This window comes from Stenotrophomonas genospecies 3 (genome assembly GCF_054473855.1).
Genome location: NZ_JBTMUR010000001.1, coordinates 128,652 through 241,527, shown reverse-complemented (window position 1 = coordinate 241,527; position 112,876 = coordinate 128,652). Strand labels below are relative to the sequence as shown.

General features: G+C 67.1%; 95 protein-coding genes and 1 pseudogene (1 of these 96 running past the window's edge). 38 read left to right on the top strand and 58 right to left on the bottom strand.

The genetic code is table 11. The features are described 5' to 3' along the window. A protein-coding gene (locus ACX9OT_RS01045; protein WP_049421358.1) for a TonB-dependent receptor crosses the window boundary here: on the top strand, nt 1-438 show its 3' portion. The gene continues 2,424 nt to the left of window position 1, outside the view; the window shows 438 of its 2,862 coding nt (coding positions 2,425-2,862); the start codon falls outside the window, past its left edge; the stop codon is at nt 436-438. A 70-nt stretch (nt 439-508) separates the two neighbouring features. Here ACX9OT_RS01045 and ACX9OT_RS01040 read toward each other — a convergent pair whose 3' ends face one another. The 4 genes from ACX9OT_RS01040 to ACX9OT_RS01025 all read right to left on the bottom strand — a co-directional run bounded on the left by ACX9OT_RS01040 (nt 509) and on the right by ACX9OT_RS01025 (nt 4,542). Next, entirely contained in the window at nt 509-943 is a 435-nt protein-coding gene (locus tag ACX9OT_RS01040; protein WP_032128962.1) for a hypothetical protein, read from the bottom strand. A 173-nt stretch (nt 944-1,116) separates the two neighbouring features. Next, entirely contained in the window at nt 1,117-3,258 is a 2,142-nt protein-coding gene (gene fhuE / locus ACX9OT_RS01035; protein ID WP_049463307.1) for a ferric-rhodotorulic acid/ferric-coprogen receptor FhuE, read from the bottom strand. 172 nt (nt 3,259-3,430) lie between these two features. Beyond that, complete coding sequence (locus ACX9OT_RS01030; RefSeq protein ID WP_049463306.1) at nt 3,431-3,982, bottom strand: M23 family metallopeptidase; 552 nt, start codon at nt 3,980-3,982, stop codon at nt 3,431-3,433. A 77-nt stretch (nt 3,983-4,059) separates the two neighbouring features. Continuing rightward, nucleotides 4,060-4,542 carry an Lrp/AsnC family transcriptional regulator gene (locus tag ACX9OT_RS01025; protein WP_049463305.1) on the bottom strand — a complete coding sequence of 161 codons (483 nt, stop codon included), beginning with the start codon at nt 4,540-4,542 and terminating at the stop codon, nt 4,060-4,062. A 72-nt stretch (nt 4,543-4,614) separates the two neighbouring features. On the opposite strand from ACX9OT_RS01025, the gene ACX9OT_RS01020 reads away from it, so the two are divergent. Then, entirely contained in the window at nt 4,615-5,490 is an 876-nt protein-coding gene (locus ACX9OT_RS01020; protein WP_012512098.1) for an EamA family transporter, read from the top strand. A 58-nt stretch (nt 5,491-5,548) separates the two neighbouring features. On the opposite strand, the gene ACX9OT_RS01015 is transcribed toward ACX9OT_RS01020, so the two are convergent. The 4 genes from ACX9OT_RS01015 to ACX9OT_RS01000 all read right to left on the bottom strand — a co-directional run bounded on the left by ACX9OT_RS01015 (nt 5,549) and on the right by ACX9OT_RS01000 (nt 8,834). After that, on the bottom strand, nt 5,549-6,286 hold the full coding sequence (locus ACX9OT_RS01015) for an endonuclease/exonuclease/phosphatase family protein (RefSeq protein ID WP_005419292.1): 738 nt from the start codon (nt 6,284-6,286) through the stop codon (nt 5,549-5,551). Between the two features lie 53 nt (nt 6,287-6,339). Further along, entirely contained in the window at nt 6,340-7,170 is an 831-nt protein-coding gene (locus ACX9OT_RS01010) for a thiol:disulfide interchange protein DsbA/DsbL (protein ID WP_049461263.1), read from the bottom strand. Between the two features lie 106 nt (nt 7,171-7,276). Beyond that, on the bottom strand, nt 7,277-7,927 hold the full coding sequence (locus tag ACX9OT_RS01005; protein WP_049461261.1) for a thiol:disulfide interchange protein DsbA/DsbL: 651 nt from the start codon (nt 7,925-7,927) through the stop codon (nt 7,277-7,279). Nucleotides 7,928-8,033: 106 nt separating this feature from the next. Beyond that, nucleotides 8,034-8,834: a c-type cytochrome gene (locus ACX9OT_RS01000; protein ID WP_032128969.1), complete on the bottom strand. Its 801-nt coding sequence runs from the start codon at nt 8,832-8,834 to the stop codon at nt 8,034-8,036. 155 nt (nt 8,835-8,989) lie between these two features. Here ACX9OT_RS01000 and yihA point away from each other — a divergent pair, with 155 nt between their 5' ends. Then, on the top strand, nt 8,990-9,592 hold the full coding sequence (gene yihA / locus ACX9OT_RS00995) for a ribosome biogenesis GTP-binding protein YihA/YsxC (protein ID WP_041864681.1): 603 nt from the start codon (nt 8,990-8,992) through the stop codon (nt 9,590-9,592). A gap of 73 nt (nt 9,593-9,665) precedes the next feature. Here yihA and ACX9OT_RS00990 read toward each other — a convergent pair whose 3' ends face one another. The 3 genes from ACX9OT_RS00990 to ACX9OT_RS00980 all read right to left on the bottom strand — a co-directional run bounded on the left by ACX9OT_RS00990 (nt 9,666) and on the right by ACX9OT_RS00980 (nt 12,669). After that, nucleotides 9,666-10,637 carry an MBL fold metallo-hydrolase gene (locus tag ACX9OT_RS00990; protein WP_049461259.1) on the bottom strand — a complete coding sequence of 324 codons (972 nt, stop codon included), beginning with the start codon at nt 10,635-10,637 and terminating at the stop codon, nt 9,666-9,668. Between the two features lie 506 nt (nt 10,638-11,143). Next, on the bottom strand, nt 11,144-11,968 hold the full coding sequence (locus ACX9OT_RS00985; protein ID WP_049461834.1) for a helix-turn-helix transcriptional regulator: 825 nt from the start codon (nt 11,966-11,968) through the stop codon (nt 11,144-11,146). Further along, a complete protein-coding gene (locus tag ACX9OT_RS00980; RefSeq protein ID WP_049421856.1) occupies nt 11,965-12,669 on the bottom strand; it encodes a VIT1/CCC1 transporter family protein in 705 nt (234 codons plus the stop codon). Before ACX9OT_RS00980 ends, ACX9OT_RS00985 begins: the two co-directional genes overlap by 4 nt. Nucleotides 12,670-12,821: 152 nt before the next feature. On the opposite strand from ACX9OT_RS00980, the gene ACX9OT_RS00975 reads away from it, so the two are divergent. Next, nucleotides 12,822-14,186: a glutamate--cysteine ligase gene (locus ACX9OT_RS00975; RefSeq protein ID WP_049461835.1), complete on the top strand. Its 1,365-nt coding sequence runs from the start codon at nt 12,822-12,824 to the stop codon at nt 14,184-14,186. 39 nt (nt 14,187-14,225) lie between these two features. Here ACX9OT_RS00975 and ACX9OT_RS00970 read toward each other — a convergent pair whose 3' ends face one another. Both ACX9OT_RS00970 and ACX9OT_RS00965 read right to left on the bottom strand, forming a co-directional pair. Then, nucleotides 14,226-15,482, bottom strand: a complete 1,257-nt coding sequence (locus ACX9OT_RS00970; RefSeq protein WP_049461836.1) for an NnrS family protein — start codon at nt 15,480-15,482, stop codon at nt 14,226-14,228. Between the two features lie 116 nt (nt 15,483-15,598). Continuing rightward, on the bottom strand, nt 15,599-16,657 hold the full coding sequence (locus tag ACX9OT_RS00965; RefSeq protein WP_005419275.1) for an NAD(P)-dependent alcohol dehydrogenase: 1,059 nt from the start codon (nt 16,655-16,657) through the stop codon (nt 15,599-15,601). A 107-nt stretch (nt 16,658-16,764) separates the two neighbouring features. On the opposite strand from ACX9OT_RS00965, the gene ACX9OT_RS00960 reads away from it, so the two are divergent. After that, on the top strand, nt 16,765-17,649 hold the full coding sequence (locus tag ACX9OT_RS00960; protein ID WP_049461837.1) for a LysR family transcriptional regulator: 885 nt from the start codon (nt 16,765-16,767) through the stop codon (nt 17,647-17,649). Nucleotides 17,650-17,778: 129 nt separating this feature from the next. Next, a complete protein-coding gene (locus ACX9OT_RS00955; RefSeq protein ID WP_238380428.1) occupies nt 17,779-18,441 on the top strand; it encodes an SMI1/KNR4 family protein in 663 nt (220 codons plus the stop codon). A 51-nt stretch (nt 18,442-18,492) separates the two neighbouring features. Here ACX9OT_RS00955 and ACX9OT_RS00950 read toward each other — a convergent pair whose 3' ends face one another. After that, nucleotides 18,493-19,155 carry a TetR/AcrR family transcriptional regulator gene (locus ACX9OT_RS00950; RefSeq protein ID WP_049461839.1) on the bottom strand — a complete coding sequence of 221 codons (663 nt, stop codon included), beginning with the start codon at nt 19,153-19,155 and terminating at the stop codon, nt 18,493-18,495. Between the two features lie 75 nt (nt 19,156-19,230). Here ACX9OT_RS00950 and ACX9OT_RS00945 point away from each other — a divergent pair, with 75 nt between their 5' ends. Next, complete coding sequence (locus ACX9OT_RS00945; RefSeq protein ID WP_100437664.1) at nt 19,231-19,926, top strand: DAPG hydrolase family protein; 696 nt, start codon at nt 19,231-19,233, stop codon at nt 19,924-19,926. Nucleotides 19,927-19,938: 12 nt separating this feature from the next. On the opposite strand, the gene ACX9OT_RS00940 is transcribed toward ACX9OT_RS00945, so the two are convergent. Both ACX9OT_RS00940 and ACX9OT_RS00935 read right to left on the bottom strand, forming a co-directional pair. Continuing rightward, entirely contained in the window at nt 19,939-20,355 is a 417-nt protein-coding gene (locus tag ACX9OT_RS00940; RefSeq protein ID WP_049461841.1) for a VOC family protein, read from the bottom strand. Between the two features lie 59 nt (nt 20,356-20,414). Next, a complete protein-coding gene (locus ACX9OT_RS00935) occupies nt 20,415-21,518 on the bottom strand; it encodes an alkene reductase (protein ID WP_049461847.1) in 1,104 nt (367 codons plus the stop codon). 128 nt (nt 21,519-21,646) lie between these two features. On the opposite strand from ACX9OT_RS00935, the gene ACX9OT_RS00930 reads away from it, so the two are divergent. After that, entirely contained in the window at nt 21,647-22,552 is a 906-nt protein-coding gene (locus ACX9OT_RS00930; protein ID WP_049461842.1) for a LysR family transcriptional regulator, read from the top strand. A gap of 47 nt (nt 22,553-22,599) precedes the next feature. On the opposite strand, the gene ACX9OT_RS00925 is transcribed toward ACX9OT_RS00930, so the two are convergent. Beyond that, nucleotides 22,600-25,689, bottom strand: coding sequence for a TonB-dependent receptor domain-containing protein (locus ACX9OT_RS00925; RefSeq protein WP_049461843.1), 3,090 nt, complete (start codon nt 25,687-25,689; stop codon nt 22,600-22,602). 212 nt (nt 25,690-25,901) lie between these two features. Here ACX9OT_RS00925 and ACX9OT_RS00920 point away from each other — a divergent pair, with 212 nt between their 5' ends. The 5 genes from ACX9OT_RS00920 to ACX9OT_RS00900 all read left to right on the top strand — a co-directional run bounded on the left by ACX9OT_RS00920 (nt 25,902) and on the right by ACX9OT_RS00900 (nt 30,239). Continuing rightward, a complete protein-coding gene (locus ACX9OT_RS00920) occupies nt 25,902-26,177 on the top strand; it encodes a metal/formaldehyde-sensitive transcriptional repressor (protein WP_049461844.1) in 276 nt (91 codons plus the stop codon). Between the two features lie 57 nt (nt 26,178-26,234). Then, nucleotides 26,235-27,344 (top strand): S-(hydroxymethyl)glutathione dehydrogenase/class III alcohol dehydrogenase, encoded by a 1,110-nt coding sequence (locus ACX9OT_RS00915; protein WP_049461845.1) that lies wholly within the window; start codon nt 26,235-26,237, stop codon nt 27,342-27,344. An 8-nt stretch (nt 27,345-27,352) separates the two neighbouring features. Beyond that, nucleotides 27,353-27,712, top strand: coding sequence for a YqcC family protein (locus ACX9OT_RS00910; protein WP_012512081.1), 360 nt, complete (start codon nt 27,353-27,355; stop codon nt 27,710-27,712). A gap of 63 nt (nt 27,713-27,775) precedes the next feature. Next, a complete protein-coding gene (fghA, locus tag ACX9OT_RS00905) occupies nt 27,776-28,606 on the top strand; it encodes an S-formylglutathione hydrolase (protein ID WP_049461846.1) in 831 nt (276 codons plus the stop codon). A 187-nt stretch (nt 28,607-28,793) separates the two neighbouring features. After that, nucleotides 28,794-30,239, top strand: coding sequence for a GGDEF domain-containing protein (locus ACX9OT_RS00900; RefSeq protein ID WP_071229623.1), 1,446 nt, complete (start codon nt 28,794-28,796; stop codon nt 30,237-30,239). Between the two features lie 39 nt (nt 30,240-30,278). Here ACX9OT_RS00900 and ACX9OT_RS00895 read toward each other — a convergent pair whose 3' ends face one another. Further along, nucleotides 30,279-30,749 (bottom strand): hypothetical protein, encoded by a 471-nt coding sequence (locus ACX9OT_RS00895; protein WP_049400257.1) that lies wholly within the window; start codon nt 30,747-30,749, stop codon nt 30,279-30,281. 5 nt (nt 30,750-30,754) lie between these two features. Further along, entirely contained in the window at nt 30,755-31,201 is a 447-nt protein-coding gene (locus ACX9OT_RS00890) for a universal stress protein (protein WP_032129880.1), read from the bottom strand. Between the two features lie 141 nt (nt 31,202-31,342). Here ACX9OT_RS00890 and ACX9OT_RS00885 point away from each other — a divergent pair, with 141 nt between their 5' ends. The 4 genes from ACX9OT_RS00885 (at nt 31,343) to ACX9OT_RS00870 (ending at nt 36,478) form a co-directional block, all read left to right on the top strand. Beyond that, nucleotides 31,343-32,260, top strand: coding sequence for a LysR family transcriptional regulator (locus ACX9OT_RS00885; RefSeq protein WP_032129879.1), 918 nt, complete (start codon nt 31,343-31,345; stop codon nt 32,258-32,260). Nucleotides 32,261-32,435: 175 nt separating this feature from the next. Further along, complete coding sequence (locus ACX9OT_RS00880) at nt 32,436-33,965, top strand: MFS transporter (RefSeq protein WP_049462474.1); 1,530 nt, start codon at nt 32,436-32,438, stop codon at nt 33,963-33,965. A gap of 21 nt (nt 33,966-33,986) precedes the next feature. Next, a complete protein-coding gene (locus ACX9OT_RS00875; RefSeq protein WP_012481236.1) occupies nt 33,987-35,069 on the top strand; it encodes an HlyD family secretion protein in 1,083 nt (360 codons plus the stop codon). After that, entirely contained in the window at nt 35,066-36,478 is a 1,413-nt protein-coding gene (locus tag ACX9OT_RS00870) for an efflux transporter outer membrane subunit (protein ID WP_049462471.1), read from the top strand. Before ACX9OT_RS00875 ends, ACX9OT_RS00870 begins: the two co-directional genes overlap by 4 nt. A 144-nt stretch (nt 36,479-36,622) precedes the next feature. Here ACX9OT_RS00870 and ACX9OT_RS00865 read toward each other — a convergent pair whose 3' ends face one another. From ACX9OT_RS00865 to ACX9OT_RS00840, 6 genes are all read right to left on the bottom strand, one after another. After that, on the bottom strand, nt 36,623-37,186 hold the full coding sequence (locus ACX9OT_RS00865; protein WP_014038449.1) for a DUF3916 domain-containing protein: 564 nt from the start codon (nt 37,184-37,186) through the stop codon (nt 36,623-36,625). A gap of 245 nt (nt 37,187-37,431) precedes the next feature. Next, the gene (locus tag ACX9OT_RS00860; protein WP_032129876.1) at nt 37,432-37,770 is read right to left on the bottom strand and encodes a hypothetical protein; all 339 of its coding nucleotides are present in this window, start codon (nt 37,768-37,770) and stop codon (nt 37,432-37,434) included. A 77-nt stretch (nt 37,771-37,847) separates the two neighbouring features. Further along, nucleotides 37,848-38,789 (bottom strand): DegV family protein, encoded by a 942-nt coding sequence (locus ACX9OT_RS00855; protein WP_049462469.1) that lies wholly within the window; start codon nt 38,787-38,789, stop codon nt 37,848-37,850. A gap of 95 nt (nt 38,790-38,884) precedes the next feature. Further along, entirely contained in the window at nt 38,885-39,517 is a 633-nt protein-coding gene (locus ACX9OT_RS00850; protein ID WP_049462468.1) for a 2-hydroxychromene-2-carboxylate isomerase, read from the bottom strand. A 20-nt stretch (nt 39,518-39,537) separates the two neighbouring features. After that, the gene (locus tag ACX9OT_RS00845; RefSeq protein ID WP_049462466.1) at nt 39,538-40,800 is read right to left on the bottom strand and encodes an amidohydrolase family protein; all 1,263 of its coding nucleotides are present in this window, start codon (nt 40,798-40,800) and stop codon (nt 39,538-39,540) included. Further along, the gene (locus ACX9OT_RS00840) at nt 40,800-42,209 is read right to left on the bottom strand and encodes an amidohydrolase (protein WP_049462465.1); all 1,410 of its coding nucleotides are present in this window, start codon (nt 42,207-42,209) and stop codon (nt 40,800-40,802) included. The genes ACX9OT_RS00845 and ACX9OT_RS00840 overlap by 1 nt, the downstream gene beginning before the upstream one ends. Nucleotides 42,210-42,360: 151 nt before the next feature. Here ACX9OT_RS00840 and ACX9OT_RS00835 point away from each other — a divergent pair, with 151 nt between their 5' ends. After that, nucleotides 42,361-43,137, top strand: coding sequence for an AMP nucleosidase (locus ACX9OT_RS00835; protein WP_005414446.1), 777 nt, complete (start codon nt 42,361-42,363; stop codon nt 43,135-43,137). 43 nt (nt 43,138-43,180) lie between these two features. Continuing rightward, on the top strand, nt 43,181-43,720 hold the full coding sequence (locus tag ACX9OT_RS00830) for a DUF924 family protein (protein WP_006384394.1): 540 nt from the start codon (nt 43,181-43,183) through the stop codon (nt 43,718-43,720). 77 nt (nt 43,721-43,797) lie between these two features. Here ACX9OT_RS00830 and grxD read toward each other — a convergent pair whose 3' ends face one another. Further along, on the bottom strand, nt 43,798-44,724 hold the full coding sequence (gene grxD / locus ACX9OT_RS00825; protein ID WP_049463668.1) for a Grx4 family monothiol glutaredoxin: 927 nt from the start codon (nt 44,722-44,724) through the stop codon (nt 43,798-43,800). 59 nt (nt 44,725-44,783) lie between these two features. Here grxD and ACX9OT_RS00820 point away from each other — a divergent pair, with 59 nt between their 5' ends. After that, nucleotides 44,784-45,563 carry a polysaccharide deacetylase family protein gene (locus ACX9OT_RS00820; RefSeq protein WP_049463666.1) on the top strand — a complete coding sequence of 260 codons (780 nt, stop codon included), beginning with the start codon at nt 44,784-44,786 and terminating at the stop codon, nt 45,561-45,563. Nucleotides 45,564-45,631: 68 nt separating this feature from the next. Here the strand turns inward: ACX9OT_RS00820 and ACX9OT_RS00815 are convergent, their stop codons facing one another. From ACX9OT_RS00815 to ACX9OT_RS00805, 3 genes are read right to left on the bottom strand one after another with little or no spacing between them, the layout of a single operon-like run. Further along, a complete protein-coding gene (locus ACX9OT_RS00815; RefSeq protein WP_049400245.1) occupies nt 45,632-46,348 on the bottom strand; it encodes a class I SAM-dependent methyltransferase in 717 nt (238 codons plus the stop codon). 4 nt (nt 46,349-46,352) lie between these two features. Beyond that, nucleotides 46,353-46,970, bottom strand: coding sequence for an SGNH/GDSL hydrolase family protein (locus tag ACX9OT_RS00810; protein ID WP_049463665.1), 618 nt, complete (start codon nt 46,968-46,970; stop codon nt 46,353-46,355). A 3-nt stretch (nt 46,971-46,973) separates the two neighbouring features. Continuing rightward, on the bottom strand, nt 46,974-48,248 hold the full coding sequence (locus ACX9OT_RS00805) for a pyridoxal phosphate-dependent aminotransferase (protein ID WP_049463664.1): 1,275 nt from the start codon (nt 48,246-48,248) through the stop codon (nt 46,974-46,976). A 114-nt stretch (nt 48,249-48,362) separates the two neighbouring features. On the opposite strand from ACX9OT_RS00805, the gene rsgA reads away from it, so the two are divergent. Both rsgA and ACX9OT_RS00795 read left to right on the top strand, forming a co-directional pair. After that, entirely contained in the window at nt 48,363-49,472 is a 1,110-nt protein-coding gene (gene rsgA, locus ACX9OT_RS00800) for a ribosome small subunit-dependent GTPase A (protein ID WP_032129866.1), read from the top strand. Between the two features lie 228 nt (nt 49,473-49,700). Then, nucleotides 49,701-50,954 carry a flavohemoglobin expression-modulating QEGLA motif protein gene (locus tag ACX9OT_RS00795; RefSeq protein WP_049463662.1) on the top strand — a complete coding sequence of 418 codons (1,254 nt, stop codon included), beginning with the start codon at nt 49,701-49,703 and terminating at the stop codon, nt 50,952-50,954. Between the two features lie 423 nt (nt 50,955-51,377). Here ACX9OT_RS00795 and ACX9OT_RS00790 read toward each other — a convergent pair whose 3' ends face one another. The 5 genes from ACX9OT_RS00790 to ACX9OT_RS00770 all read right to left on the bottom strand — a co-directional run bounded on the left by ACX9OT_RS00790 (nt 51,378) and on the right by ACX9OT_RS00770 (nt 57,877). Beyond that, nucleotides 51,378-53,675: a TonB-dependent receptor gene (locus tag ACX9OT_RS00790; protein ID WP_049463661.1), complete on the bottom strand. Its 2,298-nt coding sequence runs from the start codon at nt 53,673-53,675 to the stop codon at nt 51,378-51,380. Nucleotides 53,676-53,835: 160 nt separating this feature from the next. Then, on the bottom strand, nt 53,836-54,360 hold the full coding sequence (locus ACX9OT_RS00785; protein WP_049400271.1) for a hypothetical protein: 525 nt from the start codon (nt 54,358-54,360) through the stop codon (nt 53,836-53,838). A gap of 207 nt (nt 54,361-54,567) precedes the next feature. Next, entirely contained in the window at nt 54,568-55,308 is a 741-nt protein-coding gene (gene phbB, locus ACX9OT_RS00780; RefSeq protein WP_049463659.1) for an acetoacetyl-CoA reductase, read from the bottom strand. 25 nt (nt 55,309-55,333) lie between these two features. Next, nucleotides 55,334-56,662: a CitMHS family transporter gene (locus ACX9OT_RS00775; protein ID WP_032130486.1), complete on the bottom strand. Its 1,329-nt coding sequence runs from the start codon at nt 56,660-56,662 to the stop codon at nt 55,334-55,336. A gap of 75 nt (nt 56,663-56,737) precedes the next feature. Further along, entirely contained in the window at nt 56,738-57,877 is a 1,140-nt protein-coding gene (locus ACX9OT_RS00770) for an OprO/OprP family phosphate-selective porin (RefSeq protein WP_100437663.1), read from the bottom strand. 242 nt (nt 57,878-58,119) lie between these two features. Here ACX9OT_RS00770 and ACX9OT_RS00765 point away from each other — a divergent pair, with 242 nt between their 5' ends. The 4 genes from ACX9OT_RS00765 to ACX9OT_RS00750 are packed head-to-tail and all read left to right on the top strand — an operon-like array spanning nt 58,120 to nt 61,924. Next, nucleotides 58,120-58,809 (top strand): response regulator transcription factor, encoded by a 690-nt coding sequence (locus ACX9OT_RS00765; RefSeq protein WP_049463657.1) that lies wholly within the window; start codon nt 58,120-58,122, stop codon nt 58,807-58,809. Next, nucleotides 58,802-60,193 (top strand): sensor histidine kinase, encoded by a 1,392-nt coding sequence (locus tag ACX9OT_RS00760; protein WP_049421788.1) that lies wholly within the window; start codon nt 58,802-58,804, stop codon nt 60,191-60,193. Before ACX9OT_RS00765 ends, ACX9OT_RS00760 begins: the two co-directional genes overlap by 8 nt. Beyond that, nucleotides 60,190-61,245: an ABC transporter substrate-binding protein gene (locus ACX9OT_RS00755; RefSeq protein WP_049463656.1), complete on the top strand. Its 1,056-nt coding sequence runs from the start codon at nt 60,190-60,192 to the stop codon at nt 61,243-61,245. Before ACX9OT_RS00760 ends, ACX9OT_RS00755 begins: the two co-directional genes overlap by 4 nt. A 28-nt stretch (nt 61,246-61,273) precedes the next feature. Further along, nucleotides 61,274-61,924: a response regulator gene (locus ACX9OT_RS00750; RefSeq protein WP_049463669.1), complete on the top strand. Its 651-nt coding sequence runs from the start codon at nt 61,274-61,276 to the stop codon at nt 61,922-61,924. Nucleotides 61,925-61,932: 8 nt separating this feature from the next. Here ACX9OT_RS00750 and ACX9OT_RS00745 read toward each other — a convergent pair whose 3' ends face one another. The 7 genes and pseudogenes from ACX9OT_RS00745 to ACX9OT_RS00715 form a co-directional block, all read right to left on the bottom strand. Continuing rightward, on the bottom strand, nt 61,933-63,087 hold the full coding sequence (locus tag ACX9OT_RS00745) for a Wadjet anti-phage system protein JetD domain-containing protein (RefSeq protein WP_065428867.1): 1,155 nt from the start codon (nt 63,085-63,087) through the stop codon (nt 61,933-61,935). Then, on the bottom strand, nt 63,084-65,855 hold the full coding sequence (locus ACX9OT_RS00740) for an ATP-binding protein (protein ID WP_279947653.1): 2,772 nt from the start codon (nt 65,853-65,855) through the stop codon (nt 63,084-63,086). The genes ACX9OT_RS00745 and ACX9OT_RS00740 overlap by 4 nt, the downstream gene beginning before the upstream one ends. 327 nt (nt 65,856-66,182) lie before the next feature. Continuing rightward, nucleotides 66,183-66,377, bottom strand: a pseudogene (locus tag ACX9OT_RS00735) (ATP-binding protein); the annotation flags it as partial. Further along, nucleotides 66,374-67,072 (bottom strand): DUF4194 domain-containing protein, encoded by a 699-nt coding sequence (locus tag ACX9OT_RS00730; protein WP_049463653.1) that lies wholly within the window; start codon nt 67,070-67,072, stop codon nt 66,374-66,376. The gene ACX9OT_RS00730 and the pseudogene ACX9OT_RS00735, both read right to left, overlap by 4 nt. After that, nucleotides 67,069-68,562, bottom strand: coding sequence for a DUF3375 family protein (locus ACX9OT_RS00725; protein WP_049463652.1), 1,494 nt, complete (start codon nt 68,560-68,562; stop codon nt 67,069-67,071). Before ACX9OT_RS00725 ends, ACX9OT_RS00730 begins: the two co-directional genes overlap by 4 nt. Before the next feature lie 129 nt (nt 68,563-68,691). Then, complete coding sequence (locus ACX9OT_RS00720; protein ID WP_049463651.1) at nt 68,692-71,334, bottom strand: hybrid sensor histidine kinase/response regulator; 2,643 nt, start codon at nt 71,332-71,334, stop codon at nt 68,692-68,694. Nucleotides 71,335-71,400: 66 nt separating this feature from the next. Continuing rightward, the gene (locus ACX9OT_RS00715) at nt 71,401-72,570 is read right to left on the bottom strand and encodes an OprO/OprP family phosphate-selective porin (RefSeq protein WP_049463650.1); all 1,170 of its coding nucleotides are present in this window, start codon (nt 72,568-72,570) and stop codon (nt 71,401-71,403) included. 332 nt (nt 72,571-72,902) lie between these two features. On the opposite strand from ACX9OT_RS00715, the gene ACX9OT_RS00710 reads away from it, so the two are divergent. Both ACX9OT_RS00710 and ACX9OT_RS00705 read left to right on the top strand, forming a co-directional pair. Then, the gene (locus ACX9OT_RS00710) at nt 72,903-74,246 is read left to right on the top strand and encodes a dicarboxylate/amino acid:cation symporter (RefSeq protein ID WP_049398388.1); all 1,344 of its coding nucleotides are present in this window, start codon (nt 72,903-72,905) and stop codon (nt 74,244-74,246) included. A 230-nt stretch (nt 74,247-74,476) separates the two neighbouring features. Beyond that, a complete protein-coding gene (locus ACX9OT_RS00705) occupies nt 74,477-76,768 on the top strand; it encodes an NADP-dependent malic enzyme (RefSeq protein ID WP_049463649.1) in 2,292 nt (763 codons plus the stop codon). Between the two features lie 591 nt (nt 76,769-77,359). Here the strand turns inward: ACX9OT_RS00705 and ACX9OT_RS00700 are convergent. Then, a complete protein-coding gene (locus ACX9OT_RS00700; RefSeq protein ID WP_049460793.1) occupies nt 77,360-78,103 on the bottom strand; it encodes a basic secretory protein-like protein in 744 nt (247 codons plus the stop codon). Beyond that, on the bottom strand, nt 78,100-81,444 hold the full coding sequence (locus ACX9OT_RS00695; RefSeq protein ID WP_049460791.1) for a GH92 family glycosyl hydrolase: 3,345 nt from the start codon (nt 81,442-81,444) through the stop codon (nt 78,100-78,102). The genes ACX9OT_RS00700 and ACX9OT_RS00695 overlap by 4 nt, the downstream gene beginning before the upstream one ends. Nucleotides 81,445-81,865: 421 nt before the next feature. Here ACX9OT_RS00695 and ACX9OT_RS00690 point away from each other — a divergent pair, with 421 nt between their 5' ends. From ACX9OT_RS00690 to ACX9OT_RS00675, 4 genes are all read left to right on the top strand, one after another. Next, entirely contained in the window at nt 81,866-82,063 is a 198-nt protein-coding gene (locus ACX9OT_RS00690; protein WP_005410967.1) for a zinc-finger domain-containing protein, read from the top strand. Between the two features lie 15 nt (nt 82,064-82,078). Then, a complete protein-coding gene (locus tag ACX9OT_RS00685; RefSeq protein WP_032129103.1) occupies nt 82,079-83,194 on the top strand; it encodes a glycosyltransferase in 1,116 nt (371 codons plus the stop codon). Beyond that, nucleotides 83,175-84,506 (top strand): O-antigen ligase family protein, encoded by a 1,332-nt coding sequence (locus tag ACX9OT_RS00680; RefSeq protein ID WP_049460789.1) that lies wholly within the window; start codon nt 83,175-83,177, stop codon nt 84,504-84,506. Before ACX9OT_RS00685 ends, ACX9OT_RS00680 begins: the two co-directional genes overlap by 20 nt. A gap of 203 nt (nt 84,507-84,709) precedes the next feature. Then, nucleotides 84,710-85,159, top strand: a complete 450-nt coding sequence (locus ACX9OT_RS00675; protein ID WP_049460787.1) for an REP-associated tyrosine transposase — start codon at nt 84,710-84,712, stop codon at nt 85,157-85,159. Nucleotides 85,160-85,305: 146 nt separating this feature from the next. On the opposite strand, the gene ACX9OT_RS00670 is transcribed toward ACX9OT_RS00675, so the two are convergent. After that, nucleotides 85,306-86,223: an LpxL/LpxP family Kdo(2)-lipid IV(A) lauroyl/palmitoleoyl acyltransferase gene (locus ACX9OT_RS00670; protein WP_049398382.1), complete on the bottom strand. Its 918-nt coding sequence runs from the start codon at nt 86,221-86,223 to the stop codon at nt 85,306-85,308. 60 nt (nt 86,224-86,283) lie between these two features. Here ACX9OT_RS00670 and waaA point away from each other — a divergent pair, with 60 nt between their 5' ends. Together waaA and ACX9OT_RS00660 are read left to right on the top strand one after the other, a co-directional pair. Beyond that, on the top strand, nt 86,284-87,582 hold the full coding sequence (waaA, locus tag ACX9OT_RS00665) for a lipid IV(A) 3-deoxy-D-manno-octulosonic acid transferase (RefSeq protein ID WP_049398381.1): 1,299 nt from the start codon (nt 86,284-86,286) through the stop codon (nt 87,580-87,582). Nucleotides 87,583-87,811: 229 nt separating this feature from the next. After that, nucleotides 87,812-89,029, top strand: coding sequence for an APC family permease (locus ACX9OT_RS00660; protein WP_459000550.1), 1,218 nt, complete (start codon nt 87,812-87,814; stop codon nt 89,027-89,029). Between the two features lie 100 nt (nt 89,030-89,129). Here the strand turns inward: ACX9OT_RS00660 and ACX9OT_RS00655 are convergent, their stop codons facing one another. The 3 genes from ACX9OT_RS00655 to ACX9OT_RS00645 all read right to left on the bottom strand — a co-directional run bounded on the left by ACX9OT_RS00655 (nt 89,130) and on the right by ACX9OT_RS00645 (nt 91,969). Then, nucleotides 89,130-90,488 (bottom strand): TolC family outer membrane protein, encoded by a 1,359-nt coding sequence (locus tag ACX9OT_RS00655; RefSeq protein ID WP_049460783.1) that lies wholly within the window; start codon nt 90,486-90,488, stop codon nt 89,130-89,132. A gap of 16 nt (nt 90,489-90,504) precedes the next feature. Further along, on the bottom strand, nt 90,505-91,152 hold the full coding sequence (locus ACX9OT_RS00650) for a protein-L-isoaspartate O-methyltransferase family protein (protein ID WP_049460781.1): 648 nt from the start codon (nt 91,150-91,152) through the stop codon (nt 90,505-90,507). Between the two features lie 136 nt (nt 91,153-91,288). Beyond that, nucleotides 91,289-91,969 (bottom strand): TetR/AcrR family transcriptional regulator, encoded by a 681-nt coding sequence (locus tag ACX9OT_RS00645; RefSeq protein WP_049398377.1) that lies wholly within the window; start codon nt 91,967-91,969, stop codon nt 91,289-91,291. Between the two features lie 119 nt (nt 91,970-92,088). Here ACX9OT_RS00645 and ACX9OT_RS00640 point away from each other — a divergent pair, with 119 nt between their 5' ends. Further along, a complete protein-coding gene (locus ACX9OT_RS00640) occupies nt 92,089-93,219 on the top strand; it encodes an efflux RND transporter periplasmic adaptor subunit (RefSeq protein WP_032129094.1) in 1,131 nt (376 codons plus the stop codon). A 4-nt stretch (nt 93,220-93,223) separates the two neighbouring features. Next, a complete protein-coding gene (locus ACX9OT_RS00635) occupies nt 93,224-96,385 on the top strand; it encodes an efflux RND transporter permease subunit (protein ID WP_100437662.1) in 3,162 nt (1,053 codons plus the stop codon). A 312-nt stretch (nt 96,386-96,697) separates the two neighbouring features. Here the strand turns inward: ACX9OT_RS00635 and ACX9OT_RS00630 are convergent, their stop codons facing one another. After that, nucleotides 96,698-97,603 carry a LysR family transcriptional regulator gene (locus tag ACX9OT_RS00630; protein ID WP_049462533.1) on the bottom strand — a complete coding sequence of 302 codons (906 nt, stop codon included), beginning with the start codon at nt 97,601-97,603 and terminating at the stop codon, nt 96,698-96,700. 117 nt (nt 97,604-97,720) lie between these two features. On the opposite strand from ACX9OT_RS00630, the gene ACX9OT_RS00625 reads away from it, so the two are divergent. Then, complete coding sequence (locus tag ACX9OT_RS00625; RefSeq protein ID WP_049462531.1) at nt 97,721-98,494, top strand: SDR family oxidoreductase; 774 nt, start codon at nt 97,721-97,723, stop codon at nt 98,492-98,494. Between the two features lie 164 nt (nt 98,495-98,658). Here ACX9OT_RS00625 and leuB read toward each other — a convergent pair whose 3' ends face one another. From leuB to ilvC, 9 genes are all read right to left on the bottom strand, one after another. Then, the gene (gene leuB, locus ACX9OT_RS00620; RefSeq protein WP_049462530.1) at nt 98,659-99,720 is read right to left on the bottom strand and encodes a 3-isopropylmalate dehydrogenase; all 1,062 of its coding nucleotides are present in this window, start codon (nt 99,718-99,720) and stop codon (nt 98,659-98,661) included. Further along, the gene (leuD, locus tag ACX9OT_RS00615) at nt 99,710-100,288 is read right to left on the bottom strand and encodes a 3-isopropylmalate dehydratase small subunit (RefSeq protein WP_006390726.1); all 579 of its coding nucleotides are present in this window, start codon (nt 100,286-100,288) and stop codon (nt 99,710-99,712) included. Before leuD ends, leuB begins: the two co-directional genes overlap by 11 nt. Next, nucleotides 100,288-101,706, bottom strand: a complete 1,419-nt coding sequence (gene leuC, locus ACX9OT_RS00610) for a 3-isopropylmalate dehydratase large subunit (protein ID WP_049462528.1) — start codon at nt 101,704-101,706, stop codon at nt 100,288-100,290. Before leuC ends, leuD begins: the two co-directional genes overlap by 1 nt. Nucleotides 101,707-101,766: 60 nt before the next feature. Continuing rightward, the gene (locus ACX9OT_RS00605) at nt 101,767-102,546 is read right to left on the bottom strand and encodes a class I SAM-dependent methyltransferase (RefSeq protein ID WP_049462526.1); all 780 of its coding nucleotides are present in this window, start codon (nt 102,544-102,546) and stop codon (nt 101,767-101,769) included. Nucleotides 102,547-102,556: 10 nt separating this feature from the next. Further along, nucleotides 102,557-104,143 (bottom strand): 2-isopropylmalate synthase, encoded by a 1,587-nt coding sequence (locus tag ACX9OT_RS00600; RefSeq protein WP_049462523.1) that lies wholly within the window; start codon nt 104,141-104,143, stop codon nt 102,557-102,559. After that, nucleotides 104,140-105,231, bottom strand: a complete 1,092-nt coding sequence (locus ACX9OT_RS00595) for a threonine dehydratase (RefSeq protein WP_049462521.1) — start codon at nt 105,229-105,231, stop codon at nt 104,140-104,142. Before ACX9OT_RS00595 ends, ACX9OT_RS00600 begins: the two co-directional genes overlap by 4 nt. Nucleotides 105,232-105,327: 96 nt before the next feature. After that, nucleotides 105,328-105,579: an ACT domain-containing protein gene (locus tag ACX9OT_RS00590; RefSeq protein ID WP_014038403.1), complete on the bottom strand. Its 252-nt coding sequence runs from the start codon at nt 105,577-105,579 to the stop codon at nt 105,328-105,330. Next, the gene (gene ilvG / locus ACX9OT_RS00585) at nt 105,563-107,299 is read right to left on the bottom strand and encodes an acetolactate synthase 2 catalytic subunit (RefSeq protein ID WP_049462520.1); all 1,737 of its coding nucleotides are present in this window, start codon (nt 107,297-107,299) and stop codon (nt 105,563-105,565) included. Before ilvG ends, ACX9OT_RS00590 begins: the two co-directional genes overlap by 17 nt. A gap of 39 nt (nt 107,300-107,338) precedes the next feature. After that, entirely contained in the window at nt 107,339-108,313 is a 975-nt protein-coding gene (gene ilvC / locus ACX9OT_RS00580; protein ID WP_014038401.1) for a ketol-acid reductoisomerase, read from the bottom strand. A 612-nt stretch (nt 108,314-108,925) separates the two neighbouring features. Here ilvC and ggt point away from each other — a divergent pair. Then, a complete protein-coding gene (ggt, locus tag ACX9OT_RS00575; RefSeq protein WP_223224664.1) occupies nt 108,926-110,719 on the top strand; it encodes a gamma-glutamyltransferase in 1,794 nt (597 codons plus the stop codon). Between the two features lie 558 nt (nt 110,720-111,277). Here ggt and ACX9OT_RS00570 read toward each other — a convergent pair. Next, a complete protein-coding gene (locus ACX9OT_RS00570) occupies nt 111,278-112,867 on the bottom strand; it encodes a BCCT family transporter (protein ID WP_459000540.1) in 1,590 nt (529 codons plus the stop codon). Nucleotides 112,868-112,876 lie beyond the last annotated feature (9 nt).

Here is a 112,876-nt window from a genome sequence, read left to right as displayed (position 1 = left end):
TTCGTCGGCCGCTACGAGGCTACCGGTGCGGCGGGCCAGAAGCAGCCGCAGAAGCCGGGCGTGGAAGTGGCCGACAGCTCGATTCCGGAATGGACCAGCAATGCCAGCATCGGCTGGACGCTGGACCGCTGGAGTGCCAACTGGACCGTTCGGCATATCTCCGAATTGACCGAGAACTGCGGTGACGCCTCTGTATTCCCGGTCTGCAGCAACCAGGCCGCAGGCACCAATACGCTGTCGGCCACCACCTTCCATGACATGCAGGTGGGCTACAAGATCGACTGGATGAAGGGGCTGCAGCTGACCGCTGGCCTGAACAACGTGTTCGACAAGGATCCGCCGATCTGCCTGTCGTGCTCGTTGAACGGTTACGACGCTTCGACCTATGACATCCCGCGTGGCCGCTACTGGTACCTGCGCGCGGACCTGCGTTTCTGATGAAGGGACGGCGCCGGGCTCAGCCCGGCGCCGTTGCAGCGTCGAGCCATGCTCGACTCCATGAAGGTGGTCAATCCGGAATGTCCTGTTCCGGGTCATCCTGTTCAAGGCTGGCACGGCGGAACGCGGTGCGTGCCCATCCCAGCCCGGCCATGATCATCATCGGCCCGACCGCGAAACCAGGCAGTGACGGAATGCGGAACTGCGGCAGGGATTCAACCAGCAGGTTGTACAGGATCCAGGCCACCAGGATCAGGCCGATCCCCGCGCACAACAGTCCGAACAGCACCTGTGGAATGCCCATTGCCAATCCCAGCGCGCGCTCGGAGCGGGTGGGAGTGGGGATGGCGCGCAGTTCACGGCCCAGATCGAACCAGAACAGGATCGCTGCGGGCAGGCCGATCAGCAGAAGCAGGATGAAGTAGCCATTGCCTGTAGCGACCATCAGCGGCAGCGAAGAGAACAGGGCCACGAGCGAGAGACCGAGTTTCGTGCGGGTGCGCATGGCCGGTCGTCCTTGAGGGGGGAGGCGCGGAGGTATCCGTCTGCGCGACGCTACACCTGCAAGGGCAGCGCGGCAACGGGGGCGCTGGGCGCCCCCGTTGTGGTGTCGAGCCGTGCTCGACGACCCCGTGTGATCGAGTCGAGCATGGCTCGACGCTACAGAACCCGGTTGGATCAGAACGACCAGGCGAACGTCAGCGAGCCGTTGCGGCCCTCGCCATAGCCGCCGTAGCCGTAGATCTGCGCGTAGTACTTCTTGTCCAGCAGGTTGTTGAGGTTGGCCTGCACGCTGAACTGCGGCGCGATGCGGTAGCGCACGAAGGCGCCGACCAAGGCGTAGGCATCCTGGTTGAAGCGGCCGTACACCGGGTCGGTGTAGTAGATGCCGTTCTGCCAGTTCACGCCGCCGCCGAAGGTCAGCGCGTCCAGCGACTGCGGGGTGTAGCTGGTGTAGGCCTTGATCGCGGTCTGCGGCAGCTGGGTGTTGATGTCGTTGCCATTGATGTCCTTGGCCACGTAGCGGGAGGCGCCGAAGGTGGCATTCCAGCCCGGTGCCAGTTCACCGTTCAGTTCGAACTCCACGCCGCGGCTGACCGTGCCGCGCGCGGCAACGTAGGCGTACTCGTTGGCCGAACCATCGACGAAGCCACCGGTCTGCTGGGCGACATTGTCCTGCTCGATACGGAACACCGCCAGCGAGGCGTTCAGGCGGTTGTCGAACCATGCGCCCTTGACGCCCACTTCGTAGCTTTTGCCGTCCACCGGATCGAGGTAGCGGCCCTGCTGGTTGCGATAGGTCTGCGGCTGGAAGATCTCGGTGTAGCTGGCGTAGGTCGACCAGGTGTCATTGATGTCGAACACCAGGCCGGCATAGGGCGTGGTCACCTTGTGGCTGAAGCGGCTGATGGTTGCACCTTCGGTGCCGTCAAGGCTCCAGTCGGTGTAGCGCGCGCCGAGGATCAGCTTGAGCGGATCGGCCAACGACAGGCGCGTGGCGGCGTAGGCGGCCTTCTGCTTGATGGTGCCCTGGCTCTGGGTCGGCAGCGTTGCCGCCCAGTTCGGTTCCGGGAAACTCCCGGTCCAGCTGAGGTAGTTGTCCAGCGGCGCCCAGGCCGACTGGAAATCGCCGGTGTTCACGTACTCGCGCTTGTTGTAGCTCAGGCCCGCCATGAACTGGTGCTCGCGGCCAAGCAGCTGGAACGGACCGTCGACGTAACCATCGACGCCGTCCACCTTGCGGTGGGTCTTGTAGTAGCCGGCCATCGGCAGTACGCCGGCTCCGGTGGTCTTGTTGAAGCCGCCGCCGTAGAACGGGTAGAACAGCTTGTCGTCGGCATCGGTCCGGTCATGGGTCGCGCCGATCTTGAACTTCCAGCCGTTGCCGAAGGCGTGCTGCAGGGTGGCGAACGCGCGCTTGCTGGTGGTGTCCCAGAAGGTCCAGTCCGGCGACGGATTGAACGAGGTCGGATAGTTGGTGGGGGTGCCATCGGAGAACCACATGGGGAAGCCGCCCCAGGTTGGTGCGGTGGCCTTCTTGTGCTGGTAGTCGTAGCCCACGCTCAGCTGCGTGTCCGGAGTGAGGTCGGCATCGATGACGGCATAGCCCAGCGTCTTGCGCTGGTTGTAGCGGTCGACCTGCGAATCGGTATCCAGATAGCTGCCGATCACGCGGCCACGGACGGTGCCGCTGGCATTGAGCGCGCTGCCCACGTCGACGGTGGTGCGGGTGCGGCCCCAGCTGCCGACGTTCATCGACACACTGCCGGCCAGTTCGGCGCTGTCGGCGTGCTTGCGGATCAGGTTCACCGATGCGGATGGATTGCCGGCGCCGGTGAGCAGGCCGGTGGCGCCGCGAACCACCTCCACGCGGTCATACAGCGCCAGGTCCAGGCCGGAATCGCCGTAGCTCCAGTTCTGCGCCATCGTGGTCGGGATGCCATCGAACTGGTAGTTGTCGATGTAGAAGCCGCGCGCGTAGAACTCGGTGCGCTCGCTGTCGGACTGGGTGCTGGTCACGCCGGTGGTGTTGGCCAGCACGTCGATGATGTCGTCCAGGTTCTGATCTTCGATGCGCTGGTGGCTGATGATGCTGACCGACTGCGGGATCTCGCGCGGTGCCAGATCGAAGCGGGTACCGGCCGAGGTGCGGCGCACCGAATAGCCTTCGGCACGTTCGCCCTTGACCACCACCTTGTCCAGCGTGGTCGGATCGGCGGCGGTGTCGGCGAAGGCGGCCGGGGCCACGGCGCAGAGAACGGCAAGCACGGCAACGGACAGCCGCTGCGGCTGCAGGGTACGGAAGGCGGGACGGGTCATGGGGGTCCTGGACGAGCACGCGCGTTCGGCCGGCATCCAGGAGGCGAGGCGCTACGGGTAGGGGAAGGGCGGGCAGGCCGTCCTGGCACCACCGGAAACGAAAGAAATGGTAATACGAACTATTCCTATTTACAAATCATGAACGGATCGATCCGCGGGGGCGCAATGGTGGTCAGCGCAGCAGCGGCAACGGGTCGCGGGGGCCGTTCGTGCCGTAGATGCCCCAGTGCAGGTGCGGCGGCGTGCCCTTGGCGTTGCCGCTGTCGCCGACGTGGCCTAGAAGGTCACCGGCCTGGACCACCTGGCCGCGCGCCAGGCCCTCTGCCCAGTCTTCCAGATGCGCGTAGTAGTAGCGCTCGCGCCCGGGCCCGATCACCCAGACCTGGCGACCACCGAGGCCGCGTTCGCTGACATCCGCGATGACGCCGGCAGTGACGCTGCGCACCGGCGTGCCGCGCTGGGCGAAGATATCGATGCCGGCGTGCGAGCGGTCGCGGCCGCGCGGCGCGCCGAAGGTATCGGCGATCTGGCGGGGGCGCACACCCTCCACCGGCACCGGGAGTTCGGTGGCCGGCGGCATCTGCGCGAGTGTCCACAGCATCTTTGGTGCGGCGGCCCAGGGACTGTTCCACAGCGCCATCGCGGCAACGACGGCAATGGCCAGCCACAGACCGCGCAGCAGCCAGCGGCGCAGGCGACCGGCGGGAGAGGGCGGAGTGCTCATGGTCTCCGACTGTAGCGTCGAGCCATGCTCGACGGCTGTTGCTTTGCGGCAAAAGCGCAGTCGAGCATGGCTCGACGCTACAGAACCGGTGCCAGCGGGACCTCGAAACTCCGCTTCAAGGTGCCCAGTGCCACCGAGGTACGGAAGCGCTCGATGTTGTCATCGCCACCGAACAAGCGCTCGGTGATCGCCTCATACTCCTCCATCGACGCCGCCGAAAGCAGCAGCAGGAAATCGCCATCGCCGGTGATCGAGTAGCACTGCTGCACGGCCGGGTCGTCCTGCACGCGACGCTTGAACGGCGCCACGCGTTCGCGCTGCTCGCTGACCACGCGCACCTCGACGATGATGGTCAGCGGCCGCCCGACCTTCGCCGCAGCGACCACGGCCACATTGGCCGCGATCACGCCGCTGTCCTGCAGGCGCTTGATGCGGCGCTGCACGGCCGGGGTGGACAGGTGCACGGCCTCGGCGATTTCGCGCTGCGGCAGGGTGTTGTCCCGCTGCAGCAGGTCGAGGATGGCGCAGTCGAAGCTGTCGAGCACGGGGGCGGTGGCCATGGCGAGCAGAAGTTGCACGAACGGGCCGTCAATTGAGCCAAGTGCTCGGCACCGGCGCAATAGACTTTGCGCATGCAGACTTCACGATTCGCGCCGATGTTGCCGGCGCTGGCGGTGCTCGGCTCGGTCACCTCGCTGGCCATCGGCACCTCCTACGCAAAACACCTGTTCCCGCTGATCGGTGCCCAGGGCACCAGCGCGCTGCGCGTGGGCTTTTCGGCGCTGTTGCTGCTGCTGTTCTGGCGGCCATGGCGCTGGAAGACCAGCCGCGTGGATGCGATCACCATCCTGCGCTACGGGCTCACCCTGGGCCTGATGAACCTGCTGTTCTACATGGCCCTGCGCACGATTCCCTTCGGTATCGCGGTGGCCATCGAGTTCACCGGGCCGCTGACGGTGGCGATGCTGTCATCACGGCGACCGATCGACTTCCTGTGGGTGGGCTGCGCGGCGGTGGGGCTGCTGTTGCTGTTGCCGATCGGTGGCGGCCCGGCGCTGGATCCGGCCGGCGTGCTGTATGCCATGGGTGCGGCGGCGTGCTGGGGCCTGTACATCGTGTTCGGCAAGCGTGCCGGCCATCTGCACGCCGGGCATTCGGTGTCGCTGGGGCTGCTGGCGGCGTCGCTGGTGGTGGTGCCGGTGGGCGTGGTGCATGCCGGCGCCGCACTGCTCGATCCGAAGATCCTGGCGGCGGGCCTGCTGGTAGCGCTGGTCTCCAGCGCGATCCCGATGTCGCTGGAGATGATGGCGCTCAAGCGCCTGCCCAAGGAGACCTTCGGCATCCTGATCAGCATGGAGCCGGCAGTGGCCGCGCTGTGGGCGATGCTGCTGCTGCACGAGCACCTGCATGGATTGCAGTGGCTGGCGATCGGCTGCACGGTGCTGGCCTCGGTGGGCAGCACGATGACCGCGCGGCGGCTGAAGGTGCCGGTGGTGCAGGCGGGGTAGCGCCGGGCCATGCCCGGCGGAGAGCGTGCCAACCAAGGTTGGCACCCACCAGGAGCGGTCAGCGCAGGGCGTCGGCCGGGACGTCGATCTGCATCGCCAGGGCGAGGTGATCGGAGAACGCGGCCGGTACGGCTTCCACGGTGCGGGTCTGCAGGCCGCTGCTGACCAGGATGTGGTCGATGGCGCGATCGGGGCGCCAACTGGGGAAGGTCGGCACGATGCAGCCGGGGGGCTGCAGCCGGGTCTTCTGGTACAGCACCTGCATTTCCGGGCGTTCGGCCAGGCAGTTGAAGTCACCCATCAGCACCGCATTGGGATGGTCGGACAGCAGCTCGGCGATGAAGCCCAGCTGCGACATCCGCGATCCTGCGCCCAGCGACAGATGGGCTACCGCTACCGCCAGGCCATCGGCGCCGTCGCCGAACTTGGCCAGCAGCACGCCGCGCCCGCCGATGCGGCCGGGCAGGGCGTGATCCTGCACTTCCACCGGTTCCAGCTTGCTCAGCAGGCCGTTGGCGCTGGAGGCGACCCCGCCCATGCGCCGGTTCGGCTGGTGGCTCCAGTAGTTGAAGCCGGCACGCTGGGCCAGGTAGTGGGTCTGGTTGGTGAAGCCCGAGCGCAGGCTGCCCGGGTCGGCCTCCTGCAGGCCGACGATGTCATGTTCGCGCGCCAGGGTGGCGATCGCGTCCAGGCTGCTGCGCTTGCGGCCCGCCGGCAGCGCATGTGACCAGCTGCGGGTCACATAGTCGCTGTAGCGGCGGGTACTTGAGCCGGCCTGGATGTTGGCCGTCAGCAAGCGCAGGGTCCGTGTACGGGGGGAATTCACGGCCGGGAAACGCTTCTCTTGGATCAGTGAGCCTGGGCCGCACCGCGTTCGCGGGCGATCAGGTGGTCGGCAATGCGCAGCATGTCCGGGAAGCTCTTGCCCTTCACCAGGTACTTGCCGTTGACGATGATCGACGGGGTGCCGCTGATCTGGCTGCGCTGGGCGAACTGCTTGGCCGAGTTGGTCTTGGCATTCACCGCGAAGCTGCCCATGGTGGCGGCGAACTGCTTGGGATCCACGCCGTAGGCACCGTAGAACTTGGCGATGTCGTCAACCGAATCGGTGCCGCGCTCGCCCTTCAGGGTCTTCTGCGAATGGATGGCAGCGTACAGGGCTTCGTGGGTCTTCTCCTGCACGCCCAGGGTCTGCGCGGCGTAGAAGGCACGGGCGTAGTTGTCCCAGGTACCGCCGAACATGGCCGGCACGTAGACGAAGTTCACGTCGCTCGGCAGGCCGGCCTTCCACGGGCCGACCAGCGGCTGGAACGCGGCGCAGGCCGGGCAGACATAGCCGAAGATCTCGGTCACTTCGATCTTGCCGGCGGCCGGCTGGAACGGCTGGCCGTTCGGGATCACCTGGTAGTCGGCGCCTTCCACCGGGGCCGGGCCGGTCAGTGCGGTGGTGGTCGGGGCCGGTGCAGCGGCCGGGGCGGCTTCAGCCGCGGCCTTCTCGCCTTCGGCAGCGGCCGGGGCGGCGCCTTCGCTGCCAGCGGCCGGAGCGGCCGGTTCGGTGGTCGCCGGAGCGGCGGTCGGCTCAGCCGGGGCTGCGGTGGTGTTGGTGCTGCCGTCGTCGGCCTTGCAGGCCGCCAGGATCGGCAGCAGCGCTGCGAGGGCGAGGGCGTAACGGATCTTCATGGAAACGTCTCCAGCATCTGGAAAGGTGGGGCCGGCGTCATGCGCCGGCCAGGGGGAAATGATGACACGCGGCGGCGACAGCGCCGTGTCGGTGGTGGGTGTTGGTTCAGCGGCCGCGGGCGACGCGGGCCTGGGCGATCAGCGCCGAGGCGATGCGCAGCTGGTCGTCGAAGCTGTCGCCACGGACCAGGTACTGGCCGTTGATGATCAGCGCCGGGGTCCCGGGGATCTTGGTGCGCTGGGCGAACGCGCGGGCGGCATCGACCTTCTTCTGTACGGCATCGCCGCGCAGGGCCTGCAGGTAACGGTCCGGGGTCACGCCGTAGGCCTTGTAGAAGGTGGCGAGCTCATCGGCCGAGACGTTCTGCATCGGCAGCGAGCCGTCCTGGTGCAGGGCCTTGAACACGGCGGCATGGCTGCGCTTGGCCACGCCGACTTCGTCGGCGGCGTAGTAGGCCAGTGCCCAGGCATCCCAGGCGCCGCCGAAGGCTGCCGGAACCGGAGTGAAGCGCACATCGGCCGGCAGCTTGGCTGCCCAGGCTTCCAGCTGCGGTTCGAAACGGGCGCAGTGCGGGCAGGTGTAGCCGAAGACCTCGACCACCTCGATCTTGCCGGCCAGCGGCTGGAACGGGCCCGGCTGGGCGATGCGCTCGTAGTCCTTGCCTTCGACCAGCGGGGCATTGGCGGGGGTGGCGGCGCAGGCTACCAGCGGCAGCAGCACCAGCAAAGACAACAGCAGGCGGGAAATCAACCTCATCGACACGCATCTCCGTTGAAAAAAGCAACGCCGGCGCGGTCGCCGGCGTGAAGGAAACATACCGCAGCCGCGGGCCGGCGTGGCGACCCGGGCCGACCAGTGGTGGTCAGGGGGCGGCAGCCGGTTGTGCCGGCGCGGTGGCAACGGCCACGTCGTCGGCCTTGTTGTGCAGGCCCTGCAGGTAGCTCGACAGCGCCTGCACCTCCTGCTCGCTCAGCTTCTGCGCAACCGCAGCCATGATCTGGAAGTGCGCCTTGTCGGTCTCGTTGGTCTGGCCGGCCTGGTATTCCTGCAGGCGGCGCGCGACATAGCTGGCATGCTGGCCACCGATGTGGGGATAGGCCGGCCCCGGATTACCGGCGCCACTGGGGCCGTGGCAGGCCATGCAGGCCGGCAGGCCACGCTTGGCATCGCCGCCACGGTACAGCTGCTGGCCGATCTCGTAGAACTTCATGCCCTTGTAGGGGCCGTCGGTGACCGCCGTGTCATCGGCGATGCCGGCAGTGGCCTTCTGCGTGGCGAAGAACGCGCCGATGTCGCGCATGTCCTGCGGGGTGAGGTTCTGCACGAATGGCACCATCGCCACCGCCGCGCCGGAGCTGCGCTGCCCGTTGGCGATCAGGGCCATCTGCTGGGCGACGTAGCGTTCGCTCTGGCCGGCGATGGACGGGTACATCTCCACCGTGGAATTGCCGTCGGCGCCATGGCAGGCCGCGCAGGCCGATGCCTTGGTCTGGCCGGCCTTGGCATCGCCCCAGTGGGTCTTGCTGAAATCGACCTCCAGCGAGGCGGTGTTGATCGGCCCGTTGTCGGGCAGCGGGGTCAACGTGGTCTGCGCAAAGGCAGCGGCGGCAACGACTACGGCAGTGGCAAGGGCGGATACGGCAAGAACGCGAGCGTGGCGCATGCTAAAGCTCCGTATGGACCGGGCCGGGCGGCAGCCACGGCATCGCCCGGATTATCAACGCCGTTTCCGCGCACGGTCAACGCAGCAGTGCAGCATTTTCCCGGCAGAGGGCCCTGGGCCGGGCGCGCGGTGCCGCAACATGCGATCCTATGCACATGTCATTGCTCATCGAACGCGCTCAATACCACCTCTCTGCCCACAACATGGGGCAGCTGCCGCCCGATGAGGGGGCCGAAGTGGCCTTCGCGGGCCGCTCCAACGCCGGCAAGTCCAGTGCTCTCAACGCATTGACCCGGCAGAACAGCCTGGCCCGTGTCTCCAAGACCCCCGGCCGCACCCAGCAGCTGGTGTTCTTCCAGGTGACCCCGGAAGCCCATCTGGTCGATCTGCCCGGTTACGGCTACGCCAAGGTGCCGCTGGACCTGCAGGCGCACTGGCAGGCCTTCATCGACCGCTACTTCCGCACCCGCAATGCGCTGAGGGGCCTGGTGGTGGTGATGGATATCCGCCACCCGCTGAAGGACTACGACCGGCAGATGCTGGCCTATGCCGTGCAGCGTGGCCTGCCGGCGCATGCGTTGCTGACCAAGGCCGACAAGCTGAGCCGCAGCCAGCAGATGCAGACCCTGCAGAAGGTGCGCAAGGAACTGCACTCCTCCTTCGGTGATACGGTCAGCGTGCAGGTGTTCTCTGGCGCGGCCCGCACCGGTGTGGACGAAGCCCGCGGCATCATCGGTGGTTGGTTGGGGCTGGAATAAGGCATTTCCGGTCGCCCGGCTGGCAGCCGGGCGCTACCGGATCGGGTGGGTGCCGACCTTGGTCGGCACACCCTCACAACGGCGAATACTCCGCCGGCACCCACGCATAGGCCTTGCCCTCGCCACGCACATGGCCCAGACCGGGGAACGGCAGGTGCGCACCGGCCACCCACCAACCGTTGGCGGTGGCCTGCTGCAGCAGGCCGCGACGGCTGGCGATGGCCGCCTTGCGGTCCGAATCGGCCTCGAAGGCCGCCTCCGGGTGCGCGAACTGCACTGCGTGGAAGTGCAGCACATCACCCCACACCAGTAGCGACTGGCCCTGGCTGTCGAACCGGTAGGAGACATGGCCGGGCGTATGGCCATGGGTGTCCATCGCCACCGCGCCACCGGGCAGGGCATCGCCGGGACTGAAGGTGCGCAGGTGGCCGCTGGCCTGATAGGGCGCTACCGCGTTGCGCGCCAGCGGGAAGGCAAAGCGCACGCCCTTCGGCGCGGTGGCCTCGCTGGCCGGGTTGAGCCAGTAGTCGGCATCGGCCTTGGACAGCCACACCGTGGCATTCGGGTAGGCCGGCTTGCCCTGCGCGTCGAGCACGCCGCACAGATGGTCCGGATGGGCGTGGGTCAGCAGCACCTCATCCACCTCGGCCGGGTCCACGCCGGAGGCGCGCAGGTTGCCCAGCACCTGGCCCAGGCCGGGGCCGAAGCACTGCGCGGTACCGGTATCGACCAGGGTCAGGTGGTTGCCCTGGCGCACCAGGAAAGCGTTGATCGCGGTCTGCAGGCCCTTCTTGTCTTCGGGCACGTAACGGCCTTCCAGCAGGCGGCTGACCAGCGTCGGCGGCACGTCCACGACTTCCTGCCGGCCCAGCGCGACCACGCCATCGAACAGGGCGGTGACCTGCAGCGCACCGACGCGCTGGTGGTAGACGCCTGGGACCTGCTGGGTGGGGGCAGGCGACGTGGTTTCGGCCAGCGCCGCCAGTGGCAGGGATGACAGGGCCAACAGCAGGGCGCGGTGCAGCGGCAGGGGACGCAGGGTCATGGTGGTTCTCGGTGGACGACGGGCGGTTCCGTTGCCGTATAGCGTGCCGTGGTCGACGTGTGTGCGGCGCTCAAACCACTACGCGGAATGCTCAGGGAAGGGGTGTTGTCTGCAGGGCTGCGCCCTGCACCCGCAGAGGCAACAGCAACGGCTGAAGCAACAGCAACGGCTGAAGCAACAGCAACGGCTGAAGCAACAGCAACAGCCGAGGCAACAGCAACAGCGGGCTATCCGTGGGATGGCGGGGTGGGTCCGGTTGCGGGGGCCGCTGCAAGTACGTCCATGTAAGCTCGGTCGCCGCATCCATGCGGCTCACGCCCCCGCAACCGGACCCACCCCGCCTTCGACAGTTTTCTGCGATCTGTCGGAACGGCAAACTGCTCTGGTGGGTGTCGACCTTGGTCGACACAGTAGATCCACGCCATCCCTCGGATAGCCGCTGTTGCTGTTGCTTCGGACGTTGCTGTTGCCTCTGCGGGTGCAGGGCGCAGCCCTGCCGAACCCCCTCAAATGTCTGTGGGAGCCAGTCCGTACTGCTCGGCGAAGCGCTTGCTGAAACTCGCCGCAGACCGGTAGCCCGCGCGTGCTGCGACGGTCTTCAATGGCAGGTCCGTGGTGTAGAGCAGCTGCATGCCATGCGCCAGCCGGGCCTCGGTGAGCAGCTGGCGCAGGCTGGTGTCCTCGGCGGCGAGACGACGACGCAGGGTCGCACCGCTCAGCGCGAACTGTTCTTCCACATCACGCGATTGCCAGTCGCGTGCCGGTTCGGCGGCGATGCGGTCGCGGATCTGTTCGCCCAGGCTCGGCGCCTGCGGCAGCAGCAGGTTGCCGTGGCCCTGTCGGCACAGGGTCAGCACCAGCGAGGCCAGCGCCAATCGTGCCTCGCTGTAGCGGCCGTCCTGCAGCGATTGCCGCCACTGGCGCAGCACTGTGCCATGGTCGATCAACGGCAGACGTGCCATCGCCTGGCCCGGCGCGGGAAGGTCCTCGCTCCACAGCGTGCGTGCGGCCGCCAGCACTTCGGCACACAGCGGCACGATGGCACTGAGGTAGCGGCCGGTCCCCGGGTCGGGCGTGTTGACCACATCGATCCGGCAGCGCTGGGTCAGCAGCAGGATGTCGCCGGGGATGAATTCCAGCGACTGGTGCGCGGTGCGCACCTGCTTGCGGCCCTCCAGCAGGATCGCGAACTGCGGTTGCGGAATCTCCACCGAGCTGGCGCCATGCTCGCGACGGGCGGTGATGCAGGCATAGCCTTCGGCGCGCTCACAGCCCGCCAGACTGGCCATCTCGGCCAGCAGTGCGGTGGCCGGGGGCAGCATGGCGGTCATGTCACGTGTGCGCCGAGCAGGCGACCGACGCCGGCGGCCGCGGCCATCGCCAACGCGCCCCAGAACATCACCCGGATCGCGCCGCGTACCGGCGGTGCGCCGCCGGCCTGGGCCGCCATCGCGCCGGTCAGGCACAGGCCGAGCAGGGTGCTGGCGGTGGTCATCATCGCGACCTTGTCGACCGGCGCGAGCAGCGCGGTCAGCACCGGCAGTGCCGCACCACAGGTGAAGGCGCCGGCCGAGGCCAGCGCTGCCTGCAGCGGGCGCGCGCGCAGGGTATCGGTGATGCCCAGTTCGTCGCGGGCGTGGGCGCCCAGTGCGTCGTGGGCGGTGAGCTGCTCGGCCACCTGCCGCGCCAGCGCCGGCTCCAGGCCGCGGTGGCGGTAGATCGCGGTCAGCTCTTCCAGCTCGCTGTGCGGATCTTCGTGCAGTTCGCGCTTTTCCATCGCCAGGTCGGCATCTTCGGTGTCGGCCTGGGTCTGCACGGAGACATACTCTCCAGCGGCCATCGACATCGCGCCGGCCACGGTGCCAGCCACGCCGGTGGCCAGAATGGTCGCCGCGGAGGCGCCGCTGGCGGCCACGCCGACCACCAGGCCGGCCACCGAGACGATGCCATCGTTGGCCCCCAGCACGGCGGCACGCAGCCAGCCGACGCGCTCGGAGCGGTGCAGTTCGGGGTGTCGTGAATGGCGGCTCATGGCCCCGAGTGTACGAGGGTCAAGAGGGCGTCGGTAGGATGCTGAAAACCGTCTCCGTCGCATGACGCAACGGGTCGCCACGCTATAGTGCGCCCTTGCGATGGAAGGCCCCGGGCCCCACATCCCCCGCCACTGTCCAGCGAGCCTTCCCCTTGTCGAGCCCCAGCCACGTCGCCGATACACCCATTACCGACCGCTCGCAGCTGGTGGAGGTGATCGCCTCCGGCGAGAAACCCCGCGCGCAGTGGCGCATCGGCACCGAGCACGAGAAGTTCGGGTTCCGCCTGGATGACCTGCGCCCGCCGACCTTCGAGGGCGAGCGCGGCATTGAGGCACTGCTCAACGGCCTGGTCCGCTTCGGCTGGGAGCCGGTGCAGGAGAACGGCAACACCATCGCCCTGCTGCGCGATGGCGCCTCGGTCACGCTGGAACCTGCCGGTCAGTTGGAACTGTCCGGCGCGGCGCTGGAGACCATCCACCAGACCTGCGTGGAGACCGGCACCCACCTCAACGAGGTGGCACAGGTGGCCGGTGAGCTGCAGCTGGGCTTCCTCGGCATGGGCTTCCAGCCGAAGTGGAAGCGCGATGAGATGCCGTGGATGCCGAAGGGCCGCTACAAGATCATGCGCGCGTACATGCCCAAGGTCGGCTCGCTGGGCCTGGACATGATGACCCGCACCTGCACGGTGCAGGTGAATCTGGACTACGCCACCGAAGCGGACATGGTGAAGAAGTTCCGCGTGTCGCTGGCGCTGCAGCCGATCGCCACCGCGCTGTTCGCCGATTCGCCGTTCACCGAAGGCAAGCCCAACGGCTATCTGAGCTACCGCTCGCACATCTGGACCGACACCGACGCCGACCGCACCGGCATGCTCGACTTCGTGTTCGAGGATGGCTTCGGTTACGAGCGCTATGTCGACTACCTGCTCGACGTGCCGATGTACTTCTCCTACCGCGATGGCATCTACCACGACGCCAGCGGGCAGAGCTTCCGCGATTTCATGCAGGCCAGACTGCCGGTGCTGCCGGGCGCGCTGCCGACGCTGCGCGACTGGTCGGACCACATGACCACCGCGTTCCCGGAAGTGCGCCTGAAGAAGTATCTGGAAATGCGCGGTGCCGACGGTGGCCCGTGGAGCCGCCTGTGTGCGCTGCCGGCATTCTGGGTGGGCCTGTTGTACGACGACACCGCACTGGATGCGGCCTGGGACCTGGTACGTGATTTCACCCTGGCCGAGCGCCATGCACTGCGCGACGGCGTGCCGAAGCATGCGATGAACCTGCCGTTCCGCACTGGCAGCGTGCGCGACCTGGCCCGTGAAGCGGTGAAGATTTCCGTCGAAGGCCTCAAGCGCCGCGCGGCGCGCAATGCCGACGGCCAGGACGAGAGCAAGTTCCTGGACGTGCTGCAGGAGATCGTCGAGTCCGGCCTGACCCCGGCCGAACGCAAGCTGGCGCTGTTCCATGGCCGCTGGCACGGCGACGTTGATCCGGTGTTCCGCGAATTCGCGTATTGATTCGATTGCGGTAGCGCCGGGCCATGCCCGGCGTCGATGTCAGCCCGGCTTGCCGTCGCGACGTGGGCTCAGGTAGATCCAGCCCAGACGCGCCACCCATGGTGCAAGCGCCAGCAACCAGCCGATGGCTGCGGCGAAATGCCACGCATAGGCGTCGGGCATCAGTTCGGCAGCGATGCGCATGATCGCCACCGCCTGCAGCGCGACGAACGCAAACCAGGCCACTGCCGGCATCACCAGCGGTCGGCCGGAATGGCCCTGGGTGACCCGGGTCACCATCGCCACCAGCAGGCTGCCGAACAGGCCCACGGCGAGGGCATGCAGCGGCGCGCGGCCGAGCAGTTGCGGATGGCCCAGCATCTGGCCGATGTCCTGCAGCAGATACAACGCGAAGCTGATCGGCAGCCACGCCAGTGCCAGGAACAGGGCCGCGAGCAGGCCTGGCATCGGCCCGCGTGGCCACCAGTGCCATAGCGCCTGCAGCGACAACATCAGCAGCGGCGCATCGGCCAGCCACAGCAGGTGGTCGACCTGCAACGCGCTCAACAGCAGGCGCAGCATCAGCAGCGCCCACATCGCAGCCAACCAGCGCAGCGGGCGCCACGCCACATAGCCATCCACCACGTTGTTGGCGAAGAACGGGATCATCCGGTGCGCGACGGTGAGGTAGACCGGCAGCAGCAGGCCGAAGGTGCCGAGTGCCACCGTGACCGGCATCAGCGTGGCGTGGCCGCGCCCTACCGCCATGAACAGCAGCAGCCCCAGCCAGCCCAGCAGCAGTGCGGCATAGCAGGCGCGCGCATGCCAGTTGCGGTTGGGACCGGCGGCCTTGAGCACGCGTCCCAGCACGATCAGTCCGGCGCTCCAGCCGGCCAGTGCCAGCAGCAGGCCGGGCCACAGCCCGGGTATCCACCCGCAGGCGGCGGCAATCAGCAACGCCTGCCCACCAAACAGGCCGATGCCGACCGGCGCATAACGGCTGCGTGGCAGCTCCGGCTGTGCCATCCAGCGCGGGAACACGGTGAGCAGGAAGCCGAAGATGAAACTGGGCAGTACCAGGTACTGCATCAGCAGGGCGTGCAGCCATGCCGCAGGTAGGGGCGGCGGTTGTGGTGCCCACAGCCCGCGCAGCGCGCCCAGCCACAACGCCCACCACAGCATCGCCAGCAGCAGGTTGCTGGCGCCGATGAAGAACAGCAGCCGGTGCGGCGCGCGCATCAGCATCGCAGGGGAGGGCAGGCGGGCCATGCAGCGAGTCTGCGCCCGGCTGGTGGCCGGGTCCTTGATCTTCGTCATGCCCAAGGAGGGAGGCAACCGCTTCGCTCGCCGGGCATGGCCCGGCGGACGGGCCGTGCAACGCAAACAAGAAACCCCGGCAGTGCCGGGGTTCTTCGTTCACAGTCGCCGATCGATCAGGCGGCGTTCTTCATCGTCGCCATGTCGATCACGAAGCGGTAGCGCACATCGTTCTTCGCCATGCGCTCCCAGGCTTCGTTGACGTTCTTGATGTCGATCATCTCGACATCGCTGACGATGCCGTGCTCGGCGCAGAAATCCATCATTTCCTGGGTTTCGGCCATGCCGCCGATCGCCGAGCCGGTCAGGTGCTTGCGGCCGAAGATCACGCTGCCGCCGGTCAGCGGCGGATCCAGTTCGGTCAGCACGCCGACCAGGCACATGGTGGCCTCGCGCTTGAGCAGGCCCATGTACGGGTTGGTGTCATGGCCAACCGGAATGGTGTTGAGCAGGAAGTCGAAGCTGCCGGCGTGCGCCTTCATCTGCGCGGCATCGCGCGAGACCAGCACTTCATCGGCGCCCAGGCGCTTGGCATCGGCACCCTTTTCCGGCGTGGTGGTGATCATCACCACGTGCGCGCCGAGGGCCTTGGCGAACTTCACGCCCATGTGGCCGAGGCCACCGAGGCCGATCACGCCGACCTTCTGGCCCGGGCCGACCTTCCAGTGGCGCAGCGGCGACCAGGTGGTGATGCCGGCACACAGCAGCGGCGCGGCTGCCTTGAGGTCGAGGGTGTCGGACACCTTCACCACGAAGCGCTGCTCGACCACCACGTGGTCGGAATAGCCGCCATACGTCGGCGCGCCGCTTTCGCGCTCACGGCCGTTGTAGGTCCAGGTCGCGCCTTCGGCGCAGTACTGCTCCAGGTCGTGCTCGCAGGCATCGCAGTGGCGGCACGAGTCGACCATGCAGCCCACGCCGGCGTGGTCGCCGACCTTGAAGCGGGTGACGTTGCTGCCGACCTCGGTGACGCGGCCGATGATCTCGTGGCCCGGCACCATCGGGTAGATCGAGCCACCCCAGTCGTCGCGGGCCTGGTGCAGGTCGGAATGGCAGATGCCGCTGTAGAGGATCTCGATGCGCACATCGTCCGGGCCGACCGCGCGGCGTTCGAATTCGTAGGGGATCAGCGGGTCGGTATGTGAATGGGCGGCGTAACCACGGGCGAGGGACATGGGGAATCCTTGGCAGGGTTTGTCGAAAGGCGCTTTACAATACGCCCCGTACCCAGCGGCAAAAAGCCCGGATATCGGCATGATTCATCAAGTGAAACTGCACAATCGTGGCCACTGACAACCTCTCCCACCTGGCCGCGTTCGCTGCGGTCGCCCGCCATCGCAGCTTCCGCCGTGCCGGTGCGGAGCTGGCGCTGTCGACCTCGGCGGTGAGCTATGCGATCCGCGCGCTGGAAGAACGGTTGGGGGTGGGCCTGTTCCATCGCACCACCCGCAGCGTGGCCCTGACCGAAGCCGGGCAGCGCCTGCTGGAGCGCCTGCAGCCGGCCTTGGGGCAGGTGCACGATGCGTTGGAGGAGATGAACCAGTTCCGTGCTGTCCCGGCTGGCCTGCTGCGCATCAACGCCACCCGTGCTGCGGTGGCGACACAGCTGGGACCACGGCTGGCGCGCTTCCTGCACGCCCATCCCGACGTGCGGGTGGAGCTGACCGAGAACGACGGCCTGGTCGACATCGTCGCCGAGGGCTATGACGCCGGCGTGCGCCTGCACGAGTTCGTGCCCGAGGACATGGTGGCGGTGCCGATGGGGCCACCACTGCGCGGTCTGATTGTCGGCTCGCCGGACTACCTGCGGCGGCATCCGGCGCCACAGCATCCGCGCGACCTGGCCGCGCACGAATGCATCCGCTTCCGCTTCGCCAGCGGGCACCTGTACAAGTGGCAGTTCGAGCGCGGTGGGCAGGCGCTGGAGATCGACGTGCCCGGACGGCTGACGCTGGGCGAGCAGGGCACCGTGGTCGGCGCGGTACTCGATGGCATCGGCCTGGCCTACGTGCTGGAAGACACCGCGCGGCCCTACATCGAATCGGGGCAAATGGTGGCGGTGCTGGAAGACTGGAGCGAGCCGTTCGCCGGCTTCGCGCTGTACTACCCGAAGCAGCGGCAGATGCCCGGTGCGCTGCGTGCGTTCGTGGATACGCTGCGCGAGTGAATCGCGGTGGATGGCGCAGCGCCGTCCAATGACCGGCTCCAACGAGAGCTTTCCGGGTAGATCCACGCCATGCGTGGATGGCGTTCACCCGCTAGAGTGAGTCTTCTCAACAAAAGGACGTCATTGAGCATGCTCGCCGATCTCGAACAGGCTTCCGGCCAGACCTTCCCGCCGTTGTTCCGCCAGCTGGTGGAAGACAACCGTTTCAGCTGGGGCGAGCAGGGCCCGAACTGGTACCGCTCGGTGTTCCCGCAGGTGCAGCCGCAGCCGCCGGTACTGCTGTATGCCAACGACTATGAACCGATCGAGCCGAGCGAACTGCGCGCAGCGTGGGAAGATCTGACTGCCGAAGATCATTACAACCCGCTGCGCGATGATCTGAAACTGCTGCCGTTCGCGCGCACCGGCGCGGGTGATCACTACTGTTTCTGGACCAATGCACCGGGTTCCAGCGAGTCGCCGGTGCTGCTGGTCTGGCATGACGATGATCGCGCCGATCTGCTGGCCGCGAACTTCCAGGACTTCCTGTTCCGCAAGATGGCCGAAGCGGTGGTGGAGCTGGAGGAAGAGGATTCGCTGCTTTCGGAGGGCGATATCGGAACCAATCTGCAGGCTTGGCTCGGTACCCATCGTGGCTGGCTGCGAGGGGACCAGGTAGCGGCGCTGCAGGCGTTGTATGCACGCGTGGAGGACATCACTGCGGGTGAGATCAGTGACGAGGACGTGCAGCCGCTGCTGCAGCTGATCGCGTTCGATGGTATCGACAGCGAAATGCCCTACGTGCAGGCGTGACCTGATCCGAAGCGCTGCCTGTAGAACCTCGCCATGCGTGGATGCGGCCGGCTACGGCACCTGCAGTACGGGTGCCAACAATTCCAGGCACTCACGCAGATGCACCTCTACCGGCGCATCCTCGGCCACCACACCGATCACGCGTTCGCGCAGCGGCTCGGCCACGGCCATCGCCAGGATCAGCCGCGCCATGCACGCGGCATCTCCCTCGCGCAGCAGCCCGCGCTGCTGCTGACGCGCCAGCCAGTCGGCCAGCAGCGCACGGCCGCGTTCGATGCCATTGTCCAGATAGGCCTGCAGCAGCGCGTCCTTGCCAGGAAAGTCGGTGGCCAGCAGCCGGAACACCTGCACTGCCTGCGCCGACAGTGCCTGCGCGCACACCGCGTGCAGGATGGCCTGCAGCAACGGCATCACCTCGTCGGCGTCGTGCGCATCGCGCTGCAACTGCGGCGCGAAGCCGTCGGTCCACTCGCGCACGGCCAACCCGACCAGTTCTTCGCGGTTGCTGGCGTGGCGGTACACGGTCTTCTTCGCTACCCCGGCGTGCGCCGCCACCGCTTCGATGGTGGTGGCCTCGTAACCCTGTGCCAGCAGCAGCTCCAGCGTGGCCTGCAGCACGGCGTGGCGGACTTCGGCTTCCGGCCGCGCAGGGCGGCCGCGGCGGCGGATTGGTGAGGGTGGCTCGGGCAGGGTGGTGCTGTTCATTGCGCCCATCTTACCGCATTCGGATAATTGAGAAACGAAGATCGTTTCCGTATTGTCAGATCTTCCGACACGCAGGAGACCCCGATGGATACCGCTGTGAACGCACGCGCCTGGCTGGACCACCACGATCTGCTGGACCCGGCGCCGATGCACCTGGAGACCGGCATCCAGCGCCGCGAAGACGGCACCCTGCTGGTGGCGGTGCGCACCGATCTGCACGGCTGCAAGGGCCGCATGCTGGACTGGTGGTTCACCTTCTTCGAGACCACCCAGCACATCCGCTGGTGGCATCCGGTCGATCATGTCGAGCATCGCGGCTGGGACGCGGCCTGGCAGCGCGGGCGCAGCTACCACGGCGCCAGCATCCATGCGGTGGAATCGCTGGCCGACATTCCGCCGGTGGCGGCGCGCCTGAAGTTCCATGACCCGCGCACGTTGCTGGTGCCCGAGCGCCTGCAGGCGGCACAGGATGCAGGCGATGTATCGGCGGTGATCGCCGCGCGCATCGGCTTCGGCGACCACGTCCGCCTGGATGCAAACGGTGATCCCTGCGACGGGCAGATGCTGCACGTGGCGCGCGATACGCCGTTTGGCTGTGTGCTGCGCAGCCGCTTCGTGCTCGGCCTGGACAGCACCGATCCGCACCGCGATGCCGGCGATGCGGTCGGCCTGGGCCTGCTCAAGCACTGCTACACGGAGTTCAGTTTCCTCTCGCGCCTGCTGCCGTCGCTGTACTACGGCGAGCGCGCCAACGGCGAAGCGGTGCCGTTGCCGTGGTGAGCGGTGCAGCGGTCATTCGACCAGTGCGTCGTAGCCTTCGCCACTGAACTGGATCAGGCAGAAGCCGTGGCCGAACGGATCGGCCAGCACGGCGATGCGTCCCCAGCGGCGCTCGCGCACGGATTGCTCGAGCGTCGCTCCGGCTGCGACTGCACGTACCAGCGCGGCTTCGATGTCATCCACCACCCAATCCAGGTGCAGCGGCGTCCAATGGCGCTCGTAGTCGCGCACGTCGCCGTCTTCGGTGGCGGCGCTGCCGGCGTCGTTGTGCAGCAGGTAGAGCGGTGTTGGCCCACCGAGCAGCTCCACGGCGCCCGGGCCTAGACGGCGCCCGATGCGCAGGCCGAAGGCTCGGATGTAGAAGTCCTCGGCAGCGGCAAGACCGGGGACATCGAGGTTGACGATGAACGATGCGGTGGGCGTATCCATGGGCAGATCCGGTGGATGCGGGTGGGCAGTGTACGCCCGCGTCCACGCATCGCGTGGCTCTACTGCGCGCGCGGGTAGTCGAGGTAGCCTGCCTCGCCGCCACCGTAATAGGTATTGCGGTCGGGCGTGGCCAGCGCGACGTTGTGCTGCAGGCGTTCGACCAGATCCGGGTTGGCGATGAACGGCTGGCCGAATGCGGCCAGGTCGATGGTGCCGGCCTCGACCAGCTGCAGGGCGCGTTCGCGGGTCATGCCACCGGCCAGGATCAACGTGCCACCGTAGACCTGCTTGAACTGCTGCAGGAACGCCTCGCCCAGCACCGACTGCCCCGCCTGCAGGTTGTCGTTGAGATGCACATAGGCCAGCCCGCGCTTGCCCAGTTCCTCGGCCAGGTACAGATAGGTGGCTTCGTTGTCGGGGTAGAACGGCATGTCGAAGGTGAGGTTGTTCGGTGCCAGGCGTACGCCGATGCGGTGCGCGCCGATGCGCTGGGCCATCGCACCCACCGTCTCCAGGATCAATCGCGCGCGGTTCGGCAATGAGCCGCCGTAGCGGTCCTCGCGTTCGTTGATGAGCGGGTTGAGGAACTGCTCGAACAGGTAGCCGTTGGCGGCATGCAGTTCGATGCCGTCGAAGCCGGCGGCAATGGCGTTGTCCGCCCCGCGTACGAAGTCGTCGATGATGCCGGGGATCTCTTCGGTGGCCAGCGCACGCGCCGGGGTGGGATCGGCATGGCCGCGGCTGCCGTCGTCCAGATAGACGAACGAGGTGTTCTTCGGTGCGCTGGCCACCGGGCGGGTACCGGCGCTGACCGGTTGTCCGCCCTCAGGCTGCAGCGAGGCATGCGACATGCGGCCGACGTGCCAGAGCTGGGCGAAGATCGTGCCCTGCGCGGCATGCACCGCCTCGGTGACGAGCTTCCACCCGGCCACCTGCTCGGCCGACCAGATACCCGGCACGTCGATGTAGCCCTGGCCCTGCGGCGAGACCGGCGTGCCTTCGCTGATGATCAGGCCGGCGCTGGCACGCTGCCGGTAGTACTGCGCGGTGAGCTCATTGGCGACCGAGCCGGGGTTGCGGGCACGGGTCATCGGGGCCATCGCGATGCGGTTGCGCAGGGCGATGCCTGTCAGGTCGAACGGACGGAACAGGGCGGCGGTCATGTTGGTCATCTCGGTGCGGGGAAGAGCGCCAGCGGCGCGATGCACACAGGATGGAGTTGACATGCGGGCACATAAAGCGCTTCGATCTCCCTTGATGGGGACTATTTGTCCCCAATGGGGTGCGAACGATGCTGCCGCTGGAATCCTTGAATGGCCTGGTGACGTTCGTCACGACCGCACGCTCGGGCAGCTTCACCGAGGCGGCAGACGCGCTGGGCATCTCGCGCTCGGCGGTGGGCAAGGCCATCGCCCGTCTGGAAGCGCGGCTGGGGGTGCGCCTGTTCCATCGCACTACGCGGCGCATCGCACTGACCACTGATGGCGAGGCGTACTACGCCTCCTGTGCGGCGGCGCTGGAAGAAATCTCCGCGGCCGAGGCCTGTCTGGGTTCGGCGGGCCTGCCCAGCGGGCGGCTGCGCATCGACATGCCGTCCTCGTTCGGGCGGCTGGTGGTGCTGCCGGTGCTGCTGCGGTTGTGCCGGCAGTATCCGGACCTGCAGTTGACGATGACCTTCACCGATCACTTCGTCGATCCGGTCGAAGAGGGCATCGACCTGCTGATCCGTTTCGGTGGGCTGCACCAGGCCGAGCACCTGGTCGCGCGCCGGTTGGGGCGCCAGCGCCTGGTCACCTGCGCATCGCCGGCGTACCTGCAGGCGCATGGCGTGCCGCGCACGGTGCAGGAACTGGCGCAGCACCGCAGCATCGTCGGCTTCCGCCACGGGCAACCGATCTGGTGGCGGATCGGCAGCGAGGAGGACGAGGGAACGTTCATTCCCAGTGCGCCCTATCAACTCAATGATGGCGACGCGGTGATCGAAGCGGCCATCGCCGGCCTCGGCATCTGCCAGATGCCCATTTCACTGGTGCGCCGCCATCTCGATTCCGGCGTGCTGCAATCGGTGCTGGACGAACACATGCAGCGGCACATCGACATCCATGCGCTGTGGCCACCGACGCGCCACCTGCGGCCGAAGGTGCGCTACGTGGTGGATGAGCTGACCCGGTTGGCGGAACAAGGTCTGTTTGATTGAGCGGGGCCCGTACACCGGGCCCCGCCTGTGGAAACGCTGCGCCAGGCCTACTTGAAGTTGTAGCGCAGGCTGGCCATGTAGCGACGGCCCAGTGCATCCAGTACATACGGGAACGGCCCGATGTCATCGCCCACGTTGATCACCGACAACGTCACGCGCGCGGCGTCGGTGATGCGGTAGGTGACGTTGGCGTCCCAGGTGGTCCAGCTGTCGCGGTAGAAGTACTGACGGCTTTCCGGGGTATCGGTCATCGTGTACTGGGCGCGGCTGGTGTAGTTGGAGGCCACGCCGTAGTTCCAGTTGCCGATGCGATGCTGGGCCGTCCAACGGAACTGGCGCTTGGGCTCGTTGAAGCTGCCCGCCTGTTCGACGAACGGCACGTCCCGGTTCGCGGCCTGGCCACGGTTCTTCGGCATGTAGCCGTAGAAGTCCAGGTCCAGTACGCCGAAGCGCGACAGGTCCCAACGGTAGCCGACTTCGGCGGTCCAGCCACGGAACATCAGCATCGGGCCGTTGCCATACTCGGTCTTGATGCTGGTAGCCACGCCGGTGTTCGGATCACGCGTCACCAGGCTGCAGAAACGGTTGGCGTTGGGCACGTTGGCGGCGTTGAAGTCGGCAGTGTCGAAGCAACCGGTGATGATGTCGTTGGCGCTCAGCGACGTGATCACGTTGTTGATCTTGATGTCATACCAGTCGGCGGCGACGCGCAGGCCCGGGATCCATTCCGGCGCGAACACGATGCCGGCCGTCCACGACTTCGCCGTTTCGTTCTGCAGGCGGGTGCTGCCGTTGGTCGAACCCAGCGTATTGGTCGGCTGCTGGCGGAAGGTGTTCGGATCGGCACCCGGGTAGGCGGCGAAGAACGCCTCGCAGTTGCGGCGACGCACCGCCGGATTTGAGCCGCCGCTGATGTTGTCCAGCGAGCACACTTCCGGGATGTTGTAGTAGGCCGGCTGCTGGGTGGTGTAGAGCTCGGCGATGGAGGGCGCGCGCAGTGACTGGGTCTTGTTGCCGCGCAGCTGCAGGCCGGCGATCGGTTCGTATTGGATGCCGTAGGTGAACGCATTGAACGCGCCGGCGACGGAGTTGTCGACGCGGCGGAACTTGGCGGTCAGGTCCAGGCGATGCAGGCCCGGAATATCCCAGTCGGGATTGAACAGCGGTGCCAGCACTTCGGCGAACACTTCATTGGTGTGGTACTTGCCTTCCGCCGCCTGGGTCGGCACTGAGCGGCCCTGGCCCAGGCGCTGGTACTCGCTGGGGGTGAAGGAGCCTTCTTCGCGGCGGTGTTCGAAGCCGGCCGCCGCGGACAGCTCGCCGCCGGGAAGATCGAACAGGCCGCCGGATACCGACGCATTGATGACGGTCTGGCGGGTCTGCGCCTTGGCCACGGTCCGGGTGGAGACATAGTCCAGGGCTTCGCGCGACGCCTGGTTCTCGCCGAACAGATTCAGCGGGCGGCAGTTCGCATCGGCCGTGGTGCCCGGGCGGGTGGCATCACAGATGATGCGCCCGCTGGCGTCGGTGGTGACGTTGATCGCATTGATGAAGTTCTGCTGGATCAGGCCGGTGCCGAGGTAGTCGAAGTCACCGCGGCCGTGGGTGACGCTGGCTTCCCAGTTGAAGCTGCGTTTTCCGACCTCGAAGAAGCCGTTCAGGCCGAGCACCGCACGGGTCAGGCGGGTTTCGGTGCTGGCGTTGTTCATCGACAGGTCGCGCGAAGATCGCGACAGGCGGAACGAGGTGATGCCGTTGTCGGCGAGGATCTTGCGGGTTTCCGCACTGAGGAACGGATTGCTGGCGCTGAAGGTCAGTGCACCGCTGGCGGTACCGCCGCCGTCCAGGCGCGCATTGCCGAAGGACACCGCGTTGTAGACGTTCTGGTCGAGGGTTTCGCGGGCGGTCGCTTCGTATCGCGAAAGTTCGAAGAAGCCACGCACGTTGTCGGTGAAGTCGAAGCTGCCGGTGGAGAATACCGAGCGTCGTTCGAGGTCGGCGATCAGCGGCACCGTCTCGAACAGGTTCAGGCCGTCACCGCCGGAGGCGTTGCCGCCCGCGTAGCTGGTGCCGGGATTGAACTCGACCAGCTTGCCCTCGTTGTTGAACTGCCACAGTTTGTCTTTGTTCGGGCCGAAGCCAAGGATGTCGCCCAGGCCGTTGCGCGTGTAGCTGCCGGTCGCCGGCATCACCAGGCCACCGAAGGTCATGCTGGCAATGCGCCGGTTGCGGATCCAGACCTGGTCGGGGATACCATCGCGGGGCCCGGTGTTGAACGGAATGCTGCCGTCGATGCGGCCATCATTGGTTGGCCGGCGCAGGGGCTGGGCAGCGGCATTGGCCGCCGTGGGATTGGCCTGCAGGCTGTAGCCCTGGCGGTAGAAATCGCGTTGCAGCGCGTTCACCCCATCGGCATTGTCCAGTTCCGCCGCCACCACGATGTGGCCACGCTCATCAGCGAAGTCGGTACCGAAGATGGCCGACCAGGAGTAGCGCTCGTTGTCGTTCTTGCTGGTCCTGCCGTAGCCCAGTTCGACTTCGGCACCCTCGAACCGGTCGCGCAGGATGATGTTGTTGACGCCGGAGATCGCATCCGAGCCATAGGTGGGGGCACCGCCAACGCTCAGGCTTTCAATGCGTTGCACCATGACGCTGGGAATGGCGTTCATGTCGACCTGGATGCCCGAGCCGCCGCCGGCTCCGAAGATGGTGGGCGGTGTAGAGGTGACGAAGCGGCGTCCATTGACCAGGGTCAGCAGGCGATTGCTGCCCAGCCCGAACTTGCTGGCGAAGTTGACGCCTGCACCGAAGCCGGCCTGGTCGCCGCGCGAACTGACGCCGGCACTGACCCCGGGAATCCGGGTCAGGGCATCGATGAGGTTGGTGTCGCCATAGTTCTCGATCGATTCACGGCTGACCACCGCGGCGGGCTCGAGCGTGTCGAAACCGGCGCGATAGATGCGCGAGCCGGTGACGGTCATCCGGTCCAGCTGCACGGGGGTCTTGCTGCTGGCGGGCTCGGCCTTCTGTTCCTGCGTGGCGGCCTGCTGCGCCATGGCCGGTGCGGCGGCCACCAGCACCAATGCCGAACCCAGCGCGACAGACAAGCGACTGCGGGCGAACAACGGTCGGTACATGATTTCTCCCTGGTCACGCCAATGTGACTCGGGGGTAAACGCGGGCGGAAGGCAGGCACCCTACGTCATGAAAAAGTAACAAATGAATTTATTTATTGTTCATTCATATTCTGGGCTGGTCTGTCCCTGGAGCCTGCCTCGGCAGCACCAGATGGCTTCATTCGCCCCTGTGTGTATACTATCCCCCAGTATAGTTCCGAGGTGGCCCCGCCATGCCGCACTCCCTCGAAGAGAAGAAGAAGGTCCTGGCCCGCGTGCGCCGTATCCGCGGCCAGTGCGATGCGCTGGACCGCGCGCTGGAAGCCGGTGCCGACTGCGGGCCGGTGCTGCAGCAGATCGCCGCCATCCGTGGCGCGGTCAATGGCCTGATGTCCGAGGTGATGGAGGCCCATTTGCGCGAGGAGTTCGGCCAGCCTGCGGCCTCCGATGAACAGCGCGCCGAACGCGTGCGCGACATGAGCGCATTGATCCGCTCGTACCTGAAGTAAGCGATGGCGCATCACCGCGCCATGCATCCCGTTTTCCCTATGTCTGGAGAGTCCACCATGAAGTCCCGTGCCGCCGTCGCCTTTGGTCCCGGCCAGCCGCTGCAGATCGTCGAGATCGACGTCGCCCCGCCGAAGAAGGGCGAGGTGCTGGTCAAGATCACCCACACCGGTGTCTGCCATACCGATGCCTTCACCCTGTCCGGCGATGATCCGGAAGGCCTGTTCCCGGTGGTGCTGGGCCATGAAGGCGCCGGCATCGTGGTGGAGGTCGGTGAGGGCGTGACCAGCGTCAAGCCCGGCGACCACGTGATTCCGCTGTACACCGCCGAGTGTGGCGAGTGCCTGTTCTGCAAGAGCGGCAAGACCAACCTGTGCGTGTCGGTGCGTGCCACCCAGGGCAAGGGCGTGATGCCCGACGGCACCAGCCGCTTCAGCTACAACGGCGAGCCGCTGTACCACTACATGGGTTGCTCGACCTTCAGCGAGTACACCGTGGTGGCCGAAGTCTCGCTGGCGAAGATCAATCCGGACGCGAACCCGGAGCACGTCTGCCTGCTCGGTTGTGGCGTCACCACCGGCATCGGCGCGGTGCACAACACCGCCAAGGTGCAGGAAGGCGACAGCGTGGCGGTGTTCGGCCTGGGTGGCATCGGCCTGGCGGTGATCCAGGGTGCGCGCCAGGCCAAGGCCGGCCGCATCATCGCGGTGGACACCAACCCGTCCAAGTTCGAACTGGCGCGCGAATTCGGCGCCACCGACTGCATCAACCCGAGGGACTACGACAAGCCGATCCAGCAGGTCATCGTCGAGATGACCACCTGGGGCGTGGACCACAGCTTCGAGTGCATCGGCAACGTCAACGTGATGCGCGCGGCGCTGGAATGCGCGCACCGTGGCTGGGGCCAGAGCGTGGTGATCGGCGTGGCCGGTTCGGGCCAGGAGATCTCCACCCGTCCGTTCCAGCTGGTGACCGGGCGCAAGTGGATGGGCACTGCCTTCGGCGGCGTGAAGGGCCGCAGCCAGTTGCCGGGCATGGTGGAGGACGCGATGAAGGGCGATATCGAACTGGCACCGTTCGTCACCCACACCATGGACCTGGACAAGATCAACGAAGCCTTCGACCTGATGCACGAAGGCAAGTCGATCCGGTCGGTGGTTCACTACTGAGCCGCGTCATGGGCTGGCTGGATGCCCTGCGCCGGCCGCGTGCGGAAGACCCGCGCGCGGCCCTGGTGGTTCCGATCGAGCAGGCGTTGCGTGCGCTGGGCTGGGTAGTGGGGGAGGTGGGGCCGCCGCGTGCGGTGACCTCGGCCTTCGGCAGCGACGATGGCATGCCGTTCGAGCAGTGGCTTGCACAGGTATTCCTGCCGCGCCTTCATGAGGCGCGCGCGGCCGGTCAGTGGCCGCCGCGCAGCGATGTGGCCGTGGCGGCCTGGCGCAATCTTGATGGCCAGCCTGGCGTCGAATCGTTGCTGCGCCTGCTGGCGCAGCTGGATGAACGGATCAACAAAGGCATCCACGCCGCGCGTGGATAAGCCGACCAAGGTCGGCATCTACCAGAAGCACGCGTGCGCTGACGCGCCGCGCAGGAGAGCACCATGGAACGTATTGAACACCGCGCCTGTTTCGGCGGCTGGCAGGACGTCTACCGGCATCATTCCACCACGCTGGGCTGCGACATGCAGTTCGCCGTGTACCTGCCGCCGCAGGCGGAAACGCAGAAACTGCCGGTGCTGTACTGGCTGAGCGGGCTGACCTGCACCGAGCAGAACGTCATCACCAAGGCGGGCGCGCAGCGCTACGCGGCCGAGCATGGCGTGATCATCGTCGCGCCCGATACCAGCCCACGCGGCGATGACGTGGCCGATGCCGAGGGCTATGACCTGGGCAAGGGGGCGGGGTTCTACCTCAATGCCACCCGTGCACCGTGGGCGAAGCACTACCGGATGCACGACTACGTGGCGCAGGAACTGCCGGCACTGATCGAGGCGAATTTCCCGGTCACCGATGCGCGCGGCATCAGCGGCCACTCGATGGGCGGTCACGGTGCGCTGGTGATCGCGCTGCGCAACCCGGGGCGCTACCGCAGCGTGTCGGCGTTCTCGCCGATCGTTGCGCCCAGCCACTCGCCGTGGGGGCAGAAGGCCTTCCACGCCTACCTGGGCGACAACCCGGCGGACTGGGCGCAGTGGGATGCCAGCGAACTGGTCGCGGTGGCCACTGAGCGCCTGCCGTTGCTGGTCGACCAGGGCGAGGCGGACGAATTCCTGCAGACCCAGCTGCAACCGCAGCGCCTGCAGCAGGCCTGTGATGCCGCCGGCCATCCGCTGACCCTGCGCCTGCAGCCGGGCTACGACCACAGCTACTACTTCATCGCCAGTTTCATCGGCGAGCACATCGCCCACCACGCCCGCGCCCTGCGCGGCTGACGGCTTTCCGGTAGTGCCGGCCGCTGGCCTGCAACCTGCAGCCCTGTGATTCCCCGGGATTGCCGGCCAGCGGCCGGCACTCCCATGGGGGGGGCACGCGACGTGTCGTATTGCCGTATTGGATCACGTGGCCGTGGCGCGGGCGGGGCTATCGTGCGTCCATACGGCCTTGCGGATCGGGGGATGCATGCCGGTAGTGCTGGCGCTGCTGTATGTGCTGTGCCACGGCCTGGTCGTGGCCCTGTGGCCTGGCCCCGCCGGGGTCGGCTCCTTCGTTTTCCTGACCGGCGCCCCGTTGCTGGCGGCGGCCGCCTGCCTGTGGCGGGCCCGCCGCGACCGCGCGGCACTGGGGTGGCGCGCCACGGCATTGGCACTGCTGCTGTGGGCCGGCGGCATGGCGTTCAACATGATCGACGCCTTGGGCGCCGGGCGTGCTGATTTCACCCCGCGCGCAAGCCTGTTCCTTTACGTGCTGTATGGCGTGCCCCTGGTGTTCATCCTGGCGCGGGCACGCCGCGAGCGTCTGAGCATCAGCCTGATCGACGCGGCGATGGCGGCGCTGCTGGGTGTGCTGTTCTTCGTGCACACCGCATCGTTCGCCGCCCGTGTCGACATCGACGCCCATGCGATGTCCAACATGCAGCGCATGTTCGACATCCAGAACCTGTGTATCGCCGCGTTCGCCGTGGTGCGATGGCTGGCCGGCGACGTGCCCGAACGGCGCAGGTTCTTCCGCGCACTGGCGCTGTACGCACTGGCCTATCTGCTGGTGGCCTACTACATCAACCACTACACCTCCGATGATGCATTCGGTGCGTTCAACGATCTGCTGATCGACGTACCTTTTCTGCTGATCGCCTGCCTGGCGCTGGACACGAGGCCGGACACAGGCACCACGGCACACCCGCGGCTGGCGAGGACGGTGCAGGCCGCCGGTCCGATCATCCTGCCATTGCTGCTGCTGGTGGTCGGCACGCTGGTGGTCGATCATGCGCGGCCGTTGGCCGTTGCCGGCTTCGTCGTAGCCACCCTTGGCTTCGGCCTGCGCAGCGTCCTGCTGCAGACCGATCTTCTGGAACGCCAGGCAGCACTGGATCAACTGGCGCGGCAGGATGGCCTGACCGGCGTGGCCAACCGCCGCGAGTTCGACGCACGGCTGACGTCCGAGTGGAATCGCGCACGGCGCAGCGGCACCGAGCTGGGCCTGCTGCTGGTGGATATCGACCACTTCAAGGCCTTCAACGACCAGCACGGCCATCCGGCCGGTGATCGTTGCCTGCAGGCGGTGGCCGGGGTGCTGAAGGCCATAGCCGGTCGCGGTGGTGACAGCGTTGCGCGTTATGGCGGTGAAGAGTTCGCCGTCATCGTGCCCGGAAGCCCGTTGTCGGGCGTGCTGGCGCTGGCCGAGCGGCTGCGCGAAGCGGTCGAAGCGCTGCCATTGCCGGAAGGCCCGGTCAGCATCAGCGTCGGCGTGGGTTACCTGCATCCGCCGGCTCTGGCCAGTGCCGATCAGTTGCTGGCAGACGCCGATGCCGGCCTGTATGCCGCCAAGCGGGCTGGCCGCAACCAGGTGATCCTGCATGCGCACGTGCTGGATGACGAGGGCAGCACGCACGGAACGATGGACTGCTGAGCAGCTCTCTGCATGCGATCACACGGGGGGCGCGACGGCTTATCGCTGCCGCAACCAGCCGGTCGGATCGAGCAGCCTCAGCCCGACCGGTGACAACGAGCGCTGGCGCAACGGCAGGTTTGCCGCCTGCACGGCCATCGCACAGCGCGCCAGCTGCTGGCGCAACGGTGCCAGCGTGTCATCTTCGCGCGGGCGTGCATGCCGCCACTGGGCGATGCGCAGCAGGCAGACCAGCAGGTCCAGTTCGCTGGCCGCGATGAACGGTGAGCCAGCGGGCAGCAGGTCGATCGGGGCGGTGGGCGTGGCCAGCAGCGGCAGCAGGCCGACGAACGCGTCGCAGCCTTCGGGATCAATACCGAGGCTGCTCAGCTGGGCGAGTCCATCGGCCTGTTGATCAGGATCGTGCAGCTGGCGTATCGCCGCCAGCAGTGCCTGTTCGCCGCGGCCGAACTGGCGGCCGAAGGCGCGGTAGTTGACGCGGGTGGGAAACAACGGGGAACGGGAGGCCATGGTTGCTAGGGTTGTGGGTCGCGGGTTTCCACCAGCACGGGACAGGGCGCGTGGTCGATGGTCCATTGCCCGATCGAGGGTTCGAACAGGCGTTCCAGGCGGGACAGGTGGCGGTGGCCGATGACGATCAGGTCGCACTTCAGGCGCCGGGCCTGCTCGCTGATCACTTCGCCCGGGTCACCCGAGGGAATCTGCGCGATGGCGTCGACGCCGCGCTCGCGCAGCTCGGCCAGGGCTTCGGCCAGCACCGCTTCGGCCCGCGAGCGCTGGCGGGCGGCTTCCGGGTACTCGATGCGGTCGGCTTCGCTGGCATCGGCCGCCAGCGCGAATTCGGGGTCGAGCACGCACAGCAGGTGCAGGCGGCTGTGGGGGCCGGCGATGGCTGCGGCCAGGTCCAGCACGCGTGCGTGCTGGGGGCCACCGTCCAGGGCGACCAGCAGGGTATTGAACATGGATGTCTCCTTGGCAGGCCGGGGATGGTCGCCGATGTCACTGCGCGCACCCATGCCGTGCGCGGCAGTCAATGAATGCGTAAAACGCAATCGACTGTGGTTACAAGTGTCGTAGAGTCATCTGATTTACTGGAGACTGTCATGCCCCTGCCGGACCTGAACCTGTTGCTGGCACTGGACGTGCTGATTGACGAATGCAGCGTGGCCGCCGCCGCGCGGCGGATGAACCTGAGCGCGCCGGCGATGAGCCGTACCCTGGGCCGGATCCGCACCGCGCTGGGCGACCCGGTGCTGGTGCGTGCCGGCCGCGGTCTGGCCCCCACGCCCCGCGCGCTGCAGCTGCGTGAGCAGGTCCGCGATGTGATCGAGCAGGCCCACCGTGTGTTCAACGCCGGTCGCGAGATCGACCTGCGCACCCTGGAGCGCACCTTCAATGTCCGCGCCAATGATGTCTTCATCGGTGGATTCGGCGGACGCCTGCGTGAACTGTTCCGCCAGCAGGCGCCGCGCGCGGTGCTGCGCTTCGTGCCCGAGGGCGATACCGACGACGACGCGATGGCGCAGGGCCGGATCGACCTGTACATCAGCACCGCCGGCAAGCATGCACCCGATACCAAGGTGCAGAACCTGTTCAGTACCTCGTTCATGGGCGCCGCGCGCGAAGATCATCCGTTGTTCGATGAGGAGATCAGCGCCGAGCGTTTTGCTGCCTGCGACCACATCGCGGTGTCGCGGCGGGGGCTGCCGCGTGGCCCGATCGATGACGACCTGGCCACGCTGGGCCTGCAGCGGCGGGTGGCGCTGATCAGCCCGACCTTCCACGGCGCGATCTTCGCTGCCGCCGAGTCGGACCTGATCCTGCCGCAGATGCCGAGCGTGATGCTGGAGCGGATCGTCAGCATGCGCCTGCCGCTGCGCCTGTTCCCGCTGCCGATCCCGGTGCGCACCGCCGCCATCGTCCAGGCCTGGCACCCGCGGCTGGACAACGATGCTGCGCACCAGTGGCTGCGGCGCTCGATCAAGACCATGTGCGAAAGCGCAGGGGAGGCTCCGCGCTAGCGCAGGGGAGGCTCCGCGCTGACACTTTCATGCGTGCGCGTGACGCACGCCTGGGATGCGGGTTGCGCCATTTTTCGCAGGGTACCAGCTCCCTAGACTGCGCTCCCCGGAGTTTCACTGAGCGCATTCCAATGACCCCCAACATGCCGTGCACTGCACGGATCGGTGCCCGGCGATGAGTACGCCGGCCGCCGCTGTCCTGGCCGCTGCTGCGCCCCGTCCTGCCGCCGCCCCCGGGCTCGACCGCCGCGTTCTGGTCGGCCTGTGTGGCGTGCTGCTGGCGGTGCTGGTGTCGGGCTTCAACGAGAACATCACCAAGGTCGCCCTGGCCGACATCCGTGGTGCGATGGGTTTCAGCGTCGATGACGGCAGCTGGATCGTCGCCCTCTACAGCGCGATGTCGGTCAGCGCGATGGCCTTCGCCCCGTGGTGTGCCGCCACCTTCTCGCTGCGCCGCTTCGCGCTGGCGATGATCGGTGGCTTCATGGTGCTGGGCGTGCTCTGCCCGCTTGCGCCGAACCTGCAGGTGTTCCTGCTGCTGCGCGCGCTGCAGGGGCTGTGTGGTGGTGCGCTGCCGCCGCTGCTGATGAGCGTGGCACTGCGCTTCCTGCCGCCCGGCATCAAGCTGTATGGCCTGGCGGGCTACGCGTTGACCGCTACCTTCGGCCCGAGCATGGGCACGCCGCTGGCCGCGTTCTGGGTCGAGCAGGTGGGCTGGCACTGGGCGTTCTGGCAGATCGTGCCGTACTGCCTGGCTGCCATGGCGATGGTCAGCTGGGGCCTGCCGCAGGACCCGCTGCGGCTGGAGCGTTTTGCCCAGTTCGATGGCGTGGGCCTGGCGCTGGGCCTGCCGGCGCTGGTGCTGCTGGTGCTGGGCCTGGTGCAGGGCCCGCGCCTGAACTGGTTCGACTCGCCGATGATCACCCTGATGATCGGTGGCGGCGCCGGCCTGATGGTGCTGTTCATGATCAATGAATGGTTCCACCCGCTGCCGTTCTTCAAGCTGCAGCTGCTGGCCAACCGCAACCTCAGCTACTCGCTGGTGACGCTGGGCGGCGTGCTGTTCGTGCTGCTGGCGGTGATCTCGATTCCCTCCGGATTCCTGGCCAGCGTGCAGGGCTACCGGCCATTGCAGACCGCACCGATGCTGCTGTGGGTGGCGCTGCCACAGGTGATCGCACTGCCGTTGGTGGCGGCGTTGTTGAACATCCGCGCAGTGGATTGCCGCTGGGTGCAGGCCACCGGCCTGGCGATGCTGGCGCTGGCCTGCTGGCTGGGCTCGCACTTGGATGTGGCCTGGATCCGCGACAACTTCCTGTGGGTACAGCTGCTGCAGGTATTCGCCCAGCCGATGGCGGTGTTGCCGCTGCTGATGCTGGCCACTGGCGGGCTGGCACCGCAGGACGGTCCGTTCGCTTCGGCGTGGTTCAACACGGTCAAGGGCTTTGCTGCCGTGCTCGCCAGCGGCGTGCTGGATGCCGTCGCCCAGGGCCGCCGTCATTTCCATTCCACCGTGCTGGTCGACCGCCTTGGCGAGCAGCCGTGGCTGGCCGAGGGCCCGCAGCTGGGCGCGCGCCTGCATGCACAGGTGCAGGCGCTGACCTCGGCCGACCTGTACTGGGTGGTCGCGCTGGTGGCGCTGGCCTTCATTCCCCTCATTGCCTGGATGCCCACCCGCATCCATCCGCCACGTGCCGTGGCCTGAACCTTTCGCAGGAACCCCCTCATGACGATCAATCGAACCACCCTCAACACCGGCCTGGGCCTGGGCGTGCTGGCCCTGGCCGTCGGCGCGTGGCTGCTGCTGCGCGATGGCGGCCACCAGACCACCAACAATGCGTACGTGGTGGCCGACTACACCCTGGTAGCGCCGAAGATTCCCGGCTTCGTCAGTGCTGTGGAAGTCGAGGACAACCAGTCGGTGAAGGCCGGTGATGTGCTGGCCCGCATCGACGACCGCGACTACCAGGTCGCCCTGCAGGCGGCCCGTGCCGACCTCGCCAATGCCCGTGCACAGCTGGCCAATGCGCAGGCCGCACTGGCCCAGCAGGACTCGTTGATCGCGCAGGCCAGGGCCAGTGTCGATGTCAGCCGTTCCGAGCTGACCCTGGCCAGTGCCGACCAGCAGCGTTACCGCGAACTGGCCCGTGACGGCGCCGGTACCGTGCAGAACGCGCAGCAGGCGCAGTCGAAGCAGGCCGTGGCCAGTGCGCATCTGCAGCAGGGCCAGGCCGCGCTGTCGACCGCACGCCAGCGCACCGACATCCTCAGCGCGGGCGTGCAGGCTGCACAGGCGGCGGTGCAGCGTGCGGAAGCGGCGCAGGCGCGCGCCGAACTGGATCTGTCGCACACCGTGCTGCGCGCACCGATCGATGGCATGGTCGGTCGCCGCGCGGTGCGCGTGGGTGCCTACCTGACGCCGGGTACGCCGGTGGCCGCGGTGGTGCCGCTGAAGCGCGCCTTCGTGGTCGCCAACTTCCAGGAAACGCAGATGACCCGCATGCAGGCCGGCCAGCAGGTCGAACTGAAGGTGGACGTATTCCCGGGCAAGCCGCTGCGCGGGCACATCGACAGCATTGCACCAGCCACCGGCGTCACCTTTGCTGCAGTCGCACCAGAGAACGCCACCGGCAACTTCACCAAGGTGGTGCAGCGCATTCCGGTGAAGATCGTGCTGGAGCCGGGCCAGCCGCTGCTGGACCAGCTGCGTGCCGGCATGTCGGTGGAAGCCAGCGTTGACCTGGGCAGCCGCGCGCGCGCGCAGAGCGTGCAGCACAGTCCGGGCCACAAGAGCGGGGAGGGCGCATGAGCGCAGTCACCGTGTTCCGCACCTTCGTTGCGGCCAGCCTGTGCACGGCCTTGGCTGCCTGCACGATGGGGCCGGACTTCGTACGCCCGCAGGCGGAACTGCCCAGCCACTGGCAGGGTGAGGCCGTCGCCGGCAACGCCATCGACCAGGACGCGGCCTGGTGGGCCGGTTTCGACGATCCGCTGCTGGGGCAGCTGGCCAACCAGGTGCTGGCGGCCAACCTGGACCTGCAGCTGGCGGCCAACCGCGTGCAGCAGAGCCGTGCTGCACGCGGCATCACCGCCGCCGATCGCCTGCCCAGCGTCAGCGCGAGCGCCAGTGGCGTGCGTGCACGCAACAGCGAGGTGGGCCTGAATGATCCGTCCGGCAACGGCGGCCGTGATGACTACGGGCTGTTCCAGGCCGGCATCGGGTTGAGCTGGGAGCTGGACCTGTGGGGGCGTGTGCGCCGCCAGGTGGAAGCGGCCGACGCACGCGTGCAGATGGCCGAGGAGGATGCACATGCGGTGCGCATCGCGCTGCTGGCGGAAACCGCGCGTGATTACCTGCAGCTGCGTGCGACGCGGCAGCTGCTGGCGATCACCGAGGACAACCTCAGCATCGCCCACGACATGAAGCGCCTGACCGAGGCACGCCAGCAGCAGGGCGTGGCCAGCACGCTGCAGGTGTCCAGCGCGTCCGCGCAGGTGGCATCGCTGCAGGCCCGCATCGCGCCGCTGCGGCATCGTGAATCGCAGCTGCGCAATGCGCTGGCGTTCCTGCTGGCGCAGCCGCCGCAGGCGCTGGACGCGCAGCTGCAGGATGCACGCCGTGACTGGCCGGCGTTGCCGGCCGTAGCGGTGGGGTTGCCCAGCGAACTGGCCGAGCGTCGCCCGGACATCCGTCGTGCCGAAGCGGCACTGCATGCGGCAACGGCCGGCATCGGCGTGGCCAAGGCCAGTTTCCTGCCGCGCATCACCTTGAATGGCGACGCTGGGTTCCAGGCCAAGCAGCTGGATGATCTGGATGGCTGGAACGCGCACCGCTTCAGCATCGGGCCGTCCATCAGCGTACCGATCTTCCAGGGCGGGCGGCTGAAGGCCAACCTCGCGCTGAGCAGGCTGCAGCAGCAACAGTCGGCGCTGCAGTTCCGCCGTACCGTGCTGCAGGCATGGCACGAAGTGGATGACGCCATGGATGGCTACAGTGCCGAGCAGCAGCGCACGGTGCAGCTGCACGTGGCAGTGGATGAGAGCGAGACGGCACTGGGGGCGGCGCGCCGGCAGTACCAGGCCGGCGTGGTCGACATGCTGGACGTGCTGACCACCCAGCGCATCGCACTGGACAACCAGGCCGCGCTGGCCAACAGCCAGGCCACCGCCGCGATCGCGCGTGTAGAGCTGTACCGCGCGCTGGGCGGAGGCTGGTAGCGATAGGGAAACGCCGGGCCATGCCCGGCGGTTCGTCGGTAGTTGCCAACCTTGGTTGGCAGTTTTTTTGGAGCGCCAACCAAGGGTGGCGTCTACCAGAGCCCGTCGTGCGCCGGGCCACGTGCTGTGGACCCGGTGGACGCATCAACGCCGGTCCGCTACCTCGCCGTAAAACCAGTATTCCTGTTCCAGACCGTCATCGTGGTCGGTGGGAGGAATGCTGACCTGCACACCTCGCTCCTCAACGCCTTGGGGTAGGACGAGCTGCCATTCGGCGGAAAGACTGCGCGAGGTGATGGCGGTGACCTGGCCATCCGCTGTCGAGGCGACGTGGCCCTGGAAGTACGCTTCGTCCAGGTAAAGGCAAATCTCGCTGGAGAACATCCCTGGCTGGGCGATGCAGCAGGTTACCCGCACAGTAGCTTGTGAAGCGGGCCGCGACTGGATCAGATTTGCGCAGGCGCTGATGAGCGATTGGGCGCAGGCACGCTGGATTCTCAGGGTGGTGGCCGGGCCTTCGATCAGACCGGCTCGGGTCGGAACCTTGTAGTTCCAGTAGCGAGCTTGACTGCCCAACTCCTCTGGCGAGGGAAACGCACCACTGAAGCAGTCAGCCCAATGCTGCAGGTCGCGTAGTCGGCGTGGGGCATCGCGCAGCTTCTTCTCGCCGCGCGTACCCGGCCGGGTGATGGCATCTCTGTTTCTCATTCCCACAGTGTGCCAGCCACATGCGCGGCGGGTTGGAAAGCGCCAACCGAGGTTGGCATCTACCGGAGCAGCCCTCGGAAGCGCCGGGCCATGTCCGGCGGCGCGTCAGTAGTGGCCAACCTTGGTTGGCAGCCGTTTGTGCAAGCGCCAACCAAGGTTGGCGTCTACCAGAGCATGGTCATCGGCACCGGGTCGATCACGACACGGGCACGGTAGCGCCGGGCCATGCCCGGCGGGCGGGTGCCTCAACGCACGTCGCGCAGTTCCCAATGGTGGCCTGCCAGCAGGCGCAGGCGCTGCTTGAACACGTCACTGTCGATGCGGGTGGTGGCCACCAGGTTGATGCGCAGGTCCTTCTGCTCGCCGGTCACGGTGGCATCCGGATCGGTCACGCCCCACTGCGGTTCCACCGCGTCCGGGTCAGGCTGCTTGGCCTTCCAGCGCTCGAACAGGCTGCCATTGCGCAGCGCATCCTGCAGCTCTTCGGCGAAACCGGCGGCGCCCTGCGAATGGAAGGACAGGTCAGGGTCATTGCCGCGTGCCTTGGACGGGTCGGGCAGGCTGATGTGGTACTGCGCAGGCATGGAGTTCTCCTTGAAGTGCGGGAAGACTGGCATAACCGCGGTGGAATCGATGTGCAGATCCGCGCCGCGTCGGGGCCTCACTCGAACCGATGCGGCCCATCGGCGAAGCCCACGGTGACCGCGCCCTTGCCGACGTTGACCATGCCGGTCAGGCTCATCACCGATTCGTACACGGTCACGCCATGGCTGGCGCAGACCTCTTTCAGCTGTGCATAGCCGGGCAAGGTGCGCAGCTCTTCCAGCTCACCGCCGTAGCTGACGCACACCGTCGGTGTCATCAGCCCGGCGCGTACGCGCTGGCCAACTACCGCGAACAACTTCTGCACGGCGTTGTCGAAGCCCTTGATCTTGGCCACCGGTCCGGTCTCGCCGCGGTAACCGTGCAGCACCGGCTTGATGTCCAGCGCACTGCCCAGTGCGGCGCTGAGCAGGCCGACACTGCGGTCGCCCTTGTGCCGCGCACGCGCGCGCATGTAGTACAGGTCACGGGTGACCATGTAGCCGTGCACGTTGCTGGCCAGCTCCTCCAGCCGCTCGCGGATCTGCTGCACGCTGGCGTTGCTGTCGCGTAGGCGCACCGCTTCCACTGCGGTCACCGCCTGCGCGGCGAACAGGTTCTGGGTGTCGAGCACGCGCAGCGCGAACGGCGAGTTGTAACCCGCCGCCTGCCGCACCGGCTTGTAGTCGTTGAGGATGGCGAAGCTGGCCTGCAGCGCGTTGTCATGGATCGGGCTGCGGGTCTTGGTGATGGTCATGCAGAACACGTGGTCGTAATCGATCACCAGCTGCTGCAGGAACAGGTCGCGGATCTGGTTGACGCTGAAGGGGATGGTTTCCGCTTCAGCACCGTGTTCGGCCACGTGCGCGTGCAGGAAGCTCAGCGTGGCCTGTTCATCGCGATGATCGGCCAGCACCGCTTCGCCGATGCGTACGGTGATCGGCAGCAGCACGATGTTGTGGGTGGCGATGAAGTCCGGCGGCAGGTCGCAGGCCGAGTCGACGACGATTCCGATGCGCATCCGCGGCTCCCCCTCCAGGGCGGTTGTAGGTTCGGAAACGTGAAATCTATCTCAAATCCCAGCCAGGCGCGCGAGGGAAACGCGCCACGCCCTGTTCAGCGACTGCGCTGCACCACCACCGGCAGGGTGGCCAGGCGCAGCCATTCGGGCTGCCGCAGCAGGCCCGGATCGGCCAGCACCGCCGCCATCAGCGGGTGCGCGTCGTTGCCCCAGAACAGCTCCTCATCGATAGCCAGGGTCGGCACACCGAACACCCCGGCGCCAATTGCGGCCTCGGTGTTACGGCGCAGCTGCTCCTTCACCGCCGGGTCGGCGATGGCGCTGGCGACATCGTCAATACCCAGCTGTGCGGCCGGTTCGCGCAGGGCGTCAGGGCTGTCGGCCGCGTTGCCGTCGCGCCAGATCCAGTCGAACAGGACGTCCACCGCCTGCACGCTGGCACCGGCGGCCAGGCACAGGCGCAGGGCGGGCAGCGGGTTGAACGGATGGCCGGGCGGGAATCGCAGCGGTGTGCCCTCGGCCTGCGCGGTCCACAACAGCTGGCGGTAGATGAAGCGGCGCTTGGCCGGAATCTCGGCCGGCCCGAGGTTGCCCAGGTGATGCAGCACCGCACCGAAGGCGATCGGCACGGTCTGGATCTGCGCGAACTGCGGCAGCTGCTTCAGCTTCTGCCAGTGCAGGTAGGAGTAGGGCGAGATGAGGTCGAAGTACCAGCGCAGTGTCGCCATCGGTGTGTCCTCGTGTGCGGTCAGGGCTGCGCGTTGCGCTGCAGGTAGCGGTCACGCAGTTCGGTCTGGCGCGAGCGCATCGGCATCGCACGGCCGCCCAGCCAGACCTGCTCGGCATAGTGCGCCACGTCCAGCGGATCGCCCTCCCACAGCACCAGGTCGGCGCGCTTGCCGGGATCGATGCTGCCGATCTGGTCGGCCACCCCGAACGCCTGTGCAGGCACCCGGGTCAGGCCGGCCAGGCCATCGGCCCACGGCAGGCCGTTGGCCACCGCGTTGCCGGCCAGCTGGCGCATCTTGCGCGCGTTGTGGGTGGCGTCGCCGCGCTGCACGAAGGAAACCGCCACGCCGGCACGCTGCAGGCGCGCGGCGTTTTCCAGGGTGGCGCCGATCTGGTCGAAGCTGGCCGGCAGGTTGGCCAGCACGTCAACGAACACCGGCACCTGTGCGGCGGCCAGCTCCGGCGCGACCTGCCAGGCTTCGCTGGCACCGGCGATGGCGATCTTCACCTTTTCGCGGGTGGCCCAGCGCAGCAGCTGGCGGATATCGGAGGCGCGATCCACCTCCACCACGATGCGGCCCTGGCCGGCCAGGTAGCGACTGAGTGTGCGGCGTCCGGCTGGCGTCAGCAGCGCGTGCGGCGAGTCCGCAGCCACCTGTCCGCGTGCTTCGTCGATCATCTGCTGCAACAGCATCCATTGCGCGGCGCGCGAATGCCCGGTCAGTTCGGAGGCGGCCGCGCCGATGCGCAGGAACAGGGCACGCGGGCCGATAGGATCGGTGCTGCCATCGAGCCGCATCACGCCGCCCTGGCCGGCCACGAAACCACCGCCGGTGGCAGCGCCCAGCGCGGTGAAGCCGATGCCTTCCAGGCGCGTGACCGGAATCAGCACTGAGGCCGGGTTGTAGGCGAGGGTGACGTCGAATTCCGGCCGCAGTGGCTGCTCACCGAGCTTCAGCGAACTGTCCACCGTGCTCGATTCACCGGAAACTTCTTCGATGCCAGTCTCGGTGATGCCACCGAACAGTGCCGGTGTCAGGGGACGGCCATTGGCCTCGACCACGCTGGCGCCGGCCGGCGCCGACAGGCCGTTGCCCACCGCGCGGATGATGCCGCCCTGCACCAGCACATCGGCGTTCTGCAGGCTGCCACGTGCGCTGGCGGTGTGCACCGTTGCGTTGCGCACCAGCAGGTCCTGCGCCGATGCCGTGGTTGCCAGCAACAGCAACGCCACCACGGTAGCGCCGGGCCATGCCCGGCGACGCTTGTTCAACACGCCCATCAGCGCACCTCCTGGCCAAGCTGGAAATCGGAACGCGGCGTCGCTGCCGGTGCACTGCGGTCGTACAACCTGCGGCCATCAATGAAGACCTGCTCGGCCAGCGCGTACGAGCTGAAGGGATTGCCGTTCCAGACCACCACATCGGCCATCTTGCCGGCCTCCAGGGTGCCGGTCTGGCCTTCAATGCCCAGCGCCTTGGCGGCGTTGGCGGTCATCCAGGTGATGGCGTGTTCGGGTGTGATCTCCGGCATGCGCGCGCGGCGCGCGGACGCCATCACCTTGGCCGCTTCCTGGTTCAGGCGCTGGATGCCTTCGGGTGAGTCGGAGTGGACGATGGCGCAGCTGTTCTTCGGCCGGTCGACCAGCGCGATGTTCTCCGGGATACCGTCGAAGGCTTCCATCTTGAAGCCCCACCAGTCGGCCCACAGCGCACCGCAGACGCCGTCGGCGGCCAGCCGGTCGGCCAGCTTGTAGGCCTCCACGCCGTGGTGGAAGGCGGCTACCTTGAAGCCGAATTCCTTGGCCAGATCGAGCATGGTGGCCATCTCGTCGGCGCGGTAGCAGTGGATGTGCACGCGGATGTCGCCTTCGATCGCACCGGCCAGCGTGTCCAGCTTGAGATCGCGCTTGCCGCCGGCATCACCGGCGCTGTCGCCCTTGTCGCTGCCGAACCAACCCTTGCGCTTGGCCGGCTTCGGCTTGTTCTTGGCGATGTAGTCGGCGGCATCGATGAAGGCGGCGCGGTAGCCGGCCACGTTGCCCATGCGCGTGGCTGGGGTCACGCCCTTGCCTTCGCCATAGACCCGCTTGGGGTTCTCGCCGCAGGCCATTTTCAGGCCCCAGGGTGCACCGGGGAACTTCATCGCCTGGTAGGTCACCGCGGGTACGTTCTTGAGGGTCACGCCGCGGCCACCCACCAGATTGGCCGAGCCCGGCAGCACCTGCATGCTGGTCACGCCGCCGGCCAGCGCGGTGGCGAAGCCCGGGTCCTGCGGCCACACCGAGTGTTCGGCCCAGACGTTGGCGGTGACCGGCGCGGTCATCTCGTTGCCGTCGCTGTGCGCGCCGACGCCGGGGCTGGGGTACACGCCCAGGTGCGAGTGGACGTCGATCAGGCCGGGGGTGACCCACTTGCCCTGCGCATCGATGCGGGTGACACCGGCATCGGCCTGCAGCTGGCGGCCGACGGCGACGATGCGGCCCTCGCGCAGCAGCACGTCGGCATTGTCCAGGCGCTGGCCGGTGCCGGTCAGCACGGTGGCGTTCTGGATCAGCACCGGCGCATCGGGATGCGCCTGGTAGGTGCTGGGGTAGGGATCGGCGACGAAGCGCGAGGCGCCCACCGCCGGAGCCGTGCTCAATGAAAGCAGTGCCAGGGCTACCCCGGCGCGCAACAACGTCGATGCCATGCAGTTCCCCTTGCAGCTGGTCCAACCGTCGACGCTAGCCCGGAGGCGGCGGGCTTGCCAAGTGACCTTCTTCACAGGCCTGTCGACGGTGGCTCGACGGCACCGGCCGGGTGGCTGAAAATACCCGGTCTCCCGCCGTACCGGACTGCCCATGAAGAGCAAGCAGGAAATCGTCGACAACTGGCTGCCGCGCTATACCGGCGTACCGCTGGACCAGTTCGGCCAGCACATTCTGCTGACCAACTTCGGCGGCTACCTGCATACGTTCTCCGAGCTGACCGGCGCGCCGGTCATCGGCCTGGACCGGCCGATGGCCAGTGCCACCATCGATGGCATCACCATGATCAACTTCGGCATGGGCAGTCCCAATGCCGCGATCATCATGGACCTGCTGTCGGCGGTGATGCCCAAGGCGGTGCTGTTCCTGGGCAAGTGCGGTGGTCTCAAGCGCAAGAACCAGCTGGGCGACCTGGTGCTGCCGATCGCGGCGATCCGCGGCGAGGGTACCTCGGGCGACTACCTGCCGCCGGAAGTACCGGCGCTGCCGGCCTTCGCGCTGCAGCGTGCGGTTTCAACCATGATCCGCGACCTCGGCCACGATTACTGGACCGGCACCGTCTACACCACCAACCGCCGGGTCTGGGAGCACGACGAGGCCTTCAAGGAGCGGCTGCGGGCAATGCGCTGCATGGCCATCGACATGGAAACGGCCACGGTGTTCGCCGCCGGCTTCGCCAACCACATCCCCAGCGGCGCGCTGCTGCTGGTTTCGGACCAGCCGATGATCCCGGACGGGGTCAAGACCGAGGCCTCCGATGCCAAGGTCAGCTCCCAGTTCGTGGAAAACCATATCCAGATCGGCATCGAGGCGCTTAAGCTTATCCGGCGCAACGGCAAGTCGGTCCGCCACCTGCGCTTCGACGAATGATGATGAAGGCCGGGCGCGGGGCGTCCGGGCCTGGGAGTAGGTAATGGACGTTGCCGCGCAAGTGGTGGAATTCTGGAAGGAGGCGGGCCCTGCGAAGTGGTTCGCCCGCGACGACGCGTTCGACGCGCAGTTCCGCCAGTTGTTTCTGGATGAGCATTTCGCCGCCGCTTCGCGCGGGCGCGAGCATTGGCTGGGCAGTGCCGAAGGGGCGCTGGCCCTGATGCTGCTGCTGGACCAGTTCCCGCGCAACTGCTTCCGGGGCACTGCCCATTCCTACGCCACCGATGGCCTGGCCCGGCATTACGCCATGCGTGCCATCGAGGAGGGCCTGGACCTGCAGCTGGTGCCGAAGCTGCGCGCCTTCATCTACCTGCCGTTCGAGCACTCCGAGGATCCGCTGGACCAGGACCGCTCGGTGGCGATGTTCGACGTGCTGGGTGACAAGGAATACCTGCAGTACGCCGAACTGCACCGCGACATCATCCGCCGTTTCGGGCGCTTCCCGCATCGCAACGCCGTGCTGGGCCGCATCCCCACGCCGGAAGAACTGGATTACCTGGCCGAAGGCGGGTTCGCCGGCTAAGAAAAAGGGGACGGAGGGGATTAAGTCGTTTGAGGCACAAACGACTTAATCCCCTCCGTCCCCTTTTTCAGTGCCGATCAGTACTTCGGCACGCCGTTGTCGACGTCTTCCGACCAGGCGTTGATGCCGCCGGTGACGTTGAACACCTTGGTGAAGCCCAGGGCGCGGAACTGCTCGGCGGCCTGCGCGCTGCGGCCACCGTGGTGGCACATGAAGGCCAGCGCGGTGTCCTTGGGCAGGGCTTCCAGCGCGGCGCGGCCGTTGCCGTCGAAGCTCTTGAACGGTACGCCGACGGCTGCGATGGCGCGCTCGTCGGCCGGGCGCACGTCCACCAGGGTGATGTTGCCGGCACGCACCAGGTCGTCGGCATCACGCACGCTGATTTCCTGCACCGGCTTGGGCGCATTCGGGTTGTCGATGGCCAGGCCCTTGCCGCGGATGTCGTCCACCCAGTCGATGGTGATGCCGTTGGCGCGACGGGCGCTGGCCAGGTCGAACTGCACGCGCAGGCCGTTGGACTCGGCGGCAATCGCGCCTTCGTCGTGCGGGGCCAGCTGGAAGTTCGGCTGGAAGCCGGCGTCGATGCTCAGCTGCAGGGCGGCACCCGGGGCGTCGGCCAGCGCGCCCTTGAGCATTTCCACGGCAGCCGGGGTGACGTTGATGCTCGGCGGGGTACGGTCCGGCGCGGCCAGGCCCAGCACGCTGCTCAACTCGCCGCTGGCGGCCATCTGCAACACGATGTCGCTGCCGCCGACCAGTTCGCCGTCGATGTACAGCTGCGGGATGGTCGGCCAGTCGCCGTAGGCCTTGATGCCTTCACGGATTTCCTGGTCGGCCAGCACGTTGACGTGGGCGAACTCGACGCCGAGGTCCTGCAGGGCGCCCACGGCCTTGGCCGAGAAACCACACTGCGGCATCGACGGCTGGCCCTTCATGAACAGCACGACGCGGTTGGCGTTGAGGATGGATTCGATGCGCGAACGCAGGGCGGGATCGAGGGACATGGACGTCGGGTTTCCGGGAATTCGAATCATCAATTCTACCCCTCATGGCATCATGGGGGATGAGCAACGCAGGAACATTGCATCGCATCCCGACCCGGCCCTGGCGCTGGCTGCCCCGGCTGGTGGCGTCGCAGTTGGTCGTGATCCTGGTATGGGTACTGGCAGGCTGGAAATGGGGCCTGCCGCTGATGGTGGCCAGCCACGCGCTGTTCATGGTGCCGATATTCCTGCCCAACAGCCGCTTCTATGCGCCGGTGCTGAGCCGACTGCCGGAGGCCGGCAACACGGTATGGCTGACCATCGATGACGGCCCCGGTCCGGAAACCCGTGCCGTGCTCGACCTGCTGGACCGCCACCAGGCACGCGCCACCTTCTTCCTGGTGGGCGAACGTGCGCTGGCGCAGCCGGAACTGGTGCAGGAGATCCTGCGCCGTGGCCATGACCTGGGCAATCACAGCCACAGCCATCCGCAGGCGCGCTTCTGGCGGCTGGGCCCGGCGGCGATGCGCGCCGAGATCGAGGGCTGCCAGCATGCCCTGCAGGCGGTAAGCGGCCAGCCGGTGCGCTGGTACCGCTCGGTGGTGGGCATGACCAATCCGTTCGTGGCGCCGGTGCTGCAGCGGTTGGGGCTGGTCCGGGTAGGCTGGAGCGCGCGCGGCTACGACGGCGTCGGCTGCACGCCGGACGGCGTGCTGGCACGGCTGCTGCCAGACCTGTGCCCGGGCGCGATCGTGCTGCTGCACGAAGGTGCCGCCCATGGGCACAACCTGGTGATCATCGAGCGCGTGCTGCAGGCGCTGGACGAGCGTGGGCTGAAGGCGCAGCTGCCGGCCGGATAACCGGTAGCGCCGGGCCACGCCCGGCGAGCGCAGCGGCATGGATGGAATCCGCCGGGCATGGCCCGGCGCTACCGGATGCGGTGCGCCACCAGCAGCCAGCTGTTGAACGGGGTACGCCCGTGCAGCGGCCGGGGCGACGTCACCTGCAATCCGGCCTCGATCAATGTCGCCTGCAGCACCTGCGGATCGGGATAGTGGCGCGGTCGTGTGCCCATCCAGCCGATCAGCCAGGCCAGCCGGTCGGCCACCCGTGTGGTGCGGTCGCGGCCATCGCCGGTGGCCAGCGGTGTACGCAGCAACAGGCAGCCGCCGTGGGCCACCTGTGCGCTGGCCGCGCGCAGCAGGGCCTGCTGTGGGCCCGCGTCCAGATACTGAAGCACGTCCAGCAGCAGGACGTGCCCGGCCTGCGCCGGCAGCGGCGCCTGCACATCCACGCAGTCGAAGCGCACGTCCTGCAGGTCGGCGGCAGCACGTTGCGCGCGGGTGATCTTGCCGGCATCCACGTCCACGCCCAGGTAATGCTGGGTACCGCCGCGCTGGCGCAGCACATGGGCGAACAGGCCCAGCCCGCAGCCCAGGTCCAGCACCGGCTGCCCATCGTCAGGCAGATGCTGCAGCACGCCGTCGTACAGCGGATCGCTGCCGAGCTTGCCGCGGGTGTAGTAGTAGTCGCGGCGGCTGCCCCAGGCCTGCGCTGGCCGGAATGCTTCTGCGATCAAGCGGGCCTGCGGGGCGGTCAGGGGCGTGCAGGGCAGGGGCGGGCCGTTCCGTGGCGTGCCGTCCATCGTCTCAGTCCGTGCCGCCAAGCAGATGCGCGGCCACCGGCAGAGCGCGCGCGCTCCACAGCGCATACATCCGCGCTGAAGGATGCAGGCCGTCCTCGGCAATCATCGTCGGGTCTTCGCCCTGCGCGCGGCTGATATCGGTGATGTCGACGAAGGCCACGCCCTGCTGGGTGCTGATCACCTCGGCAGCCGCATTGAATTCGTCGGTCTCGATCTCGATCGTGGCCAGGTCGCGGCCACTGCCGGCGCCGAACGGGGTCGCACCCCAATCGGGGAAGGACAGCACCAGCACGCGGCCGGCATCACCGCCAGCGAAACCGATGGCCCGCTGCAGCAGCGCCTGGAACTGGCTGCGGTATTCGTCCAGCGGACGCCCACGGTACTGGTTGTTGACGCCGATCAGCAGGCTGACGAAATCGAACGGCCCCTGCGGCGCGGCCGCATCGATGCCTGCATCAAGTTCGTCGGTGGTCCAGCCGGTGGTCGCAATGGTCTGCGGATCGGACAGCTCAATGCCCTGCGCACGCAGCGCGGTGGCCAGCTGGTGCGGCCAGCGGCCTTCGACTGCAACCGCTTCACCGATGGTGTACGAATCGCCCAGCGCCAGGTAGGACAGGGTCACAGGTCAGGCCACCGAACGGCGCGGCTTCAGCGGCACGACCTTGGTCGCGTCCTCGGCACGGCGGGCCAGGGCACGGTCAATGCGCGCGAATACATCGCGCATCACCGAGGCTTCCGGCATCAGGGTCACGCGGAAATGGTGGCGGTAGGGCACGTTGAAGCTCGAGCCCGGCACCACCAGCACGCCCTCGTTGTTCATCAGGTCCAGCGCGAAGTTGTGGTCGTCGAAGCCCTTCGCCGCAGCGCCGACCACGGCCGGGAACGCGTACAGCGCACCGGCCGGCGCGACCAGCGACAGGTGTTCGCTGGCTTCGCAGGCTTCGATCACCGCACGGCGGGTTTCGTACAGGCGGCCGCCCGGCGTGCACAGCTCGGAAATGGTGTCCGGGCCGTTCACCGCGGCCTCGATGGCGTACTGGCCCGGCACGTTGGCGCACAGGCGCAGCGCACCGAGCAGGTCCAGCGCCGCGCGGAAGTCACCCAGGCGGGCATCGTCGCCGCTGAGGTGGGCCCAGCCCACGCGCCAGCCGCAGGCGCGGTGCACCTTGCTCAGGCCGCTGAAGGTCAGGCACGGATGATCACCGGCCAGCGGCGCGACCGGCTGGAACAGCGCGTCGTCGTACAGGATCTGGTCGTAGATCTCATCAACCAGCAACAGCAGGTTGTGGCGGCGCGCGATCTCCACCACGCGCTCCAGCAGTTCGCGTGGGTAGCTGGCGCCGCTGGGGTTGTTCGGGTTGATCAGCACGATGGCGCGGGTGCGCGAGGAAACCAGCGTCTCGATCTCGCTCGGGTCCGGCTGGAAGCCGTTCTCCGGTGCGCAGCGGTAGTACACCGGGCGGCCATCGTTGAGGATGGTCGAGGCCGACCACAGCGGGTAGTCGGGCGAGGGCACCAGCACTTCGTCGCCGGGATTGAGCAGCGCACGCAGCGACAGGTCGATCAGTTCGCTGACGCCATTGCCGAGGAAGACGCGGTCCGGGTGCGCATCGGGCGCGCCACGGCGGGCGTAGTAGCTGGCGATGGCTTCACGCGCGACCGGCAGGCCCTGCTGGTGCGTGTAGGGGTCGGTGCGGCCCATGTCGTCGGCGATCGCACGCTGAAGGTGCTCCGGCGCGCGGAAACCGAAGGCGCCGGGATTGCCGATGTTGAGCTTGATCAGCTTGCGGCCCTGCGCCTCCAGCTCCCGGGCTCGCCGCGCCAGTTCTCCGCGGATTTCGTAGCGCACTTCGGAAAGGCGCTCGCGGATGGCCAGGGGCTTGGGCGAGTTGGTGGACATGGGAGCTGGGCCGTCAAAAGGCATGGGGCTTCCATCCTACCGGAATTGCTGCAATGCATGGCAAGGGCTCCGGGCCCGTCATTGCTGGGCTGGCAGGGCGCCGGCACAGGTAGAATGGCGGCGATGACCCAGACCCCCGATTTCATCGCCCTGCAGACCATTGGCTGGCCCTGGCCGGGCCCGGCGCAGCAGGCCGACTGGCAGGCCGCGATGGCCGCACATCCGCAGGCCCGCCCGGCACGGGTGATCGAACAGCACCGCACCCACTACGTGGTGGCCGATGGCCCGGATGCGTCGATCAAGGCCGAGTCGCTGCCGGAATGGCAGCGCCCGCGCTTCCCCAGCCATGAACGGCCAGCGGTGGGTGACTGGGTGCTGCTCGATGGCATCCGCATCGTCGCCCTGCTGCCGCGGCGTACCGCGATCAAGCGCGGTGCGGCCGGCGAGCATTACCACCAGCAGGTGATCGCCGCCAACATCGATACGGTGTTCATCGTCTGTGGCCTGGATGCCGACTTCAATCCGCGCCGCATCGAACGCTACCTGCTGCTGGTCGGTGGTGGCGGTGCAGAACCGGTGGTGGTGCTGACCAAGGCCGACCAGACCGAGTACAGCGAGGATGCGCTGGCGGTGCTGGAAGAGCTGGAGATGCAGGGCATCGCGCTGCATGCGATCAACGGCCTGGATGCCGACAGCGTGGCGGTGCTGCAGCCGTGGCTGGGCCCGGGCCGCACGGTGGTGCTGGTCGGTTCCTCCGGTGCCGGCAAGTCCACGCTGACCAACACCCTGCTGGGCGAGCAGCGGATGAAGACCAACGCGGTGCGCGCCAACGATTCGCGCGGACGCCACACCACCACGCACCGCGCGCTGATGCCGCTGCCGACCGGCGCCTGCCTGATCGACACCCCGGGCATGCGCGAGCTGAAGCCGACCGGCGAAGAGACCCTGTCCGAGGGGGGGTTCGCGGACATCGAAGCGCTGGCCGCACAGTGCCGTTTCAACGACTGCAAGCACCAGCAGGAACCGGGCTGTGCCGTGCGTGCAGCGATCGAGGCCGGCGAGATCGAAGAGAGCCGGCTGCTGAACTACTTCAAGCTGAAGGAAGAAGTGGCCGCCGCTGCCGCCAAGCTGGCGGTGCGCCAGGCCGAGACCGCGCAGGAACGCGGTGGCAAGAAGGGCAAGGGCCAGCAGTTCCGCCCGGCAGGCAAGCCGCGCAGGCGTTGATCGGTATCGCGGGGGCGGATCCCATTGCACCGCAATGGGCTCTGACCCCAGCAATGAAACCCGCCTCTGCCTGCTTCGGGTGGATGCCAACTGCCCGCTCCTGGTAGGTGCCAACCTTGGTTGGCACGGAAGTATCCGAAGTCCGCCTTCGGCGGATGCCAACCAAGGTTGGCAGCTACCCGATCCATTGCACCTACCAACGTGCGGGCAGGGCGCTATAGTCCGCGCATGGAACCGACTGCGACGCTGGACCGTGACGTGGCCCACCATGCAGCGCTCGATGCGCGCCTGGTCGAGGCCGTGGGAGGCATCCGCCTGCTGGGCCTGACCAGCTGGCCAGCCACGGTGCAGGCACCGTTCCTGGACAGCGTGGCGCGTGGCCAGCCGGTACTGCCGAAGGTGGATTACCCGAAGCTGGACTTCAGCGAAGAACGCCGCGCGCTGGCCGCGATCGCCGCCGACTGTGACGACAGCCATCCGCTGGGCCACTACGTGCGGCAGTCGGCACAGAGCTGGGACCTGGCCGCACAGCTGCTGGAAGGGCTGGGCACCGCTGCAGTCGATACCTGTTCGGTGCAGCTGTTCGGCGCCCCCGAGCAGCCGCTGCCGGGCAATGGCCCGAGTACGCGTGAGGCTGCACGCCACTTCATCCAGATCGCCGCCGAACTGGACCACGAACTGCTGGCGCCGGAAGAACAGGTGCCGGTCTCGGCCATCGCGCTGCAACTGCAACTGCAGAACGATCTGGACGCGTTCTTCGAATCGCGCATCATCCAGGTACAGCTCGATCCGGAGCTGGTGTCCAAGGCCGCCGCCGGCCCGACCCGCATCCGCCTGCGCACTAGTGCGCGCTTCAGTGCCTACGACCGCGCGCAGCTGTTCCACCATGAAGCGCTGGTGCATTCGCTGACCGCCCTGAACGGCCGCGAGCAGCCGGTGCTGCCGAGCCTGGCACTGTCCTCGCCGCGGGTGACGGCAACCCAGGAAGGGCTGGCCACCTTTGCCGAGCAGATCACCGGCAGCATCGACATCGAGCGCCTCAAGCGCATCAGCCTGCGTACCGAAGCGATTGCGATGGCCCGCGAAGGTGCTGATTTCATCGAAGTGTTCCGCTATTTCTGCGATGCCGGGCAGAACGCGGAGGAGAGCTTCGCCTCGGCACAGCGCGTGTTCCGCGGCGTGCCCCCGAGTGGCGGCCTGGCCTTCACCAAGGACACGGTGTACCTGCGCGGCCTGGTGTCGGTGCACACGTTCTTCCGCCACATGCTGGCCGAGGACCGCCTGCAGGTCTGCCGCTGGTTGTTCGCGGGCAAGATGAGCCTGACCGATGCGATCGCGTTCGCGCCGTTGTTCGACGCGGGGGTGCTGAAGCCGCCGCGCTGGCTGCCGCATTGGGTGAGCCGGGCGAATGGCCTGGCCGGGATGCTGGCGTTCTCGCTGTTCGCCAACCGGATACGGATGGACCAGCTGGCGCCGGAATGAAATGCGTTGGCGGACCCGCCAGCGCCTGCCTGCTATCGGTGGGGAGGAGGCGGGGCACCCCGGCCAGGACACGCAAAAGCCCCTCCATGGTGCTCGATGGCGCCATCCATGGCGCCAACGGTCCTGACCAGGGTGCCCCGCCTCCTCCAGACAGTTTTCTGCGGGCGCGGTAGCAGGTCCACCAGAGGGATTGCGCTTGAAAAGCAAAGAGCCGGGCAATGCCCGGCTCTTTGCTTTTGCTTTTCATTGCCTCCGCGCCGGCGCAGGAAATTGTCGAGCGCGGTGGGACGGGCCGAGGCAGGACCGTGAGGCGCATGGATGCGCCGACCGAGCCTGCAGGGACGTACTTGCGGCGTGTCCTGCCTCGGCCCGTCCCACCTCGCCCCGCTGCGGTACTGATGCGCCGCAGCGCCCGCTTCTGACTTAGAACTCCGCCGCCACCGTCATGAACAACTGCCGCGGTGCGCTTGCATGGATCGCATAGCGCTTGCCCTCCGGATCGGTCGGTGCGAACGAACTCAGCTGGCCGGCATAGCGCTTGTTGGTCAGGTTGGTCGCATTCAACGACACCCGCACGTTGCGCAGGCCCAGGCCGGGGCCGAAGTCGTAGCCCGCACCGGCGTCGAAGGTAGTCACGCCCGGCACCGACTGGTCGTTGGTGTAGGTGTAGTAGCGCTTGCCGGTGTACTTGGCACGCAGGCTGGCGAAGAAGCCATCGCGGTTCCAGCTGATTTCACTGGAGGCCATGCGCTGCGGCGTATCCACGGTGATCTTGCCGGCCACCGGCACCACCGCGCCGCCGGACAGGTAGTCGTCCTCGTAGGTGGTCTTGTTCCAGGACAGCGCGTTGTACCACTGCAGGCCGTCGATCGGCTTGAGGATGAAGGTCAGTTCCGCACCGTAGCTCTTCACCGAACCGACGTTGATGAAGCGCGTCACGCACTCCGGACGCGTGCCGACTTCGATGCTCGAGCACGGGTTCAGCGACAGCAGGCGGTTGTCGAACTTCACGTTGTAGCCCGCGATCGACGCCTGGTACTTCTCGCCGAAGGTACGGAAGCCGGCTTCCAGGCTCTTGGACTTCTCCGGCTCCAGCCCAGCACTGGCCGCGAACGATTCCGGCGACACCTGCAGCGGGCCGCCGCTGCCACCGCCGACGAAGGCGGCGATGTTCTCGGCGTAGGAGGCGAACAGCTCGTTGTTGGCGTTGAGCTTGAAGCCCAGGCCCAGCTGCGGCAGCACCGATTCCTTGGCGGTCAGCGTGCCCGAGGCGATGCTGGTTTCCACGCCGGGGTTGGCGGTGGCGCGCATGCGGGTGTTCGGGCTCTTGATGCCCACGTCCACGGTCAGGCGCTGGTCCAGGAAGCGCATGCGGTCCTGCACGTAGAACTGGCGCGTGCGGATGTCGAAGTCCTGGTTGAACAGCAGGCGGTCCGGGTTCTTCAGGTACAGGTCGTCCAGGAACGGGCCGCTGATGTAGTAGAAGTTGCGCGAAACGTTATGGTCGTTCTGCTCGTACCACAGGCCGGCTTCCAGTTCGTGGATGCCCACCGTCCACGACAGCGCGGCGGTCAGGCCATCGCGGTTGATCGTGTAGTTGGTGCTGCGGATCGAAATCGGCAGCATCTTGTCGGTGCCGGGGTAGGACGGCTGGCCCGGTGCCCACCAGTGGCCCTGGCCACGGTTGTCGTGGTGATAGGCCAGCAGCTTCAGGCGACCCTGCTCACCCAGGCGAAGGTCAGCATCGACCGAATAGAGGTTGTCGTCACGCAGTGCACGGCTCTGGTAGTACGCATCGTCGATGCTGGTGACGCCACCGCTGAACCTGCACTTGCTGCGGTCCAGCGTGCCCGGCGCGCAGTACGCAGCAGCCACGGCTCGATCCCAGTCCGGTGCGTAGATGTTCCAGTCATAGCCCAGGCCGCGGGCCAGCATGTCCTTGGACAGGTAGGCGTAGTTGGCCTGGCTGGCGCGCGAGGTGGCCACGAACGCACCGAAACGATGGTCGCCCACGTTCCACACCGCCTTGGCGTTGAACTGGCGAGTGGTCTGGTTCTGGTACGGCGCAGCCCACATGTCCTGGTCCTGGTGCACGCCGGACACGTAGGCCGAGAAGCCGTTGATGTCGCCGGTATCCACGCGCAGGTAGCCACGGCGCTGGCTGTTGTCGCCAACGGTGACGCTGGCGCGACCGCCGAATTCGGTGGACGGGTCCATCGAGAAGTACTGGATGGTGCCGCCCAGGTTGCTGGTCGAGGCCACGCCCAGCGAACCGATGCCCTGCGACAGCTCGGCACCGGCCAGGTTCTCGGCGATGATCGCGCGGGCGATGCTCAGGCCGTTGTAGTTGCCGTAGCTGTTGTCGCCCAGCGGGATGCCGTCCAGCGTGTAGCCCAGGCGGCTCTTGTCGAAGCCACGCAGGCTGATGGTCTGCGATTCCTCGTTGGCACCGAAGGCGTCGTTGGACTGCACCGACACGCCCGGCAGGCGATCGAGGATCTTCTGGCCGCTGGTGCCCGGCGGCAGCACCTGCTTGTCGACGGTGGTGATGCGCTGCACCTGGCGGGTCTCGCCCTGGCCGATCACGGAGACGGTATCCAGCGTCTGCGCGCTCAGCGCGGCATCGGTGCTGGCGCCGGCATCGGCGGCGGTGGCGGCATGGGCGCTGGCGGCGGCGGAGAGCGCGATCGCCACGGCGATCGTCAGGTGTCGGGTCTGCATGGTGGTCCGTTGCATTGGGGGTGGTCACCGGCACGCGTGCGCGGTGCATGGCCACTATGCGAACGGAACATGAAACCTTCTTTACGGAAAACCAACGAACGGTGCAGGACAGTGGTGTGCGTCCTGCAACCTGTTCGTCATGGTGGTATGCCGGAGAGAATCAGAAGCGCTCACCGGGCCAGCTGAATTTGAGCTGGTCCATGCAGTCACGATCATGTTCGGAGAATGAGAACCCGATCTGGATGCCGTTCAGTACCGTGCCGAACACCGTCGACTCGTCCAGACTATGCCCTGACGGGACGGAAAGGACGTTGAAGTCGGGGTAGCGACGACCCATCTGCTTTCGCGAGATGCAGGCGCCGCCCAGCGACAGCGTAATGCCTTTGATGATTCGCCCCGACGCGTCGGTGTGGATCTGGCCAGAAGGCCCCTTGATCCTTCCGGCGACCACGAATGGCGCCAGATCGATGGTGGCGCTGTCGCCCCGGCCCCTTCCTGCTTCCGAACGCGAGCCGGCCGGAGCCAGTGGTGACAGCTGCGCGACAAGGTCAGAGCGTGCCAGTTGGAAGGACCAGCGCTCCACGAGCCGCCAGGTTGCGTCCGCCTCTTCTGCAGTGGCAGCGGGTGGGGTTGCCGCCAGTGGCGTGGTGGCGACCGCAAGAAGCGCAATCAGTATTGCACGCATGCCAACCTCCTTGATCCGCGATGTCAGCCGTTCGTCCATTGGGCGCGGCAAGCGCTGGCAGGTATAGCACCGGTTCTGCCGATGCATCGGGAAGTGCATCTCAGAAATGCAGAAACAAAAAGGGGCCGGATCCCCCTCGCAAGCGAAGGTTCACCGGCCCCGCGCACTCCGTGGGGGAGGCGGTCCACGCGCTGCGTGGAGACGGGCTCAACCCATGTACAGGCCACCGTTGACCGGATAGTCGGCGCCGGTCACGTACGAGGCTTCATCCGAGGCCAGCCATGAGCACAGGCCGGCCACTTCTTCCGGACGGCCCAGGCGTCGCACCGGCACCGAGGCGGCCAGCCGGTCCAGCACGTCCGGCGGGAAGCTGCTGATCGCCTGGCTGGCGATGTAGCCCGGCGACAGCGTGTTGACGGTGACCCCGCGTGAGGCCACTTCGGCGGCCAGCGCACGGCTGAAACCATGCATCGCGGCCTTGGCGGTGGCGTAGTTCACCTGGCCGATCTGGCCCTTGTGGGCGCTGACCGAACCAATGTTGATGATGCGGCCCCAGCCACGCGTGGCCATGCCATCGACCACCTGCTTGGTGAGGTTGAACAGCGCATTGAGGTTGGAGGCAATCACCGCGTTCCAGTCCTCCACCGTCATCTGCCGGAACAGCAGGTCGCGGCTGCCACCGGAGTTGTTGACCAGCACGTCCACTTCACCGACTTCGGCGCGGACCTTGGCGAACGCCGCGCTGGTCGAGGCCCAGTCGGTCGCGTTGCCTTCGGAGGCGATGAAGTCGAAGCCCTGTTCGCGCTGCTCGCGCAGCCAGTTGGCCTTGCGCGGTGAGTTCGGCGCGCAACCGGCAACCACGGTGTGGCCGCTGCGGGCCAGGCTCTGGCAGATGGCAGTACCGACACTGCCCATGCCGCTGGTGACGTAAGCGATTCGAAGCGTCATTGCAGAAGGCTCCTTTGGTAAGGGATCAGGCCGCGAGCGGGTACAGGCCGAACAGCAGGCTGCCGACCATCAGCAGCATCGAGATGGCGATGGCCCACTTCAGGGTGAACTTCTGGTGGTCGGCGAACTCGACCTTGGCCAGGCCCACCAGCAGGTAGGTGGACGGCACCAGCGGGCTGAGCAGGTGCACCGGCTGGCCGGCCAGCGAGGCGCGCGCCATCTCCACCGGGGTGATGCCGTAGTTGCCGGCGGCCTCGGACAGGATCGGCAGCACGCCGAAGTAGAACGCGTCGTTGGACATGAAGAAGGTGAACGGCATCGACGCTACTGCGGTGATCACCGCCAGGTACGGGCCCCACGATTCCGGGATCACCGCCAGGAAGCTGTGCGACATCGCTTCGACCATGCCGGTGTTGTTGAGGATGCCGGTGAAGATGCCTGCGGCGAAGATCAGCGACACCACCGACAGCACGTTGCCGGCGTGGTTGACTACGCGGCGGCGCTGTTCGGCCAGGTTCGGGTAGTTGATCACCAGGGCGATGGCGAAGCCGACCATGAACAGCACCGGCATCGGCAGCACGCCGATGATCAGCGCCGTCATCAGCGCCACGGTCAGGGCCAGGTTGACCCACAGCAGCTTCGGACGCTTGATGTCCTCGGCGTCTTCCACGGTCGGCAGCGGGTTGCTGTCGTCGGACACGCTGTTGTCCATCCAGCTGCCACCCTTGGGCAGGGTCACCACGCCGAGGCGACGGCGTTCCTTCAGGCCCAGGTACCAGGCCAGCAGCAGCACGCCGGCACAGGCGATCACCATCGACGGGATCAGCGGCACGAACACATCGGCGGGGTCCACGTGCAGCGCGGTGGCCGCGCGGGCGGTCGGGCCGCCCCACGGGGTCAGGTTCATCACGCCGCCGGCGAGGATGGTCACGCAGGTCATGTTCAGTGCGTTCATGCCCAGCCGCTGGTACAGCGGCAGCATCGCCGAGACGGTGATCATGTAGGTGGTCGAGCCATCACCGTCCAGCGAGATCAGCATCGCCAGCACCGCGGTGCCGAGCACGATCTTCATCGGATCGCCCTTCACGAAGCGCAGGATCACCCGCACCAGCGGATCGAACAGGCCGGCGTCGATCATCACCCCGAAGTAGAGGATGGCGAACATCAGCATCACGCCGGTCGGCGCGATCTTCTTGATGCCCTCCAGCATCATCTCGTCGATGTTGGCGCCGAAGCCGCCGATCAGCGCGAACAGGATGGGGATGGTGATCAGGGCGACGAGCGGCGACAGGCGTTTGCTCATGATCAAGTACATGAACGTAATGACCATGCCAAAGCCGAGGATGCTCAGCATCATCTGCGGACTCCTTGCGAAAACAGGACGTGGGGGAGTGGAAGGGGCCCGGGCGGAATACCCGGAATGTCGGGCTTAGAAGTCGTACTGCAGGCGCCCGGTGACCGCGCGCGTGCGGTCCACCGTGACCCCGGCCAGGCGGTCGCGGTTGCGGCTTTCGATCACGTTGAGCATGAAGCGCAGGTTGTCGCGCAGGTACCAGTTGCCACCCAGCGTCCACGCTTCGGTGCTGCCGCGGCGCAGGTCGGCTGCACCGTCGAGGTGCTGTGCGCCCCACATCTGGTCGTAGCGCAGTGCCACTTCGAAGGCACCGGCCTTGTGGCGGATGTCCTTCACCCGCGCGAAGCGGCCGGTTTTGCGGTCGTAGGCGCGGCTTTCGCCGGTGACGAACCAGCTGAGCATGCCGTAGGCGGCCATCACGTCACCGCGCTGCGCGCCGTCATCGAAGGTGGCACCACTGAACTCGCCCTGCCACGACAGCGGGCCGCGCACCTGCGCGTATTCCAGCGACCACTTGTTGACGTCGGTATCGCGGCCAGCGGAGAAGTCGACCAGGGTCAGGCGGCTCTCGTCGGACAGGTGGCCGGCCGGGCGCGGGCGGATGCGCAGGCCAGGCACGCCATTGGCGCCGGGGTTGTCGTAGGCCTCACGGGCCAGCGACAGGCCCAGGTGCAGCACGTCGCCATCGCTGGGCGAGGGCGCCCAGGTGACGCGGCCACCGGCGGCGCGGCCCTTCACCTGCCAGGCGTCGATGCTTTCCAGGCTGTAGATGCTGGCCGCCCAGGTGAAGTCACCTGGACTGGCCTGCCACGATGCACCCAGGCGGTACAGCGGCGCCAGCGTGGTGCCGGCGTTGCCGCGCTCCAGGAAGCTGCCGTAGTTGGAGCTGGTGCGGTCATCCAGCGAGAAGTACTGCTTGAACTGGCCCACGGTGAGCTTGCCGGCCTTGCCGAAGCTGCGTGCCAGGTACACGTCCTTGGCCTCGACGCGGTCGCCGGAGAAATCGGCTTCCAGCTTGTAGTCGACCACGAAGAACTTGCCGGACACATCGACCCAGGCACGGCGGATCTCGGTGTCATCCTTGTTCGGCGTACCGCGGTTGTCGTTGTCGAAGGTGGCGAAGTCCAGGTGCAGGCGGCCTCCGAGCGAAGCCGTGACCGGACGATCGTCTTCGGCGGCAAAGGCCGGCGCCGACAGGGCAGCCAGCGCCATCATGGCGGCAGGGCGCCGCCAGGCAAACGTGAATTCCACAAACCCTCCCAGGTGCGCGCCAGGCGCGCGGCAATCGTGGGCACCGGACGGTGCGCGGCCGCAGTCTGGGTTGCCGTAGCTGTCATCGTCCTGTCAACGGATTGTGCGGTGCAGCGTAAAACCGGCCACTGCGCTCACTGGGCCACGCCCGGCAAGCGCGGCGGCGGCATGCGGTAGCATTCGTTTCCCCTCCCACCCCCGTGCCCATGCGCCTGCTGCTGGTCGAAGACAACCCGGATCTGGCCGATGCGATCATCCGCCGCATGCGCCGCAGTGGGCACGCCGTGGACTGGCAGGCCGATGGCCTGGCGGCCGCCAGCGTGCTGCGCTACCAGAGCTTCGACCTGGTGGTTCTGGATATCGGCCTGCCCAAGCTCGATGGCCTGCGCGTGCTGGCCGGCATGCGCGAGCGCGGCGACAGCACACCGGTGCTGATGCTGACCGCGCGCGACGGCATCGAAGACCGTGTGCAGGCGCTGGACGTCGGCGCCGACGATTACCTGGGCAAGCCGTTCGATTTCCGCGAGTTCGAAGCGCGCTGCCGCGTGCTGCTGCGACGCGCGCGCGGCCAGGCCAGCGAAGTGGTGCAGATCGGTGGCTTCCAGTTCGACAATGCCGCGCACCGGGTCAGCCTCGACGGCGAACCGATCGAACTGCCGAACCGCGAGTACCGGCTGCTGGAGATCCTGGTCGGCCGCCTCGGCCAGGTGGTCGGCAAGGATGAGATAGGCAATGGCCTGTTCGGCTTCGACGATGAAGCCGGCCCGAATGCCATCGAGCTGTATGTGGGGCGCCTGAGAAAGAAGCTGGCAGGTGCACCGCTGCGCATCACCACGGTGCGCGGCGTTGGCTACCTGCTGGAAGCCAGTGATGACAGCGCCGACGCCGATGGCTGACGCGCGGACCGCGAACGCCGCACCGGGCTCGCTGCGGCGCACGCTGCTGCTCTACCTCGGCGCGTTGCTGGCGGTGTTCGCGGTGGCTCTGCTGTTTGCCGCGCGCGGCTATGGCCAGCGCGCCGCCAACCGTTCCTACGATCACCTGTTGGTGTCCTCGGCGTTGTCCATTGCCGATTCGGTGGCCCTGGTCGATGGCCAATGGCAGGTCGATCTGCCCTATGCGGCGCTGGACCTGCTGGCGATGGCCCCGGAAGACCGCGTGTTCTATCGGGTCGCCGACAGCCGTGGCAACCTGATCACCGGCTATGGCGACCTGCCGGCGCCGCCGCGCCGGCCCGGCACGCAACCGCAGCTGTTTGATGCGGCGTACAGTGGCGAGACCGTGCGCTTCGTGGTGGTCGGCCGCAGTTTCGCCGCCGCCTCGGCGCAGGGCGAAGTACAGGTGCAGGTCGGCCAGACCCGGCGTGCGCGTGAAGCGGTCGCGCAGGACATGGTCAACCGCGCACTGCTGGCGATCGGTGTGCTGTCCGGCCTGCTGCTGGCGCTGGTGGCCTTTGGCGTGCATCGCGCATTCCGGCCATTGGTGCGGGTGGAACGCGAGCTGTCACGCCGCGAGCCCTCTGACCTGAAGCCGCTGGATGCCCGTGTACCGCGCGAGATGGACCAGATGGTGGCGGCGTTGAACCGCTTCATGGAACGCCTGTCCAGCAGCAACGAGACCTTGCGTGCGTTCATGGCCGAGGCCGCGCACCAGATGCGCACGCCGTTGGCGGCATTGCGTGCGCAGGCACAGCTGGCGCTGGATGACGACGATCCCGAAGACATGCGGCGCAGCCTGCAGGCGATCGAGCGCAACGCCACCCACATGAGCCGGTTGTTGAATCAGTTGCTCAGCGATGCCAGCGTGATCCATCGTTCGCATCTGCAGCGCTTTGCTGCAGTGGATCTGGCCGAGACCGTGCACCAGGCCCTGCATGAAGCGCTGCCGCAGGCCGGCCCGGCGCCGCGCGTGCAGCTGGCGATGACCGCCGAGCCGGTACAGGTGCATGGCGATGCGCTGCTGCTGCGCGAGGCGATCAAGAACCTGGTCGACAATGCACTCAAGTACGGCGGCGACGGTCCGTTGCAGATCGCATTGACCGTGGAAGGCGGGCAGGCCGTGCTGACCATCGCCGACCACGGTGCCGGCATTGCCGCCGCTGATGCCGAACGCGTGTTCGAGCGCTTCGCCCGTGGCGAGGGCGCGCCGTCCGGCGGCGCCGGGCTGGGCCTGGCCATCGTCAAGCGCGTGGTCGACAGCCATGGCGGCCGCATCGATCTCAGCAACCGTCCGCAGGGTGGTTTGATCGCTACCATCCGCCTGCCCCGGAGCAGTTCATGATCCGCCTGTTCGCCACCGCCGTTGCCCTGCTGTTGGCCCTGCCGGTGCTGGCCGCGCCCGGCGATGTGCGCCGTTTTCCCGCACAGGCAAAGACCACGGCGCAGCTGCGCATCCACGGCACCACCGACATCGAAGTGTTCGCGGTGGTCATCGCCGACTACCAGCGGCTGCACCCGGGCACCGAAGTGGTGTACGAGGACATCATCACCCAGGACCTGTACGCGCGGTACCTGCACGACCGCGGCGGACCGGCATCGCCGGACCTGCTGATCTCCAGTGGCATGGACCTGCAGACCAAGCTGGTCAACGATGGTCATGCACTGCCGCACCGCTCCGCTCAGACCGCCGCGCTGCCGGCCTGGGCGCAGTGGCGCAACGAGGCATTCGGCATCAGCTACGAGCCGGTGGTGATGGTCTACAACACCCGTGCACTGCCGTCGGCGAAGGTGCCGCACACGCGCCGGCAACTGCTGGACCGGTTGCGCGCCGAAGGCGCACCGCTGCGCGGCAGGGTCGGCACCTATGACATCGAACGCAGCAGCGTCGGCTACCTGCTGTCAACGCAGGATGCGCAGCGTGGCAGCATCGCCGGTGCGCTGCTGGGCGCGCTGGGCGACAACGACGTGGTGCGCGAGGAGCGCACCGGCGTGCTGCTGGACAAGGTGGCCAGCGGACAGCTGTCGCTGGTCTACAACGTGCTCGGCTCTTACGCGCAGGCGCGCATCGACGCGGGTGCTCCGCTGGCGATTGTGGAGCCTGAGGACTACACGCTGGTGGTACTGCGTACCGCGGTGATTCCACGCACCGGCCCACACCCGGAAGAAGCCCGGCGCTTCCTCGACTACCTGTTGTCGCCGCGTGGCCAGCAGGTGCTGTCACGCGAGGCACGGCTGATGCCGATCGTCACCGGCAGCGCACGTGGCGACGATGCGCCCGGCCGCAGCCGCCGCCCGATCCAGCTGGGCCCGGGCCTGCTGGTGTACCTGGATGCACTCAAGCGCCGCCAGTTCCTCGATGCCTGGCGCAGCAGCGTGGAGCCGGCAGGGCGCTGAGGCGACGGCCTGCCCGTACAATGGCGGCATGAGCGAATACACCATCCTGATCGCCGATGACCACCCGCTGCTGCGTTCGGCGGTGGTGCAGTCATTGCGGCAGAGCCTGCCGCTGGCGCAGGTGCGCGAGGTCGCCAGCGCCGAGGCATTGGCCGAAGCCCTCGACGCGCACCCGGACGTGGACCTGGTGCTGCTCGACCTGACCATGCCCGGCGCGCACGGCTTTTCCGCGCTGCTGCACGTGCGCGGCTCGCATCCGGACATCCCGGTGGTGATCCTCTCGTCCAACGACCACCCCCGTGTGATTCGCCGCGCCCAGCAGTTCGGTGCCGCCGGTTTCATCCCGAAGTCGGCCCCGGCCGAGACCATTGGCGAGGCGGTGCAGGCGGTCCTTGATGGCGGCTTGTGGTTCCCGGCGATGGCCGCCGAACGCTCCGAGGCCGACGCCCTGCTGGCCAGCCGCCTGGCGCAGCTGACCCCGCAGCAGTTCCGCGTGCTGCTGTGCCTGGCCGATGGCCTGCTCAACAAGCAGATCGCCTATACGCTGGGGCTGGCGGAGAACACGGTGAAGGTGCATGTCACCGCGATCCTGAAGAAGCTCGAATGCCATAGCCGCACGCAGGCGGCGGTGCTGGTGAAGGCGCTGGAGCCCGAGGGCGACGCCGGCGGGAGGCTGTAACACACCGATCACTGCGCCCCGTGCGTCGCTCCCCAGGCCTGCAATGCCAACAGCACAGCCTCGCGGGGCAGAAGCTCTTGTTCGATCCGCCCCTTCGGTTGCATGAGTAGATGGCGATGGAACGCCTGCTCGTCTTGGTCCAGTCCCAAGGGTGGGGTGGAATCGGTGGGAACCGGCTCCTTCACTGCCAGTGCTGCGCAGTAGCGATCGAACATGGGGCGGTCCATCAGTACGCGCTGCAGTTCCGGCAGGTGCAGGCGCGCGCGGCCCAGCATCAGCAGGCCCCAGCTGTCCATGTCTCCCCAATAGCACACTGCGCGGCCACGCAGCCAGGGAGCCTGTAGCCACCCCAGATCCAGGCCTGAACCGAGCACAGCCACGGTATCGGTCAGTGCCGGCAGCAAGTGAACGCAGTGCTCGTTTTCGACCAGCAGCAGCCGTGTGCCGGGCAGCGGCGCGTGCATCAGCTCACTGGCTCGCACCCGGATCTGGTCGAAGGGCAGCAGCCCCGCTGTCAGCGGCACCACCCGCAGCCAGTGTTCGCCGCAGTCCTGGCCACCGAGGAAGGCAGCCAGGCCCTGCGCACTGGCCTGGTTGTCGAAGCGCTGGTCGAGCAGGGCAGTGACCAGGCCCTGGTGGCGTTCGAGGAACTTCGTGTCCATGCCGCCGAGGGCCAGCGACCGTAGTGGCTGCCCTTGGGCGATACCCGGGGTTAGCAGTGCCGCCACCGCGCACGCGCGAACTACGTCTTCGTCGCTGCGTTCGCGCCATAGGGCGCGGCGGCGCGCCAGCAGCCCGCGCATATCCTGGGGAGCATGCTGCTGCAGGAACTGCAACCGCTGCGCTTGGAGCTGGACGTCGGCGCCGGCCGCCGCCGCCCATTCCTGCAGGCTGGCGAACTCCCACGCGACCGGCAGCTCGATGGCAGATGCGACGCTGCGGTAGCGGCGTGGCTGCCAGCGTACGTGGCCTACAGCAACGCTACGCCAGTGCTGGAGATGCGCACGCACGACGGAGGTGTCCCGTTCCAGCTGCAGTGGCGTGGGTTGCGGGATCTCTACGATCCGTGGCCACGCGGCGGCATCAAGTGTCAGGTCCACGCGGGCCTGCGCTTTTTCCCACTGGCGCGCCAGCAAGAGGCTAATCTGTTCAGGCGTTTTCATCTGCGGAGGGACTCTGCGGCCCGCCGTACCTGGGCGTGATCCTCCAGCGCCTGCCAACTCAGCGATGTCAGGGTCGATTGGCGGCCCCGCCGGTGGACCACGATGGCCGAACGCGTATGGTTGCGCAGCAGGCGAAGTTCCTTGTTCGGGGTAACGAACAACGGGTGCAGGCCGAATTCGTGAAGTGCCCGCACAATGCGGCCGGCCACCGCGTGCGAGCTCTTGGAGAACGCTTCGTCCAGCACCACGGTGGCGAACAGAGGGCGTTCATTGCCCAATGGGCACAGTGCGTAGCTCAGCGATGCCGTCAGTACGTAACTGGCGATGATCTCTTTCTCACCACCGCTGCCTCCTTGGGAACTGGTCCGCTTTTCAATGATGCGTCCGCTGCCGCGCTCGCAGACCAGCACTGCGAAACGCAGGCGGTAGCGCGGGTCGAGCAGAGCCAGCGCGCCCTGGGTCTTGCGCCGTTCGGCGGCGTCGCGCAGCAGCGCGACGACCTGCGCCAACGCTTCATAGTGGGCTTCGCCTTCGTCGTCCTTCAACTGTGCCGCTCGCAGGTACTGCCGTGCCTTCTGCAATGTGCGTAATGACTCGTGCTCCACGCGCTGGGGCTCAAGTTGCAGATAGCGGTCCTGCTGGAAGTCGACCCGGCACAGCGTGGTATTGAGCGCGTGGATGCGCTCTTCGATCTGTGCAACTTCGATGTCCACTTGGCTGAGGAGTTGAGTGACGCCCTGGTCGGAGGACTGGTTCAGGTAGTCCAGGAAGCGGCTCAGCCGCTCGGGCAGGGCTTCTTCCACCAAGGTGGTCAATCGGGCGCGATAGGCCGGAACATCCTCCACGCTGATCCCGGCCTCGCTCAGCGCACCGGTATCTTGCGCCTTGGCGGCGGCCAGCTCGCGCAGGAGCGCCTGGGTCAGGGTGTTCAGGCGTGTCGAACTGCGTTTGACCTCATCGGCCATACGCTGGCTGGCGACACGCTCCTGGGCATCCAACGCGTGTGGATCGGCAGCCAGGGGAGCGGTGAAGTAAGCAGCTGCACGTTGCCGTTGCTGACTGTCCAGTGGCGCCTGGATACTGGTGCGAGCTGCGTCCATCTGCTGCGCAGCTGCGGCGATGTCCTTCTCGAACTGCGCGGATGAGGCGGTCAAGGCCGCGCGTTCATCCAGCTTCATCCGCGTATGCGCCTGGGCTGCTTCCAGGGCCAGGCGCGCGTGTTCAATCTTGGAGCTGGGGGACGTCAGCTCTTGCAGCTGGGAAATCAGGTGCTGCAGTTCCTGTTCAATCCGGCCATGATCGAAGTCCTCCAGACGCATCGCTTGCAACTGGGTGATCAGCTGCAGGCCACGCTCGGTGGTCTCGGCACACTGGACCGCGTCGTGCTTTATAGTGTCTGCCCTGGCAGTGTCCTCGGCATTTTCGCGCACTGATCGCTCCAGCTGCTGCACCCGGTCACGGTTATCGAAACCGGTCATCCAGTCGCGGTCCAGTGGCTTCTGGTCCTGTTTTTCGAATCGTCCGCCACTTCCGGAGAGACCGCCCTGCACGGTCATCGCATGTGCTGTGCGGTGTAGCGCCTGTGTGTCGGCTACGCAATGGCGATCCTTTCCTGAGACCAAGGCCTTCACGGCGTCGCGGTGCGGGCCGGGGGCGTACTCCAGCATGCGCGCGAACCCGTCAGCGAAGAACGAGGGTGCCCGTGCGGATGGTTGCGCATCTAGCAGGCGCACATGTAGCTTGTTGTCCCGGCTGTTGATCCAGGCCAAGGCCTGCGCGAATCGTGCCGCGGGCACGATCAGGCGCAGGCGGTCGCTGCCCAAGGCACGCTCGATCGCGCCGCGCCATTGCGCATGCTCAGGTAGGACCTGCACCTGTTCGGCTAGAAAGGGAAGGTCGTTCTCGTCCAGTTGCAGATGATTGGCCATCTCGAGGCGAAACATCTGCTGGGCTACCGGGACATTGGACGTGGTATGGCGGCGTGCCTGCGCCAGTTCGGCGGCCAGCCTCTGCCGGTCGTTGTCCAGCGCCTGCCAGCGTGCGCCGGCCTCCCAAGCGGCACTGCGCTGTTGCTGGGATGCCTGTGTCTGGACGTCGCGCAGTTCGGCCAGCGCTCGTTGGTTGTCATGCCATGTCGCATCATCCGTAGGGACCGGGAGATCCAGTCCGGCGGCGATCTGACGGTAGTGTGCGGCCCGCTCGCGCTTCTGGTCCAACAGCACCTGCTGTGCGTCGATGCGTTGCCGGAGCACTTCCAGTTGGGCGCCGCCACTGCCAATGTAGATGGCCTGCAGCTGGGTTTCCCGCTCGCGCGCCTGCGCGATGTCCTGCTCGGCCTGCTGTTGCTGCCGTTGCACCTCCGTGCGCTGCTGCTGCAGCTCTGTCAACCATGCTGACCACAGGTCGTGCCTACGCTCCGCATACCAAACCGGCAGCAGCGACTGCAGTTCCTGGGCCGCTTGGTTCTCGGCCTGCACCGCCTGGTAGTCCTTCCAGGTGCGCTCCACCGGCAGCAGCGCGTCGCGCTGCCGGCGCGCGGTTTCCAGTTCGGCGCGGATGCCAACCAGCACCGTGAACTCGTCCGCCACCGCGCGCGCGCCTTCGAAGCCGGAACGGTCATCCAACACCAGTTCGCGGAACACCTCGTCGATGCTGTTGAGCTGCTTGAGTCCGGCGGCACGGTTGAGCAGCGAAAAGGCGTTCTCACCCACCTCGAAATGGCTGCGCAGCCGGGACAGGAACGTCTGCTTTGTTTCATAGACCTTCACGCCTGGGACCTGGCGTTCCAGTTCCTTCAGGCCTCGTGCGCTGCCATCGCGATGTGCTTCCAGCCAGGCGTCCAGTCCGGGTTCGTCGGAGAGGCAGAACAGCCAGCGCCTTTTCAGGTCGGCCAGCGCAGAACTGGTGCCATCGAACCAGAACACGGCGCCGACGCGGACGGTGGACGCACCGTCGCTGAATCGCGCAGCGATCGCGCTGACCACGGCGCCCGGGCGACCGATGTGGGCGGTATCGCTGCTGTCGTTGCCGGCACCAGACACACCCCGTACATAGGACACCAGATCGCGGTCACTCTCGTGTCCGCCAGTGGAGGCAAGGTTATATCGGGGCGCGGCCACCAGCAGCGTCATCAGCGCGTCGATCAGGGTGGTCTTGCCACTGCCCGTCGGGCCTATGATGGCGGTGCCGGCCAGGTCCATGCATGCGCTGTGGCGCCCTTCGAATGGCCCCCAGTTGTACAGGTCCAGATCGGTCAGGACGCTGCTGGGCAGCAGGGATGAGTCGCTCATGCCTCCTCCCGCGCATTGTTGTCAGCGGATTCACCCGCGCGATCGGCAGCGTCGCTCATGGCCTGCAGCAGGGCCTGCAGGTTTTCCGGGTTGGCAAGGTGGACAATGATCGGACGGATGGTGACGCGTTCCTGCTCGTCGATGTCCGATACCAATCCATGGCCTTTGAGTTGTTCCAGTAGTGCCAACAGCCGCTTGCGCTCCTGCTGGTCGCTGCCGAGGAAACCCAGGTAGGCCTGCAGATGCGGCAGCAGGTCATCGATATCCAGCTGTGGGGGGAGGGCGCCGACGCCCGACTCAATTTCGTGGGCAATGAACTGCTGGCGCAGGATCGCCACCAGCAGCGACTGTTCCAGGGTTAGACGCTGCTTGCGTACCAGCGGGTGTGACCACTCATCCAAGTCATCGCCGCCATCGGCCACGACCAGATAGGCCAGTCCACGGATGTCATCGATGCGGACGTCGAGGTCGAGGTTGGCCAGCACCGCACGGATGGTATCCGCCTGGCTCAGCACAATCTGGTACAGATTGGGCTTTGCACCGTCCACAAGGCCGTGGCGGAGCAGTTCAAGCAGAGCTTGCCGCACCAGCGTGTCCAAGGGGAGTGTGGTCGACGGCGCTGGGGTCGGATCGGGAACGGAGGGCATCAGAGCCTCGCTATCGGAAAACGGGAATGAGCTGGATGCTTGAGTCATGGTTCCCACGCGAAGTCGTTCAAGGCATCCGGATCCAGCCGGACGTGCGGCACTGTGAAGCGCAGCGTGCCACCATCGCGGGCCAGCACATTCAGCTGCTCGGTGTCGCCAGTGAAGTCACTGGCGGCTTCGCGTGCCATGCCGATCCATACCGCCAGGCTCTCCAGATCATGCGTGGGCGGTAGTGCCGCAGCCAGTTCGACAAGCGACACCGGTGTGCCGGCCTCGCGAACCCAGTCGAGTGTGTCGTGCACCAGTGCTTCCCGATCGAGGCCATCAAGCGCGTCCCAGAAGTCCGGTTCTACCTCGGTGATGTCGGCGGCGCGGCGCTCCAGCGCCAGCTCGCGGCGCGTTTCTGTATCCAGGTCCTTGCAGCGCAGGCGCTCGACTAAGGGCAGACCACCGCAGGAGAAGGCGATTGGAGGCAACGGCGAGTGAGCGCGTCGTTCGGACTGGCGCGACCAATCGACATGCTGCGCCGCTTGGAACACGTCATTCAGCAACTGGCCCACGCGGTTGTGTTCGGCGGCCACGCCGGTGCGCAGGAACCCACGAACATCGCGCTCGCTGCGCGAGCGAGTGCGGATCACGACGGCTGATTCCTTCACCAGGCGCAACACCAGTAGTCGCAGTTCGGTTTCCTGTGGTGGATTCAGGGCATTGCGCGCGCCCTCGTGCTCCAGGATCCTGCGCAGGCGCCGCTGCATGGCATGCAATTCGACGTCATCGCGCAGTTGCAGGTGGAAGGTCTGGAATACCCGTCCTTCTGGAGTCTGGAGGAGTTCGTCATGGCCATCCAGGAAGGTCTGCAGGATCGCGCCGCGATGATTGCCTTCGGCGACGATGTCGTGACGCAGACGCTGATCGGCCTCGCGCCAGGAGTCTTCCACGCGCCGGAAGTCTGCGCGCAGGCCGACGGCGAGGGTGTACAGTTCACGGATCGCCTCGCTGGCTTCCTGTGCGCTGGCCACTTCGACATGCCCGGCCTCGGCGCGTGTCAGTTCATCCTGCAGTGTTTTGATCTGCTGACGCAATTGTATCGCGCGGGCTTCCGGGTCGCTATTCAATCGCGCATCCAGATGCTCGATCTCGCGCTGCACTACCGCCAAGCGCGAGGCCGTGGAGGTCATGATCCGTCCTTCCAATGAACCGATGAAGCGAAGCGCGCTTTCCAGTGCATCGGTGGCGTGCAGCCGACTCTCGCGTTCAATCACCAGCGAGCGCCGAATCCAGTCGCGTAGTTCACGCCGTGCGACTGCTGCGGGATCCCCTTGGATGTCCAGTTCGCTGTTGCCGGCGTGGGCGCTGAACAGGTCGGCCAGGGCCGTCTGCGCGTCCTCGACCGGAACGCCGTCCGAACTGCCCTCGAACAGCGTCTGCAGGCAGCTGAGCATCAGTGGTGCCCGGCGTGCAGCGACGATCTGCCACGCTGGATGCCGAGAACGTGCCAGCAGATAGCGTTCAAGACGTTCGCGAGGGCCGTTGATCATGGTGCATCAAGCAGGTGGAATGCCTTGCTACAGTGCCACGCCTTGCCGCGAGGGGCCAGCATGTGGCCTCAAGCGCATCCGGTAAGCGGATCCCCATCGTGTGTGCCGCCATTCCAAAGGTGACAACTGTCACCCGCGATACCGCACCAGCAACTGACTCATCAGCGCCCGCAGCGCCGGCGGTTTCACCGGCTTGGCAATCATTCCCCAGCCACGCTCGGCGGCCATCTCACGCAATCCCGCATCGCGCTCGGCGGTGACCAGCACCACTGGTGGCCGGGCCCGCCACAGCTCTGCCAATGTCTCGTACAGCACCGGCCCGTGGTGATCGCCCATGCGCACGTCCAGCAGCACCAGCTCTGGCACGGTTGCCGTCGTGGCCAACTGCAGTGCGGCCTGCGGGCCATCGGCCAGCAGCACCTCGCAGCCCCAGCGCTCCAGCAGCGCGCGGCTGGCCGCGCACACGTGCGGATCGTCATCGATCACCCACACCCGGCGCCCTCGCAGCGGGTTGTCCGCCGCCGGTTCCTGCGCCAGCACCGGGGCGGGCGCGGTGGCGGGAATCGCGCCCGCGTCGCCGAACGGCACGCCCACGGCGAACACGCTGCCCTGGCCCAGCTGCGAGCGCAGCCGGATCGGATGTCCGAGCAGGCGGCCGATGCGGTCGACGATGGCCAGGCCAAGGCCCGCACCGCGCTGCTGGCCGTCGTGCAGGCGGCGGAATTCCTCGAAGATCTCGCCCTGCAGCGCATCGGGAATGCCGGGGCCCTGGTCGTGCACTTCGATCCACAGCAGGCCTTCGCGGCGACGGCAGCCCAGAAGCACGCGACCGCGCTCGCTGTAGCGCAGCGCGTTGGACAGGAAATTCTGCAGGATGCGGCGCAGCAGCGCTTCATCGCTGACCACCACCGCATCGGTATCGACCCAGTCCACCACCAGGCCACGTGACTGCGCGGCGATGCCGAATTCGCGCGCCAGTGTCTGCAGCAGCGGCCCGAGCCGGAACGCCTGCACACGGGTCGGCAGGCTGCCCGATTCCAGCCGCGCGATATCCAGCAGACTGTTGAGGATCGCATCCTGCGCGGCCAATGCAGCGTCGATGTGATCGCTGGTCTGCTGCTGCGCCGGGTCGCTCAGCTTGCCGCGCAGCACCGAGACGAACATGCGCGCTGCGTTGAGCGGTTGCAGCAAGTCGTGCACGGCCGAGGCGACGAAGCGGGTCTTGTAGCGGTTGGCCTGTTCGGCCTCGCGGCGTGCTTCGTCCAGGTCGTGGGTACGTTCGGCGATGCGGTGTTCCAGTGCATCGGCCAGCGAGCGCAGTTCGCGTGCAGCATTCTTGTAGCTGGTGATGTCGGCGTAGCTGGTGACGAAACCGCCGTCGGGCAGCGGGTTGCCGCGTATCTCCAGCACCGTACCGTCGTCCTTCTCACTTTCGCGCATGTGCGGACGGCCGCTGCGCAGGTGGTTGAGGCGACGCTCGATGGCCTCGTCGACCGGGCCGGGACCGAGCAGGCCACGGCGTGCGTTGAAGCGGAACAGTTCCTCGATGGGCCGCCCCACGCGCACCAGGTCCAGCGGGAAACGGAACAGTTCCAGGTAGCGCGAATTCCATGCGACCAGACGCAGGTCCCGGTCGATCACCACCACGCCCTGCGGCAGGTGTTCAAGGCTGCGGCTTAGGCCGCTGTCGGCATCGGTGGCGGCCTGCAGCAGGCCATCCTGTGCGGTGCGCAGTTCCTGTGCATGCTGCTTGAGCAGGGTTTCCAGCTCGCGGCGGCTGCGCAGGCGATGCTTGGCCAGGCGCCGGCGCTGCTGCACGAACAGCACCAGGAAGCCCAGCGCCAGCCACGCAGCACCTCCGGTAAGCGCGGCCGCACGGCCGGCGGCGGTGGCGGCACTGGCGTCGTGCAGCAGGTGCAGGTTCCAGTCTTCGGCCGGCAGCGCAAGGCTCTGCCACAGCATCGGCTGCGGCAATGCCGGATCCAGCAGGCGCACCATGCGGCCGCCATCGGCCAGTACATCCTCGGTACGTGCGCGCAGTGGCTGCAGGGTGCGATCGGCGTACTGGCGGGCGTCCAGCATCTCGCGGCGCTCATCGGCGCCCAGTGGGCGCAGCAGGCGGTAGCGCCAGCTGTCACGGTTGGCCAGGAACACCACGTCGTGGTCGTCGCTGGCCAGCACCACGTCAGGGCTGCTCAGCCACTCCTGCTCCAGTGCCGACAGCTCGACCTTGATCACCACCACGCCGAGCCGCTTGCCGTCTTCCTCGATGGCCTGCGACAGGTAGTAGCCGGGCACGCCGGTGGTCATGCCGATGCCGTAGAAGCGGCCGCGGCCCTGGGCCAGCGCCTGGCGGTAATAGGGACGATAGCTGTAGTTCTCACCGACGTTGGTGGTCGGCTGGTCCCAGTTGCTCGCCGCCACCGCCACGCCATCGTGGCCGACCAGGGTCAGGGTCGAGGCACGGGTGACTTCATTGGCGCGTTGCAGCTTGAGGTTCAGCCGCTGCCGTTCGGTGGGCGAGGGCGGTACGCGCAGCGCGTGCAGCAGATCCGGATCCAGTGCCAGTACCTGCGGCAAGGTGCCGAAGCGGTCGATGCGCTGCTGCAGGCCCTGGCCATACAACTGCAGCTGGCGTTGTACCTGGCTGCTTTCCTCGCCGAGGGCGCGCCGCCAGGCGTAGTGGCCGGCGGCGACCGCACACAGCACGGTGCCGCCGACCATCACCGCGATGGTCAGCAACAGCATCCGGTGGCGGCTGAGCCAGTACATGGCGGCAGTCTACGCAGGGCCGGCGGGCGTGGCGTACACGCCCGCCGGGATCTGACGTGGAAGGGGTCAGAAGTGCATCTGCGCGCGCAGTTCGAAGATCTCCGGCGTGCTGTGCACGCCGCGACGGCTGGCGTCGACCTTGACGTAGTTGGCCTGGAACTTGAAGTGGCTGGTCAGGTACCAGTTCGCACCCAGAGTGAGGTCGTGCTGGCGGCCGCCGAGGATGCTGCCATCGTCGAGGTCCATGCGGCTGTAACGGGCCACCAGTTCCACCGCGCCGTAGTCGTGCGCCGGCTTGATGTTGGCCACCGCACCGGCGTTGTACGGGCGCGATTCGCCGGTCAGCACCCAGCTCGCCATCGCGTACTGGCCGCTGCCGGTGTAGTCGGGCTTGCCGTCATTGCGGGTGACCGTGGCGCGCAGGGCTTCGGCCTGCAGCGAGAACGGGCCGCGGATCCAGATGCCTTCCAGGCCGGTGCGGCGGATCTGGTCGGCGGTGACCAGCGCGCCGGAATCGACATAGCGGATGTCGGTCAGGCCGGCTTCCGGACGTGCGCGCAGGCGCGCGCTGGCCTCGTGGTGCACGTCGCGGCCATCGCTGTAACCGCGCGGATTTTCCTGCGAGTAGGCCAGGCCCAGGTGGATCACGTCACCCGGCGCCTTCACCGGGGTCCACACCGCACGCACGGCCTGGGTGGTGCCCGGGTTGTCACCCTGCAGGTCCTTGCCGCCATAGGCGCCGGCCTGCAGCAGGTACTGCGGGCGCTCAAGCACCCATTCCACACCCGTGCGGCGGCCAGCGTAGAAGGCCTGCACCGGCAGTGCGGTTTCCAGGAAGCTGCCGGCGCGCGAGGACGTGTTCGCGTCCAGGCCGACCGGGGTCTTCATGTAGCCGAAGCGGAAGCGGCCGATGTCGCGGCCGAAGAAGGCCTTGCTTTCGAAGCGCACGAACACGTCCAGCCAGGTATCGGACTGGAAGTCGTAATAGACCATCGCGTCGTAGACGCCCTTCTTCTTCAGCGTCGCTCCGAACTCCTTGCGGCGCACGGCGTCGTCGTCCTCAAGGCCACTGCCCGAGGAGAAATCGTTGTAGTCGTAGGCGATGTTGGCGGTAGCGGCCAGCTCGGTGCCGTCGCCGAAGGCGTACTTGGTCGGCCAGTTGTCGAAATCGGCAGCCGAAGCGAAGGCGGGAAGCGCGGCCAGCGACAGGGCCAGCAAGGTGGGAATCGGGCGCATGTTGGGTGCGGCTCTCTCAGATTGCGTGTGGACAGGACAACAACGGCCGCAAGGGCCGGAACTTTCGCAATGACGCGCCCGGCCGTTCAGCTCGGGCCACCGGCCTCCCCGTGATCGGGCGGTGCGGCGCCAGTGTAGGCACCGCGGCCACCTGAACCGGGGGGCTAGTACCAATAGGTTATCTGCGCCAGCGTGCCCGGCGCGTACAAAGGCGTCCATTGGTCGCACCCCCTGCGCGTGCTGCACAGGGCCTGCGGTCAGTTTCCACGGTAACGGTTCCCGTGCAGTCCCGGGGCCGTACGTGCCTGAAAACGCCCCTTCCGGAGTCCGCCATGCACATCCCGACCGCAGCACCGGTGCCTGCAAAGCCGTTGCCGATCTATCGCCAGCTGTACTTCCAGGTGATCGTGGCGATCGTCCTGGGCGCCATCCTCGGCCACTACGAACCGTTGATCGGCGAGAAGATGAAGCCGCTCGGCGATGCCTTCATCAACCTGGTGAAGATGATCATCGCACCGGTGATCTTCCTGACCATCGTCACCGGCATCGCCGGCATGACCCACCTGCGCACGGTGGGCCGCGTATTCGCCAAGGCGATGGCGTACTTCCTGTTCTTCTCCACGCTGGCGCTGATCGTCGGCATGATCGTGGCGCACGTGGTGCAGCCCGGCGCCGGCATGAACATCAACCCGGCCGAGCTGGACCAGACCGCGGTGCACAGCTACGTCGAGAAGTCGCATGACCTGACCCTGGTCGGCTTCCTGATGGACATCATCCCGAAGACGCTGCTCAGCGCGTTCGTCGATGGCAACATCCTGCAGGTGCTGTTCGTGGCCGTGCTGTTCGGCATCGCGCTGGCATCGGTGGGCGAGAAGGGCAAGCCGATCGTGAACTTCCTGGAGGCGCTGGTCGCCCCGGTGTTCAAGCTGGTCCACATCCTGATGAAGGCCGCGCCGATCGGTGCCTTCGGCGCAATCGCCTTCACCATCGGCAAGTACGGCGTTGGCTCGCTGATCAACCTGGCCTGGCTGGTGGGTTCGTTCTACCTCACCGCCTTCCTGTTCGTGGCGGTCATCCTGGGCCTGGTCTGCCGCCTGTGCGGCTTCTCGGTGTTCAAGCTGGCGCGCTACCTGAAGGCCGAACTGCTGCTGGTGCTGGGCACCTCCTCGTCGGAGTCGGCGCTGCCGTCGCTGATGGAGAAGATGGAACGCGCCGGCTGCAGCAAGTCGGTGGTGGGCCTGGTGGTCCCGACCGGCTACTCGTTCAACCTGGACGGCACCAACATCTACATGACCCTGGCGGCGCTGTTCATCGCCCAGGCCACCAACACCGAACTGACCCTGGGCCATCAGATTGCCCTGCTGCTGGTCGCCATGCTCAGCTCCAAGGGCGCGGCCGGCGTCACCGGCGCCGGCTTCATCACCCTGGCCGCCACCTTGGCCGTGGTGCCGGAGGTGCCGGTGGCCGGCATGGCGCTGATCCTGGGCGTGGACCGCTTCATGAGCGAATGCCGCTCGCTGACCAACTTCATCGGCAATGCCGTGGCCACGGTGGTGGTCTCGCGCTGGGAGGGGGCGCTGGACCGCAACCGCCTGAAGCTGGCGCTGGACGGCCGCGAAAGCGAACTGCCGCCGCTGATCGATGCCGTGCCCGAGGCGCTGCCGGCCAGGGGCTGATCCAAGTGTGTGGTACCGCGGGGCCGATCACGACAGTGGTACGGCCCCGCGGCGTTTCAAGGCGTCCCATGGCTGTCATGGGACGCACCGAAGCAGGTGTCGCGGTACCGTCGCATACGGCACGGAATTGTGCGGTCGCAGCATGCCTGCGACAGGATAGCGACAGGTCCAGACGCTCCAACGGGGGTATCATCCCCTGTCCCTTCTGCCCATTCATGTAACCCACATCGATGTCCAACGAAGATTTCAAACAGGCCGCCCTCGATTACCACCGGATGTCCCCGCCGGGAAAGATCAAGGTTTCCGCTACCAAGCCCATGCTGACCCAGCGCGACCTGTCGCTGGCGTATTCGCCGGGCGTGGCGTACGCCTGTGAAGCGATCAAGGCCGACCCGCAGCAGGCCAGCGAGCTGACCGCCCGCGGCAACCTGGTGGCGGTGATCTCCAACGGCACCGCGGTGCTGGGCCTGGGCAACATCGGCGCGCTGGCCGGCAAGCCGGTGATGGAAGGCAAGGGTGTGCTGTTCCAGAAGTTCGCCGGCATCGATGTGTTCGACATCGAAGTGGATGAAACCGACCCGGACAAGCTGGTCGACATCATCGCCTCGCTGGAGCCGACCTTCGGCGGCATCAACCTGGAAGACATCAAGGCGCCGGAATGCTTCGTGGTCGAGCGCAAGCTGCGCGAGCGCATGAAGATCCCGGTGTTCCATGACGACCAGCACGGCACGGCGATCATCGTCGGCGCAGCGGTGCTCAACGCCATGGCGATCACCGGCAAGAAGATCGAGGAAGTGAAGCTGGCGACCACGGGCATGGGCGCGGCCGGCATTTCCTGCGTGAACATGCTGGTGCAGCTGGGCCTGAAGCCGGAGAACATCCTGGCCTTCGACCGCGAGGGCGTGATCCACACCGGTCGTACCGACCTGGACCCGGAAAAGCAGCGCTATGCGCGCGACACCGACAAGCGCACCCTGGCCGAGATCGTCGACGGCGCGGACATCTTCCTGGGCCTGTCGGCGCCGGGCATCCTGACTGCCGACATGGTCAAGACCATGGCGCCGGATCCGGTGATCTTCGCGCTGGCCAACCCGACTCCGGAAATCATGCCGGAACTGGCGCGCGCCGCCCGTCCGGATGCGATCATCGGCACCGGCCGTTCGGACTACCCGAACCAGGTCAACAACGTGCTGTGCTTCCCGTACCTGTTCCGTGGTGCGCTGGACGTGGGCGCGACCGCGATCAACGAGGAAATGAAGATCGCCTGCGTGCGCGCCATTGCGGCGCTGGCGCGTCGTGCGGCCACCGACATGGGCTCGGCCTACGGTGGCGAGACGCCGAGCTTCGGCCGTGAATACCTGATCCCGCGCCCGTTCGACCGCCGCCTGCTGGTGGAGCTGTCGGCCGCCGTGGCCCAGGCCGCGATGGACTCGGGCGTGGCCTCGCGCCCGATCGACGACATGGGCGCTTACCGCGACAAGCTGGCCCAGTTCGTCTACCGCACCAGCCTGATGATGAAGCCGGTCTACGACCGCGCGCGCAGCGACAAGCAGCGCGTTGTGTATGCCGAGGGCGAAGAGGAAGTGGTGCTGCAGGCGGTGCAGAACGTGGTCGATGACGGCCTGGCGCACCCGATCCTGATCGGTCGCCCGGAAGTGATCGAGTCGCGCATCGAGCGCCTCGGCCTGCGCCTGAGGATCGGCGAGAACGTTGAAGTCACCAACATCAACGACGACCCGCGCTTCAACGAGTACTGGCAGTACTACCACGGCCTGACCGGCCGTCGTGGCGTGACCGTGGCCGCGGCGAAGAACCTGATGCGTTCGCGCCCGACCCTGATCGCTGCAGTGATGGTGGCCCGTGGCGAAGCCGATGCGATGCTGACCGGCATCGTCGGCCGCTTCCACAAGAAGCTGGGTTACGTGCGCAGCGTGCTGCCGCTGGAGCCGAAGGTCACCTCGACCTCGGCGATGACCGGCGTGATCAACCAGCAGGGCGTGTTCTTCTTCGTCGATACCCACGTGCAGGAAGACCCGACCGCCGAGCAGCTGTGCGAAGCGACCCTGCAGGCGGCCTACCGCATGAAGCTGTTCGGCATCGAGCCGAAGGTGGCGCTGCTGTCGCACTCCAACTTCGGCAGCCACGATTCGAAGGACGCGCTGAAGATGCGCCAGGTACGCGAGCTGCTGCTCAAGCGCAACCCGCGTCTGAACGTGGACGGCGAGATGCAGGGCGACACCGCGTGGGACGAAGCGCTGCGCCAGAAGCTGCTGCCGGGCTCGACCCTGCAGGGTCGAGCCAACCTGTTCGTGCTGCCGAACCTGGAAGCGGCCAACATCGCCTACAACCTGGTGCGTGTGTTCACCGACGGCGTGGCGATCGGCCCGATCCTGATGGGCGTGAACAAGCCGGTGCATATCCTGACCACCAGCGCGACCTCGCGCAGGATCCTGAACATGACCGCCATTGCGGCGGTGGATGCGCAGATCCGCAAGCAGCTGGAAGCGGAAAAGAAGGCGTAAGCCTTCTTTCCAGCGTCAGCTGCAGAAGCGCGCCCCCCGGGGCGCGTTTCTGTTTCCGCAAAGCGGAAACGGGTAGTGCCGGCCGCTGGCCGGCAACCCCCAATGATGTTCAGGCGCACAACGGCAGCCGGCCAGCGGCCGGCTCTACCTCCGGGCTGTGCCGCACGCGCTACGCAACCCGGTCATTTCGCAATCGCCGCGGTCGCTGCGCGTTTCTGTTTCCGCAAAGCGGAAACGGGTAGTGCCGGCCGCTGGCCGGCAACCCCGATGATGTCCAGGCGCACGACGGCAGCCGGCCAGCGGCCGGCTCTACCTCCGGGCTGTGCCACACGCGCTACGCAACCCGGTCATTTCCCTGCAACGCCATTGCGGCCCAATACGCCCACGCGGCCCGGCCGTGGGAAGGGACCGGACCGGCCTTCCCACCCTGGGCCCGACCACCTCCCCATCGGCGAAAGTGTCATGCGCAATCGAGTGACCCGGCGGTATTTCCAGCAGCTGTTCGCGCTCTACGCAGGTTTCGTGCAGTCGCGCTGAGGCAGCAATGCGGTAGCGCCGGGCAATGCCCGGCGAACGTGCGGTGCGTGGGTGTCAGTGCCGCTTGCCGCGCCGTGCCGGCGCCGGCGGTGGTGCGTCCGAACGCGGCTTGGCGTACTGCGCCCACAGCGCCGGCAGTGCCTTGCCGGTATGCTTCTGCCACAGCGCCGGTGCATAGCGGCCGTCGCGCAGGGCCTTGTCCAGTGCCAGCACCAGGCCGGGATGTTCCGCCTCCGCCCACTTCAGGAACGCACCGGTCACCCGGTAGCCGCTGTCCACGTTCTGCCCCTTCTCGACCTTGCCGGGCAGTGCCCAACCGGCCGCGGCATTGTCCATGCCGTAGCGGTCGCGCGCGTAGTCGGCGATGCCTTCCACCAGCCAGCCCGGTACCCGTGCATCGCCATAGCCGGGATACCCCTGCACGATGTGCATCGCCTCATGGGTGACCAGGTCGATGTCGTTCGGATGCTGCTCCAGCCAACCCGGATTGATGGTGATCGTCGCTGCCTGGTCCTTGTCGCCGACGAAGGCGATGCCGGTGTAGGCCGGATCGATCACGATACGCACCATTGACGGCGCAGCGGGATGGAAGTCCGCACGTTCGCGCAGGTACGCGAAGAAGAACGTATCGATCACCCGCTTGCGCTGCGGTGCGGCCAGGGCGCCACGGGCGTCCTGGTAGTTCAGCGTCACGCCGTCGCGGGTCAGCTGCGTATCGAACGCCTGGGTCTGGCCGAAGCTTGAGAAGGACAGGGCAACAAGGGCCAGAGGCAGTAGACGGAAGCGCATGCAGCTCATTGTACGGTGCCGGCCGCCAGCAGTTCGATCTCCGCCAGCGGCAGCCGTGCCGGTGCCGCCAGGCGCAGGCGGTACTCGCCGTAACGACCAGGTTTGGCGATGCGGAACGGACGGGTCTGGCGGGCGGATTCGAAGTCTTCGCCGCTGCGCTGGTCGAGCACGGCCCAGCTGCCGCCGCCGTTGCGCGCCTCCAGCGTCCATTCACCGCCCTGGATGCGGCCGTCACCGCTGGTCAGCGTGTACATCGTCGGGGTGCCCTCGGCCAGGCCGGTCAGCGCGATGGTTGCACCGGCGCCCAGACCCACTGTGGTGCCGGCATCGTCATCGACCAGCGCGGGCAGGGTACGGCCATCGGCCAGCGTCGCCTTCGCGCCGCTGCCGAGCAGGTCGTGCAGCAGCTGCGGGTGCTGGCCGCGCGCGGTCAACGAGCGCGGCACATCGTCCACGCCGCTGCCCCAGCGCGAGGGGCGGGGTCCCATCACGAAGTCGAGGGTCGCGCCCTTGGCGATCAGGTCGTGCGGCACCCAGGTCTTCGTCCACGGCGTACCGTTGATCTTCAGCGACTGCACGTAGACGTTCTCACGCGAGTTGTTGGCCGCGTTCACGGTCAGCACCGCGCCACCCTGCAGCTCCACCCGTGCATGCTCGAATGCCGGCGAGCCGATCACGTACTCCGGGGCGCCCATGCGCAGCGGGTACAGGCCCAGCGAGGCCAGTACGTACCATGCCGAGGTCTCGCCATTGTCCTCGTCGCCCGGGTAGCCCTGGCCGATCTCGCTGCCGACGTACAACCGCGACAGGATCTCGCGCACGTGCTGCTGGGTCTTCCACGGCTGCCCGGCGTACAGGTACATCCACGGGATGTGGTGCGCCGGCTGGTTGCTGTGCGCATACATGCCCATGCGCACGTCGCGCGCTTCGGTCATCTCGTGGATGGTGCCGCCGTACGAGCCGGCCAGTGCCGGGTCCGCGGTTTCAGGTGTGGCGAAGAAGGTATCCAGCTTCGCCGCCAGCTTTTCGCGGCCGCCATACAACGCGGCCAGGCCTTCGCCATCGTGGGCGGCGGTGAAGGCGAAGGTCCAGCCATTGGATTCGGTGTAGTCGTGGCCCCACACGCGCGGATCGTAGGCCTTTGCGTCCACGCGCCAGCGACCATCGGCCTTGCGGCCCTGGAAGAAGCCTGCCGCCGGATCGAACATCGTCGCGTAACTGGCGGCGCGATGGCGGAAGTAGTCGGCCTCGGTGCTGTAGCGCTCGCGTGCGGCGGGCGCGGTCGCGCGCTTGGCCAGGGCATCGGCCATGTTGGCGATGCCAAAGTCATTGAGTGCGCCTTCCATCGTCCACGACATGCCTTCGTGCACGTCGGCGCTGGCATAGCCGCGGAAGGTCGAACGGTTCATGCCCTTGCGGCCGACATGGCGGTCCGGCGGCACCACGGTCGCGTTCTTCAGCGCGGCGGCATAGGCCTCGGCCGGATCGAAACCGCCGACGCCCTTCAGCCATGCATCGGCGAAGGCCACATCGGAGCTGGTGCCGACCATCAGATCAGCGTAGCCCGGCGATGACCAGCGTGCGATCCAGCCGCCGGCGCGGTACTGCTCGATGAAGCCCTGCACCAGCTGCCCGGCATCGTCGGGCGTGAACAGCGCATAGGCCGGCCAGGTGGTGCGGAAGGTGTCCCAGAAGCCGTTGTTGACGAATACCTTGCCGTCGCGCACGGCGGCATAGCTGCGGGTCGCGCTGCCCTCGGTGTTGTCATCGCTGGCGCTGGCCTGGTTGGCGTAGCGCCACTCCGGTGCGGCGGCGCTGCCCACGTTCTCATGGCCGGAATTGGGGTACAGGAACAGCCGGTACAGGCTGGAGTACAGCGTGGTCTTCTGGTCGTCGCTGGCATCGCCGATGTCGAAACGGGCCAGGCGCGCATCCCATGCATCCTGCGCACGGCCGGCCACGCTCTCCAGCGTATCGGTGGCGGCGATTTCCAGCGCCAGGTTGTGTCGTGCCTGCTCCACCGAGATCAGCGAAGTGGCGATGCGCATGGTCACCCGCCGGTCGCTGCCGGCATCGAACTTGATGTAGCCGGTCGGGCGGCCGGTGTCGAGGCGCCCACTGCTGCGCCACGGCTTGTCGAAGCGGGCCACCACGTACATGCGGCTGGCGCCGTTGGACAGGCCGCTGCGCGTGTCGGTGTAGCTGGACAGCGTCTGCGTGGCGGCGTCCAGAGTCAGGCCGCCACGTGCATCGACGTTGTCGAACAGCAGGTTGGCGTCGCCGTCCTCCGGGAAGTCAAAGCGGAACAGCGCGGCATGGTCGGTCGGCGCGATCGAAGCCGCGACGCCGTTGTCGAAGCGCACGTCGTAGCGGTAAGGGCGGGCGCTTTCATGGCTGCGGTCGAACGACAGGGCACGCTTGCGGCGGTCAGCCTCCGGCACGCCACGACTGGCCGATGGCATCACCTGGAAGGTCTGGCGGTCGCCCATCCACGGGCTGGGTTGGTGGCTCAGCGCAAGCGCCTGCAGCTGCGGACGGTTCTGCGCGTCGTTCTGCTCGTTCCAGCGGTACAGCCAGTTCAGCGCACCGGCATCGGTGACCGGGGTCCAGAAGTTGAACCCGTGCGGCACCGCCGTGGCCGGGAAATTGTTGCCACGCGAGAAGGTGCCGTTGGCCTGGGTGCCGCGGGTGGTCAGCACCCAGTCGGAGACGCGCGCTGGCTGCTGCCGTGGCACGGTGGCCAGGCGCACGTCATCAATCCAGCCGGAGACCGGTGCGCCGTCGGCACTGGCCACCTCCAGTTCGATCGCCACCACGCGGCGGCCCTTCAGCGCGGGCACATCGCCCAGCCGCACCGCCTTGCGCGCCCATTGCTGCGGGTACAGCGTCTTCGAGTCGCCCTGCGCGCGGGCGCCGAGGGCCACCCCATGCTGGTCACGCGCAGCGCCGGCCGAAACCCGACTGCCATCGTCCAGCAGCAGGTCCAGAGACACATAGGTCGAAGCCACGGTGTCCTTGCCGACGATCTCCGGCAGCACCAACCACGACAGGGTGGTATCCGCCTCGATGGTCACGTCCGCCTTGAACAGTTCGCGCCGCGCGCTGCCGCCTTCGCTGCTGTAGCGCAGTGCATGCAGGCCGCTGTAGCCCGCATTGCGCTTGGCGGCGTAAGGCGCAGCAGGGCCGTTGCCGATCGTGACCTGCAGTGCGCCTGCGGCCGGTGCCGGCGCCGGCTGGCCCGGTTCGAACGAGGTCTGCAGTCCCTGTGCCAGCACCGGCATCGCGGTAGTCGCACAGGCCAGGGCCAGGGCGAGCGGAAGCAGGGCGCGGCGTGGATCGGACAGGGTCATGCAAGGGTCTCCCGGAAGGGCAGGCGGCGGGCAGAACCCGCATCGGCGGACACCACGGACAGCATCGCTCCGCCCGCCGGGATGGCAGTGGAAGAAGCGATACCGGTCCGGTGGGGGCGGGCCATGCGATCGGGTCGGATTGGAGTGGGCCGGTTTACGACCTGGCCCGATCCTGCAACAGCCGTGGCAACCTGACAAGTGCCATTTAGTTCGATCCAAATGCGGGAAATATTGTTGTCGGCGGATTTTCGGCGTGAACCTGCAGGATCGATCGGGAATTTCCACCGGCACCCCGTCCCGAGGTGGCATGCAGGGCCGCAGGGAATCGGCCCGGTACGCGCAAAGACCCGTTGCGGCGCAATGTCGGGGCGGCCCAGATGCTAGAATCACAGGCCTCGCAACCCGTTCATCGACATCCGCCATGAGCCATACCGCCACCGCGCCCGCCAACGCCGAGAAGCGCTACACCGTGCACCGCAGCGATCTGCCGCTGAGCTGCCCGACCCCGGAAATGGCGCTGTGGAACTCGCATCCGCGCGTGTACCTGCCGATCGAAGACGAGCCCAACGGCGAAGCGCAGTGCCCGTACTGCGGTTCCGTGTTCGTGCTGGCCGACTAAGCGGCCGCCCCTTCGATGCGCCGATTGACCGTGGTGCAGTTGCTGCCGGCGCTGCACTCCGGCGGTGTCGAGCGCTCGACCCTGGAAATTGCTGCGGCCCTGGTCGCTGCCGGCCATCGTGCGCTGGTGGTCTCCGCCGGTGGCCGCCTGGTGCAGCCGCTGCTCGATAGCGGTGCCGAGCACCTCACCCTTGATATCGGCCGCAAATCGCTGCTGACCCTGCGCCACCTGCCGACCCTGCGCCGCCTGTTCGCTGAAGTTGGCGCCGACATCGTGCATGCCCGTTCGCGGCTGCCGGCCTGGCTGGGCCTGTACGCGATCCGCGCGATGCCTGCCGCACAGCGCCCGCATTGGGTGACCACCGTGCACGGGTTGAACTCGCCCAGCCGCTACAGCGCGGTGATGACCAGCGGTGAACGCGTGATCTGCGTGTCCAATACCGTGCGCGACTATGTGCAGCGGCACTACCCCACGGTTCCCGAAGCGAGGCTGCAGGTGATTCCGCGCGGCGTCGATGTCGCACAGTTTCCCCGCGTGGCCCGCGCCGACCGTCGGCCACGACTGGCGCTGGCAGCCGATTACCCGTGGCTGGCGCAGGTTGAGGGCCCGCTGCTGCTGCTGCCGGGGCGGGGCACCCGGCTGAAGGGGCATGCTCATGCGCTGCAGTTGCTGGCGGATGTGCGCGCGGCCGGTGTGCCGGCACAGCTGTGGATGCTGGGCACCGATGAACCCGGCCGTGAAGCCTACGTGGCCGACCTGCGCCGGCAGGCGGCTGCTTTGGGCGTGACCGACGCCGTGCAGATCAGCACGCCGACCGCGCGCATCGCCCAGGCCTATGCGGCCAGCGATCTGGTCCTGCAGCTGTCGGACAAGCCCGAAGCGTTCGGCCGCACCGTGGTAGAAGCGTTGTCGGTCGGTCGCCCGGTACTGGGCTGGGACCATGGCGGCGTCGGCGAACTGCTGCAGCAGCTGCAGCCGGCCGGCGCCGTGCCGCTGGGCGATGCACGGGCGCTGGGTGAACGTGCGCTGGCCCTGCTGGCGCAGCCGCCGTCCTTGCCGACCCGCATCCCGTTTACCCTGCAGGCCATGCAGCGCGACACCCTCCGCCTCTATGCCGACCTCGCCGGCTGACCCCGCAACCCTCGTGCGCGAGGACCGCGCCGGGCGCTGGGCGCCCTGGTGGGTGCTGGCGTACGTGGCGCTGTGGCCGTTGCCGGGCATCGCCGAAACCGTGCTGGGTCTTGGCGCGCTGTATGCCGCGGTGCGCATGATCATGCGCCGCCTGCAGCGCCGCCCGCACCTGCTGACACCCGCCGCGTGGGCGCTGACCTCGATCCTGTTCCTCGGTTACTGGCTGCCGCAGGCGTTCTCCGCCTTCGATGCGATCGATCCGGCGGCGTCGTGGACCAAGGCGGCCGCCGGCCTGCGCTATCTGCCCTTCATGTGGCTGGTGGCGATCGCCGTGGCCACGCCGGAACGCCGGCGGCTGACCTTCGGTGGCCTCGCATTGATTACCGCTGCGTGGACGCTGGATGCACTGGTGCAGGCGGTCGTGGGTACCAGTCCGTGGTTCTGGTCACTTGAGCAACTGAAGTTTGCAGTAAGCGGTCACGCGTTGTGCCCGGCCAGCGAGGCAGCATGGGTCGATCGCCTCAGTGGCGCGCTGGGGCCGTGCAACCTGAAGTTCGGCCAGGTGCTGGCCAGCCTTTCACCGTTCCTGTTGCTGCCGCTGGCGCGCCGCTTCGGCAATCCAGGGTGGGTCCTGGCTGCGGCGGCGCTGGGCTGCGTGCTGCTGCTGGCCGGCTCGCGCGCGTCGTGGATCACCTTCGCGCTGGTGCTGGCCTACAGCGGCGTGCGCCAGTTCGGCTGGAAGCGGTTGGTGCTGCTGGGGCTGGTCGCTGTGCTCGGAGCGGGTGTGCTGACCGCCAGCGTGCCGCAGCTGCGTGAGCGCTTCGCACGTACGGCGATGGCCTGGGAGGGGAGCGAACGCGGTGTCGACGAGGCGTTGTCGGGGCGCGCGCGGATCTGGGACGCCGCGGCCTGCATGATTGAAGAGCACCCGATCAACGGGGTCGGCGCGCGCGGTTTCCGCGATGCCTATCCGGCCTGCGTGTCTGGCGACGAACCGGCGGTGTGGGGCGATGCCCCGGCGTTGCATGCCCATCAGATCGTGCTGGAAATCCTTGCCGAAACCGGCGTGCTGGGCCTGCTGTTGTGGCTGGCCGCCGTCGCCCAGGCGTGGCGCGCCTGGCGTTTCGCACCGCCCGCGGCCCGTGACCGCGCGCGCCCTGCGATGCTGGCGCTGGCGGTCACCGTGTTCCCGCTTAACACGCACCTGGCGTTCTATTCCGCGTTCTGGGGTGGCCTGACCGTGCTGTTGGCCGCGTTGTTCGCCGGCAGCCTGTTGGCCCGCGAAACGGATGACACGCCGACGGTGGTGTGATCGCCCATCCACGCATGGCGTGGCTCTACTCCACGTACCGAACAAACGTCCCCATGGTGGATCCACGCCATGGCGTGCATGGGGCGGTCACCGAACGAACGTCGCCGTAGTAGATCCACGCCATGCGTGGATGGGGCTTTACCGACGCAAACACGCGCCAACCTCCACTAGCCGTGCCTCCGTGTGTATCGCACGCTGAGGCCATGGCCAGCCCAAGACTCCGCTACGGTCGTTACTCCTGCACCGGTAACGTCTATTCATTGACTACGGTAACCCTCGATCGTGAACCCTTCTTTGCCGATGCTTCCAACGTAGCGATTCTGGTTGAGGCACTGCGCTTCGTAGAGCGCAAGGGGGTGAGCCACAGCTTCACCTGGGTGGTGATGCCCGACCATCTGCACTGGTTGATGGAATTGCGCGGGGGAACCCTGGCCGAGTGCATGGCCCTGCTCAAATCACGCAGCAGCCGGCTGCTGAATCGGCGATTGGAGCGGCGAGGGTCGCTGTGGCAGCACGGTTACCACGATCACGCCGTACGCAGCGATGAATCCCTTCACGAAAAGGCGATGTACATCCTGGCCAATCCGGTCCGTGCGGGCTTGGCGTGCGTGGTGGGGGAGTACCCGTACGCCTGGTGCCGCTGGCCGTTGTGAATCCCGGCACGGAATCGAAGAGCATCCACGCATGGCGTGGATCTACTTCAGAATGCCCCACGTCATTGAATCCACGCCATACGCGGATGAAGCCGCACAAGGCAGTAGATCCACGCCATGCGTGGATGAAGCCATCCCTCCCACCGCTACTTGTAGAAATCGCTCCGGCCGCCGGGCTGGCGCTTGAACCGCCGATGGATCCACAGGTACTGGTCCGGGGCTTCGCGCACCATTTCTTCGATGGCCTGGTTGACCCGCGTGGTATCGGCTTCCACATCCTCGCTGGGGAAATTCTCCAGCGGTGCGCCGATCTTCAGGAAGTACTTCCCGCCCTCGCGGCGGTGGAAGTACGGAATCACCGCGCAGCCGGTCATCCGCGCCAGCTGGTGGGTGGCGGTAATGGTGGATGCGGTATGGCCGAAGAACGGCACGAACACGGTGTCCTTGCCACGCATGTCCTGATCCGGCGCATACCAGAGGAAGCCGCCCTTCTTCAGGTGGCGCACGGTCGCGCGGATGTCCTCGTTGGCGAACATCGCCTTGGCATAACGCAGGCGGCCAAACTTCACCGCCCATTCGTACACCGGGTTCTTGTGCTTGCGGTACATGCCAGACAGGTCAACGTAGTCGCACAGCAGGCGGCCGCACATCTCCAGGGTCATGAAGTGGCCGGAGACCAGCAGCACGCCGCGGCCTTCGGCCTGCATCTGCCGCAGATGCTCGAGGCCTTCGATCTTCACCTGCGGGCGGATGCGGTCGATGCTGCCCCACCAGGCGCGGATGCACTCGAGCACGCCCACGCCCAGCGCGTCGAAGCTGTCGCGCACCAGGCGCTGGCGCCAGGCTTCGTCCTTCTCCGGGAAGCACAGCTGCAGGTTGACCTCGGCGGCGCGACGGCGGCTGCCGAGCAGGCGCCAGCTGATCCAGCCGACGCCCCGGCCGAGCGCACGCTGCAGCATCCACGGCAGGCGGGCGATGGCGAAGGCGCCGAGCATGGCGGCGAACATCGGCCAGTTGCGGGGATCGCGCAGCGACGGGCGGACGGCGGTGGTGGCATCGGACATGGCGCCATTCTACCAACCCGGCTGCGTGTCTTTCCCGGGGGGCTCCCGTATCCTTGCCGCATGCGTAAAGACCCTGTCGAATGGATCCTGCGCGGCCTGTACTCGGCCGTGCTCTACATCCTGCTGCCGATCACCGTGTACCACCTGGTCTGGCGCGGTTTCCGGGTCCGTGAATACTTCCGGCGCTGGGACGAGCGTTATGCCTCGTATCCGCAGCCGACCGGCCAGCCGCGGGTCTGGCTGCACGCGGTCTCGGTGGGCGAGGTCAATGCCGCCGCGCCGCTGGTGAATGCCCTGCGCCAGCAGCGTCCGGACATCCGCTGGGTCATCACCACCATCACCCCGACCGGCTCGGAGCGCGTGCGCGCGCTGTGGGGAGACGCGCTGGATCACGTCTATCTGCCGTACGACGTACCGGGCAGTGTCAACCGCTTCCTCGGCCATTTCCAGCCCAGCCTGGCACTGATCCTGGAAACCGAGCTGTGGCCGAACATGCTGTTCGGCTGCCGCGACCGTCGCATCCCGGTCTACATCCTCAACGCCCGCCTGTCCGCGCGTTCGCTGCGCGGTTACCGGGTGCTGGCGGCGCTGATCCGCCGTGCGCTGCGCACGGTCACCTGCGTGGCCGCGCAGTCGCAGGACGACGCCGAGCGCTTCGTGCAGCTGGGTGCTGCGCGTGAACAGGTGCAGGCGCTGGGCAACCTCAAGTTCGATATCGCCACGCCGGATGTGCAGGGCTTCGTCGAGCAGTTCCACGCCTGCGTGCCCGCCGGGCGCCCGGTGTGGATCGCGGCCAGTACCCACGATGGTGAGGAGCAGGCGGTGATCGACCTGCATCGGCGCCTGCGCCAGCAGCACCCCGACCTGTTGTTGCTGTGGGCGCCGCGGCACCCCGAGCGCTTCCCGAAGGTGGAGGCGCTGGCGCGCGAGCAGGGCTGGAACGTGACGACCCGTCGCGCGAAGCAATGGCCGGAGGCCGGCACGGATGTATTCGTCATCGACACCCTGGGCGAGCTGATGCCGTTCTATGCCTGCGCGCAGGTCGCCTTCGTCGGCGGCAGCCTGCAGCCGATCGGTGGCCACAATCTGCTGGAACCGGCGGCGATGGGCACTGCCGCTGTGACCGGTCCGCACCTGCACAACTTCGCCGAGATCTCACGGCGCATGCGTGAGGCCGGTGCCTTGCTGATCGGCGAGGACGTGCAGGCGGTAGGTGACCTGCTGCAGCACCTGCTGGGCGACGCAGCGGCGCGCGAGGACATGGCCCGTGCTGGATGCACGCTGGTCAGCAATGGCCGCGGTGCCCTGCAGCGCACGTTGGCGCTGGTCGCGCCACATCTGCCGCCGCCGCGCAGCTGAGCCGGGCAGCAACACCGCCAGGGCGGACACTACGTGGACCGACTGACGTGATCGACTGCATCAATTCTGCTTAGCAACCGGATTCCTGTCGCAGCAGGACCGGATGCGTGGCTGCGAACGTGTTTGTGGTCACATCGCGATGCGCACGGTACGGATTCTGATACCGCCCTTTGGCGCAGGCTGCCAGCCTGCTGTCGACCGCGCATGGGCGGAATCAAGAGGGCTTGCGATGGACAGCGACAACCGCCGTGGCCGGCACGCGCTGCTGGGAATGGATCACTTCGCGTTGGTGGCGTTGACCCTGGTGCTGGGGGGCAGCGTGATCGCCCTGGTCGGCCAGTACACCGCCGCCCAGGCCGGCCCGGCCATCGTACTGAGTCTGCTGCTGGCCGCACTGGGCACAGCGCCGATGCTGTATTGCCTGCACGAGCTGAACCAGCAGCAGCCGGAAGCCGATGGCCTGTACGGCCCGCTGCGGGCCGCCTGGGGCACGGCAGTCGCGCGCCTGCTGGGTGCTGTGCTGCTGCTGGAGCTGGTGGTGACCAGCGCCGGCGTGGCGCAGTCCATGGCGGGCCACGCGCGTGCGGTGTTTGCCAGTCGCGGTATTGAAACCGGCAGCGCATTGCCGGATCCGGTGATGGCCGTCACCAGCCTGCTGGTGCTGGGTGCGTTCGTGTTGCTGCCTCCGCGTCGCATCGCGCTGATGGTCTGCGTGCTGTTGACGGCGAAGATCGGTGTAGGGCTGTTGCTGCTGGCGCTGGCGGTCCGCCACGTGCACTACGCGAACTGGATCCCGTGGCTGCCGGACGCCACCGCGCCCTATCGGTTTGGACCCGTCGGGGTGCTGGCGGCAAGCGTGCCCTTGCTGGCGGTGTTTGCCAGTGTGGGTCTGGCATTGGGGTTTCCTGGGCGTGGCCCGCAGGTGCGTGCGCGGTCACCAGGGCTGCTGGCGGCCGCGCTGCTGCTGGCAATGCTGCTGCTGATCGTGCTGGCGGCGTTGCAGGCCGGCCTGGTCGAGTTCCCGGCATTGGCCAGTACGCGGCCGTTGTCGGTGGCATTGCAGGGCCATCCGCAGTTGCAGTGGCTGCTGCCGTTGCTGCCGCTGGCGGGCATGGCCGGGTTGGCAGCACTGTTGCTGGTGCTGTTGTCGTTGGCCACACATCTGGCAGCGCAGCTCTGGCCTGTGGCCGCGGATGAAGCGCCCGGGTTCCGGACGCGGCTGATACCAGTCACCGTGGTGCTGGCGGCGCTGCTGGCGTTGGGAACACCCGTCGATGCATTGCCGGTGCTGCCGGGCCCGGCCACCCTGCTGGTGATGGCGGCTTTGTGCCTGGCAGCACTGCGTGTGCGCGCGCCTATGCCGGGGGCTGCGATGGTGCTTGCGCCCCTGGCCGCGGCGCTGTGCGTGCTGGCCGCAGTGGAGCGGGCAGGCGCGTGGCCGGGCTGACGGCCGGCGGATCTGCGCCATGCCTGGGTGGGGCCGTACGCGCTGCCCACAAAAAAGCCACCCTCGCGGGTGGCTTCTTCGTTGCCGGCAGGGCGACGACTCAGTGCGTGGTCGTCGACGGGTTGCCCGCGTCCTGGGTCAGCAGGCGGTTCACGTCCTGCAGCTCGGCCACGTCCAGCGCACCCAGCGACTGGCTCAGCAGCAAGCGGTTCTGCAGGAAGGTGTAGCGGGCCTGTGCATAATCCAGCTGCGCCGAGAACAGGATGCGCTGGTTCTGGATCACGTCCAGCACGGTACGGGTACCGACTTCCAGGCCGACCTGCGACGCGTCGTACGCGCTCTGCGCCGAGACCACCGCCAGGCGGCGGGCTTCCACTTCGCTGATGCCCTGTACCAGGGTCTGGTAGGCATTGCGGGTGTTGCGGTCCAGGGCACGCTTCTGCTGCTCGTAGCCATCCTGGGCGATGTCACGCTGGGCCAGTGCCTGGCGGACGCCGGACTGGGTGGCGCCACCGGCGAAGATCGGCACGCTCAGGGTCAGCCCGATGCTGTTGGTGCGTGCATCCGGCGACAACGAGCCGGCACCGGTGCTGTCACCCCAGGTTGCGCTCTTGCCCCAGCTTCCGCCCAGCGACAGGGTCGGGTAATGGCCGCCACGAGCGGCCTGCACGCCAGCCTCGGCGGCGCTGACCTTCAGTTCCTGGGCCTTCAGCGCCGGATTCTGGTTGGTGGCCTGGTGCACCAGCTCATCGATGTTGCCACGGTTGGCCGGCACTTCCGGGCGGAAGTCCGCCGGCAGGCCGCGCAGGTTGACCACCGGCTGGCCGGTCAGTTCGGTCAGGGCCTGGTAGTTATCGGCCAGGGTGTTCTGCGCAACGATGGTGTTGGCACGCGCCTGGTCGTACTGGGCGCGTGCTTCGTGCACGTCGGTGATCGGCGCCAGGCCCACTTCCAGGCGCTTGTCGGCGAAGTCGAACTGCTTCTTCGCGGCCGCTTCATTGGTCTGTGCGGCGTTCAGCGATTCGATCGCCACCAGCACGTTGAAGTAGGCCGCCGAGGTGCGCACGATCAGGCTGTCGTTGGCCGAATCGAGGGTGAAGTCCGCCGCCTTGCTCAGCTCGCGCTGCGAACGCAGGTTGTTGATCTGGGTCCAGTTGAACAGCGTCTGGCTCCCTTCGATCGTGTAGTTGCGGCGCTTGCTGGTCACGGTGCCGGAGTTGGCGTCATGGTCCGCCTCGCTGCGCGAGCGGTTCAGCGTGGCCTGGCCGTTGATCTGCGGCAGCAGGGCAGCGCGGGCCTGCACGGCGCCTTCCTTGTCGTACAGCCGGGTGGATTCGGCGGCGGACAGCTGCGGATCGCCATTGCGCGCCATTTCGTAGACCTGCAGCAGGTCGGCGGCATGGGCGGACAACGGCAGCAGGGCAGTGGCCAGCGCAACAGCGAGGGATCGGCGGATCATTGCGGCTTCCTTGGACTCAGAGGTGGAACTGGGGGGCCGGGGCGGCACCACGCAGGTAATCGATATCGGTCTCGAACAGGGACTCGGTGCTGCCGTCGGCCGTGACCAGCAGGGCCTCCATCGCCGGCGAACGGCCATGGATCACGAACAGGCGACCACCCGGACGCAGCCACGAGGCGAACTGTGACGGCACCACGTCGACCGCACCAGTGACACAGATCACGTCAAAGCGGCGTTCGGTCTGCCAGGACAGGGCGTCGGCCACTTCCACGCGGACGTTGGTGCCCAGGCCGGAAGCGTCCAGGCGGGCACGCGCGGCGGCGGCCAGTTCCGGGTCGATCTCCAGGCTCAGCACGTCGCGCGCCAGCGCGCCGATGCAGGCTGCCAGGAAGCCGCTGCCGGTGCCGATTTCCAGCACTTCGTCACCCGGCTGCAGATCCAGTGCCTGCAGGGTACGGCCCTCGATGACCGGCTTCATCATCTTCTGGCCATGGCCGATCGGGAGTTCAACATCGGCATAGGCCAGTGCCCGGTGTGCATCGGCGACAAAGGCCTCGCGCGGCAGGCGGGCCAGGACGTCGAGCACCTTGATGTCCAGCACGTCCCAGGGACGGATCTGCTGTTCCACCATCAGTTCGCGGGCGTGGGCGTAATCAATCGTCATGAGGTTCAAATCCAGCGCAGTGGGCCGGCCATTTTACCGGTGCCGGAGGCCGGCGGCGCGCCCAGAGCATCAGCTGCCGGGTGGCCGGGGTCGCAGTGCCGGAAGTCATCGCGACCTCCGGTTCGTTCAGTTTTGGTTATCCGGCCGTCCCGGCCCCTCGCGGCGCATAGGCGCGCAGGAAGAAGTCGATGCTGGCGGTCACATGGGCAAGAGGGTCGCACTCCACCGGTGACAGTGGCATGCCGCACATCATATGCATGTGCACTTCGCCCTTGACCAGGGTCAGGAACTGCTGGCCAGCCAGGTAATAGTCGGGGATGTCCAGTTCGCCGCGTTCGCCGCGCGCGCGCAGGAAATCGGCCAGGGCCTCGCAGGTACGTTCCGGGCCGGCCTGCCAGAACAGCTCGCGCAGGCGTTCGTCGGTCTCCGGCGCCATCATCATGCGCTGGATCGAGATCGCTGCGTCGGAGGTGATCAGCTCGAAGAAGGCCAGGCCGATGCCGATCAGCTGGTCGCGCAGGGGGCCGTCCGCGTCGGCCACGAACAGCGCGTCAGGCAGCATTTCAATGCATTTTGACTGCACGGCCTCGGAGAACAGGGTTTCCTTGTCGCCGAAGTGGCTGTACACAGTCAGCTTCGAGACGCCGGCCTGAGCGGCGATGGTGTCCATGCTCACGCCGGTATAGCCCTGTTCGATGAACAGTGCCTTGGCTGCTTCAAGGATCGCCGCGCGCTTGCCGAGGTCCTTGGGACGCCCGGGTCCGGCGGCCTTGGCAGCGGGCTTGGCCGACGGCTTGCGGGAAGTGGGAGAACTCATCGCGACAATACTAGACCAAGCGGTTCGATATTTATACTATACCGGCCGGTTTATTAAATTGGGCCGGCAGTCGCGGCTCCCCCCTTAGTTGCAACCCTGCGTTTTCAGGACGTTGACCGATGAAGATCGTGCGCTGGATGGGCGGTATGGTGTGGGTGGCTGCGCTGGCAGCCTGTTCGGGACAGGAACAGGCGCCACAGGCGGCCGTACCGGTGCTGGTGGTTCACCCCGGCGAACAGGCCGGGCAGGCCCCGGCGGCGTTCCCGGGCACGGTGCGTGCCCGGCAGGAAAGCCCGCTGTCGTTCCGCGTCGGTGGCAACCTGGTCAAGCGCCATGTCGATGCCGGGCAGCGGGTCAAGAAGGGCGATGTGCTGGCCGAGCTGGACGTGGCCGACTTCGCGCTGCAGGCCCGCGCCTCGCAGGCGCAGCTGGCTGCGGCCGAAGCCGATCTGGTACGTGCCCGCGATGACCTCAAGCGCTACCAGGTGCTGGCCGACCAGCAACTGGTCAGCCGCTCGCAGCTGGACCAGCAGTCCGCCGCCTTCAAGGCCGCGCAGGGCCAGGCCAACGCCGCCCGCGCCAACCTCGATGTGCTGCGCAACCAGGCCGATTACGCCCAGCTGCGCGCACCGGCCGACGGCGTGATCGCCAGCCGCGAGGCCGAGGCCGGGCAGGTGGTGTCGGCCGGCCAGACCATCTTCAACCTGGCCGCCGATGGCGGGCGCGAAGTGCTGATCGACCTGCCCGAGGCCACCATCCGCGACTATGCGGTGGGCCAGCCGGTCGAGGTGGAGCTGTGGAACCGTCCTGGCCAGCGCCTGCCGGGCACGATCCGCGAGATCGCCGCCGCCGCCGATCCGCAGGCACGTACCTACGCGACCCGGGTCAGCCTGGCCGCCGATGCGCTGGCCGATGTCGAACTGGGCCAGAGCGCACGCGTCTACAGCAGCGCCGGCCGCCACGGCACCCTGCAGCTGCCGCTGGGCGCGCTGCAGCGCGGTGCCAACGGTACCGCCAGCGTGTGGCTGGTCGACCCGGCCAACAGCACGCTGAAGGCTGCAGCGGTCACCACCGGTGCGTTTGGCAGTGAGACCGTGCCGGTGCTGTCCGGCGTGAGCGCAGGTGACTGGGTGGTTGCTGCTGGTGGCCATCTGCTGCGTGCCGGTCAGCCGGTGATCGCCGTGGACCGGCAGAACCGTCCGGTGCTGAAGCCGGCCGCGCCGGCCGCAGCCGCCAAGGCCAAGGAGTAAGCCGGTGCGCCGCTTCAATCTCTCCGAGTGGGCGCTGGCCAACCGACCCCTGGTGCTGTTCGCGATGCTGGCGTTCGCGCTGATCGGCGCGTGGTCGTACAAGCATCTGGGCCAGTCCGAGGATCCGCCGTTCACCTTCAAGGCGATGGTGGTGCGCACGCTGTGGCCGGGCGCTACCGCCGAACAGGTCTCGCGGCAGGTGACCGAGCCGCTCGAGAAGGCGCTGATGAATACCGGCGAGTACGAGTTCATCCGCTCGTATTCTCGGCCGGGCGAGTCGCAGATCATCTTCATGGCGCGCGACAGCCTGCGGTCCAAGCAGATCCCCGACCTCTGGTACCAGGTGCGCAAGCGTGTGGGGGACATCCGCCCGACACTGCCGCGTGAAATCGTCGGTCCGTTCTTCAATGATGAGTTCGGTGATACCTACGGCAACATCTATGCGTTGACCGGCAAGGGCTTCGACTACGCGGTGATGCGTGATTACGCCGACCGTATCCAGCTGGAGCTGCAGCGCGTGCCCGACGTCGGCAAGATCGACCTGGTCGGCCTGCAGGACGAGAAGGTGTGGATCGAGCTGTCCAACACCCGCCTGGCCACGCTGGGTGTGTCGATGCAGCAGGTGCAGCAGGCACTGGCCGACCAGAACGCGGTCACCGGCACCAGCTTCTTCGAGACCGCCACCGACCGCGTGCAGCTGCGCGTGACCGGCCAGTTCAACGACATCGACGCCATCCGCCAGTTCCCGATCCGCGCTGGCGACCGCACCGTGCACCTGGGCGACATCGCCGAGGTCAAGCGCGGCTTCGCCGACCCGGCGTCGCCGAAGATGCGCTTCATGGGCGAGGAGGCGATCGGCCTGGCCGTGGCAATGAAGGACGGCGGTGACATTCTCAAGCTTGGCGCCAACCTTGATGCCGAGTTCGAACGCCTGCAGAAGACCCTGCCGGCCGGCATGCAGCTGCGCAAGGTGTCCGACCAGCCGCAATCGGTGGAGGAGTCGGTCGGCGAGTTCGTGCAGGTGCTGACCGAAGCGGTGGTGATCGTGCTGCTGGTCAGCTTCTTCTCGCTGGGCCTGCGCACCGGCCTGGTGGTGGGCGTGACCATTCCGCTGGTGCTGGCGATGACCTTCTTCGTCATGCACTACTTCGACATCGGCCTGCACAAGATCTCGCTGGGCGCGCTGGTGCTGGCGCTGGGCCTGCTGGTGGACGATGCGATCATCGCGGTGGAGATGATGGCCACCAAGATGGAGCAGGGCTACGACCGCCTGCGTGCGGCCAGTTTCGCCTGGGAGTCGACCGCGTTCCCGATGCTGACCGGTACGCTGATCACGGCGGCCGGCTTCCTGCCGATCGCCACGGCGGCATCGAGCACGGGTGAGTACACCCGCTCGCTGTTCCAGGTGGTGACTATCGCACTGGTGGTGTCGTGGATTGCCGCGGTGCTGTTCATCCCGTACCTGGGCGACAAGATGCTGCCGGACCTGTTCAATCCGCAGCCGCCGAAGCCGGGCAGCCTGTCCGCGCGCTGGCTGGCCAAGCGCCAGCAGTGGGCCGACCGCTATCCGGCGCTGGCCAACCTGATCGCGCCGCCGCAGCACGGGCACGACCATGATCCGTACCAGCGCCCGTTCTATCGCAGCTTCCGTCGCTTCCTCGATGGCTGCCTGCGCCACCGCTGGTGGGTGATCGCCGCGACCATCGCCCTGTTCGTGTTCTCGCTGATGATGTTCCGCTTCGTGCCGCAGCAGTTCTTCCCGGATTCGACCCGGCCGGAACTGATGGTGGACATCGAGCTGGCCGAGGGTGCGTCGTTGCGCTCGACCCAGGCCCAGGCCGAGAAGCTGGAGAAGCTGCTGTCCAACCGCGATGGCATCGCCAACTACGTGTCCTACGTGGGCACCGGTTCGCCGCGCTTCTACCTGCCGCTGGACCAGCAGCTGCCGGCCACCAACTTCGCCCAGTTCGTGGTGCTGGCCAAGGACATCAAGTCGCGCGAAAGCACCCGTGACTGGCTGCTGCATGAGGTGATCCCGAAGTTCCCGGACGTGCAGATGCGCGTGACCCGCCTGGAGAACGGCCCACCAGTCGGCTATCCGGTGCAGATGCGTATTTCCGGCGAGCACATCGAGAAGGTGCAGGCGATCGCACGACAGGTCGAGGCCAAGGTGCGTGAGAACCCGCACGTGATGAACGTCAACCTGGACTGGAGCGAGCCGAGCAAGGTGGTGCGGTTGGTGATCGACCAGGAGCGTGCGCGCGCGCTGGGTGTGAGCAGTGCCCAGGTCAGCCAGTTCCTGTCCAGCTCGCTGGCCGGGCAGTCGGTGAGCGTGTATCGCGAAGGCAACCGCCAGATCGAGATGCTGCTGCGCGGGCCGGCCGATGAACGCAACCAGCTGGAGCTGCTGTCGAGCCTGTCGATGCCGACCGCCAACGGCGGCAGCATCACGCTGTCGCAGGTGGCGACGATGGAGTACGGCTTCGAGGATGGCATCATCTGGCACCGTAACCGTCTGCCGACGGTGACCGTGCGCGCCGACATCAGTGATGGCATGCAGCCACTGGACGTGGTGCATCAGATCCTGCCGACGCTGGATGGCATCCGTGCCGAGCTGCCGAATGGCTACCTGCTGGAAACCGGCGGTACCGTGGAGGATTCGGCACGTGGCCAGAACTCGATCAAGGCCGGCATGCCGCTGTTCCTGGTGGTGGTGGCCACGCTGCTGATGCTGCAGCTGCGCAGCTTCTCGCGTGCGGCGATGGTGCTGGTGACCGCGCCGCTGGGCATCATCGGTGCGACCCTGTTCCTGCTGCTGTTCCGCGCCCCGTTCGGCTTCGTGGCGCTGCTGGGCACGATTGCACTGGCCGGCATGATCATGCGCAACTCGGTGATCCTGATCGACCAGATCCAGCAGGACATCGATGCCGGGCATGACCGCTGGCATTCGATCATCGATGCCACGGTGCGCCGCTTCCGCCCGATCGTGCTGACCGCGCTGGCGGCTGTGCTGGCGATGATTCCGCTCTCGCGCAGTGCGTTCTATGGCTCGATGGCGATTTCGATCATGGGTGGCCTGATCGTGGGCACGGTGCTGACCCTGGTGTTCCTGCCGGCGCTGTACGCCGCGTGGTTCCGGGTCAAGCCGGACGAATCCGGGGCGTAACGCCCCGGGTTCGGCGGCCACTGCCCTGGTAGGTGCCAACCTTGGTTGGCACTGTTGCGCGCATCCACGCATGGCGTGGATCTACCGCAGCGGGTCTTGGCCCTGGTAGGTGCCAACCTTGGTTGGCACTGTTGCACGCATCCAAGCATGGCGTGGATTAACCGCAGCGGGTCTTGGCCCTGGTAGGTGCCAACCTTGGTTGGCACTGATGCACGCATCCACGCATGGCGTGGATTTACCGCAGCGGGTCTTGGCCCTGGTAGGTGCCAACCTTGGTTGGCACTGTTGCACGCATCCACGCATGGCGTGGATCTACTGCAGCTGCAGGCCGCTCCGCAGCACCGGCAACAGCCATTCGATGAACACCTGCACGCGTTGCGCGCGGTGCTGCCGATGCGGTTGCAACAGGGTCACCGGCAGCGGTTGCGCCACGTGCTGTGGCATCACTTCCACCAGCGCACCAGATTGCAGTTCGGCCTGCACGTCGTAGCGCGGAATCTGCAGCAGGCCGAGCCCCGCCACGCAGCACGCGATCGAGGCCTCGGCGCTGTTTACCCGTACCCAGCCAGGCATCGGCAGCGTGCGCAGCTGGCCACCGTCCTGCCATTCCCACGGTTCCACCCGCGCCGTGGTCGGCGATGCGTAGTTCACCGCGCGGTGCTGCTGCAGGTCGGCAGGATGCTGCGGTACGCCGTGTTCGCGCAGGTAGGCCGGCGCGGCGACGTTGACGAAGTCGAGCTGTCCCAGCATGCGGGCCACCAGGCTGGAGTCACCCAGCTGGCCGACCCGCAGCACCGCATCACAGCCGTCTTCGATCAGGTTCACCGCGCGGTCGGTCATGCCCAGGTCCACTTCCACCTGTGGATGGCGCGCGAAGAAGTCGGGCAGGGCCGGGGCGAGGATGCGGCGGCCGATCCGGCTGGGCACATCGATCTTCAGCAGGCCCACCGGCTGCGCATCGACTTGCCGGAACAGCGATTCGGCGTCTTCAACTTCGGCGATCAGGCGCAGGCAGCGGGCATGGAACACGTCGCCGTCGTGGGTGGTGGAGACCCGCCGGGTCGAGCGCTGCAGCAGGCGGGTACCGAGCCGCTGCTCCAGCTCGGCCACCGCCGCGGAAACGGTGGAGCGGGGCAGGCCGAGCTGGTCGGCGGCGCGGGTGAAGCTGGCGCATTCCACCACCCGGGTGAAGATGCGGAAGCGATCGATCCGGTCCATTGTTCGCCTACTCTGGAAAGTTAAGTCAATGTGGCGGGCTTTATCCGCATTTTCTGCACGATATCGTCGTCAGGGCAGGGTTGCCACCCCGGGCAGCCCCCTCCTGAGACAAACGCCATGACCGACCATTCCCTCAAGGGCAAGACCGTGCTGATCGCCGGTGGCGCCAAGAACCTGGGCGGACTGATCGCCCGCGACTTCGCCAGCCAGGGCGCCAAAGCCATCGTCATCCACTACAACAGTGCCGCCACCCAGGCTGATGCGGAAGCAACGGTCGCCGCCGTGCAGGCCGCTGGCAGCAAGGCGGTGGCGCTGCAGGGCGACCTGACTTCGGCCGCAGCGATGGAGCGCTTGTTCGCCGATGCCGTGGCTGCAGTCGGCCGGCCGGACATCGCCATCAATACCGTCGGCAAAGTGCTGAAGAAGCCGATGCTGGAGATCAGCGAAGCCGAGTACGACGAGATGAGCGCGGTCAATGCCAAGGCTGCCTTCTTCTTCCTGAGGGAGGCCGGCCGCCACGTCAACGACGGCGGCCGCATCTGCACTCTGGTCACCTCGTTGCTGGGTGCGTTCACGCCGTTCTATTCCAGCTATGCCGGCACCAAGGCACCGGTCGAGCATTTCACCCGCGCGGCGTCCAAGGAGTTCGGTGAGCGTGGCATCTCGGTGACCGCGATCGGCCCCGGTCCGATGGACACGCCGTTCTTCTATCCGGCCGAGAGTGCCGATGCGCAGGCGTACCACAAGACCGCGGCGGCACTGTCGCCTTTCACCCGCACCGGCCTGACCGACATCGCCGACATCGTGCCGTGGATCCGCTTCCTCGTGACCGATGGCTGGTGGATGACTGGGCAGACCATCCTCGTCAATGGCGGTTACACCACCAAGTAAAGCAGCCACGCAGGGCGTGGCTCTACTGCGGTGGTGGGTGCCAACCTTGGTTGGCACGGATGGCGCATCCACGCATGGCGTGGATCTACAGTAGAGCCACCCCATGGGTGGCTGCGCACAATGTCCAAAGGGAGGGGCGCCACGCATGGCGTGGCGCTATCGGATCAGTTGAGTTTGGCCAGCACCGCGTCGGTGGCGGCAGCGGTGCTGACGGCCTGGCCCTTCGCCGCCAGATCGGCGGTGAACACGCCATCGTCCAGCACGGCGTGCACGGCGGCTTCCACCTCGGCGGCTTCCGCTTCCAGCCCCAGCGAATGGCGCAGCAGCATCGCGGCGCTGAAGATCGTCGCGTACGGATTGGCGATGCCCTTGCCGGCGATGTCCGGGGCCGAACCATGGATCGGCTCGTAGATGCCGACCGCACCGGGTTCGCCGAGCGAGGCCGAGGGCAGCAGGCCCAGCGAGCCGGCCAGCATCGACGCCTCATCGGTGAGGATGTCGCCGAACATGTTCTCGGTGACGATCACGTCGTACTCGCGCGGCTTGGCCAGCAGGTGCATCGCCATTGAATCGACCAGCTGGTGCTCCAGCGCAACGTCCGGGAACTCCTCGCGGCCGATGCGCGCGGCCACGTCACGCCACAGGCGCGAGGTTTCCAGCACATTGGCCTTGTCCACCGAGGTGACCTTGCCGCGACGCTGTTGCGCCAGACGGAACGCACTGCGCAGCACGCGCTCGATCTCGGCTACGGTGTAGCGGCACAGATCGCTGGCGCTGTCGGCGTCGCGGGTCTTGTCGCCGAAGTAAATGCCGCCGGTCAGCTCGCGCACCACCACGAAGTCCACCCCCTGCAGCAGCTCGGCCTTGATCGGCGAGGCGTGCAGGGCGGCTTCATGGGTACGCACCGGGCGCAGGTTGGCATACAGGCCCAGCGCCTTGCGGATCGCCAGCAGGCCCTGCTCCGGGCGCACCTTGGCATTCGGGTCGGACCACTTCGGGCCGCCGACTGCACCCAGCAGTACGGCGTTGGCGGCCTGGCAGGCGGTCAACGTAGAGGCGGGCAGTGGCTCGCCATGGCGATCGATGGCGACGCCACCGATGTCGTGCTCGCTGAAGGTGAAGGTGTGGTTGAAGCGTTCGGCGACGGCCTTCAGGACGGCGACTGCCGCGGCGGCCACTTCCGGGCCAATGCCATCACCGGGCAGGACAACAATTTCAGCGTGCATGCTCACTCTCGTAGCGTTCGATTTCAGGGACACGGCCCAACAGATACCCCAACTGGTCGACACCTTCCAGCAGGCAGGTCTGCGAGAAGCCATCCAGCGGGAAGGAATAGACGCGACCATCTGGCGTGCGCAGTTCGCGCGCGGCCACGTCGATGGTCAGCTCGTCGTCCGGGCGCTGCATCAGCGCCTGCACATCGGCCTCGTCCAGCACGATCGGCAGCAGGCCGTTCTTCAGCGAGTTGCCGCGGAAGATGTCGGCGATCTCGCTGCTGACGATGGCACGCAGGCCGAGGTCGGTCAGCGCCCATGGTGCATGCTCGCGCGAGGAACCGCAGCCGAAGTTGCGGCCCGCCAGCAGGATGCTGCGGCCGGCGTTGTGTGGCTGGTTGAAGGCGAAGTCGGCCACCGGGGAACCGTCGGCCTGCCAGCGCCAGTCATTGAACGCGTTGCGGCCGAGGCCGGCACGTTCGGTGGTGGACAGGAACCGCGCCGGGATGATCTGGTCGGTGTCGATGTTGGTCTGCGCCAGTACCACGCTGGACGAGGTCAGGGTACGGAAACCGGCCATCACGCCACCTCCTGTGCGAACAGTTCGCGGGTATCGGCGACGTGCCCGTTCACCGCGGCCCAGGCGGCGCTCATCGGCGAAGCCAGCAGCGTGCGCGAACCGGGGCCCTGGCGGCCTTCGAAATTGCGGTTGCTGGTGCTCACGGCCAGCTGGCCGGGAGCGACCAGATCGCCGTTCATGGCGATGCACATCGAACAGCCCGGCTCGCGCCATTCGGCGCCGGCCGCGCGCACGATCTCATGGATGCCTTCGGCCTCGGCCTCGCGCTTGACGATTTCCGAACCGGGCACCACCAGCATGCGCACCCGGTCAGCGACACGACGGCCGCGCAGGACCTGTGCGACCTCGCGCATGTCGCTCAACCGGCCGTTGGTGCATGAGCCGACGAACACCACGTCCACGGGTGTACCGGCCAGCGCCTTGCCGGCCTGGAAATGCATGTAGTCCAGGCCTTTCTGTGCGGCGGCATCGTTGGCCGCCGGAATCGGCGCATCCACTGCGATCGCGGTGCCCGGATGGGTGCCCCAGGTCAGGGTCGGGCGGATGTCGGCAGCGTCGATGTGCACTTCGCTGTCGAAATGCGCGCCGTCATCGCTGCGCAGCTGCTGCCAGCGTGCCACGGCGGCGTCGAAGTCGGCGCCCTTGGGGCCGCGCGGGGTCGCGGCGACGAAGTCGAAGGTGACCTGGTCCGGGGCCACCATACCGGCGCGTGCGCCGGCCTCGATCGACATGTTGCACAGGGTCATGCGCTGTTCCATGTCCATCGCTTCGATGGTGCTGCCACGGAACTCGATGACGTGGCCGGTGCCACCATTGACGCCGATCACGCCGATGATGTGCAGGACCACATCCTTGGCGCCAACGCCGGGTGCCAGCGGCCCATCAACGGTGATCGCCAGCGTCTTCGCCTTGCGCTGCAGCAGGCACTGCGTGGCCAGCACGTGGCCGACTTCACTGGTGCCGATGCCGAACGCCAGCGAACCGAACGCACCATGGGTGGAGGTGTGGCTGTCGCCACAGACGACGGTCATGCCGGGTTGGGTAAAGCCCTGTTCCGGCGCGATCACGTGGACGATGCCGCGGTTGTCCGAGGCCATGTCGAACAGCTCGATGCCGTGCTCGGCACAGTTGCGTGCCAGCGTGGCGACCTGCGCTTCAGAGGCGGCGCTGGCGTAGGGCAGCGTGCCGTCGGCAGAGGCCGGCAGGGTCGGCGTGGAGTGGTCCATCGTCGCCTTGGTGCGATCCGGGCGGCGCGGCGACAGGCCGCGCTCACGCAGTTCGGTGAACGCCTGCGGCGAGGTGACCTCGTGGATCAGGTGCAGGTCGATGTACAGCACGGCGGGCGCGCTGTCGGATTCAGGGACAACCACGTGGGCGTCCCACAGTTTGTCGTACAGGGTGCGGGGTGCGGAAGTCATGCGTGTGCCTGGCAGAAGTACGAAATAGCGAACATCAGTAAAGAAAACGGAACGGTCAAGTCAGCGGCGACGGGCAAGCACCCGCAGCCGCACGTAGTCGGCCAGCGGCTGGCCGCTGGCGTTGCGCGGCAGCTCGGCCAGCAGAACGGTGGCGGCCTCGCGCACGGTGGCGCGTGCCTCGGCCGGCAGATCGTCCAGCAGCGGTGCGGCGAACACACGCAGCCAGCCGGCCACGCCGGTCGGCAGAGCAGTCGGGCGCGGCGTGCACTCGATCAGCTGCACCTGGAAGCCATGCTGGCGCAGGCGGTCGGCGTAGGCATCGGCAGTGGGGAAGTACCACTGGAATGCGCTGGCGCCGTGGCCATGGGCCGCGCGTGCAGCCTGCACCGCCGCGATGATCGTGGCCACGTTGCCATGCCCGCCGAACTCGGCAACGAAGCGGCCGCCCGGGCGCAGTGCGCGGCGCACACCTTCCATCACCCGGTCGGGGTTGCTCATCCAATGCAGCGCTGCGTTGCTGAATACCGCATCGAACTCACTGTCGAACGACAGCGCGTGGCCATCCATCACCTGCGCATCGACGCCGCGCGCACGCGCGGCGATCACCAGTTCCGGTGAGGCATCCACACCGTGGATGTGCGCGCCGCTGAGCGCCAGCTCGGTGCTGAGCACGCCATCGCCACAGCCCAGGTCGAGGATGCGTTCACCGGCGCGCGGGTCGAGCAGGCGCGATACCGCGCCGCCGAGCAGCGGCACGAAGCCGGCGTCGATCGCATAATCCTGGGCGTTCCACTGCTGGCCAGCGGCGCTGGCCGGGGTGGGGGTGTCGAAGGCGCTCATGGCGGGGTCCTCAGGCGGTGGCGGGGGTGGCAACGTCGGTGTTGCTGTGGGCGGCAGCCTGGCGCTGGCGCAGCAGGCGGTTGGCCACATCCAGCCAGGCCAGCGCGGAGGCTTCGATGATGTCCTTGCTGGTGCCGGTGCCGTCGTACTCCACGCCCTCGTGGCGCACGCTCAGATTGGCTTCGCCGCGCGCATCGGCGCCGATGCCGACGCTGTGCACGTGGTAGCTGTCCAGCATCAGCTGCACGCCGGTAGCGGCCGACAGCGCGCCGAACAGTGCATCGACCGGGCCATCGCCCTGCGCGGTCTCGGCTACGCGGTTGCCGTCCGGGTCGGACAGTTCGACCAGTGCATTGGCGCGGCTGCCGACGTCGCTGATGGTCATCGACGCCAGGCGATAGCCCTGCGCGTTGGAGCCACCCTGCATCAGCGTCTGCAGGTCGGCATCGGTGACCACGCGCTGCTGTTCGCACAGGCCCTTGAACTGCTCGAACACCAGCTTCAGTTCGTCTTCGTCCAGCCAGAAGCCCAGCGCACGCAGGCGCGCTTCAACAGCGGCGCGGCCACTGTGGCGGCCCAGCACCATCTGCGAATCCTCCCAGCCCACGTCTTCCGGACGCATGATTTCATAGGTGCCGCGGTGGCGCAGCATGCCATGCTGGTGGATGCCCGATTCGTGGGCGAAGGCATTGGCACCGACGATGGCCTTGTTGCGCTGTACCGGCATGCCGACCAGGCGCTGCAGCAGCTGCGAGGTGCCGACGATGCGCGGGGTGTTGATCGAACTGTCCTGCTCGTAGAAGGCCTGGCGCACCTTCAGCACCATCGCGATCTCTTCCAGCGAACAGTTGCCGGCGCGCTCGCCGATGCCGTTGACGGTGCACTCGACCTGGCGTGCACCGCCTTCGATGGCGGCCAGCGAGTTGGCCACGGCCAGGCCCAGGTCGTTGTGGCAGTGCGCGCTGAAGATCACATTGGCGGCATTCGGCACGTCGGCGACGCCGGCGATGACCTGCTGGAACATCGCGCGGATCTCTTCCGGCGTGGTGAAGCCGACGGTGTCGGGCAGGTTGATGGTAGTGGCGCCGGCAGCGATGGCCACACGCGCGACTTCGATCAGGTAGTCCAGCTCGGTGCGGGTGGCATCCTCGGCCGAGAATTCGACATCGTCGATATAGGACCGGGCCAGCGATACGTGCTTGCGTACCGACTCCAGTACCTGCTCGCGGGTCATCCGCAGCTTGTGCTCGCGGTGCAGCGGGCTGGTCGACAGGAACACGTGCAGGCGCGGGTTGGCAGCGGCCTCCAGCGCACGTGCGGAGGTTTCGATGTCGGCCTGCAGGCAGCGCGACAGCACCGCCAGGGTCAGGCTCGGGCGGCGCAGTTCGCGGCCGATCAGTGCCATCGCCTCACGGTCGGACTGCGAGCTGGCCGGGAAGCCGGTCTCGATGATGTCCACGCCCAGTTCGTCCAGCGCACGCGCCATCACCAGCTTCTGCGGCGGGCTCATGCTGCAGCCGGGGGACTGCTCGCCGTCACGCAGGGTGGTGTCGAAGATGCGGATGCGCGGGGTGGTAATTCGTTCGATGGTGGTCACAGGGAAATCTCCTCGACAGCGGGTGCGACGGCTTGCAGGGGGGAAGGGGAAGAGGTGGGGGAAGCGATGGCGCTGGCCTTGGCGGGCGAGCGCGGTGTTTCGCTGCGCCGTCGCCGTGGTTTGCGTGGCGGGCGCGGGCGGATGTCGGTGAGCAGGCCGGCCAGGACGCCGGCATCGATGTTGCCGCCGGAGACCACCGCGCACTTGCGGCGGCCGGCGACGCGGCGGCCGGCGGCCAGCGCCAGCGCACCGGCGCCCTCGGCGATGATGTGTTCTTCCAATGCCAGGCGGACCAGGGTTTCGCGCAGTTCGGCTTCGCGCACGATCACCACATCGTCCAGCAGCGAGGTGCACAGGCGGCGGGTCAGGAAGCCGGGAATCTTCACCCGCACGCCGTCGGCCAGCGAAGCAACGGGGGCGATCTCGCGCACGTCACCGTGGATCGCGCGGGCCATCGAATCGACGCCTTCCACCTGCGCGCCAACGACGCGGACGCCCTGCGATTTCAGCGCCAACGCAACGCCGGAGGCCAGGCCGCCGCCGCCGATCGGTACGATCACTACATCCGGCGCGTGCGCGGCCAGCTCGATGCCGACCGTGCCCTGGCCGGCGATCACATCGGCATCGTCGAACGCGGACAGGAAGCGGTAGCCGTGGCGTTGTGCCAGTTCGACCGCGAAGGCGTAGGCCTCGTCATAGCTGGTGCCGTGCTGGCGCACGGTCGCGCCCCAGTGGGCGACGCCGGCGATCTTGGTGGCGGGCGCGCCATGCGGCATCACGGTGATGGCCGGCACGTCCAGGCGGTAGGCCGCCCACGCCACGCCCTGGGCATGGTTGCCGGCCGAGGCGCAGATCACTGGCCGGGTATCGCCGCGCTCGCGGCCGGCCAGCAGCGCATTCAATGCGCCGCGTACCTTGTAGGAACCGGTGCGCTGCAGGTTCTCCAGCTTCAGCCAGGTACCGAAGCGTTCGGCATGGTGCAGCGGGGTGGGCGGCAGGAAGCGGCGCAGACGAGCCTGCGCCGCCAGTACGTCGGCGACGCTTACGTCGCCGACATCGCTTTCCTGGCTGGTGTCAGCGGCCGGCATGGGCCACCAGCGCAGTGCAGAAGACCGCCGCATGCGGGCACGGGCGGCGAAGAAGACGCCTCCGTACCGGCACCGTGGTCGCTACGGTACGGGTGTTCATACGGATGCTCCTTCCACGGCGGTGACCTGCACGGACACGCAGTCGTAGATCTTCTCGATCTGCCGGCACAGCGTTTCCGCCGGACGCTGGCCATCCACCACCAGCTGCAGGTGCCAGCGGCCATCGTCGGCGGCCACCGGCGCACCACTGATCGCACGCGGCGCGAAGCCACGGCGTTCGGCCATGCCGATCACGCGCAGCAGCGCGCCTTCGGCCGGGTGCAGCACCAGGTCAAGCCGGTATTGCATTGGGGGTCTCCTGGCGGGCATGGGCGGGGTTGCTTTCCAGCATCGTGCTGTTGGCGGTGTTCGGCGGCACCAGCGGCCACACGTTGGCGCGTGCATCGATGGCCACGTGCAGCAGCGCCGGGCCTGGTTCGGCCAGCAGTGCGGCCAGGCCGCCTTCCACGTCGTCGCGGTTGTCGATGCGGGTGGCGGCGATGCCGAACACCTGTGCCAGTGCCACGAAGTCCGGGTTGTCGGACAGGTCGATCTCGCTGTAACGCTCGGCGAAGAACAGCTCCTGCCACTGCCGCACCATGCCCAGCGAACTGTTGTCCAGCAGCACGATCTTCACCGGCAGGCGGCAACGCGCGATGGTGGCCAGCTCCTGCACGTTCATCATGAAGCTGCCGTCGCCGGAGACCAGCACCACGGTGCGCTCGGGGCATGCGAACTGCGCACCCATCGCGGCCGGCAGGCCGAAGCCCATGGTGCCCAGCGCGCCACTGGTCAGATGATTGCGCGGGTGGTTGAAACGGCAGTGCTGGGCGACCCACATCTGGTGCTGGCCGACATCGCAGGCGATCACCGCATCGGCCGGTGCCAGCTCACTCAGGCGCTTCAGCAGGGCCGGTGCGTAGATGTGCTGGCCCGGCGCGTCGTAGCGTGCGGCGAAACGATCGCGATGCTGTGCACAGCGCTTGCGCCATGCGTCCTGGTGGGCCTTGGGGGAGGGGAAGGCCGCACGCAGGGCGCGGATGGCATGGCCGACGTTGCCGGGCACGGCGACGTCGGCGCTGCGCAGCTTGGAGATCTCGTAGGCGTCGGCGTCGATGTGGACGACGCGGGCGAACGGTGCGAACTCGGCCAGCTTGCCGGTGGCACGGTCATCGAAGCGCGCACCCAGCACCAGCAGCAGGTCGCTTTCCTGCACCGCCATGTTGGCCGCGCGGGTACCGTGCATACCCAGCATGCCCAGCGACTGCGGGTGGTTGGCCGGCAGTGCGCCCAGCCCACGCAGGGTCATCACCGTGGGGATGGCACTGGCCTCGACGAAGTCGCGCAGGTCCTGCACCGCGTCGCCCAGCGCGATGCCCCCACCGGCGTAGACCACCGGCTTTTCGGCGGCTGCCAGTGCGGCGATGGCCTCGGCGATGGCCGCTTCGGCCGGCGCAGGCGGCGGCTCGATGCTGCTCGGCACGTGCGCTGGCAGATGACTGGCATCGGCCAGCTGCACGTCCTTGGGCAGGTCGATCAGCACCGGGCCGGGCCGGCCTTCGCGGGCGATGCGGAACGCATCGGCGACCACGCGCGGCAGGTCATCGACGCTGCGCACCAGCCAGCTGTGCTTGACGATCGGCATCGTCAGGCCGAACACATCCAGTTCCTGGAAGGCGTCGGTGCCCAGCAGCGGCGTGCCGACCTGACCGGTGATGCAGACCATCGGTACCGAATCCAGCATCGCATCGGCAATGCCGGTGACCAGGTTGGAGGCGCCCGGGCCGGAGGTGGCCACGCAGACACCCACCTGGTTGCTGGCGCGGGCAAAACCGTTGGCGGCCAGCGCCGCGCCCTGCTCATGGCGTACCAGGATGTGCTTCAGCGACGAATCCACCAGCGCGTCGTAGAACGGCATGATGGTGCCACCGGGATAGCCGAACAGCGTGCGGACGCCTTCGGCCTCCAGCGCCTGGGTCAGCCAGCGCGCGCCGTTGGGCGGCGCGCTGCGATGTGTCGAAGAGTTCATGGGGGAACCTTGCAAAGCGGGTGGGGGAGGGCCGCGCGGTTACGCGGCCTGTCCTTGCAACCAGACCATCTTGGCGCGCAGTTCCTTGCCTACCTTCTCGATCGGGTGCTCCAGGTCGGCCTGCTTGAACCTGTTGTAGTTCGGCAGGCCCGCTTCGTACTCGGCCACCCAGTTCTTGGTGAAGGTGCCGTCCTGGATGTCCTTCAGCACTTCCTTCATGCGTGCCTTGGTGCCGGCGTCGATCACGCGCGGGCCGCTGACGTAGTCGCCGTACTGCGCGGTCTCGGAGATGAACTCCAGCATGCGCGAGATGCCGCCTTCGTAGAACAGGTCCACGATCAGCTTCAGTTCGTGCAGCACTTCGTAATAGGCGATCTCCGGCTGGTAGCCGGCTTCGACCAGGGTTTCGAAACCGGCCTGCACCAGCGCCGAGGCACCACCGCACAGCACCGCCTGTTCGCCGAACAGATCGGTCTCGGTCTCTTCCTTGAAGGTGGTCTGGATCAGGTTGGCGCGGGCGCCGCCGAGGCCGGCCGCATAGGCCAGGGCGTACTCGGCCGCCTTGCCGCTCTTGTCCTGGTAGACCGCCCAGATGCACGGCACGCCACGGCCGATTTCATACTCGCGGCGCACCAGCGCACCCGGGCCCTTGGGCGCGACCAGCACGACATCCAGGTCTTCGCGCGGCTTGATCATGTCGAAGTGCACGTTCAGGCCGTGCGCGAACAACAGCACCGCACCCTGTTTCATGTTCGCGGCCAGCACGTCGTCGTAGAGCTTCTTCTGCACCATGTCCGGGGTCAGCACGGCAACCAGGTCGGCATCCTTCACCGCGTCGGCCGGTGCTTTCACGGTGAAGCCATCGGCCTGTGCCTTGACCTCGGTCGGGCCACCCGGACGCAGGCCTACCACCACGTCGAAGCCGGATTCGCGCAGGTTCAGTGCGTGGGCGCGGCCCTGGCTGCCGTAGCCGATGACGGCGATCTTGGTCTGGGGCAGGTCGTTGGTGCTCATGGGGGAGGTTCCTTGCGGTGGGAAGAAAAAAGAACGGCCGGTCGTCGAGGTGACGTGCCGGCCGGTCAGGGGAAAGCGGTGGAGGGGGCGCCGCGCATCGCACAGGCACAGCCACCACGAGGCATCGTGGTGGTGTGGGTCCGGGTTTTGCGTTGGGCGTTGTGCATGGTGGTTGCGTCTGAAACCAGGTCCTGAAATGAAAAAACCCGCACCGGGGCGGGTGCGGGTTTTTGAAGAGTTCCGGTGTGTTTGTTGCTTACACGCTGGCTCGTCCCGCACCTGTTGGTTGGGTAATAAGTACGAGCACAAGAATCGAACGCAGCGAGGCGGCGCCGGTGTCGGCGGCTACGATGTGTGTTCGCGGTGGCGTGTTGTGATGCAACATGTGATCGAGAGAAACACAGCCGTTTCGGCGATGTCAACCCTCGCGATGGAATTTTTATCGGTTTCCGCTGCATCCAGCGCAATCGCTTGTGGCACAAGGATGGTTGCCGCTGAAAGTGTTTCGGTGAACCGGAATTCACTCCTTTCAGCGCGGTTTTTGCGCGGAATCCGGCGGATTTTCACCTTGGTGGGTGCGGACCTTCCGCCCCCATCCCAGGATCAACGTCCATGACCTCTGCCCGATACCGCATGAAGGCCGCAGCGGCGAAGATCGAGGGACCACCCTTCCATCGGAACCCGACCGTGTCCCGACGCCTTGCCCGTTCCCTGCTGGCCGCCGCTGTACTGGCCTCCGTGCCCGCGCTGTCTTCCGCCGCCGACCGCATCACCGGCCACACCTTCGCCACCCGTTCGGAGGTGATCGCCCCGCATGCGATGGCCGCCACCTCGCAGCCGCTGGCCACCCAGATCGCGCTGGACGTGATGAAGGGCGGTGGCTCGGCGGTGGACGCGGCGATTGCCGCCAATGCCGCGCTTGGCCTGATGGAGCCCACCGGCAACGGCATCGGCGGCGACCTGTTCGCCATCGTCTGGGACCCGAAGACGCAGAAGCTCTATGGCTACAACGGTTCGGGCCGTTCGCCGAAGTCGTTGACCCTGGCCGAGTTCCAACGCCGTGGCCTGAAGGACATCCCGCCTACCGGCCCACTGCCGGTCTCCGTGCCCGGCGCAGTCGACGGCTGGTTCGCGCTGCACGACCGCTTCGGCCGCAAGCCGATGGCCGACAACCTGGCGCCGGCGATCCGCTACGCCCGCGAGGGCCATCCGGTGGCCGAGGTGATCGCCTACTACTGGGACCGCTCGGTGCCCAAGCTGTCGCAGTACCCGGGCTTCAAGGAACAGTTCACGATCAACGGCCACGCCCCGCGCAAGGGCGAGATGTGGAAGAACCCGAACCTGGCCAGCACGCTGCAGAAGGTCGCCGACGGCGGCCGCGATGCCTTCTACAAGGGCGATATCGCCCGCACCATCGGCGACTACTTCAAGGCCAACGGTGGCTACCTGAGCTACCAGGACATGGCCGACCACCACGGTGAGTGGGTCGAACCGGTCAGCAGCAACTACCGTGGCTACGACGTGTGGGAGCTGCCGCCGAACAGCCAGGGCATCGCCGCGCTGCAGATCCTCAACGTGCTGGAAGGCTACGACTTCTCGAAGATCCCGTTCGGATCGCCGGAACACGTGCACCTGTTTGTCGAAGCGAAGAAGCTGGCCTTCGCCGACCGTGCGCGCTTCTATGCCGACATGGCGTTCCAGCCGGCGCCGGTGCAGAAGCTGATCTCCAAGGAGTACGCCGCGCAACGTCGCGCGCTGATCTCGATGGACAAGGCGCTGAAGGAAGTGCAGCCGGGCACGCCGAAGCAGTTGGAAGAGGGCGACACCATCTACATGACCGTGGCCGACGCCGACGGCATGATGGTGTCGCTGATCCAGTCCAATTACCGCGGCATGGGCAGCGGCATGGTGCCGCCGGGGCTGGGCTTCATCCTGCAGGACCGTGGCGAGATGTTCGTATTGCAGAAGAATCATCCCAACGGTTATGCGCCGGGCAAGCGCCCGTTCCAGACCATCATTCCGGCCTTCATCACCAAGGGTGGCAAGCCGTACGCCAGCTTCGGCGTGATGGGCGGCGCGATGCAGCCGCAGGGCCACGCGCAGATCGTGATGAACCTGGTGGATTTCGGCATGAACCTGCAGGAAGCCGGTGATGCACCGCGCATCCAGCATGAAGGCTCGACCGAACCGACCGGGCAGGCCACGGCGATGACCGACGGTGGTGAGGTGAATCTGGAAACCGGCTTCCCGTATGAGACGGTGCGTGCGTTGATGCGCAAGGGACATCGCATCGTGTTCGCCGATGGTCCGTATGGCGGGTATCAGGCGATCATGCGTGATCCGGAATCCGGCGTTTACTACGGTGCGTCTGAGAGTCGAAAGGATGGGCAGGCGGCGGGGTATTGAGGTTTCCCGGCCACCGGGCGCAGCCCCCTCCGCGGTGATGGTTCGTGGAAGCGGGATCATGTGATTGGGCCGGGCGGGTGGGCTGGTCGGGGGACGCCGTGAATCCGTCCCTGGAGGCTTGGCCGCGGCATCCATGCCGCGGACACCCCCGCCCAGCCCACCCGCCCGGCCACGGATAGTTTCCGTGTCCATCACCGCAGGAAAAGAAAAAAGAAGATCAAGAGCAAAGGCAACGGCAACAGCCGCGTGCTGTGGGTTGGGGTCGGATCCGTTTCCCACAGGAAAACGAATCCGACCCCTTCTTGTTTTCCGATACACCTCATCCACGCATGGCGTGGATGGACCAACCGTCACACGTAACCTGTCGGGGGTGGGGCGGTGTGGGTGGGCAGGACCGTTGGCGCCATGGATGGCGCCATCGAGCCCCCAGGGACGGGTTTACGGCGTGTCCTGCCTACCCACACCGCCCCGCCCAACCAGCAGAAACCCAGAGCTGCCCTGGCTTTTGAATTTGCACTTGCTTGAAAAAGCGGTGCAGCCGCAGGCTGCAAAACCCACTCAATCCTGATCGTGCGCGCGCGCCGCCTCCGCCGGGGTCTCCTCCTGAGCCGCCATCTCGCGCGCGATCCACGCATCGATCATGTGCCGCTGCCGCTGGCGCTGCGCCTGCCGCCGCTCGCGCGTGTACTCCTGGTCCAGCACCCGGTACAGCGACACCATCACCAGCACCATCACCATCAGCAGCGCGAATGGCAACGCCGCAATCGTGATCATGCCCTGCAGTGCATCCAGGCCACCGGCCAGCAGCAACGCCGCTGCAATCAGCGCCACCGCGATGCCCCAGGCCAGCTTGCGCTTCAACGGCGGATCGCCTGCCTCGTCAGTGGACATGCTGGCCAGTACCAGCACCGCCGAATCGGCTGATGTCACGAAGAAGATCATCAGCAGCACCAGTGCGATGCAGGAAAGCAGCAAGGGCAGCGGCATGCTGTCAAACAGGGTGAACAGCACCGTTTCATAGCCATTGCCCAGCGCCTGCACCAGGTCGGCGTGGCCGAAGATCTGCGCCCACAGCGCAGTACCACCAAACACCGCGAACCAGAAGAAGCCCAGCACCGTGGGTGCCAGCACGACGCCGATGACGAACTCGCGGACGCTGCGCCCACGCGAGATGCGCGCGATGAACGAGCCGACGAACGGGGCCCAGGAAATCCACCACGCCCAGTAGAAGATGGTCCAGTCCGCCACCCATGTGCTGCCCGAGAACGGCGACATGCGCAGGCTCATCGTCACCAGCTGGTTGAGGTACGACCCCAGTGTGGTGGTGAACGTATCGAAGATGAATCCGGTCGGACCCAGCACCAGTACGGTGGCCGCAAGAAGCGCGGCCAGCGCAAGGTTGAAGTTGGACAGCCACTTCACCCCGCGCTCGACTCCGCTGGCGGTGGACGCCATGTACAGCACGAACGCGATGGCGATGATGGTCAGCTGCAGTGGCACACCCGCGTGCAGGCCGAACACGCGTTCCATGCCGGCAGCGATCTGGATGGTACCGAACCCCAGCGTGGTGGCCACGCCAATGGCAGTGGCAACAACCGCGGCGATGTTGACCACGCGTCCGATCCAGCCGCGATGGTGCCGGCCGATGATCGGTTGCAGCATGTCACTGACCAGTCCACGGCCATTGCGGTTGAACTGGAACCAGGCCATCGCCAGGCCGATCAGCGCGTAGATTGCCCATGGATGCAGACCCCAATGGAAGAATGCATAGCGCATCGAAGCCCGCGCCGCGTCCATGCTCTGCGGTGCGAGGCCTTCTGGAGGCTTGGTGAAGTGGGAAATCGGCTCGGCGGCGCCCCAGAACACCAGGCCGATGCCCATGCCGGCGGCGAACAGCATCGACATCCAGCTGGCGCGCGAGAACTCCGGCTCGGCATCTTCACCGCCGATGCGCAGGTTGCCGAAGCGACCGAATGCCAGGTACATCAGGAAAGTCAGCGCCAGGAACACGACCAGAAGATAGAGCCAGCCGACACTGCGGATGACATCGGCCAGTACCGACTGCACCACGGTATTGAAGGGGCCGGGTGCAACACCGGCAAGCAGCACCAGAAGCAGAACCAGTGCGATGGAAACGCGAAACACCATGAAGGAGCT

What these genes read in the sequence shown, in the direction of transcription:
- ACX9OT_RS01040 (WP_032128962.1), bottom strand. Translation starts at nt 943, where the DNA reads ATGCGCACCCGCACGAAACTCGGTCTCTCGCTCGTGGCCCTGTTCTCT.
- fhuE (WP_049463307.1), bottom strand. Translation starts at nt 3,258, where the DNA reads ATGACCCGTCCCGCCTTCCGTACCCTGCAGCCGCAGCGGCTGTCCGTT.
- ACX9OT_RS01030 (WP_049463306.1), bottom strand. Translation starts at nt 3,982, where the DNA reads ATGAGCACTCCGCCCTCTCCCGCCGGTCGCCTGCGCCGCTGGCTGCTG.
- ACX9OT_RS01025 (WP_049463305.1), bottom strand. Translation starts at nt 4,542, where the DNA reads ATGGCCACCGCCCCCGTGCTCGACAGCTTCGACTGCGCCATCCTCGAC.
- ACX9OT_RS01020 (WP_012512098.1), top strand. Translation starts at nt 4,615, where the DNA reads ATGCAGACTTCACGATTCGCGCCGATGTTGCCGGCGCTGGCGGTGCTC.
- ACX9OT_RS01010 (WP_049461263.1), bottom strand. Translation starts at nt 7,170, where the DNA reads ATGAAGATCCGTTACGCCCTCGCCCTCGCAGCGCTGCTGCCGATCCTG.
- ACX9OT_RS01005 (WP_049461261.1), bottom strand. Translation starts at nt 7,927, where the DNA reads ATGAGGTTGATTTCCCGCCTGCTGTTGTCTTTGCTGGTGCTGCTGCCG.
- ACX9OT_RS01000 (WP_032128969.1), bottom strand. Translation starts at nt 8,834, where the DNA reads ATGCGCCACGCTCGCGTTCTTGCCGTATCCGCCCTTGCCACTGCCGTA.
- yihA (WP_041864681.1), top strand. Translation starts at nt 8,990, where the DNA reads ATGTCATTGCTCATCGAACGCGCTCAATACCACCTCTCTGCCCACAAC.
- ACX9OT_RS00990 (WP_049461259.1), bottom strand. Translation starts at nt 10,637, where the DNA reads ATGACCCTGCGTCCCCTGCCGCTGCACCGCGCCCTGCTGTTGGCCCTG.
- ACX9OT_RS00985 (WP_049461834.1), bottom strand. Translation starts at nt 11,968, where the DNA reads ATGACCGCCATGCTGCCCCCGGCCACCGCACTGCTGGCCGAGATGGCC.
- ACX9OT_RS00980 (WP_049421856.1), bottom strand. Translation starts at nt 12,669, where the DNA reads ATGAGCCGCCATTCACGACACCCCGAACTGCACCGCTCCGAGCGCGTC.
- ACX9OT_RS00970 (WP_049461836.1), bottom strand. Translation starts at nt 15,482, where the DNA reads ATGACGAAGATCAAGGACCCGGCCACCAGCCGGGCGCAGACTCGCTGC.
- ACX9OT_RS00965 (WP_005419275.1), bottom strand. Translation starts at nt 16,657, where the DNA reads ATGTCCCTCGCCCGTGGTTACGCCGCCCATTCACATACCGACCCGCTG.
- ACX9OT_RS00955 (WP_238380428.1), top strand. Translation starts at nt 17,779, where the DNA reads ATGCTCGCCGATCTCGAACAGGCTTCCGGCCAGACCTTCCCGCCGTTG.
- ACX9OT_RS00950 (WP_049461839.1), bottom strand. Translation starts at nt 19,155, where the DNA reads ATGGGCGCAATGAACAGCACCACCCTGCCCGAGCCACCCTCACCAATC.
- ACX9OT_RS00945 (WP_100437664.1), top strand. Translation starts at nt 19,231, where the DNA reads ATGGATACCGCTGTGAACGCACGCGCCTGGCTGGACCACCACGATCTG.
- ACX9OT_RS00940 (WP_049461841.1), bottom strand. Translation starts at nt 20,355, where the DNA reads ATGGATACGCCCACCGCATCGTTCATCGTCAACCTCGATGTCCCCGGT.
- ACX9OT_RS00935 (WP_049461847.1), bottom strand. Translation starts at nt 21,518, where the DNA reads ATGACCGCCGCCCTGTTCCGTCCGTTCGACCTGACAGGCATCGCCCTG.
- ACX9OT_RS00930 (WP_049461842.1), top strand. Translation starts at nt 21,647, where the DNA reads ATGCTGCCGCTGGAATCCTTGAATGGCCTGGTGACGTTCGTCACGACC.
- ACX9OT_RS00925 (WP_049461843.1), bottom strand. Translation starts at nt 25,689, where the DNA reads ATGTACCGACCGTTGTTCGCCCGCAGTCGCTTGTCTGTCGCGCTGGGT.
- ACX9OT_RS00920 (WP_049461844.1), top strand. Translation starts at nt 25,902, where the DNA reads ATGCCGCACTCCCTCGAAGAGAAGAAGAAGGTCCTGGCCCGCGTGCGC.
- ACX9OT_RS00915 (WP_049461845.1), top strand. Translation starts at nt 26,235, where the DNA reads ATGAAGTCCCGTGCCGCCGTCGCCTTTGGTCCCGGCCAGCCGCTGCAG.
- ACX9OT_RS00910 (WP_012512081.1), top strand. Translation starts at nt 27,353, where the DNA reads ATGGGCTGGCTGGATGCCCTGCGCCGGCCGCGTGCGGAAGACCCGCGC.
- fghA (WP_049461846.1), top strand. Translation starts at nt 27,776, where the DNA reads ATGGAACGTATTGAACACCGCGCCTGTTTCGGCGGCTGGCAGGACGTC.
- ACX9OT_RS00900 (WP_071229623.1), top strand. Translation starts at nt 28,794, where the DNA reads ATGCCGGTAGTGCTGGCGCTGCTGTATGTGCTGTGCCACGGCCTGGTC.
- ACX9OT_RS00895 (WP_049400257.1), bottom strand. Translation starts at nt 30,749, where the DNA reads ATGGCCTCCCGTTCCCCGTTGTTTCCCACCCGCGTCAACTACCGCGCC.
- ACX9OT_RS00890 (WP_032129880.1), bottom strand. Translation starts at nt 31,201, where the DNA reads ATGTTCAATACCCTGCTGGTCGCCCTGGACGGTGGCCCCCAGCACGCA.
- ACX9OT_RS00885 (WP_032129879.1), top strand. Translation starts at nt 31,343, where the DNA reads ATGCCCCTGCCGGACCTGAACCTGTTGCTGGCACTGGACGTGCTGATT.
- ACX9OT_RS00880 (WP_049462474.1), top strand. Translation starts at nt 32,436, where the DNA reads ATGAGTACGCCGGCCGCCGCTGTCCTGGCCGCTGCTGCGCCCCGTCCT.
- ACX9OT_RS00875 (WP_012481236.1), top strand. Translation starts at nt 33,987, where the DNA reads ATGACGATCAATCGAACCACCCTCAACACCGGCCTGGGCCTGGGCGTG.
- ACX9OT_RS00870 (WP_049462471.1), top strand. Translation starts at nt 35,066, where the DNA reads ATGAGCGCAGTCACCGTGTTCCGCACCTTCGTTGCGGCCAGCCTGTGC.
- ACX9OT_RS00865 (WP_014038449.1), bottom strand. Translation starts at nt 37,186, where the DNA reads ATGAGAAACAGAGATGCCATCACCCGGCCGGGTACGCGCGGCGAGAAG.
- ACX9OT_RS00860 (WP_032129876.1), bottom strand. Translation starts at nt 37,770, where the DNA reads ATGCCTGCGCAGTACCACATCAGCCTGCCCGACCCGTCCAAGGCACGC.
- ACX9OT_RS00855 (WP_049462469.1), bottom strand. Translation starts at nt 38,789, where the DNA reads ATGCGCATCGGAATCGTCGTCGACTCGGCCTGCGACCTGCCGCCGGAC.
- ACX9OT_RS00850 (WP_049462468.1), bottom strand. Translation starts at nt 39,517, where the DNA reads ATGGCGACACTGCGCTGGTACTTCGACCTCATCTCGCCCTACTCCTAC.
- ACX9OT_RS00845 (WP_049462466.1), bottom strand. Translation starts at nt 40,800, where the DNA reads ATGGGCGTGTTGAACAAGCGTCGCCGGGCATGGCCCGGCGCTACCGTG.
- ACX9OT_RS00840 (WP_049462465.1), bottom strand. Translation starts at nt 42,209, where the DNA reads ATGGCATCGACGTTGTTGCGCGCCGGGGTAGCCCTGGCACTGCTTTCA.
- ACX9OT_RS00835 (WP_005414446.1), top strand. Translation starts at nt 42,361, where the DNA reads ATGAAGAGCAAGCAGGAAATCGTCGACAACTGGCTGCCGCGCTATACC.
- ACX9OT_RS00830 (WP_006384394.1), top strand. Translation starts at nt 43,181, where the DNA reads ATGGACGTTGCCGCGCAAGTGGTGGAATTCTGGAAGGAGGCGGGCCCT.
- grxD (WP_049463668.1), bottom strand. Translation starts at nt 44,724, where the DNA reads ATGTCCCTCGATCCCGCCCTGCGTTCGCGCATCGAATCCATCCTCAAC.
- ACX9OT_RS00820 (WP_049463666.1), top strand. Translation starts at nt 44,784, where the DNA reads ATGAGCAACGCAGGAACATTGCATCGCATCCCGACCCGGCCCTGGCGC.
- ACX9OT_RS00815 (WP_049400245.1), bottom strand. Translation starts at nt 46,348, where the DNA reads ATGGACGGCACGCCACGGAACGGCCCGCCCCTGCCCTGCACGCCCCTG.
- ACX9OT_RS00805 (WP_049463664.1), bottom strand. Translation starts at nt 48,248, where the DNA reads ATGTCCACCAACTCGCCCAAGCCCCTGGCCATCCGCGAGCGCCTTTCC.
- rsgA (WP_032129866.1), top strand. Translation starts at nt 48,363, where the DNA reads ATGGCGGCGATGACCCAGACCCCCGATTTCATCGCCCTGCAGACCATT.
- ACX9OT_RS00795 (WP_049463662.1), top strand. Translation starts at nt 49,701, where the DNA reads ATGGAACCGACTGCGACGCTGGACCGTGACGTGGCCCACCATGCAGCG.
- ACX9OT_RS00790 (WP_049463661.1), bottom strand. Translation starts at nt 53,675, where the DNA reads ATGCAGACCCGACACCTGACGATCGCCGTGGCGATCGCGCTCTCCGCC.
- ACX9OT_RS00785 (WP_049400271.1), bottom strand. Translation starts at nt 54,360, where the DNA reads ATGCGTGCAATACTGATTGCGCTTCTTGCGGTCGCCACCACGCCACTG.
- phbB (WP_049463659.1), bottom strand. Translation starts at nt 55,308, where the DNA reads ATGACGCTTCGAATCGCTTACGTCACCAGCGGCATGGGCAGTGTCGGT.
- ACX9OT_RS00775 (WP_032130486.1), bottom strand. Translation starts at nt 56,662, where the DNA reads ATGCTGAGCATCCTCGGCTTTGGCATGGTCATTACGTTCATGTACTTG.
- ACX9OT_RS00770 (WP_100437663.1), bottom strand. Translation starts at nt 57,877, where the DNA reads ATGATGGCGCTGGCTGCCCTGTCGGCGCCGGCCTTTGCCGCCGAAGAC.
- ACX9OT_RS00765 (WP_049463657.1), top strand. Translation starts at nt 58,120, where the DNA reads ATGCGCCTGCTGCTGGTCGAAGACAACCCGGATCTGGCCGATGCGATC.
- ACX9OT_RS00760 (WP_049421788.1), top strand. Translation starts at nt 58,802, where the DNA reads ATGGCTGACGCGCGGACCGCGAACGCCGCACCGGGCTCGCTGCGGCGC.
- ACX9OT_RS00755 (WP_049463656.1), top strand. Translation starts at nt 60,190, where the DNA reads ATGATCCGCCTGTTCGCCACCGCCGTTGCCCTGCTGTTGGCCCTGCCG.
- ACX9OT_RS00750 (WP_049463669.1), top strand. Translation starts at nt 61,274, where the DNA reads ATGAGCGAATACACCATCCTGATCGCCGATGACCACCCGCTGCTGCGT.
- ACX9OT_RS00745 (WP_065428867.1), bottom strand. Translation starts at nt 63,087, where the DNA reads ATGAAAACGCCTGAACAGATTAGCCTCTTGCTGGCGCGCCAGTGGGAA.
- ACX9OT_RS00730 (WP_049463653.1), bottom strand. Translation starts at nt 67,072, where the DNA reads ATGACTCAAGCATCCAGCTCATTCCCGTTTTCCGATAGCGAGGCTCTG.
- ACX9OT_RS00725 (WP_049463652.1), bottom strand. Translation starts at nt 68,562, where the DNA reads ATGATCAACGGCCCTCGCGAACGTCTTGAACGCTATCTGCTGGCACGT.
- ACX9OT_RS00720 (WP_049463651.1), bottom strand. Translation starts at nt 71,334, where the DNA reads ATGTACTGGCTCAGCCGCCACCGGATGCTGTTGCTGACCATCGCGGTG.
- ACX9OT_RS00715 (WP_049463650.1), bottom strand. Translation starts at nt 72,570, where the DNA reads ATGCGCCCGATTCCCACCTTGCTGGCCCTGTCGCTGGCCGCGCTTCCC.
- ACX9OT_RS00710 (WP_049398388.1), top strand. Translation starts at nt 72,903, where the DNA reads ATGCACATCCCGACCGCAGCACCGGTGCCTGCAAAGCCGTTGCCGATC.
- ACX9OT_RS00705 (WP_049463649.1), top strand. Translation starts at nt 74,477, where the DNA reads ATGTCCAACGAAGATTTCAAACAGGCCGCCCTCGATTACCACCGGATG.
- ACX9OT_RS00700 (WP_049460793.1), bottom strand. Translation starts at nt 78,103, where the DNA reads ATGAGCTGCATGCGCTTCCGTCTACTGCCTCTGGCCCTTGTTGCCCTG.
- ACX9OT_RS00695 (WP_049460791.1), bottom strand. Translation starts at nt 81,444, where the DNA reads ATGACCCTGTCCGATCCACGCCGCGCCCTGCTTCCGCTCGCCCTGGCC.
- ACX9OT_RS00690 (WP_005410967.1), top strand. Translation starts at nt 81,866, where the DNA reads ATGAGCCATACCGCCACCGCGCCCGCCAACGCCGAGAAGCGCTACACC.
- ACX9OT_RS00685 (WP_032129103.1), top strand. Translation starts at nt 82,079, where the DNA reads ATGCGCCGATTGACCGTGGTGCAGTTGCTGCCGGCGCTGCACTCCGGC.
- ACX9OT_RS00680 (WP_049460789.1), top strand. Translation starts at nt 83,175, where the DNA reads ATGCCGACCTCGCCGGCTGACCCCGCAACCCTCGTGCGCGAGGACCGC.
- ACX9OT_RS00675 (WP_049460787.1), top strand. Translation starts at nt 84,710, where the DNA reads ATGGCCAGCCCAAGACTCCGCTACGGTCGTTACTCCTGCACCGGTAAC.
- ACX9OT_RS00670 (WP_049398382.1), bottom strand. Translation starts at nt 86,223, where the DNA reads ATGTCCGATGCCACCACCGCCGTCCGCCCGTCGCTGCGCGATCCCCGC.
- waaA (WP_049398381.1), top strand. Translation starts at nt 86,284, where the DNA reads ATGCGTAAAGACCCTGTCGAATGGATCCTGCGCGGCCTGTACTCGGCC.
- ACX9OT_RS00660 (WP_459000550.1), top strand. Translation starts at nt 87,812, where the DNA reads ATGGACAGCGACAACCGCCGTGGCCGGCACGCGCTGCTGGGAATGGAT.
- ACX9OT_RS00655 (WP_049460783.1), bottom strand. Translation starts at nt 90,488, where the DNA reads ATGATCCGCCGATCCCTCGCTGTTGCGCTGGCCACTGCCCTGCTGCCG.
- ACX9OT_RS00650 (WP_049460781.1), bottom strand. Translation starts at nt 91,152, where the DNA reads ATGACGATTGATTACGCCCACGCCCGCGAACTGATGGTGGAACAGCAG.
- ACX9OT_RS00645 (WP_049398377.1), bottom strand. Translation starts at nt 91,969, where the DNA reads ATGAGTTCTCCCACTTCCCGCAAGCCGTCGGCCAAGCCCGCTGCCAAG.
- ACX9OT_RS00640 (WP_032129094.1), top strand. Translation starts at nt 92,089, where the DNA reads ATGAAGATCGTGCGCTGGATGGGCGGTATGGTGTGGGTGGCTGCGCTG.
- ACX9OT_RS00630 (WP_049462533.1), bottom strand. Translation starts at nt 97,603, where the DNA reads ATGGACCGGATCGATCGCTTCCGCATCTTCACCCGGGTGGTGGAATGC.
- ACX9OT_RS00625 (WP_049462531.1), top strand. Translation starts at nt 97,721, where the DNA reads ATGACCGACCATTCCCTCAAGGGCAAGACCGTGCTGATCGCCGGTGGC.
- leuB (WP_049462530.1), bottom strand. Translation starts at nt 99,720, where the DNA reads ATGCACGCTGAAATTGTTGTCCTGCCCGGTGATGGCATTGGCCCGGAA.
- leuD (WP_006390726.1), bottom strand. Translation starts at nt 100,288, where the DNA reads ATGGCCGGTTTCCGTACCCTGACCTCGTCCAGCGTGGTACTGGCGCAG.
- leuC (WP_049462528.1), bottom strand. Translation starts at nt 101,706, where the DNA reads ATGACTTCCGCACCCCGCACCCTGTACGACAAACTGTGGGACGCCCAC.
- ACX9OT_RS00605 (WP_049462526.1), bottom strand. Translation starts at nt 102,546, where the DNA reads ATGAGCGCCTTCGACACCCCCACCCCGGCCAGCGCCGCTGGCCAGCAG.
- ACX9OT_RS00595 (WP_049462521.1), bottom strand. Translation starts at nt 105,231, where the DNA reads ATGCCGGCCGCTGACACCAGCCAGGAAAGCGATGTCGGCGACGTAAGC.
- ACX9OT_RS00590 (WP_014038403.1), bottom strand. Translation starts at nt 105,579, where the DNA reads ATGCAATACCGGCTTGACCTGGTGCTGCACCCGGCCGAAGGCGCGCTG.
- ilvG (WP_049462520.1), bottom strand. Translation starts at nt 107,299, where the DNA reads ATGAACTCTTCGACACATCGCAGCGCGCCGCCCAACGGCGCGCGCTGG.
- ilvC (WP_014038401.1), bottom strand. Translation starts at nt 108,313, where the DNA reads ATGAGCACCAACGACCTGCCCCAGACCAAGATCGCCGTCATCGGCTAC.
- ggt (WP_223224664.1), top strand. Translation starts at nt 108,926, where the DNA reads ATGACCTCTGCCCGATACCGCATGAAGGCCGCAGCGGCGAAGATCGAG.
- ACX9OT_RS00570 (WP_459000540.1), bottom strand. Translation starts at nt 112,867, where the DNA reads ATGGTGTTTCGCGTTTCCATCGCACTGGTTCTGCTTCTGGTGCTGCTT.